This is a genomic window from Streptomyces sp. NPDC091279 (genome assembly GCF_044757465.1).
GTDB lineage: Bacteria > Actinomycetota > Actinomycetes > Streptomycetales > Streptomycetaceae > Streptomyces.
In genome coordinates, this window is the sequence record NZ_JBIVVA010000010.1 from 90,962 (window position 1) to 205,009 (window position 114,048).

Consider the following 114,048-nt stretch of genomic DNA (forward strand, 5'->3'; position numbering starts at 1 on the left):
GGTCGAGCCGGTCGGCCAGCGCCTGCTGGTCGTGGTCGGAGGTGACGGCGAGGACGACGGTCGGGATGTCGTCCGTCGAACCGGCGACGACCTGCGGGTCGACGTCGTCGGGCAGCTGGGCGCGGGCCCGGTTGACGGCCTGCTGGACGTCGGCGACCAGTTGCTTGGTGTCGTTGCCGAAGTCGAAGGACGCCATGATCACGGCGTTGCCCTCGGCGGCGGTGGAGGTGACGCCGGAGAGGCCGTCGACGGCCTTGAGGCTGCTCTCGATCGGTTCGACGACCTGCTTCTCCACCACGTCCGGGGAGGCGCCCTGGTAGGGGGCGATCACGGAGACCATGGGGAGTTCGATGGACGGCAGCAACTGCTGCTTCAGCTGAGGTATCGCTATCGCGCCGAAGACGAGCGCGACGAGCGAGATCAGCCCGATCAGCGCCCGTTGCGCGAGACTGAATCTGGACAACCAGGACATGGGTCGGGTTTCTCTCTTCTGGGAGCGGCAGAAGTGTCCTCTCCACCCTGTGCCATCCCTGTGCCCCGACCCGTAGCCCCGGGGAGCCATTTCCTTATCCGGCGCCTACTCCCGGCGCAGTACGGGCGGGTGGAGCTCACTCCACCCTCGGGCGGACCAACCCCGACTCGTAGGCGATGACGACCAGTTGGGCCCGGTCGCGGGCGCCCAGCTTGGCCATGGCCCGGTTCACATGGGTCTTCACCGTCAACGGGCTGACCGTCAGGCGTTCGGCGATCTCGTCGTTGGAGTGCCCGCCGGCCACCTGCACCAGCACCTCCCGCTCCCGCACGGTCAGCGCCTCAAGGCGCCGGGCGCGGTCGGGGTCGCGGCCGGTGTCGTCGGCCGGGTCGCTCTGCGCGAGGAAGCGGGCGATCAGGCCCTTGGTGGCGGCCGGGGACAGCAGCGCCTCACCGCCGGCGGCGATCCGGATGGCCGCGAGCAGTTCCTCCGGTTCGCTGCCCTTGCCGAGGAAGCCGGAGGCGCCCGCGCGCAGCGACTGGACGACGTAGTCGTCGACCTCGAACGTCGTCAGGATCACCACCCGCACGTGGGCGAGGGAGGTGTCCGCGCTGATCATGCGGGTGGCGGCGAGGCCGTCGGTACCGGGCATCCGGATGTCCATGAGAACGACGTCGGCCCGGTGCTCCCGCGTCAGCCGCACCGCCTCGGCCCCGTCGGACGCCTCCCCGACCACCTCCATGTCGGCCTCGGAATCGACCAGCACCCTGAACGCACTGCGCAACAGGGCCTGGTCGTCGGCGAGCAGGACACGGATGGTCATGGGGGCTCGTTTCTGGGTGGGGTGAGGGGTACGGGGTGCGGCTTCGCCGGTGGTCGTGCGGGAGGTGTCACAACGGCTCTTCCCCGGGCGTCCTGCGGGGTGTGATCGGCAAGGTCGCCTGGACGCGGAAGCCGCCGCCGTGACGGGGGCCCGTGGTGAGGGTGCCGCGCAGGGCCGTCACGCGTTCGCGCATGCCGAGCAGGCCGTGTCCGCCGCCCGAGCCGGGGTCCGCGTCGGCGCCGGTGCCGTCGTCCAGGACGGTGACCTCGACGTCCGGTCCCACCCGCACGACGCTGACCTCGGCCCTCGCCGCCGGGCCCGCGTGCTTGCGTACGTTGGTCAGCGCCTCCTGGACCACCCGGTACGCGGCGAGGTCGACGGCCGCGGGCAGGTCGGTGTCCTGGTCGGCGCGGGCCACCTCGACCGGCAGGCCCGCGTTGCGGAAGGTGCCGACGAGTTCGTCGAGGCGGGCCAGGCCCGGCGCCGGTTCGGTCGGGGCCTCGGGGTCGCCGGACTGGCGCAACAGGCCGACGGTGGCCCGGAGTTCGTTCAGCGCGGAACGGCTCGCCGCGCGGACATGCGCGAGCGCCTCCTTCGCCTGGTCCGGGCGCTTGTCCATGACGTGCGCGGCCACCCCGGCCTGGACGTTGACCAACGCGATGTGGTGGGCGACGACGTCATGCAGGTCGCGGGCGATCCGCAGGCGTTCCTCCGCGACCCGGCGGCCCGCCTCCTCCTCCCGGGTGCGTTCGGCCCGGTCCGCGCGGTCGCGGATGGCCTGCACGAACGCGCGACGACTGCGCACCGCGTCGCCCGCCGTCGCGCCGATGCCGGCCCAGGCGAAGATCGCCAGGTTCTCCTGCGCGTACCAGGGCAACGGCCCCGCCAGCATCGACGCGCCCGTCAGGACCGTCATCGTGAGCAGGCCCAGGCGGACGGTGGTCGCGCGGTCCGTCGTCGCGGCGACGGTGTAGAGGGCGATGACCGCCGACATCGCGACCGGTGCCCTCGGGTCGCCGACCACGCTCTCGATCAGGGCGACGGTGCCCGTCAGCGCGAGGACCCTGCGGGGGGCTCGGCGGCGGAAGATCAGTGCGGTCGCGCCGATGAGCATGAGGACGAGGGCTAGGGGGTGGGGGGTGTGGGCGGCCCAGGTGACCGCGTGCTCGCCGGTGCCGCCGGTGCCGCGCGTCCCGCCGGTGCCGCCGTTTTCGGCCCTCCCGCCGTGTGGGTCGATGGAGGAGCTGGCCAGCATGCAGGTGAGTACGGCGAAGGCCAGGATCGCGTCCAGGGCGAGGGGGTGGGCGGTGGCCTGGCATCTCGCGCGGTCCAGTGTGCGGGTCACGGTGTCCTCAAACTCCCCCAGAGGGGGCACCCCCAACGGGCTGATGGTCTGTCGGCCCGCGATGTCTCAGCGCCGCACAAGACCTGGGGCTGCGCCCCAGACCCCCTTCGGCCCTGAACGGGCCTCGTCCTCAAGCGCCGGACAGGCTGATGGCTGTCGGCCTGCGATGTCTCAGCGCCGCACAAGACCTGGGGGCTGTGCCCCCAGACCCCCCTTCGGCCTGGACGGCCTCGTCCTCAAGCGCCGGACGGGCTGATGTGCGCCGCCCTGCGCCGAAAAGGAACTGCCCAAATCCGGAGGGCTAGCCCGGGATCAGGCCGTCGTCGCTCAGCATCTCTCGGACCTCTTCCAGGGTGGCGTCCGGGGACGGGAGGATGAGGTCGGAGGGGGTGAGGGTGGTGTCGGGGACCGGGGTGCCCAGTTCTCGGACCTTGTTGAGGAGGGCGTGGAGGGTGTGGCGGAAGGCGGTGTCGTCGCCGGACTCCACCTCGGCCAACAGCTCGTCGTCGAGGCTGTTCAGTTCGGTGAAGTGGCTCCCCGCCAGCTTCACCTGGCCCTCCCCCATGATCCGTACGATCATGTCGCCCGTGTCGCCCATGTCGGCCTCCTAGACCTGGCGCCTCACTGCTTGTCGAAGCGTGGGGTGTCCTGCGGCTGCTGCTGGGACTGGGACTGTCCGGTGCCGCCCTCGATCGCCTGCTGGGACGATCCTCCGGCCAGCTCCGCCTTCATCCGCTGAAGCTCCAGCTCTACATCCGTACCACCGGAGAGCTGGTCCAGCTCGGCCTGGATGTCGTCCTTGCGCATGCCGGTGGGGTCGTCGAGGGCGCCGGAGGCGAGCAGCTCGTCGATCGCGCCGGCCCGCGCCTGGAGCTGGGCGGTCTTGTCCTCGGCGCGCTGGATGGCCAGGCCGACGTCGCCCATCTCCTCGGAGATGCCGGAGAACGCCTCGCCGATCCGGGTCTGCGCCTGGGCGGCGGTGTAGGTGGCCTTGATGGTCTCCTTCTTGGTGCGGAAGGCGTCCACCTTGGCCTGGAGGCGCTGCGCCGCGAGGGTGAGCTTCTCCTCCTCGCCCTGGAGGGTGGCGTGCTGCGTCTCCAGGTCCGTCACCTGCTGTTGCAGGGCGGAACGCCGGGACAGCGCCTCGCGGGCGAGGTCCTCACGGCCGAGCGCCAGCGCCTTGCGGCCCTGGTCCTCCAGCTTGGAGGACTGGCCCTGGAGCTGGTTGAGCTGAAGCTCAAGACGCTTGCGGGAGGTCGCCACGTCGGCGACGCCCCGGCGGACCTTCTGGAGCAGCTCCAGCTGCTTCTGGTACGAGTAATCGAGGGTTTCGCGAGGGTCCTCGGCCCGGTCAAGGGCCTTGTTCGCCTTCGCGCGGAAGATCATCCCCATACGCTTCATGACACCGCTCATGGGCTTCGCGCGCCCCCTTCTGACGGACTCAAGCTCCAGCTCTGCGACAGAACCCACAGTACGGGCCCTGCATCCATTGACGCACTGTTCGGGGACCGATGGGCTCATCCCCGAGGACGACTGTCGCCGCTTCCGCTCCCGCCCAGGGTGGAGGTCTCCCCCGAGATACCGGTGCCGGAAGGGTGCACAACGCCCCCTCTGTCCCTTTACAGGACGACTGGTGTTGCCGGATCGTTCCCGGCGGAACCGGCATCGAACCCCGGACACCCTTTACCCTTGGGTTTTGTGTTCCGTAGCCGTTCCAAGGAAGAGAAGGCCGCAGGCGTCAAGGCGCCGCTGACCGACTCCACGCAGCCCCGTGACCCGCAGGCCCGCAAGGGCCGCCCCACGCCCAAGCGCAGCGAGGCCCAGTCCCAGCGCCGCAGTGTCGCCAACACGACGCTGACGCGCAAGGACGCCGCCAAGCGCCAGCGCGAGGAGCGCCGCGTCCAGCTGGAGCGCCAGCGCCAGGCGCTGGCCAGCGGCGACGAGCGGTACCTGCCGGCCCGCGACAAGGGCCCGGTGCGCAAGTACGCGCGCGAGTTCATCGACTCGCGGATCAACGTGGCGGAGTTCTTCCTGCCCGTGGCCGTGGTCATCCTCGTGCTGAGCATGGTGCGGGTGGGTGTGCTCCAGAGCGTCGCGCTGCTGCTGTGGCTGATCGTGATCGTGCTGATCGTGCTCGACTCGATCGTCAGCGGCTTCCGGCTGCGCAAGAAGCTCGCCGACCGCTTCCCCGACCAGAACCGTCGGGGCGCGATCCCCTACGCGCTGATGCGCTCCCTCCAGATGCGTCGGCTCCGGCTGCCGAAGCCGCAGGTCAAGCGCGGAGAGCGGCCCTGAGCACGACGTCCGTCTCCGAAGGTGGTGCCGCCCTCAGCGGCTTACGGGCCGTAGTGCGGCAGGAGCTGGTCACCCGGCAGCTCGACGAGCAGATAGCCGGGCGGTTCCCGGTCGGGCGCCGGCTACGGGTGCTCGACGTGGGCGCCGGGCAGGGCTCCCAGGCGCTGCGCCTTGCCCGTGCCGGTCACCAGGTGACCGGCGTCGAGCAGGACCCGGCGCTGATCTCGGCGGCCCGCGCGGCCGTCGCCGCCGAACCCCAGGGCATCCGGGACCGGGTGCGCCTCATCGAGGGGGACGGCCGGGACACCGGGGTGCACTTCCTGCCGGGCAGCTTCGACGTCGTCCTGTGCCACGGGGTGCTGATGTACGTCGAGGAGCCCGACCCGCTGCTCGCGGGGCTGGCCCGGATGGTCGCCCCCGGCGGGCTGCTCTCCCTCCTGGTCCGCAACGCCGACGCGCTGGCCATGCGCCCCGGGCTCGCCGGTGACTGGGCGGGCGCGCTCGACGCCTTCGACACCACCGCCTATCGCAACCGGCTCGGGCTCGACGTCCGTGCGGACCGGCTGCGCACGCTGACCGCGACACTCGACGGCATCGGAGCACCGTTGCACGCCTGGTACGGAGTGCGGGTGTTCACGGACACGGCGCCGGACGACGCCCCCGCCCCGGATGACCTGGACACGCTGCTGGCCGTGGAGGACCGGGCCGGGCGCACCGACCCGTATCGCGGGGTCGCGGCGCTGCTGCACCTGTGCGGCGTGCGCGGCTGACCGGCCCGCACCTCCCCGCGCGCTCGCCCGTTCGGGTCTTTCCGGGGGCCGGGCCCGCGGGGCGCGGTGAGACTCGGGGCATGGACGCTTCCCACACCCGTGCCCGTCGGCCGCTCGCCGCCCTCGTCGCCCCGTTCTGCGCCCTCGCCCTGGTCACCGGCTGCGCCGGCGCCGTCTCCTCGGACGCCGGGGAGCGGACCACCGCGCGGGCCGAGCGGCTCACCGCCCCGAAGTCGGGCGGCGATCTCCAGAGCGACTACCTGAAGGTCATCAAGGACGTCCTGCCGTCGGTCGTGCAGATCCAGGGCCGCAACGACCTCGGGTCCGGGGTCGTCTACGACGGTCAGGGGCACATCGTCACCAACGCGCACGTGGTCGGGGCGGAGAAGACGTTCAAGGTGACGACCGCCAACAGCGAGGACGTGCTGTCGGCGCGGCTGGTGTCCTCCTACCCCGAGCAGGATCTCGCCGTCATCAAGCTGGACAACGTGCCGCGTGGCCTGAAAGCGGCGTCCTTCGGTGACTCCGCGAAGGTGGAGGTCGGGCAGATCGTGCTGGCGATGGGCTCGCCGCTGGGGCTGTCGTCGAGCGTGACGCAGGGGATCGTGTCGGCGACCGGGCGGACGGTCACCGAGGGCAGTTCGGGGGGCGGCACCGGCGCGACGATCGGCAACATGGTCCAGACGTCCGCCGCGATCAACCCCGGCAACAGCGGCGGCGCCCTCGTCAACCTGAACGGGCAGGTCATCGGCATCCCCACGCTCGCCGCCACCGACCCCGACCTCGGCGGCAGCGCGGCTCCCGGCATCGGGTTCGCGATCCCGGGAACGATGGTCAAGACGATCGCCGATCAGATCGTCAAGGACGGCAAGGTCACCGACTCGGGCCGGGCGGCGCTCGGCATCACCGGGCGGACCGTCGTGGACGACCAGTACCGGGCGGCCGGGGTGGCGGTGGTCCAGGTCAAGAGCGGCGGCGCGGCCGACAAGGCCGGTATCCAGCCCGGGGACATCATCGTCGGCCTCGGCGACACGACCGTCACCACCATCACGTCCCTGTCGGAGACGCTGGCCTCGGAGCGGCCCGGTGAGAAGACGACCGTGACGTTCACCCGCAACGGTGACCGCAAGAAGGCCGACGTCACGCTGGGCGAGCAGTGAGAACGGGCGGCCGGTGAGGAAAGGGCGCCGGGCGCGGGAAGGGGCGGTCCGGCGGTGTGCCCGGGCCGCCCCTCTTCCTGTCCCGCCGGTGGTGTCCTAGGACGCCGCTTCCTCGGCCGCCGTTTCCTCGATGTGCAGGCTCATCGGGCCGTAGATCTCCGTGTCGTCCTCGAACAGCCGCACCTGGTCGGCGCCGCCTGCCACGAGTTCCTTCCAGTACTCGCCGATCCAGGACTCGGCGTCGCCCTGCGTGGTGAATTCCTCGGGCTGGGCCGCGGGCGGGACCTCCGTCCCGTCGGTCTTCTCGAACCGCCACGTCCATGCCGCCATGTAGGCCTCCCCTGTCTGAGCACCTGCCGAGCGGGAGCCGGATCTTGGTCCGGTCCCGCCAGCAGCGTAAGCGCTGTGCGGGACGGGCCGCGAGGTGTCCGTCGGTCGGCTGCTCGGTCGTTGTGGCTGGTCGCGCCCGCCCTCCCGGGGCTCGGGGCGCTTCGGGGCGCGGCGGATTTCACGCGGGCCGCCCGCTCGGGCGCGCGGTGCCCCGGTGGACACGCGAAAATCACTCTCGTGGACGTGACTCTGCTCGGAACCGGCGCCCCCGCGGGACTCCCCCGCCCCGACTGCCCCTGCGCGGCCTGCGCGACCGCCCTCGGCGGTGACGCGCGGGCGGCGACCTCGCTGCTGGTGGACGGAACGTTGCTGCTGGACCTGACGCCGGGTGCGGCGTTCGCGGCGGCGCGGGCGGGGCGTTCGCTGGGCGGGGTGCGGCAGGTGCTGCTGTCCCACCCGCACGACGGGCCCGCCGTCGAGGTGCCGGCCGGGCTGCCGCAGCCGGGGCGGGTGCCGGACGGGCGTGAACTGGCGCTGCTGACCGGGCACCGGGTGCGGGCGGTGGCGATGGACGCGCCGGGCACCGGGTACGCGGTGACGGGTCCGGACGGGCGCCGGCTGCTGTATCTGCCGCCGGGCGGGGCTCCCGCCGGGCTGGAGAACGGGCACGGCACGGCGGAACCGTACGACCTGGTGCTCGCCGACGTGGTGGGGCGGCCCGACGGGCTGGCCAAGCTGCGGGCGGTGGGCGCGGTGCGGCCGACGACGGATATCATCGCCGTTCATCTGGACCACGACGTGCCGCCGGGTGCCGAGGCGCGGCGGCGGCTGGCGGCGGCCGGGGCGCGGGCGGTGTCGGACGGGGTGACGCTCACCGTCGGCCGGTATCCCGACATGACCGAGGTGCCGGACGTGCCGCGGCGGACGCTGGTGCTGGGCGGGGCGCGGTCGGGGAAGTCGGTGGAGGCGGAACGGCGCCTGGAGGCGTTCCCTGACGTGCGGTACGTGGCGACCGGGGGCACGCGGGGCGGGGACAGCGAGTGGGCCTCGCGGGTGGCCCTGCACCGGGAGCGGCGGCCGGGGTCGTGGCGGACGTCGGAGACGTGTGACCTGGTGCCGTTGCTGGCGGAGGACGGGCCGCCGTTGCTGATCGACTGTCTGTCGCTGTGGTTGACGGATGCGATGGATTCGGCGGGGGCGTGGGACGACGCGGTGTGGGCGGACGGGGGGGAGCGGGGGTTGCGGGGGCGGGTGCGGGAACTGGTGGCCGCGGTGCGGGCGACTCGGCGCGTTGTCGTCGCCGTCTCGAACGAGGTGGGCTCCGGCATCGTGCCGGCCACGGCGTCCGGGCGGCGGTACCGGGATGAACTGGGCCGTCTCAACGCGGCGTTGGCTGCGGAGTGTGAACAGGTCGTCCTGGTCGTCGCCGGCCAGGCACTGGTCCTGCGCGGCTGAGGGGCCGGTACCCGGGTGCGGCGCCGTGGTGGCCGGTCGCGCAGTTCCCCGCGCCCCTGAAGAAACAGGGCGGCCCTGCTGACCGCACCCACGCGAGGTTGTCGGTCGGGCGCGGCGCCATCGTGGCTAGTCGCGCAGTTCCCCGCGCCCCTTGGCGGCGCTGCCCGGCCGTGGGCTGCAAGGTCAGGTTCCGCCAGGCCCCTGAAGACCCGGGGCCGCTCGGGTTTTTGCTTTTAGGGGCGCGGGGAACTGCGCGAGCAACCACGACGGACCCGCACCCGACCACGGGCCGGGGGTTAGTTCGGGTGAGGGGTGTGGGCGAGTAGGTGGTAGGTGGGGCTCAGAAGGGAGTGGAGGGTTGGAGAGAGGAGGGTGCAGCCTTGGGTTGTCAGGGCTGTGGTGATGTTGGGCGGCGGGGGCGGCGGACGCCAGTTCGTGGGGGTGGGGAGCTCCAGGATCAGGAGTCCGCCCGGGCGGAGGAGCGTCAGGGCCGCGATCAGGTCGGCTTGGGGGGTCGGGGTGTGCGGGAGATGGTCGAGGAGGCTCACCACGTCGTAGCGGGACCGCAGGGGCGCCGTGACGTGGGGGTCGGTCAGCCGGCCCAGATGGGCCTCCTCGATGCGCTCGGCGGCACGGGCCCGCAGGACACGGGGCGAGACGTCGAGGCCGTCGAAGGCCGTGTACGGGAAGAACGCGCGGGCCGCCGCGGGAAACCCGGCGTCGCCGGTACCGACGTCGAGCCAGCTCTCGGGGTCGGGGCGGCGCAGCCGCAGCACCGCGCGGACGGTGGCCCGGTACCGGCGCGGCCGGTCCCGGACCCGCCGGCCGCCGACCGCGACCCTGGGGTTGCGGAACACGTGCGCGCACTCCTGGCAACGGTCGAGCACGGCGGAACGGCTGCGCAGGCGCCGTCCGCCGCACCAGGGGCAGTCGGCGCGGCGGACGGTGGACAGCGGTGCGGACATGAGCGGCTCCCGATGACGTGCGACATTCCGGCGCAAAACGGAACGTAGGGGATCGCGATGCGGGGAGCAACGATGTGGTCCGGACGTGGTGGAGCTGTGGCGCGGGACCAGTGGGACCGGTGCCGGTACTGTTCGGCGAATGAGCTCGCTGAATCTCGACGACTTCTCCGATCTGATCGAGCGCCCGGACGGCGGGGTGCGCCGCGACGCCGAGGCACGCCGGGAACGTCAGGTCGTCCCGCCCGGATCACTGGGCCGCCTCGACGAACTGGGCGAGTGGCTGGCCGCCGCCCGGTCGGCGGTGCCGGTCCAGCCCGTCGAACGGCCGCGTGCGGTGCTGTTCGCCGGTGACCACGGCGTCGCCGCACTGGACGTCTCGGCCCAACCGGCAGGCAGCGCGCACCAGTTGGTGCGGGACGTGCTGGAGGGCGGCCGGCCGGTGTCGGTGCTCGCGCGGCGGCTCGGGGTGCCGGTGCGGATCGTCGACATGGCGTTGGACTGCGACCCGGAGACGTTGCCCGCCGAGGTCGCCGGACACCGGGTGCGGCGCGGCAGCGGACGCATCGACATCGAGGACGCGCTGACCCTGGAGGAAGCCGAGGCGGCGTTCCTGGCCGGGGTCGCGGTGGCCGACGAGGAGGCCGACTCCGGTACCGATCTGGTGGTCCTCGGCGACCTCAGCGTCGGCGGCACCACGGCGGCCGGGGTGCTGGTGGCCGCGCTGTGCGGGACGGACGCCTCCGTGGTGACCGGGCGTGGCGGCCTGGCCATCGACGACCTGGCGTGGATGCGCAAGTGCGCGGCGATCCGGGACGCGCTGGTGCGGGCCCGCCCGGTCCTGGGCGACCAGCTTCAGCTGCTGGCGACGGTGGGCGGCGCCGATCTCGCGGCGATGACCGGGTTCCTGTTGCAGTGCGCGGTGCGCAAGCTGCCGGTGATCCTGGACGGCGTCGTGACGGCGGCCTGCGCGCTGGTGGCGCAGCGGATCGCGTTCCGGGCGCCCGACTGGTGGCTCGCCGCGCACGACAGCGGAGAGCCCGGCCAGGCGAAGGCGCTGGACCGGATGGCCCTGGAACCGCTGCTCACCCAGAGCGTGACCGTCGGCGAGGGCACCGGTGGCCTGCTCGCGCTCCCGCTGGTGCAGGCCGCGGCGGCGCTGGCGGCCGAACTGCCGGAGCTGCCCGCGCCCTACCAGGAGGACCCGGAGGGCGCCAACGGCGAAGGTGAGGGGGAAGGTGACCAGAAGGCTGCGGAGGTGCCTCTCAAGGAGGACGTGCCGTAGTCCTTGAGGGCCGAAAGTCGGCAGCGGTTCAGACCGAAGGTGGAGGGGTTCGCCGGGACACCACCCATATGATCTTTCTCCATGGGAGATGCCCGAATTGCCCCGCGGCGAGCCGCCGCCTTCGCCGTCTGGTACCTGCGTGCCGTCGCGTTCGTCAACTTCCTCAGTGCCGTGTGGGTCTCCCTCGGACAGGACGTGCGACGGCACAACCAGGAGAACTTCTTCACGCCCTACCTGCTGACCGCGGGGTTCGCGTCCGGGGTGTTCACCGCGTTCCTCGCGATCACCATGCGGCGCCGCAAGCGCGCCGCGTGGATTCTCAACCTCGCGGTCGCCGGTCCGTTCCTCGCGCTGTTCGCCTTCGCCATGACGTTCCCGGAGATCCGCCGCTACCCGCAGAACTGGATCTCGCTGGTCCTGACGGCCGCCTTCGTCGCCGCGCTGGTCGTCGGCCGCAAGGAGTTCTACGCCAAGGGCGACCGCTCCAACCCGAAGCTCGCCGCCGTCGTCGCGGTCGCCGGCACGCTGGCCAGCTCGCTGCTCGCGGGGCTGCTGGTGACGGTCACCAACCACGCGCCGGACGCGGCCCGTTCGACGTTCCTTGAGCGCTGGCACTACGGCACGCTGCGGCTGATCTCGGTCGCCGCCGACGAGTCCCGGTTCCCCGGCATCGAGACACCGAACGGCGTCAACGTCACGATCAACGTGCTCAGCACGGCCCTGGTGCTGGCCGTGTTCTACGCCGCGTTCCGCTCCCGGCGGGCCGTCGACGCGCTCACCGAGGACGACGAGAAGAGGCTGCGGGCGCTGCTCGAACGGCACGGTGAGCGGGACTCGCTGGGCTACTTCTCGCTGCGCCGGGAGAAGAGCGTGGTGTGGTCGCCGACCGGCAAGGCGGCCGTCGCCTACCGGGTCCTGGGCGGGGTGTCGCTGGCCTCCGGTGATCCGATCGGCGACCCCGAGGCCTGGCCGGGCGCGATCGACCCGTGGCTCGCCGAGGCCCGCGCGCACGGCTGGATTCCGGCCGTGATGGGCGCCGGTGAGGAGGCCGGCACGGTGTATGCGCGGCACGGTCTCGACGCGCTGGAGCTGGGCGACGAGGCGTTGGTCGAGGTCGCCGAGTTCACCTTGGAGGGGCGGGCCATGCGGACCGTCCGGCAGGCCTACAACCGGGTCAAGCGGGCCGGGTACACGGTCCGCGTCCGGCGCCACGAGGACATCCCGGCCGCCGAGATGGCCCACCTGGTGGAGCGGGCCGACGACTGGCGGGACGGGGCGACCGAGCGCGGGTTCAGCATGGCGCTGGGGCGGCTCGGGGACCCGGAGGACGGCCGCTGCGTGATGCTGGAGTGCACGGACGCCCAGGGGCGGCTGCGGGCGGTGCTGTCGTTCGTGCCGTGGGGGCCGCACGGGCTCTCCCTGGACCTGATGCGCCGTGACCGGGAGTCCGACAACGGGCTGATGGAGTTCATGGTGATCGAACTCCTGCGCCGCGCCGGGGAGATCGGCATCACGCAGGTCTCGCTCAACTTCGCCGTCTTCCGCTCGGTCTTCGAACGCGGCGCGCGCCTCGGTGCCGGACCGGTGCTGCGGCTGTGGCGGTCGCTGCTCAGCTTCTTCTCCCGCTGGTGGCAGATCGAGTCGCTGTACCGGGCCAACGCCAAGTACCGGCCCATCTGGGAGCCGCGGTTCCTGCTCTTCGAGAAGAGCGCGGACCTGCCGCGCATCGCCGTCGCGGCGGCCCGCGCGGAAGGGTTCCTGGAGGCGCCGGGCCTGCCGAAGTGGCTGCACCGCAGGCACCTGGAGACGCACAGATGACGGGCCTCGCCCGCTGGGCCCGCGCCGAGTGGGGGCTGCTGTACGTCACCGTGCGCGAGCCGTTGCGCAAGCGGCATGCGCGGGCGGTGCCGATGACGCTGCTGGCGGTGGCGCTGACGGCGGTCATACAGGTCGTGCAGAACCAGTCCTGGGGGTACCGGTTCGTCCAGGACGTCGGGGCGGTGCGGGCCGAGGACCCGTTGGGTCCGGCGCTGCTGCGGACGCCGTTGTCCCTGTTCGTGCCCGCCCTCGACCTGCCGGTGTGGGGTGCGCTGGCGCAGCTGCTCGTGGTGTTCGGGATCGCGGAGATCTGTCTCGGCTGGTGGCGCACGCTGGTCATCGCCTACGCGGCCACCCTCGCCGGGACGCTCTACGCGCGCGTGGGCATCGCGCTGGGTTCCGGCCATCCGCTCGGGCTGCCCGGTTCGGACGCGCAGGTGGTCGACACCGGTCCCTCGGCGGCCGTGGTGGGCCTCGCGGTCTTCCTGGGCTGGCGCTACGGCGCCTATGTCACGGCCGGGGCGGTGATCCTGGCGATGATCGTCGAGGTCCTCGTGAAGGAGAACCTGGCCGGAAAGGAACACCTCGCGGCGATCGTCGTGATCGTGGCCCTGATCGGCGTCTCGACATGGCGCAGGCGCCGGAGGGCTCAGCGGGAACGATTCACCTCTGGGCCGGGGCCGGGTCTGCCGCCGATCCAGTCCTGAACCGTGCGGCTGGGGCCCGACCAGCGGCGGTCGTGCCGGTAGGCGCGCAGGAGGGCACGGGCGCGGGCGCGCGGGCGGCGCCGGTAGAAGCGGCGGGCCCAGGGGGAGCCGGGGCGGGCGAGCCGGACCAGGCCGATGAGCCCGATCAGCGGGATGACCACGCTGAAGATCGCCAGCTTGGTCTTGCCCTTGCTCAGCACGGCCAGCGAGAACAGGAAGTCGACGGCGACCGTGGTGATGACGTTGCCCCGGTCCTGCAACTCCTGCGGGGTCATGTCGTTGACCCCGAACGGCGCGAACCCCGAGAGCACCAGGCCGACCAGGGCTGCGGTGAGCACCACGACCTCGACGCTCTTGCGGCCCTCCTCGCTCCAGTACACGTCGTCGAGGTGGAGCAGCAGCGCGAACTCGTCCAGGACCAGGCCCGCGCCGATCCCGAAGACGATCGCGAACACGGCTGCGCCGAAGCCGTGCCGCCCGCTGGCGACGGCGCCGAAGCCGCCGATGACGGTGAGGACGACGCCGGGGACCACGTGGTGGATGTGCAGCCCGCCCGCCTTCACATTGCCGAACGGCCCTCGGCCGGCCCGGATCAGCCGCGTGATCACCCGGGTGATCAGGAACGTCAGGACGAACGCCGTGAGGGCGAGCAGCAGCGGCAGCTTGCCGGGCTCCACTATGTTGCGCTCCAGCCAATGTCCCATGTGCGCACTTTATCCGTGGCCCCCGTCCCGGTCCCGGCCCGCGCCGGATAGCCTGCGCCGATGCCCGCACCTTCCAAGACGCCCTGGTCCGACGGCCTCCGTTTCGCCTTCGGCACGCTCACCGTGTTCCCGGTGCGGGTCAGCCGCTGGGACCGGGACGCGGCCCGTGCGGGCATGCTGTGCGCTCCGCTGGCCGGGCTGGCGGTCGGGCTCTGTGCGGCGGTGCCGGGGGTGTTGCTGCTGGGACTCGGGGCGGGGCCGTTGGTCGCCGCCGTGGCGTCCGTCGCCGTTCCGGCGGTGTTGACGCGGGGGCTGCATCTCGACGGGCTCGCGGACACGGCGGACGGGCTCGGCAGTGGGAAGCCGGCGGAGGACGCGCTGCGGATCATGAAGCAGTCCGACATCGGGCCCTTCGGGGTGGTCGCGGTGGTGCTGGTGCTGTTGGCCCAGGTGGCCGCGGTCGCCCGGGGGTACGGGGACTCGTGGGAGCGGGGGGTGTTCGCCGTGGTCGTGGCGGGAGTCGTGGCGCGGGTCGCGCTCACGCTGGCCGCGCGGGGTGGGGTTGCGGCCGCCCGGCCGGAGGGGTTGGGGGCGGCGGTCGCCGGGGTGGTGCCGGGGGTGGGTGCGGTGGTGGTGCCGGTGCTGGTGGGTGCCGTTGCCGCGGGTGGGGCGGCGGTTCTTGGGCTCGGGTGGGGTGGGGTGTGCCTCGCCGTGGCGGGGGTGGTGCTCGGGGTCGGCGGGGGTGAGGTGTTGTTGCGGCGGTGTGTGGGGCGGTTCGGTGGGGTCACCGGGGATGTGTTCGGGGCGGTTGCCGAGGCGGCGGGGACGGGGTGTCTGACGGTGCTGGTGCTTGGGCGCTGAGCGGCGGGCGTGGGGTGGATGCCGGGTGCGGTTGTTTGCCGGGTGCGGCGCCGTTGTGGCTGGTCGCGCAGTTCCCCGCGCCCCTTTCCGGCGTTGCTCGGCCGTAGGCTGCAAGATCACGCCGGCTGGTCGCGGCCACGCGAGGTGGTCGGGCGGGTGCGGCGCCGTCGGGGCTGGTCGCGCAGTTCCCCGCGCCCCTTCTCGGCGTTGCCGGGCCGTGGGCTGGAAGATCGCGGCGGCTGGTCGCGCCCACGCGGCGGAGCCGCAGATCGATACAGCCCCGCGCCCCTTTCCGGCGTTGCCGGGCCGTGGGTCGAGGAGGGGACTCGGACCCTTCTCGGCCGCCCTGGCTGTCGGGGGGGCTGTCTCTGGGTAAGAAGGCTGTGGGCTGGGGATTGGTGGGGCGGGGGGTTGGGGGACGCGCGTAGGCTCGGGTGAGTGTTTGGTGTACCGGGGATGAACCCGCTGAGACCGCACCCAAGTCCAGGTGGAATCGAGGGTCGGCCGCCGGGCCCGGTCGACCCGCACCGTTCGGTTCACGCAACTTCACATCGGAAGCGAGATCTCACCACCGTGACTGCTCTCACTCTCAGCACCGCCGCGGCGCCCGGCCTGCGGGCCGACGCGATCGTCGTCGGTGTCGCCAAGGGCGCCAAGGGCCCGGTCGTCGCACCGGGCGCCGAGGCCGTGGACAAGGCCTACGACGGCCGGCTCGCCGGCGTCCTGGAGACCCTCGGTGCCTCGGGCGCCGAGGGAGAGGTGACGAAGCTGCCCGCACCGGCCGGCTTCAAGGCCCCGCTCGTCGTGGCGGTGGGCCTGGGCGCGGAGCCCGAGAAGGGCACCGGGTACGCCCCCGAGGCGCTGCGCAGGGCGGCCGGCGTCGCCGCCCGCACCCTGGCCGGCGCCAAGAAGGCAGCCGTCGCCCTGCCCGTCTCCGAGGCGGCCGACGTCGCCGCGATCGGCGAGGGCCTGCTGCTCGGCGCCTATTCCTTCGACGCCTACAAGGACAACGGCAAGGAGCCCAAGGGGCCGCTCGGCGAGGCGACGCTGCTCGGCGCCAAGCCCCGCGACAAGGAGCACAAGGCGGCGCTGGAGCGCGCCACCGCCGTCTCCGAGGAGCTGAACCGGGCCCGTGACCTGATCAACACCCCGCCGAACGACCTCAACCCGGAGGCGTTCGCCGCCGTCGCGCAGGCGGCCGCCAAGGAACACGGCATCAAGGTGCAGGTGTTCGACGTCAAGGCGCTGGAGAAGGGCGGCTTCGGCGGCATCCTCGGCGTCGGCGCGGGCTCGGCTGCCGCGCCCCGGCTGGTGAAGCTGTCGTACACCAGCTCCAAGGCGAAGAAGCACCTCGCGTTCGTCGGCAAGGGCATCACCTACGACTCGGGCGGCATCTCGCTCAAGCCCGCCGGGCACAACGAGACGATGAAGTGCGACATGAGCGGTGCGGCCGCCGTGTTCGCCGCCGTCGTCGCCGCCGCGCGGCTGGGCCTTGAGGTCAACGTCACCGGGTGGCTGGCGCTGGCCGAGAACATGCCGTCCGGCTCCGCGACCCGCCCCGGTGACGTGCTGCGCATGTACAGCGGCAAGACCGTCGAGGTCCTCAACACCGACGCCGAGGGCCGTCTCGTCCTCGCCGACGCGCTGTGGGCGGCCTCGGCGGAGAAGCCGGACGCGATCGTCGACGTCGCGACGCTGACCGGCGCGATGATGCTGGCGCTGGGCAACCGGACGTTCGGGATCATGGCGAACGACGACGCGTTCCGCACCGCCCTGCACGAGGCGGCCGAGGAGGTCGGCGAGCCCGCCTGGCCGATGCCGTTGCCCGAGCACCTGCGCAAGGGCATGGACTCCCCCACCGCCGATCTCGCCAACATGGGTGAGCGGATGGGCGGTGGCCTGGTCGCCGGGCTGTTCCTGCGCGAGTTCGTCGGCGAGGGCATCACCTGGGCGCACCTGGACATCGCGGGCCCGGCGTTCAACGAGGGTGGTCCGTTCGGCTACACCCCGAAGGGCGGCACGGGCACCGCGGTGCGCACCCTGGTGCGGCTGGCCGAGCTGACCGCCGCGGGCGACCTGGGCTGATCCCACGGCGAGTGACGGGGCCCCGCGCGCGGGTAGGGCGGGGCCCCGTTTTCGTGCCGTCGGCCGGACGTGGGACGTCTCACACACCGCCCTGGCGTCTCGCCCACCCCTGGCAGGTGCGAAGATGGGCTCGGCAGGACAGGGCCCCCATCACAGGGCCGAAGAAAGAGCGGCCGGACACCAGCCGCCGACCGGTCGCCGACGACCGGCGTGGCGCAATGCATGGAGGACGTGACGTGGCGAACGACGCCAGCACCGTTTTCGACCTAGTGATCCTCGGCGGCGGTAGCGGTGGTTACGCCGCGGCCCTGCGCGGGGCCCAGCTGGGCCTGGACGTCGCCCTGATCGAGAAGGACAAGGTCGGCGGTACCTGCCTGCACCGGGGTTGCATCCCCACCAAAGCCCTGCTGCACGCGGGCGAGATCGCCGACCAGGCCCGCGAGAGCGAGCAGTTCGGCGTCAAGGCGACCTTCGAGGGCATCGACGTCCCCGCGGTCCACAAGTACAAGGACGGCGTCGTCGCCGGTCTGTACAAGGGCCTCCAGGGACTCGTCGCCTCCCGCAAGGTGACGTACATCGAGGGTGAGGGCCGGCTCTCCTCCCCCACCTCCGTCGACGTGAACGGCCAGCGCGTCCAGGGCCGTCACATCCTGCTGGCGACCGGCTCCGTGCCGAAGTCGCTGCCGGGTCTGGAGATCGACGGCAACCGGATCATCTCCTCCGACCACGCCCTCGTCCTGGACCGCGTGCCGAAGTCCGCGATCATCCTGGGCGGCGGCGTCATCGGCGTCGAGTTCGCCTCGGCGTGGAAGTCGTTCGGCGCCGACGTCACCATCATCGAGGGCCTCAAGCACCTCGCCCCGCTGGAGGACGAGAACAGCTCGAAGCTCCTGGAGCGCGCGTTCCGCAAGCGCGGCATCAAGTTCAACCTGGGCACCTTCTTCTCGAAGGCCGAGTACACGGCCGACGGCGTCAAGGTCACCCTCGCCGACGGCAAGGAGTTCGAGGCCGAGCTGCTGCTCGTGGCCGTCGGCCGCGGGCCCGTCTCCGCCGGTCTCGGCTACGAGGAGCAGGGCGTCGCGATGGACCGCGGCTACGTCCTGGTCGACGAGTACATGCGGACGAACGTCCCGACCATCTCCGCCGTCGGTGACCTCGTCCCCACCCTCCAGCTCGCGCACGTCGGCTTCGCCGAGGGCATCCTGGTCGCGGAGCGGCTCGCCGGTCTGAAGGCCGTCCCGATCGACTACGACGGCGTGCCCCGGGTGACGTACTGCCACCCCGAGGTCGCCTCCGTGGGCATCACCGAGGCCAAGGCCAAGGAGATCTACGGCGCGGACAAGGTCGTCGCTCTCAAGTACAACCTGGCGGGCAACGGCAAGAGCAAGATCCTCCAGACCGCCGGCGAGATCAAGCTCGTCCAGGTCAAGGACGGTGCCGTGGTCGGCGTCCACATGGTCGGCGACCGCATGGGCGAGCAGGTCGGCGAAGCCCAGCTGATCTACAACTGGGAGGCGCTGCCCGCCGAGGTCGCGCAGCTCATCCACGCCCACCCGACGCAGAACGAGGCGCTCGGCGAGGCTCACCTGGCCCTGGCCGGCAAGCCGCTGCACGCACACGACTGACAGCCCCCGGGCGCGACGACACAGACTTCCGCAATTCGTAAGGAGCAACCGAAACCATGCCGGTTTCCGTAACCCTTCCGGCGCTCGGCGAGAGCGTCACCGAGGGCACTGTCACCCGCTGGCTGAAGGCCGAGGGTGAGCGCGTCGAGGCCGACGAGCCGCTGCTCGAAGTGTCGACCGACAAGGTCGACACCGAGATCCCCTCGCCCGTCGCCGGTGTCCTGGCCTCCATCAAGGTCGCCGAGGACGAGACCGTCGAGGTCGGCGCCGAGCTGGCCGTCATCGACGACGGCACGGGTGCCGCTGCCCCGGCCCCGGCCGCCGAGCCCGCCGCGGCTCCGGCCCCCGAGCCGACCCCGGCGCCCGCCGCCGAGGCCCCCGCCGCCCCTGCCCCGGCCCCCGAGGCCCCCGCCGCTCCGGCCCCCGCGGCCGGTGGCGCCGAGGGCACCGACGTGGTCCTGCCCGCGCTCGGTGAGTCCGTCACCGAGGGCACCGTCACCCGCTGGCTGAAGTCGGTCGGCGACTCCGTGGAGGCCGACGAGCCGCTGCTGGAGGTCTCGACGGACAAGGTCGACACCGAGATCCCGGCGCCCGTCGCGGGCGTCCTGCTGGAGATCGTCGTCGCCGAGGACGAGAGCGCCGAGGTCGGCGCCAAGCTGGCCGTCATCGGCGCCCCGGGTGCCGCTCCGGCGGCTGCCCCGGCCCCGGCCGCCCCGGCTCCGGCGCCCGTCGCCGAGGCCCCCGCTCCGGCTCCGGCGCCCGCTCCGGCCGCTCCGGCGCCCGCTCCGGCCGCTCCGGCTCCGGCTCCGGCCGCCCCCGCGCCGGTGCCCGCCCCGCAGGCCGCTGCTCCGGCTCCGGCGCCCGCTCCGGCCGCGCCCGCCCCCGTCACCCCGGCCCCGGCTCCGGCCGCGCCCAGTGGTGACGACGGCGCCTACGTGACCCCGCTGGTGCGCAAGCTCGCCGCCGAGAACGGCGTCGACCTGGCCACCGTCAAGGGCACCGGCGTCGGCGGTCGCATCCGCAAGCAGGACGTCGTCGCCGCCGCCGAGGCCGCGAAGGCCGCTGCCGCTCCGGCTCCGGCCGCCGCAGCTCCGGCCGCCGCGAAGAAGGCCGCGCCGACCCTGGAGGCCTCGCCGCTGCGTGGCCAGACCGTCAAGATGCCGCGCATCCGCAAGGTCATCGGCGACAACATGGTCAAGGCGCTGCACGAGCAGGCGCAGCTGTCGTCGGTCGTCGAGGTCGACGTCACGCGCCTGATGCGGCTGCGCGGCCAGGCCAAGGACTCGTTCGCCGCGCGTGAGGGCGTCAAGCTCTCGCCGATGCCGTTCTTCGTGAAGGCGGCGGCCCAGGCGCTGAAGGCCCACCCGGCCATCAACGCCCGGATCAACGTCGACGAGGGCACGATCACCTACTTCGACACCGAGAACGTCGGTATCGCGGTGGACTCCGAGAAGGGCCTGATGACCCCGGTCATCAAGCACGCCGGTGACCTGAACATCGCCGGGATCGCCAAGGCCACCGCCGACCTGGCGGGCAAGGTCCGGGCGAACAAGATCACGCCGGACGAGCTGTCCGGTGGGACCTTCACCATCTCCAACACCGGTTCGCGCGGCGCGCTCTTCGACACGATCATCGTGCCGCCGAACCAGGTCGCGATCCTCGGCATCGGTGCCACGGTCAAGCGCCCGGCGGTCATCGAGACCGAGGAGGGCACCGTCATCGGCGTCCGCGACATGACGTACCTGACCCTCTCCTACGACCACCGTCTGGTGGACGGCGCCGACGCGGCCCGTTACCTGACGGCGGTCAAGGCGATCCTGGAGGCGGGCGAGTTCGAGGTCGAGCTCGGCCTCTGAGGTCCGCACCCGTAGTACGGCGCCCCGTCCGGAACTCTCCGGGCGGGGCGCCGCTGCCGTTTCCCCGCCGTTCGTCTCCGGGACCCGTACGCCCCGTGTAAGTCTCGTCTCACCTGCGCAAAAGCGTCCCCAAGCACCCCTGCGCGGGCCGTGCGCGGCCTTATGGTCTTAACGTCGAACGCCCCAGGGGCCGATGGGCGGCCCCTCCCGAAGGAGCCCTCATGACCGCGCCCGTCGTCCACTCGCTGCGCGAACAGATCCGCGAGCACATCGTGGAGGGGATCGTCAGCGGGCGCTGGAAGCCGGGCGAGCGGATCGTGGAACGGCGCATCGCCACCGAGCTGGAGGTCAGCCAGACCCCGGTGCGCGAGGCGCTGCGCGAGCTGGAGTCGCTGCGGCTGATCGAGTCGGCGCCGAACAAGGGCGTGCGGGTGCGGAACCTCTCGGCGGCCGACCTGGAGGAGAGTTACCCGGTCAGAGCGGGTCTTGAGGCGATCGCGGCGGAGCTGGCCGCCGACCGTCTCGCCGTCGACTGCTCGGCCCTTGAGCCCCACGTCAGCGCCCTCTACGAGGCCGACCGGGCCGCCGACGGCACCGGCCAGGTCCGGCACACCGTCGGCTTCCACCGCGAGCTGGTGCGCGCCGCGGGCAACTCCGTGCTGCTGCACACCTGGGAGGGGCTCGGCATCGAAGTCTTCACGGCGCTGTCCATCCGCTGGCTGGGGACCGTGCAGCAGTCCTACGCCGAGGAGCACGAGGAGCTGGTGGCCGCGTTCCGGCGCCGGGACCCCCGGATCGCGGAGATCGTGAAGGCCCACGTCCTCGGCTGCGCCCCCCGCGCCTGACCCACCCCGGCCCGTCTGGCCCGCCCTCCCCGTCCGCTGCCGCTCCCCGCGCCCCCTGACTTCGGCGCCGTCACCGCCGTTGAACCGTGGGTGAGCTGGTGAGCGTCACGTCGCTCACCTGGGAAAACGCCCCGGAATCGGCGGCACGGCGTGCCCGTGGGACCGGCACCGCGTGCCTACTTTCTCGGAATCAAGATGTTTTGCCCGTCAACCCTTTGATCGATCATCGATCAGGGAGCTACAGTCACGGACGGGCTTGTACCCGAGCCCTCCGCCCTGTCCTGCCAAAGACAAAGGGCAACCCCGAACCCTTACCGATGAGGGAACCCCCTTCGACTGAGGAAGGCGGCGACATGACCGACCCCCACGCCATCCAGCCGAGCGAGCTGGACCAGCTCCCGGACCGCGACCCCGAGGAGACCGCCGAATGGCAGGCCTCACTCGACGCGGTCACCAAGGCTGCCGGCCCGCACCGTGCCGCGTACCTGATGCGCCGCACGCTGGAGCGCGCGGAGGGCAACGGCCTCGCGCTGCCCAAGCTCCTGGAGACGGACTACGTCAACACCATCCCCACCGCCGCCGAGCCGTCCGCGCCCGGTGACGAGGAGATGGAACGCCGGATCACCGGCTGGAACCGCTGGAACGCGGCCGCCATGGTGTCCCGGGGCAGCAAGTACGGCGTCGGCGGCCACATCGCCACCTTCGCCTCGGCCGCCTGGCTGTACGAGACGGGCTTCAACCACTTCTTCAAGGGCAAGGAGGCCGACGGCTCGGGCGACCAGCTCTACATCCAGGGCCACGCCTCCCCCGGCATCTACGCCCGCGCCTTCCTCGACGGCCGGCTCTCCGAGGAGCAGCTCGACAACTTCCGCCGGGAAGCGGGCGGCAACGGCCTGCCGTCCTACCCGCACCCGCGGCGGCTGCCCTGGCTCTGGGAGTTCCCGACCGTCTCCATGGGCCTCGGCCCGCTGTCGGCGATCTACCAGGCGCGCTTCAACCGCTATCTGACCAACCGCGGCATCAAGGACGTCTCCGCGTCCCACGTGTGGGCCTTCCTCGGCGACGGCGAGATGGACGAGCCGGAGTCGACGGCGGCACTGGCGCTGGCCTCCCGCGAGGGTCTGGACAACCTGACCTTCGTCATCAACTGCAACCTGCAACGTCTCGACGGTCCGGTCCGCGCGAACTTCAAGATCGTGCAGGAGCTGGAGGCCCAGTTCCGCGGCGCGGGCTGGAACGTCATCAAGTCGCTGTGGGGCACCGCCTGGGACGAGCTGTTCCAGCTCGACACCACGGGCGCGCTGCTGCGCCGGCTGCGGGAGGTGCCCGACGCGCAGGTGCAGACGTACCAGACGCGCGGCGCCGCCTACATCCGCGAGGACTTCTTCGGCACGGACCCGGCACTCGTCGAACTGGCGAAGCTGCTGAGCGACGACAAGATCCTTGAGTGTTTCCACCTCTCGCGCGGCGGTCACGAGGCCCGCAAGGTGTACGCGGCGTACAAGGCGGCCGTCGAGTTCAAGGGCGCGCCGACGGTGATCCTGGCCCAGACCGTCAAGGGCCACACCCTCGGCGAGGGCTTCGCGTCGAAGAACGCCAACCACCAGATGAAGAAGCTCACGGTGGACGAGTTCAAGACGATGCGGGATCTGCTCGAACTCCCCATCTCCGACAGCCAGTTCGTCGACGGCCAGGTTCCCTACGGGCACCCCGGCGCCGACTCCCCCGAGGTCCGGTACCTCCAGGAGCGGCGCGCGGCCCTCGGTGGTCCGGCCCCGGCCCGCCGCACGCACGCGCTGGCCCCGCTGCCGGCCCCGGCCGACAAGGCGTTCGCCTCCTTCGACAAGGGCTCCGGCTCCCAGAACGTGGCGACGACCATGGCGTTCGTCCGCCTCGTCAAGGACCTGGTCCGGGACAAGGAGAGCGGCAAACGCTGGGTGCCGATCGTCCCCGACGAGGCGCGCACCTTCGGCATGGAGTCGCTCTTCCCGTCGCTCGGCATCTACTCGCCCAAGGGCCAGACGTACGAGCCGGTCGACCGCGACCAGCTGATGTACTACAAGGAGGCCAAGAACGGCCAGATCCTCAACGAGGGGATCACCGAGGCCGGTTCGATGGCCGACTTCATCGCCGCGTCGACCGCGTACGCCACGCACGGCGAAGCGATGATCCCGTTCTACATCTTCTACTCGATGTTCGGCTGGCAGCGCACGGCCGACCAGATGTGGCAGCTCGGCGACCAGCTCGGCCGCGGCTTCCTGGTCGGCGCGACGGCCGGCCGCACCACGCTGACCGGCGAGGGCCTCCAGCACGCCGACGGCCACTCCCCCGTCATCGCCGCGACCAACCCGGCGGCGCTCTCCTACGACCCGGCGTTCGCCTACGAGATCGCCGCGATCGTCAAGGACGGCCTGCGCCGGATGTACGGCGAGTCGGCGCCGGGCGAGGACCCGAACGTCTTCTACTACCTGACCGTCTACAACGAGCCGATGCCGCAGCCGGCCAAGCCGTCCGGGCTCGGCGTCGACGAGGGCATCGTCAAGGGCCTCTACCGGTTCAACACGGTGGAGTCGGCGGGCCTGAACGTCTCCGCCGCCAACGCCCCGCGCATCCAGCTGCTCGGCTCCGGCACCGCGATCCACTGGGCGCTGGAGGCGCAGAAGCTGCTCGCCGAGGAGTGGGGCGTGGCCGCCGACGTGTGGTCCGCGACCTCCTGGACGGAGCTGCGCCGGGACGCCCTGGAGGCGGACGCGGCCCTGCTGCGCGGCGAGGAGCGGGTGCCGTTCGTGCGGCAGGCGCTGCACGGCGCGGACGGTCCGGTGCTCGCGGTCACCGACTACATGCGTCAGGTCCCGGACCAGATCGCGCAGTGGGTCGAGCAGGACTACTCGTCGCTGGGCGCGGACGGCTTCGGCCTCTCCGACACCCGGGACGCGGCCCGTCGCCACTTCGGCGTCGACGCGCAGTCGGTCGTGGTCGCGGCGCTGGCGCAGCTGGCGCGGCGCGGCGATGTGAAGGCGACGGCGGTGAAGGAGGCTCGGGAGCGTTACAGCCTCTAACGGCTGCGATGCCCTCTTGCTGATGCGTCAGCTTGTCCGCTGCGTGAGTGCGTGACGCGGGAGTGAGCGACGCAGAATTGTGTGACCGGTACGGCCCCGCGCGATACGCGCGGGGCCGCTCCGCGTTGTGCCGGGCGCCCGCCCGCTCCGCTCGTGCCCCCTGGCGAGGCCTCCGTTGCTGTGGGGCTCCGTTGCATGATGGGGCCATGCGTGCTGCACGGCTGATCAAGATGGTGCTGTTGCTCCAGTCCCGGCCCGCGATGACCGCCGCTGAACTGGCGCGGGAGTTGGAGGTGTCCGAGCGGACGGTGACCCGGGACGCGCAGGCGCTGTCGGAGGCGGGCGTCCCCGTCTACGCCGACCGGGGTCGGGCCGGCGGCTACCGGCTGGTCGGCGGGTATCGGACCCGGCTGACCGGGCTGGCCCGGGGTGAGGCGGAGGCGCTGTTCCTGTCCGGGGTGCCGGGTGCGCTGCGGGAGATGGGCCTTCAGGACGCGGCGTCGGCGGCCCGGCTGAAGGTGTCGGCGGCCCTGCTGCCCTCCCTGCGGGACGCGTCACGGACGGCCGCGCAACGTTTCCACCTGGACGCCCCGAACTGGTTCACCGAGCCGAGGGCTCCCGACCTGTTGCCCGCCGTGGCCGACGCGGTGTGGGACGACCGGCGCCTCACCGCCCGTTACCGGAGCCGCAAGGGCGAGGTGGCGCGGGAACTGGAGCCGTACGGGCTCGTGCTGAAGGCGGGGGTCTGGTACCTGTGCGCACGGGTGTCCGACGGGTTCCGGGTGTACCGGATCGACCGGTTCACGGAGGTGGTCGCGGGGGACGAACGGTTCGTGCGGGACGAGGAGTTCGATCTGCCGGGGTTCTGGGCGGAGCGTGCGGAGCAGTTCGCGCGGTCGATCCTGCGGGACGTGGTGGTGGTGCGGTTGTCCGGGGCGGGGGTGCGGGCGCTGGTGGACGCGGTGGACCCGGTGGCGGCCCGGGACGCGCTGGCCACGCCGGGTGCGGTGGACGCCGAGGGGTGGGTGACGGTGACCTTGCCGGTGGAGTCGGCGGAGGTCGCCCATGCCCAACTCACGGCACTGGGCCCGGAGGTGGAGGTACTGGCACCGGAGGAACTGCGGGAACGGTTCGCGAGGGACGCGGCGAGGCTGGGGCGACTGTATGAGGAGTGAGGGGGCCTCACGGAGGTAAGGGGGTCTCACGGAGGTAAGGGGGCCTCACTCCCCCTGCACCCCCTCCCCGCGCACACCCCCACGCCCTCACGCCCTCGCGCCCTCCCCGGACATCCCCGCACCCCCCTCACGTCCCCTGTGCTCTTCCGCACCCCACATGTGGAGATCCCGCACCAGCCCTCGTTCTGTGCCCTACTCCGCGTGCGTCGCGTCCGTGCAGGACGGATGCTGGAGCGGTGATGGACGAGACGGAGTTCTGGGAGTTGGTGGACGCCACCCGCGAGGCCGCCGAGGGCGACCCCGAGGAGCAGGCCGATCTGCTCGTGGAACGGTTGCTGCGCCTGGACCCGGAGCAGGTGCTCGACTTCGCCCGGCACTTCGAGGCCCGTTTCAACCGGGCGTACACCTGGGAGTTGTGGGGTGCCGCCTGGGTGCTCCTGGACGGGGCGGGCGACGACGTCTTCGACTTCTTCCGGTGCTGGCTGATCGGCCAGGGCCGTGAGGTGTACGAGGGCGGGGTGCACGACCCCGACGCGCTCGCCGAGCTGCTGCCGGACTTCGACGAGGAGATCGACGGCGACGGTGAGGAGCTGGGCTACGCGGCCGACGAGGCCTACGAGCAGCTCACCGGCGAGGTCGCGCCCGACCTCGGTATCGCGCCGGCGCCCGCGGAGCCGACCGGCACGGCGATCGACTTCGAGGACGACCGCGTTCTCGCCGAGCGGTTCCCGGCGCTGTGGGCGCGGTTCAGGGGCTGACGTGCACGGGTGAGGTCCGCGCTCACGCGGCGGTGCGGCGGCGGGCGGTGTCCGAGGGGATGTAGGCCTGGTTCTGGCTCTGCTCGGCCTTGACGGCATGGTGCAGCGGGGCGGCGTTGGCCTGGTCGAGGGCGGAGGCGGTGACGGCGGCCGGGCCGAGGATCACCGTGGCGACGGCGCACACCACCGCCCAGGGTCCGCGCGAGGTCTTCGGGCTCGCGGTCTTCTGCGTGGCTGCGGTACGGCTGCTGTTCATGGTCCCCACCTCCGGTCGGCTTCGATGTCCATGACAGTAGGACCGGAACTTCTCAGGACTCTGCGCGGCGACTGTGGCGTTCCTGTGGACCGTGCGCCGGTGGGTGTCCGGCCCTGGAGGCGGGCCGCTTCCCGGCGGACGGCGGGGAGTTGGGCCATCAGCGCGAGGCCGGGGCAACTGGTCATGTAGCCGTCCTTGTGCCCTGCCAGCGCGGGCAGCACGGCGGTGGCCCCGGAGCGGTAGCGGCTGAGGTCGTTGCTGGAGACCAGCCGGGCGGTGGCGCGCGGGTCGACGTCGGCGAGGCCCAGTTTCCAGGCGGCCAGCGCGGCGATCGCGTCGGTCATCGCGCGCGGCACCACCGCGCCCGACGTGAACGTGCCGATCGCCGCGATGCCGGCCGTGCGGTGGTTGAAGCCCTGGGTGTGGGCGCCGGTGACGGGCCGGTCGACGCCGCCCGCGCGGCCTTCGTAGACGGTGCCGCAGCGGTCGACGAGGAAGTTGTAGCCGATGTCGTCCCAGCTCCGGGCGCGGGTCTGGCCGGTGTACAGGTCGCGGACGATGCGGGGCGCGTCGGCGCAGTCGTAGCCGTTGGGCGAGTCGGTGTGGTGGATGAAGACGGCGATGACGCGGTCGTCGTAGCGCGGCGGCGGCTGGGCGTGCCGGGCGGAGCCGTCGAGCCAGGCCGAACGGGGGACGATGCGCGGCTTGGCGGCGGTGTGCGGGTGGGCCGGGCGGGTCGGCGCCTTGGTCGCGGGCGGGCGGCGTGCGGCGGTCCCGTCGGCGGCGCAGGCGCCCAGCATCAGGGCGAGCACGGCGGCGATCCCCGGCAGACAGCTCCGCAGCGCCAACGGCCGGACACCACCGTTGCGCCCCACCCGGCGCCCGGCGCCACCGGTGCGCCCCGCTGGGCGCCCGGCGTCGGATATGCGACCGGGGCGCCGCCTGCCACCCCCTCGGTTCTTGGCTCCCCCGCCGTTGCCCTCCCGTCCCTCACCTCTGCCCGTTCTTGCTCTTCTGGGTGTCCGGAGCACGCGCATGGGTCCCACTCTCGGGTCGAACCGCGCCGCCCGCGATGTGTGGTGTGCCACCCGGTGGAACCATCGTCCTGGTCCGGGACGTTTCTTCCGGTGCACGCGTCGCGCGTGTGCTGATCACCGGCCGTGCCCCGCCCGTACTACGGGGTCCGAGAGAAAGGCGGCTCCGTGGATCTGCTCGACATCCTGTTGATGCTGGTGGTGGTGGCCTACGCGGCGTCCGGCTACCGGCGTGGTCTGGTGGCCGGTTGTGTGTCGCTGGCCGGGTTCGTGGGCGGCGCGGTCGTCGGTGTGTGGGTGCTGCCGTGGGTGATGGACCTGGTGACGGTGGGCACGACGACGGCGACGGTGACCGCCGTGCTGACGGTGCTGGTGCCGGCCGCCGTGGGCCACGAGTTGGCGGGGCGGCTCGCGCTGCGGCTGCGCCGGGAGCTGGACCGGGGCCCGCTGCGGGTGGCGGACGGCATCGGGGGCGCCGCGGCGAACTCGGTGGCGGTGCTGATCGTGGCGTGGGTGGCGGCGAGTGTTCTCGGGGCGTCGTCGTCGCCGCTGGTGACGTCGGCGATCCGGGACTCGCGGATTCTGGTCTCGGTGCAGAGACTCATGCCGGAGACGACGCCGGTGTGGTTCTCGCGGGCCACGTCGGCGCTGACGCAGGCGGGCTTCCCGCAGGTCTTCAACCCGTTCGAGAACGAGTCGACGGCGGAGGTCGCCGAGCCGTCGGGGGACAGCGTCACGGCCGGTGCGACGCGGGCGGCCGAGCGCAGCACCGTGAAGATCGAGGGCGTCTCGGGCGACCAGGGCCGCGAGGGCAGCGGGTTCGTGTACGCGGCGGAGCATGTGATGACCAACGCGCATGTGGTGGCCGGCATCGACGAGCCGAGCGTGCGGGTGGGCGGGGTCGGGCGGGTGTACCGGGCGCGGGTGGTGCTCTTCGACCCGCAGCGGGATGTGGCGGTGCTCTATGTGCCGGGTCTGCGGGCGCCGGTGCTGCGCTTCGACGACGACGCGGCGCGGGGCGACTCGGCGGTGGTGGCCGGGTATCCGCAGGACGGGTCCCTGAATCTCCAGGCGGCCACGGTGGCCAACCGGGTGCGGGCCACGGGCCAGAACATCTACAGCGACGCCACGGTGACCCGCGAGATCTACTCGATCCGCTCCACCGTCCGCCCCGGTAACTCCGGCGGCCCGCTGCTGACCACGGACGGCCGGGTGTTCGGCGTGGTCTTCGCCCGGTCGACGTCGGACAACGAGACGGGCTACGTCCTGACGGCGGCCGAGGTGGCCCAGGACGCGCGCCAGGCGGCGACCGCGACCGCGCCGGTGGACACGGGCTCCCTGATCACGTCCTGACGGGAATCACGTCCTGAGCGGCCCGGGGGGGGCGGAACGGCGGCGGGGCGAACGGCCGGGCACGCGCCGCCTGCGGAACGGCATCCCCGGGGCCGAACGACCGGAGGCCGACCGTCCGTCACCCGGGCGGGCGTATCCGGGCGGCGCCGTCGGCCCGGACGCCGCGCGGGGCCGCCGTCGGCCCGGACGATGGAGCCCCGCTGCCCCGACGTCCTGGGAGGCCCCGTGCCGCTCGCTCTCGGTCCGACCGCCGTCGCCCTCACCGTCGTTGCTCCGGAATCGGGGGGGTGGGGGGCACGGGTGGGCGCTGTTCGGGTTCGCGGTGGTGGCGCTGGCGGCGGGGGTGCCGTTGTGGCTGCTGGTGCGGGGGCGGCGGGCCGCGGGCGACGCCGAGCAGGTCAGAGAGCGCACCCCATGAGCACGTCGTCCACGTAGGCGCCGTCGAGGAGGAACTCCTCGGGCAGCACGCCCTCCACGGTGAAGCCCTCGGCCTCGTAGAGCGCGCGGGCCGGCGTGTTGTGGCCGAGGACCCGGAGTGTGAGCCGGCGTGCGCCCTGCCTGCGCGCCTCCTCGCGCGCCGCCCGCAGCAGCGCCCGCCCGACCCCGGCGCCGCGCGCGTCCTCGGCGACGAGGAACCCCATGATCTGCCGCACGTGCGCGTTGCAGGCGAGGGAGGTGGGGCGGCCGAGCCGGAGATACCCGACGAGACGGCCGTCCCACTCGGCGACGAGGTGGTCACGGGGCCCGAACCGGTCGGTGAAGAAGGGCTCGTACGGCGGTTGCGGGCGGGGCTGTACGGCGTGCAGCGCAGACCAGCAGAGCCGGTCGAGGCGGCCCAGTGTCTCCTCGTCGTCGAGGGTGGCGTGGCGGAGGTACGGCGCGGGCATGACGGCCAGCCTACGTCGGGTGCGCCGGACGCCGACCGGGCTTTTACGTACCGGCCGCGCAGAATGGGGGCCATGGAACGTTCGCGAATCGTGGTGGCCGGTGCGTCCGGTCTGATCGGCGGCGCCCTGGTGCGGTCCCTGACCGCCGACGGGCACGCAGTGGTACGGCTGGTGCGCCGGGCGCCCCAGGGTTCGGGCGAGGTGCGGTGGGACCCGGAGGCCGGGCAGGTGGACGTGGCGGGCCTGGCCGGGTGCGACGCCGTGGTGAATCTGGCGGGCGCCGGGGTGGCGGGGCACCGCTGGACGGACGCGTACAAGGCGCGTATCCGGGACAGCCGGGTGCGGGGCACGACGGCGCTGGCGGAGGCGGTCGCGGGCCTGGACGTGAAGCCGCGGGTGTTCGTGAACGGCAGCGCGATCGGCTACTACGGCGAGACCGGGGGGCGCGCGGTGGACGAGAGCGCCCCCGCCGGTGACGGTTTCCTGCCGTCGTTGTGCGTGGCGTGGGAGGCGGCGGCGACGGCGGCCGCGGAGGCGGGGGTGCGGACGGCGTTCGCGCGCACCGGCCTGGTGGTGGGCCGGGACGGCGGGGCCTGGGGCAAGCTGTTCCCGCTGTTCAGGGCGGGGCTCGGGGGGCGGATGGGCGACGGACGGCAGTTCTGGTCGTACATCGCGCTGCACGACGAGGTGGCGGCGATCCGGCATCTGATCGACACCGACGGGCTCTCGGGGCCGTTCAATCTGACCGCGCCGACGCCGTTGACGAACCGTGAGATCACCGCCGCGATGGGGCGGGTGCTGCGGCGGCCGACGCTGTGCGCGGTACCGGCGCCGGTGCTGCGGGCGGTGCTCGGCGAGATGGCCGGGGATGTCCTGGGCAGCGCGCGGGTGCTGCCGACGCGGCTGCTGGCGTCCGGCTTCTCGTTCGCGTTCCCGGACGTCGAGTCGGCGATCCGGGCGGCCCTGCGGGCGTAGGGCGCGCCGCGCCGGGCGGTGCGGCGCGGGTATGCGACCGGTGTGCGACCGTGCCCTGTCGATGCGCGACTTCCGGTGGCCCACCGCGCGCCTAACCTCGTCCCGAACTCGGCTATTCGACAAGCCGGTTGGGGGCACCCGAGCCTCCGGCAGGCCGCGCATCGCGAGGAGGGGCACGTGCTTGAGCCCGCGTACCAGGCGGACGTCGTCGTCGTAGGGGCCGGAGTCGCCGGACTCGCCGCGGCACATCGTCTGATCAGCGCAGGAGTGACCACGGCGGTCCTGGAGGCCGCCCCGTACCCGGGAGGGCGGATGTCGACCGACAAGGTCGACGGGTTCCGCCTGGACCGGGTCGGCCAGCTCCTGTCGACGGCGTATCCCGAACTACGGCTGACACCCGGGCTGGACGCGCTGGTCCTGCGCCCGTTCGCCCCGGGTGTCCTGCTGCACGGGGACGGCCGGCACCACCGGGTGGGACCCCCCGCCAACACAGGGGGCGCACGGGGCGCACTGAACGTGGTGCGCGCCCTGGCGAACGCGCCCCGCCCGTCGGCGGCCCCCAGGCCCCGTTCCGCGGGCCCGCTCGGCACCGCCGTGGACCAGGCGCGGCTGAGCACCGCGCTGGCCCGGTTCGCGGGCCTGCCCGTCGAACGGCTGCTGGCGCGCCCGGAGTCGGCGGCCGGGACGGCGCTCGCCTCCCGTGGCCTGCCCGCCCGCGCGGTCGACGGTTTTCTGCGCCCCCTGCTCGCCGCCCTGCTGTGCGACCCGGAGCTGACGACGTCCAGCCGGTGCGCGGACCTCGCGCTGCGCTCCTTCGCGTCGGGCCGGCTCTGTCTGCCGGAGGGCGGCGCCGAGGCGCTCCCTGAGCTGCTGGCGCGGGCCCTGCCTGCGGGCACCGTGCGCACCGGGGTGCGGGTCACGTCCGTCGCCACGAACACCGTGACGACGGCGGAGCACGGGGAGTTCCGGTGCCGGGCGGTGCTGGTGGCCACCGACGCGCGGGCCGCGGCGGCGTTGCTGCCGGGGCTGCGGGTACCGCCGTTCCACCCGGTGACGGTGGTGCACCACACGACCGACGAGGCGCCCGGGACCGGGGCGGCCCTGCTGCTGGACGCGGACCGCAGCGGCCCGGTGTCGCACACGGCGGTGATCAGCCGCGTCGACCCGTCCCGCGCCCCCGCGGGCCGCGCCCTCGTCTCGTCGACGGTGCTCGGCACGCCCCCGCCGGACGTCGACCACGCCGTCCGCGACCATCTGGCCCGCCTCTACGGCACCTCGACGACCCGCTGGGAGACCCTCGCCGTCCACCACACCGCCGAGGCCGTCCCCGCGATGCGGCCACCGCACGATCTGCGCCGCCCGGTGCGCCTGTTGGCGGGCCTGTACGTCTGCGGCGACCACCGTGACACCAGCACCGTCCAGGGCGCCCTGCACTCCGGCCACCGCGCGTCGGCGGCCATCCTGCGCGACCTGGGAACGGCGGGTTCGCTGAACCGCGTGGAGCCGCCGAGCAGCAGGGTGCGGGCACAGGCGGCGTGAGCGAGCGGACGAGGACGAGCGGAGGCCGACCGACGGCCGGGTAACGGTCGGCGGCGGGACCGGGCGGAACAACACCGGCCGGCCCCGCCGCCGTACGACCGCCCCCCACGCACAAGAACCCCCACCCTCCCCTCTCCGTCAGCCCAGGGCGGCCACCTTGTCGCGGTAGCCGCGGACCGGGGCGGCGTCCTTGTAGGGCTCCAGCCGGCGTTCGAAGTCCCGGACGTACTCGACGGCGCGGACCGAGCGCATCTCGGCGGCCTGGGCGGCGGCCTCGGCGCCGAGTTGGCAGGCCTGGTCGAGTTCACCGAGGCCGAGGCGGGCGGTGGCGAGCACGACCCGGCAGAACAGGCGGCTGCGGGCGAAGGTGGGCGCCCGCAGTTGCAGGGAGCGTTCGGCGTGCTGGGCGGCGGCGCGGAACTGCTGGAGGTCGCGGTGGCAGTGCGCCAACTCGTCGGCGAGCTGGGCCTCGTCGAAGAACCGGGCCCAGAACGGCACGTCGTCGCCGGGTCGGGCGGCCTCCAGGGCGCGTTCGGCGCGGACCAGGGACGCGGTGCAGCTGCGGACCTCACCGAGCACGGCGTGCCCGCGTGCCTCCGAGGCGTGCAGCAGGCACTGCACGACGGGCGGGGCGCTGGTCCCGACGCCCTGCTGGGCGACCCGGGCCAGCTGGACGGCCTCGCGGCCGTGGCCGAGGTAGACGGCCTGGCGGCTCATGGTGACGAGCACGTAGGAGCCGTAGGCCCGGTCCCCGGCGGCCTGGGCGAGCCGCAGCGACTGCACGAAGTAGCGCTGGGCGAGCCCGTGCGCGGCGATGTCGTACGAGGTCCAGCCGGCCAGCCGGGTCAGATCGGCGACGGCGCCGAAGAGCCGACGGCCGGTCTGTTCGCCGTAGCTGCCGCGCAGCATCGGCTCGCACTCGTGTTCCAGGTAGCGGACGAGGGCCTGACGGGCGTGGCCGCCGCCGTACATGTCGTCGAGGGTGCGGAAGAGTTCACCGACGGAGCGCAGGGCGGCGATGTCGCCGCCGGTGACGCGCTGCCCCGGGCCGCGTTCGCCGTGCCGGGCGCGGGTGGGGGGTCCGCCGGGTTCGGGCGGGGCGGGGAGGCGGGCGGCGCCGGGACGGCCCTGGGCGGGGACGCGCGGGAGGTGGTGGTCGCCGCGGGCCACCTTGTCGTCGGGGCGCCCGATCAGCCAGTCCCGGCTGGGCACCACGAGGCCCGCCGGGGTGAACGCGATCTTCCGCAGTTCGGCGTGGCTGCCGGAGTCCTTGCGCCACAGCCCGCTGACGATGTCGACGGCCTCCTCGGGGGTGGCGGCGAACTCCAGCCCCGCGTACACCGGGGCACAGGCGTCGAGGCCGAGGTCCTGCGCGGTGAGCCGACGCCCGAGACGCCGGGTGAAGACCTCGGCGATCAGGGCGGGGGTGGTGCCCCGGGGCTGCTGACCACGCAACCAACGGGTGACCGAGGTCTTGTCGTATCTGAGGTCCAGTCCGTGTTCCAGGCCGAGCTGGTCGACTCGACGGGCCAGACCCGCGTTGGAGAAGCCCGCTTCTGCGATGAGCGCGGCGAGCTGGCGGTTGGGAGTGCGCTGCGCGGGTCGTTCCGTCATCGGCGGTGCGGTCTCCTGCCTTCCGGACACCTGAAGTGCCGGGATTGCGTGTGAGCAGCCCTTTTGGCCCCACGAACGGCGCGAATGTAGCGGAGAGTAAGCGGATCGTCGCAGACTTCGCCCTCCATTCATCCGATCGTGTGAGGATTGACCCCCGGGCTGACGGAGTTCGGCCGGACGTACAGTGGCGTGAGCGGGTGACAGGCCTGACAGCGTTCACCGAGGAGGCGCTTGCCGTGAGTGGGTTGCGGTTCGTCCGCATGGGATTCGGCGCGGATGCCGTGGACTACCAGGAGGCGTGGGACGAGCAACGCCGGGTGCACGCGGCCCGGTTCGCGGACGAGGTGCCGGACACCGTGCTGCTGCTCGAACACCCGCCGGTGTACACCGCGGGCCGCCGCACCGCCGACAGCGAACGGCCCCTGGACGGCACCCCGGTCGTCGACGTCGACCGGGGCGGCAAGATCACCTGGCACGGCCCGGGCCAGCTGGTCGGCTACCCGATCCAGAAGCTGCCCCGCCCGGTCGACGTGGTCGCCCACGTCCGCCGCCTGGAGGACGCCCTGATCCGCACCTGCGCCGAGTACGGCCTGGCCACCAGCCGGGTCGAGGGCCGCAGCGGCGTCTGGGTGCTGGGCGACCCGGTCGAACAGCGCCCGTCCCCCACCGGCGGCCTCGCCCTGGACTTCGACCCCCGCCTGACCGACGACGAGTTCGACCCCCGCCTCGACGGCCCCGACTACGCCCCCTCCAACGCGGGCCAGCGCCGCGAGGACCGCAAGATCGCCGCCATCGGCATCCGCGTCGCCAAGGGCGTCACGATGCACGGCTTCTCCTTCAACGTGAACCCCGACAACCGCTGGTTCGACCGCATCATCCCCTGCGGCATCCGCGACGCGGGCGTAGCGTCCCTCGCCGACGAACTCTCCCGAGACATCACGGTCGAGGAGGTGCTCCCGGTGGTCGAACACCACTTGACCGAGATCCTCACGACCGCAGAACTGACCCCAAGGGCCGTGGAGAGGACTCCGGTGTAGGCCTCTGACACCAGGAGCGCCGCCCAGCCACCTCCAGCCCCTCCGGCACCTAGGAGCGCCGGCCAGCCACATCCAGCCCGTCCGGCGCTTGAGGACGAGGCCCGTTCAGGGCCGAAGGGGGGGTCTGGGGGCGCAGCCCCCAGGGGGTCTTCGGCGCAGCGACAACGCAGGTCAGCACCGAGCACCCCGCCGGGGAGCTTGAGGGGCCGCACCGAAGCCAGGCCCCTAAAACCACGGGCGTACCCTAGGGATCGCCGAAGAATCAATCGCTAGGGAGCGGTCGTGTCCGCAGTCTCACCCGACGGACGCAAGATGCTGCGCCTGGAGGTCCGCAACAGCCAGACCCCCATCGAGCGCAAGCCCGAGTGGATCAAGACCCGGGCGAAAATGGGCCCCGAGTACACGAAGATGCAGAACCTCGTGAAGAGCGAGGGCCTGCACACGGTCTGCCAGGAAGCCGGCTGCCCGAACATCTACGAGTGCTGGGAGGACCGCGAGGCGACCTTCCTCATCGGCGGCGACCAGTGCACCCGGCGCTGCGACTTCTGCCAGATCGACACCGGCAAGCCCGAGGCCCTCGACCGCGACGAGCCCCGCCGGGTCGGCGAGTCCGTCGTCACCATGGACCTCAACTACGCCACCATCACCGGCGTCGCCCGTGACGACCTCGCGGACGGCGGCGCCTGGCTGTACGCGGAGACGGTCCGCCAGATCCACGCGCAGACGGCGGGACGCGAGGCCAGCCGCACCAAGGTCGAACTGCTCGCGCCGGACTTCAACGCGGTCCCGGAGCAGCTGGCGGAGGTCTTCTCGTCGCGCCCCGAGGTGTTCGCGCACAACGTCGAGACCGTGCCGCGCATCTTCAAGCGCATCCGCCCCGGTTTCCGTTATGAGCGTTCGCTGAAGGTGCTCACGGAGGCCCGCGACCAGGGTCTGGTCACCAAGTCGAACCTGATCCTCGGCATGGGCGAGACCCGCGAGGAGGTGACCGAGGCGCTGCGCCAGCTGCACGAGGCGGGTTGCGAGCTGGTCACGATCACGCAGTACCTGCGGCCGACGGTGCGCCACCACCCGGTGGAGCGCTGGGTCAAGCCGCACGAGTTCGTGGAGCTGAAGGAGGAGGCCGAGCAGATCGGCTTCTCCGGTGTGATGTCGGGCCCGCTGGTGCGCTCCTCGTACCGCGCCGGGCGGCTCTACCAGATGGCCGTCGAGAAGCGCGGCACGTACATCGCCGCGCAGGCGGTGTGAACGGGCGCACCGGGAGCGCGTGAAGGGGCACACCGGGCCCGTGTGAATTCGCGCACAAGTGGATACCGGCTGGTAACAGCCAACGCCGACGCGGTCCTGGCCGTCCTCGCTGATGAGGGCGTACGCCGGGGCCGCGTCACCGTTTCGGCCCCGCGCACCCAGGTTTCATGGGCGTTTGACCGGTCGGTCACGCCCTGGTAACACCAGTCAGTGACGCTGGACTCACGCCACGTACACCCGCGCACTCCGCACCCGAGGGAGACCCCCGCCATGCAGGCCGCGCCCGTTCGCGCCACCGCCATTCCGTCCGTCACCGACGCTCTCCGGGTCGTCGAGTCGCTGCTGATGGGTGGAGGCCAGCGCACCGCTCGTCGCAACGCGTGGACGTCCGTCCTGGAGGACCGTCGTCGCGCCAAGGACCGGGTCGAGACGCAGCGCGTCATAGACCAGACCCTCTCCGGGTCGTCCCTCTCGGTCCACCCGTGACCCCCCGCTGAACCTCTCGCGAACGCCTCCGCAACGGCCTGCGGACCCCTCCTGAAGAGGCCCCGAGGAGGCGCCCGACCTCGCTCGCCGGGCACTGCCGTCGTCGGCGCTCCTGGGGCCACGTAGACTTCCGGACATGGCGAGGAAGGAAACCGCAGCGGACGCTGCGAACCCCGGGCGACTGAAGCAGATCGCTCTGACCTACAAGATGACCCGCAAGGCCGACACGAAGATCGGTCTTGTACTCGCGGCTGTCGGAATCGTCACCTTCGGTGTCTTCCTCGCGATCGGTTTCTTGATCGGTCACCCCATCTATCTCGGCATCCTGGGCCTGTTCCTCGCTCTGCTCGCGACGGCGATCGTGTTCGGGCGCCGGGCCGAGCGGGCGGCGTTCGGGCAGATGGAAGGCCAGCCGGGCGCGGCCGCGGCCGTGCTGGACAACGTCGGCCGGGGCTGGACCACCACCCCGGCGGTGGCGATGAACCGCAGCCAGGACGTGGTGCACCGGGCCGTCGGCAAGGCCGGCATCGTCCTGGTCGCCGAGGGCAACCCGAACCGGGTCAAGAGCCTGCTGGCCGCCGAGAAGAAGAAGATGGCCCGCATCGTCGCGGACGTCCCGGTGCATGACGTGATCGTCGGCACGGGCGAGGGACAGGTCCCGCTGAAGAAGGTGCGGACGACGATGCTCAAGTTCCCCCGCGTCCTGACCGGCCCGCAGGTCACCGCGACCAACGACCGACTGCGCGCCCTGGGCGACCTGATGAGCAACATGCCCCTCCCCAAGGGCCCGATGCCCAAGGGCATGAAGCTCCCCAAGGGTGGCGGCAAGGCCCGCTGAGGCACCGAACCGCACGACTGAACCGTACGACTGAGGGGCCGCCCGGAATCATCCGGACGGCCCCTCAGTCGCGTGCGCGATTCCCAGCTTTTCGAGTCACCTTTTCCGGACCGGCCCCCGAGGGGTCAGATCCGTACCTCGACCGTGCGGGCGAGCCGGTCGTGCAGGCCACGGCCGTCGCGGTCCCAGACCAGGGCGGGAACGGCGACGCAGAGCAGGACGGTACGGAGCACGGCGCGGCCGGGATGGACGCGGCCGGTGCCCTCACCGACCACCCGGAGCCCGAAGAGCCGTTTGCCCGGCGTGAAACCGAGGGTGCCGACGGTGAGGACGCCCAGTACGAAGAAGACGAGCAGCGCCCAGTTGCCGGTGGAGTGGTCGTAGCCGTCCGTGACCAGGCCGTATGCGATCAGGAGGCACAGGCCCCAGTCGACGGCGAGAGCGCCGAGCCGGCGGCCGGGGCGGGCGATCGAACCGGGGCCCTCCTCGGGCAGTCCGAGCCGTTCTCCCCGGTATCCGAAGTCGACACCGGCTTCCTCGGCGGCTGCGCGGGGGCCCGAGAGCCACGAGCCGACTGCTTCCCTCTTGTCCACCCGTCCACCGTACTGCCCGCGTTTCGGGATACGGACAGGAGGGGTGCGGGGGCTTTGGTCCGGTTAACTTGTGCGAAACAAATGGGTCACGCCGGAGAAATCACGCGTCCCTAGGGTCGTGCTCAGCGTGTGCCACCGCACTGGCCGCACGAACTAACTACCACCCCGGCGGGACGGTCGGGAGTAGGAGGAGCTGGATGTTCCAGAACGCCGACGAGGTAAAGAAGTTCATCGCGGACGAGGACGTCAAGTTCATCGACGTCCGTTTCTGCGACCTGCCGGGCGTGATGCAGCACTTCACGCTGCCCGTCGAGGCGTTCGACCCGGACGAGGAGCTGGCCTTCGACGGTTCGTCGATCCGCGGCTTCCAGGCGATCCACGAGTCCGACATGGCGCTCCGCGCCGACCTGTCGACGGCGCGCGTGGACTCGTTCCGCCGCGACAAGACCGTGAACATCAACTTCTTCATCCACGACCCGATCACGGGCGAGCAGTACTCCCGTGACCCGCGCAACGTGGCCAAGAAGGCCGAGGCGTACCTCGCGTCGACCGGTATCGCGGACACCGCGTACTTCGGTCCCGAGGCCGAGTTCTACGTCTTCGACAGCGTGCGCTTCCAGACCTCGGCGAACGAGTCCTTCTACCACATCGACTCCGAGGCCGGCGCCTGGAACACCGGTGCGGTCGAGAACAACCGTGGCTACAAGGTCCGTTACAAGGGCGGCTACTTCCCCACCCCGCCGGTCGACCACTTCGCCGACCTGCGCGCGGAGATCTCCCTGGAGCTGGCCGCGTCCGGCCTCCAGGTCGAGCGCCAGCACCACGAGGTCGGCACCGCCGGCCAGGCGGAGATCAACTACAAGTTCAACACGCTGCTCGCCGCGGCCGACGACCTCCAGCTCTTCAAGTACATCGTGAAGAACGTCGCCTGGCGCAACGGCAAGACCGCGACCTTCATGCCGAAGCCGATCTTCGGTGACAACGGCTCCGGCATGCACGTCCACCAGTCGCTGTGGACCGGCGGCCAGCCGCTGTTCTACGACGAGGCCGGCTACGCGGGTCTGTCGGACATGGCCCGCTACTACATCGGCGGCATCCTCAAGCACGCCCCGTCGCTGCTGGCGTTCACCAACCCGACGGTGAACTCCTACCACCGTCTGGTGCCGGGCTTCGAGGCGCCGGTCAACCTGGTGTACTCGCAGCGCAACCGTTCCGCCGCGATGCGCATCCCGATCACGGGCTCCAACCCGAAGGCCAAGCGCGTCGAGTTCCGCGCGCCCGACTCCTCCGGCAACCCGTACCTGGCCTTCTCGGCGCTGCTCCTGGCCGGCCTGGACGGCATCAAGAACAAGATCGAGCCGGCCGAGCCGATCGACAAGGACCTCTACGAGCTGGCCCCCGAGGAGCACGCGGGCGTCCCGCAGGTCCCGACCTCGCTCCCGGCCGTCCTGGACCGTCTGGAGGCGGACCACGAGTTCCTGCTCGCGGGCGACGTCTTCACGTCCGACCTGATCGAGACGTGGATCGACTACAAGCGCACCAACGAAATCGCCCCCCTCCAGCTCCGCCCCCACCCGCACGAGTTCGAGCTGTACTTCGACGTCTAAAGACGACGTCCGGGAAACCGGAGCCGCCCGACGGCTCCCCCGTTCCTCGCCGCAGCGACGCGAAGGCCGCCGCCCCTCACCGGGGTGGCGGCCTTTGTGGTGCCCCCGGAGGTGGGCGGAGGTCAGCGGTGAGAACGGACGCGGATATTCCCCTTTTTTGCCGGGCGTCTCCTCCCGTATCGTTTTCTGTTCTGGTGTTCGACGGGAGACTCGGGGGATACGGGGATGGCTGAACGGGACGGCGGGGAGCGGGAGTTCGATCTGCGGTGGGTGGATGACGCCGTGCACAAGGAGCCGTCGGCCCGGGCGCGGATGCTGGCCGCGCGGTGGAAGGAGAACCCTCCGCAGCCGCAGCCGTTCCGGGCTGATCCGGAGCCGGTCGGTGCGCGCCGGTCGTCCTGGGTGTCGACGGTGATCGTGCTGGGGACCGTCGCCGGGATCATCGTGCTGCTGGGCTGGGCACAGGTCCGCGCGCCGTACTAGACGGAGTGAGTGCGCCCCCGGCGTGCGCGGGTGCGCGGGCCGGGCGGTGCGATCCTGGCTCGGGGGTCGGGAGCCCCGTTGAGCTGCGGGTACCCACAGGTAGCTTTTGCAGCTCCTAGGGCTGATCGGGACCACTTCATGGGCGTGCGCGGGTGCACACTGGAGGTCAGGGCGAGTGCCTGACTGCGGGGTGATCCAGATGCAGAGCCGCTTCCGGAGCGACCGACGCCTGACGGCGCGTATGGGGCTCACGCTGTTCCTGCTCGGGCTGCTGTACGTGGCGTTCGTGGCCGCGCTCATCGTGTTGCTGAAGTCGTGGGTGCTGGTCGTCGTGGTGGCCGCGCTGCTGCTGGGGGCGCAGTACTGGTTCTCCGACCGGATCGCGCTGTTCGCGATGCACGGGCAGGTCGTGGAGCGGGAGGCGTATCCCGAGCTGCACGGCGTGATCGACCGGCTGTGCGCGGTGGCGGACATGCCGAAGCCCGTCGTCGCGGTCTCGCAGATGGACATGCCGAACGCGTTCGCGACCGGGCGCAACCCCAACAACGCCGTGGTCTGCGTGACCACCGGGCTGCTGCGCCGTCTTGAACCCGCCGAGTTGGAGGGCGTCCTCGCGCACGAGCTGTCGCACGTGGCGCACAAGGACGTCGCGGTGATCACCGTCGCGTCGTTCCTGGGGGTGCTGGCGGGTCTCATGGTGCGGTTCGCGTTCTACTCGTCGATGTTCCGGGGGCGCAAGGACCAGAACACGCTGGCCGTGTTCGGCGCGATCCTGGGCGTCTCCGCCGCCGTCTACGCGCTCAGTTTCCTGCTGATACGGGCCCTGTCCCGGTACCGGGAGCTGGCCGCCGACCGGTCCGCGGCCCTGCTCACCGGGCAGCCCTCCGCGCTGGCCTCCGCGCTCACCAAGGTCAGCGGCGACATCGCGCGCATCCCGAGCAAGGACCTGCGCACAGCCCAGGCGTTCAACGCCTTCTACTTCTCCCCCGCGCTGGGCAAGGAGCCCGGTCTCGCGCGGTACTTCTCCACCCATCCGTCCCTGGAGACGCGTCTGGACCAGCTGGGGCGGATCTCCGCCGAGCTGGGTGAGGCCGCGACGCCCGGAAAGGCGTGACATGAGCTTTCTGGACATCTTGCTGGGTCGGACGAAACCGGCCCTGCCGGATCTCGACCAGCTGTTCGCGCTGCCGTCGGCGGCCGTGACCCTTGAGGCCGCGGCCGGTTTCACGCCGACCGGCGACGGCGCGGTGTGCTTCGCGACGGTCGAGGGCGCGGCCTTCGAGCAGACGCATCGCGAGGTGCAGGCCCTGCTCGACGCGGAGCGCGACGGGCCGCCGGTGGAGCTGCGCCAGGACGAGTACGGGTACTCGTGGCTGGTCTCCAGCCGCGCCCCCGACCAGCTCCCGCTGCTGGTCAACGATCTGCACGCGGTGAACAGTTCGATGGAGGTGAACGGCTTTGGACCGCAGTTGCTGTGCTCGCTGGCCGGCTTCCGTGACCCGGAGGGGCGCAGTCTCGCGCTGGTGTATCTGTACAAGCGCGGCACGTTCTTCCCGTTCGCGCCGGTGGGCGGGGGCGGGCAGCGCCGGGACAACGCGCTGGAGCTGCGGGTGAAGGCCGCCCTCGGTGGCGACCTGCGGATGGAGCAGGACCTCAGCCGGTGGTTCCCGGTCTGGGGCGCCCCCGGCATCTGAGCCACGTGAGTCACGGGCCGACTCTCCTTCACGGGGTTCCGCAGCGCCCCGCCTCACACCTCCGGCGTCGCCCGGATCACCCCCGCCGCGACGGCGACGCCCAGGGCCGCGTGGTCGGCGGCCGTCTGGTCGGCGTAGCGCAGGGCGAAGTCGGTGACGGCCTGGTCGAAGGTGTCGGAGCCGCCGAGATACGCGGCGATGGCGATCCGGTCCCCTGAGCGGGCGTGCGCCCGCGCGAGGGCGGTGCCGCACAGCCGCGCGTACGCCAGCAGGTCGCCCGGTCTCATCCCGGCCACGTCAGCCGAGCCCTTCATGTCGCGCAGCTGGCGCCAGTAGAACGCCCGCCCCTGCGGCCCCGTCATCCAGCCGAGGAAGATGTCGCCGGCCGCCTGCAACAGCCGTTGCCCCGCCACCACCCGGCGGCCCGGGTGGATGTACGGGCCGGTCGGCAGGTGCTGTTCCAGGACGGAGCTGCGGGCCTCCTTGATCTGGAGGAACAGCGGGTCGTCGCCGTCCCGACCGGCCAGCAGCACGATGAAGCAGCGGGTGCCGACGCTGCCGACGCCGACGACCTTGCGGGCCGCGTCGACGAACCGGTACCGGTCCAGGAGCAGCCGTCGTTCCTCGGCGAGGGTGGAGCGGTAGTCGCTGAAGATCTTGCGCAGGGCGGCCATGTCGGAGACTCCGGCCGGTTCCAGAAGGGGCGGGTCCTGGACGATGCGGCGGCGTCCGTCGACGGTCTCGGTGAGTCTGCCGAGCGCCTGGAGGCTGGTGCGGCGGCGGGCCCGGGTGAGGCTGGAGGCGACCTGGCGGCGGTGGCGGGCGGAGCGGGCCAGCGGCAGCAGGCTGTCGGCGTCGATGCGCTCGTACCAGACGGCGAGTTCGCCGAGGCCTGCCAGCCGCCGGATGCCGGTGCGGTAGGCGGCGACGGTCTCGACGACGGCCCGGCGGACCTTGGCGTCGGCGTGGCCGTTCTCGCGTCCGGCGACGGCGACGGACGCGGCGAGGCGTTCGACGTCCCACTCGAAGGGGCCGGGGAACGTCTCGTCGAAGTCGTTGAGGTCGAAGAGGAGGGTGCGTTCCGGTGAGGCGTAGAGGCCGAAGTTCAGGAGGTGGGCGTCGCCGCAGAGCTGGACGGTGAGGCCGGTGTGCGGGCGGGAGGCGAGGTCGGCGGCCATCACGGCGGCCCCGCCGCGCAGGAACGCGAACGGCGACGCCGACATCCGCCCGTACCGGATCGGCAGCAGCTCCGGCAGCCGGTCGCGGCCCTGCCGTTCCAGCACGGCGACGGGGTCGGCCCGGTCGACGGAGGGGAGCCAGCCGGCGTGTCCGGAGCGGGGGACGCGTTTGCGGGCGGCCCGGCCGCGCTCGGCCCGCCCGGCGGGCGTGTTCATGCCCGCCACCGCCGTCCACCGCACCGTCCGCTCATCCCGCCTCCCGCCGCGCGCCTCCTGATCGCAGTCAAGGCGCGCGCGGGGTCCCCCGCATGCGGAGGCCGTCGTTCGGGTGAAGCCTGCCGGGGGGAGTGGACAATGTCGGGACTCTAGAACGGTGGGAGACGGGTATGGGCGGGGAAACACGGCGGTACATCGATCCCACGGAACGGCGGTCCCGGCTCGCCCTGCGTCACCGGCTCACCCCGGACACCCGGGCGGCGAGCCCGGAGGAGGTCGCCGGTTCGCTGGTCGCCCTGCACGGCACGGACCCGGCGACGGTGTATCTGGCGGTGGGTGCGCGGCTCGCGGACGCGGCACAGACCGTCGCCCGCACCGAGCGCGCCCTCTACACGGACGGCACCCTGCTGCGGATGCACGGGATGCGGCACACGGTGTTCGTGTTCCCGGCCGACCTCACGGCTGTCGTGCACGCCTCGACGGGGCTCACGATCGCCGCGCGTGAACGGGCCACGCTGCTCAAGGACATGGCGAAGGCGGGGGCGCCGGACGCGGCCTGGCTGACGGCGGTGGAGGAGTCGGCGCTCGCCGCGCTGGCCCGCCGGGGACAGGCGACGGCCGTCGAACTCGCCCTGGACGAGCCGAGGTTGAAGGAACAGTTCGGGTACGCGACCGGTAAGAGCTACGCGGGCACGCACACCGTCTCGACCCGGCTGCTGAAGGTGCTCGGCCTGGAGGGCAAGGTGGTCAGGGGGCGGCCGCTGGGGTCGTGGACGTCGAACCAGTTCCGCTGGGCGGTGGCTCCCGGCCATCCCCAACTGGCCGTCCCCGAGGCCCAGTCGACGCTGCTGGGCCGCTGGCTCGCCTGCTGCGGCCCGGCCACCGAGGCCGACCTGAAGTGGTGGACGGGCTGGAAGGTGACCGATGTGCGGCGGGCGCTGGCGGCGATCGGGGCGCGGGAGGTCACGGTGGACGAGGGCCCGGCCTACGTCACCGCCGACGACGCCGGCCCGGTGGCCGCTCCCGCCGGACCCTGGGCGGCCCTGCTGCCCGCCCTCGACCCGACGGCGATGGGCTGGCGGCAGCGCGACTGGTATCTCGCCCCTGACCTGCGCGCACCCCTCTTCGACTACAGCGGCAACGTCGGCCCGACCGTGTGGTGGAACGGCCGTGTGGTGGGCGCCTGGGCCCAGCGCCCGGACGGCGACCTCACGTGGCGCGCGCTGGTGCCGGGCGGGGTGGGGCGGGAGGCGGAGACGGCGATCGACGCGGAGGTGACCCGACTGCGGACCTGGCTGGGCCCGGCCCGCGTCACCCCACGCATGCGAACCCCGGCGGAACGGGAACTAAGCGGGTGAGCGCGGGAGTTGGGGGCGGCTGCGGGGGCTGACCGGGCGGGGAACGGGGTTTGACGGTCGTTTTCCGTTCCGGTCGGGAAGGCGGGAGTTGCCCTTCGGGAAGGCGGGAATTGCCCTTCGGGGAGCGGGAGTTGAGGGAACCGCCGACGGGTTCCGCTCCGGCGGCATCACTCGGCGGGCGCCAACTGGCCGTGCCGAGACCGGGATTGCCCGGCCGGGATCGGCCTGGCTCGCGCCCCCGCCGGAATCGGCCTGGCTCGCGCCCCGGCCGGGATCGGCTCGCGTCCTCCGCCGGGATCGGCTCGGTGACGCCGAGCCTCGTCCGCTGGTCCAAGTCGCCCTCACCGCAAGGACGTTGGCCCAGAGGTGGCCGCTCGCAAGCCGGCGCGCCTCCGGGCCTTCGGTCAACGTGAGTAGCGCATCAGGGCCCGGACCATGTCGCACGTCGTGTCCGACGGCGGGCGTACGCCGATCAGTTCGGCGGCGCCGCGGATCGTGTCGTTGCGGGCCTGGTCGGGGACGTGGACGCCGAGGTCGAGCAGGGCGATGGCGAGCCGCATCGCCTTGAGGCGGCGGTTGTGCGTGAGGTACCACTCCCTCGGCCGCCCGGCGGGCAACGGCCGCTTCTCCACGGGCGCGTAGGGCAGGTCGAGCGGGAGCGGATGCTGGACGGTCGACTGGGTGGGCAACGGCTTCGGGGTCAGCGCGGCAGCGGGCACAGGCATCCTCCTGGTGCGGTCAGGGTGCTCACCGACGGCCACGACGCCCCCGGCGATTCCCTCGAACACTGCCCCCATTCTACTGCCCACCACTGACAACGGACCGGCCCCGAGAACCCGTGAACCCCCTGGTGGGGAAGGTAATTTCGGGCTCGCCACGGCTGCCCCGCGGGGCGCGGGAGTGGCGGCGCCAATTCGAACAGGGTGGGTTTCCAGAGGGCGTTCAGGAGTGCCGGCCCGACGTCGGGGGGCGCCTGCCGCCGGAGGCCGAGGCTCTGATCCCGCTCAAGCCGTTTGGTCTTCCGCAGTGGGGGCGACACCATGGCCGTATGACGGAATTCGCAGGACCGAGCAAGAAGCGGGACGCCGTGCTGGTGATCCGGGACACCGAGCCGATCGCCGCCGCGCTGCGCCAGACACTGACCGACGCCCCGCCCGAGGAGCGGCCCGGCCTGGAACGCGCGCTCGCCCTCGTCGAGTCCGTGGCCGAGGCCACCGAGGAGAAGCTGCGCGCCGACTGGGTCCGCGCCCGGCTGACGGCCGTCGGCTACGACGGGGAGATCACCTCGGTGCGGGCCGTGCGGGCGCTGCGCCAGGCGGAGCCGCAGCTGAGCCTGCTGGCCGCGGTGCAGTTGCAGAAGGTCGCGGTGGCGCACCCCGCGTGATCCGGCCGCGCCCCGAGCCCCTCCCGTACCGTGGCGCGCATGGAGATCTGGATCAACCCGGCGTGCTCGAAGTGCCGTAGCGCGCTCACGTTGCTCGACGCCGAGGGCGCCGACTACACCGTCCGCCGTTACCTGGACGACGTGCCGAGCGAGGACGAGATCAGGGACGTTCTCGCGCGGCTCGGTCTTGAGCCGTGGGACATCGCCCGCACGCAGGAGGCGGACGCGAAGGCACTCGGCGTCAAGGAGTGGGCGCGGGACGGGAGTTCACGGGAGCGGTGGATCAAGGCGCTTGCCGGGCAACCCAAGTTGATCCAGCGCCCGATCATCACGGCCGACGACGGGTCGGCGCTGGTCGCCCGCACCGAGGAGGCCGTCCGGGACGCCCTGTCCCGCAACTCCCCTGTGACGTAGGCCACTTCAGCGGTCCGGGCGACGGGTGAGCAGCGCCGTTCGGTATCTCGTACCTAGCGGCGTACACTCCCCCAGCTCTTCAGGAGGCGCGCATGCCGCGCAGGAGAACGCTCGGTACGAAGAAGACGGTCGCGCTGCTCGTGGGCGCGGCGGCGGTGGCGGGAGGCGGGGCCTTCACGCTGGCGGCGACCTCGAACGCCGCGTCGAGTCCCCGGACCCTGTCGGCGGCGGACTCGACCGTCTGCCAGGGTCTCGCCACCGCGCTCGGCACCAACCAGACGTTCATCGACGGGCAGCGGGCGGCCCCCGACGCCCAGTCCGAGGCGCGGATCGCCAACCGGGAAGCGGTGATCGCGCAGATCAAGGTCCAGCAGCAGGCGTCCGGTTGCAGCGTTGGGGAGTCGGCTCAGGACTCCCAGGCGGCGCAGCCGGAGCAGCCGACCCCGAGCGACTCGGCCGTTCCCTCGGCCGGTCCCACCGACCCCGCTGATCCCGCCGACCCCGCCGATCCCGGGGTCTCCGGTCAGCAGGTCTGTGCGGGGTCCACCGTCACGCTCTCGGGTGAGGCGGGGGCGCCTGCCGCGTCCAGCAACCAGTTCCCGGCGGGGACGACGTTGAAGGTCACCAACCTGGACAACGCCAAGTCCACGACGGTGAAGGTGACGTCGGTCTCCGGGAGTTGCGCGCTGCTGAACGACGCCGCCTTCGAGCAGGTCCGCGAGCCGGGGAAGTTCCTGATCCGCCGGGCGCTGATCGAGAAGGTGGGGTGAGGTCCGGCGGGCCCGGTCCGGCGGACACGGCGTCGGACCGGGCCCGCCGTCGCCCACCCGTGCGGGAGCTGTGGGTCGCATACGAGCCGGGCGGCGGCGCGGCCCGTGACTCGCGGCACACCCAGGCCGGGTAACACGGGGTTCACATTCGAGCAACGGCCGGGAAACCGCCTGTTGACAGGCTGCCCGCATTCGAACGCGGCGCCCCAGTGCCGCAGCGCCGCAGCACCCGCCAGTGCGCCTAGACACACCCCCGAAGGATGTGGCCCCCGTGAGCTTCAAGGCTGAGTACATCTGGATCGACGGCACCGAGCCGACGGCCAAGCTGCGTTCCAAGACGAAGATTCTTGACGACTCCGCCAAGGGTGCCGACCTGCCGATCTGGGGCTTCGACGGGTCCTCCACCAACCAGGCCGAGGGCCACGCCTCGGACCGCGTCCTCAACCCGGTCTTCACCTGCCCGGACCCGATCCGCGGCGGCGACGACATCCTCGTCCTGTGCGAGGTCCAGAACATCGACTTCACCCCGCACTCCTCCAACACCCGCGCCGCGCTGGCCGAGGTGGCCGAGAAGTTCGGTTCGCAGGAGCCGATCTTCGGCATCGAGCAGGAGTACACGTTCTTCCAGGACGGCTACCCGCTCGGCTTCCCCAAGGGCGGCTTCCCGGCCCCGCAGGGCGGCTACTACTGCGGTGTCGGCGCCGACGAGATCTTCGGCCGTGACGTCGTCGAGGCGCACCTGGACAACTGCCTGAAGGCCGGTCTCGCGATCTCCGGCATCAACGCCGAGGTCATGCCCGGCCAGTGGGAGTTCCAGGTCGGCCCGGTCGGCCCGCTGGAGGTCTCCGACCACCTGTGGGTGGCCCGCTGGCTGCTCTACCGCACCGCCGAGGACTTCGGCATCTCCGCGACCCTCGACCCGAAGCCGGTCAAGGGCGACTGGAACGGCGCGGGCGCGCACACCAACTTCTCCACCAAGGCGATGCGCGAGGGCTACGACGCGATCATCACCGCGTGCGAGTCGCTCGGCGAGGGCTCGAAGCCGCTCGACCACGTCAAGCACTACGGCGCCGGCATCGACGACCGTCTGACCGGCCTGCACGAGACCGCCCCGTGGAACGAGTACTCCTACGGCGTCTCCAACCGCGGCGCCTCGGTCCGCATCCCGTGGCAGGTCGAGAAGGACGGCAAGGGCTACATCGAGGACCGCCGTCCCAACGCCAACGTCGACCCGTACCTGGTGACCCGCCTCATCGTCGACACCTGCTGCTCGGCGCTGGAGAAGGCCGGCCAGGTCTGATCGACCAGGTCCAGAAGGTCGGGCCAGGTCTGATCGACCCGCACTTCCCCTAGGGGGCGTCCACCGTCACGGTGGGCGCCCCCTTCGTGCGGTCGACGGCGCCTGTCCCGCCGTTGACGCGACCCGTAGGTCTGGAGGGGTACGGGGGTCCCGTAGTTCTGCCGGGGTACGGGATGACCCCTACTCCTGCCGGGGTACGGGATAACCCCTACTCCTGGTGGGGTACGGGGCGGGGTGGTGGGTTCGCGTCAAGAAGGCGTCCAACCCTTGAGAGGAGGGTCCTGTCCGGGGCCGGTGTCTGCTTCAATGGGCCCATGGCCAGCTTCCAGAAATGCAGCGCGACGGGTCGCCATGACCTGGAGCCCTTCTGGCCGTCCCGTCAGCACCACGACTTCGACCGGGTGTGTTGCCGCGCGAGGAACGCGCCGGCCCTCTAAAGCCGTACCCCGGTCTTCGGCCGGCGCGACACGACGTACGTCCCTGACGGACCCCGACCACGAATCGCGGCCGTCGGACTCCCCGACGAACTCCTCGCGCGAAAGAGCTGACGTCTCATGGCGACCCCTCGTTCTCTCACCACCGCCGCTCACCCCACCGACCTCGCCGCCTCCCCCGCGCCCGCCGCCCGGCACCGGCTGCGGGCCGTCGACCGCGACGAGGTCGTGGACATGGCGGACTTCCTGCCGCCGGGTGCCACCTGGCTGCCCGCGCCGCAGCACACCCTGCCCGCGCTGCCGGGCCGCCCGCCGATGATCGGCTACCTGGTGCTCGTCCCGGCCGACCAGCAGCCGCCGTTCCTGCCGGTGGCGGTGCCCACGCCGAACGACGGTCCCGGCGCCCCCGGCGTCGCCGCGGCCGACGGTGATCCGCTGGTCCGGATCGACACCGTGCGGCGCACCGCTGCCGTCGAAGGACGTGAACTCGACCTCACCTACCTGGAGTTCGAGCTGCTCGCCCACCTGGTGACCAACCCGCACCGGGTGCACACCCGGGATCAGCTGGTCACCACGGTGTGGGGCTACGGCCATGTCGGCGACGGCCGTACGGTGGACGTCCATGTCGCGCGCCTGCGCCGCAAGTTGGGCGCGGAGCACCGGCGCACGATCCAGACCGTCCGCCGGGTCGGCTACAAGTACACGCCGCCGAAGGACCGTTGACGGCACGGCACGGCACGGCACGCACGGACGGACGGCAGACGGGACTCTGCCCTCGGCAGAGTCCCGTTCCCTGTGGCCGCGCCGCCCGGCAGAGTCGCCCCCATGAGACTTCTGGTGCTGGGCGGAACGGATTTCCTCGGGCGGGTCGTGGTGGAGCGGGCCCTCGAACGGGGCTGGGAGGTGACCGTCCTCAACCGGGGGCGGCGGCCCGCCCCGGCCGGGGTGCGGAGCGTGCGCGGCGACCGCACCGAACCCGACGGGCTCGCCGGGCTCGCGGACGGCGACTGGGACGGCGTCGTCGACACCTGGATGGGGGCGCCCCGCGCGGTGCGGGACGCGGCGCGGCTGCTGCGGGACCGGGCCGCACGGTATGTGTATGTGTCGAGTTGCTCGGTGTACACGTGGGCGCCGCCCGCCGGGTACGCCGAGGACGCGCCCGTCGTCGAGGGCGCCGACCCGGACGCCGGGCTCACCGACTACGCGCGGGACAAGCGGGGCGGCGAACTCGCGGCGATCGACGCCTTCGGCGCGGACCGTTCCGTTCTGGTGCGGGCCGGGATGATCCTCGGCCCGTACGAGAACGTGGGCCGCCTCCCCTGGTGGCTGAACCGCGTCGCGCGCGGCGGCCCCGTCCTCGCCCCCGGCCCGCGCGAACTGCCCCTCCAGTACATCGACGCCCGCGACCTGGCGGAGTGGGTGTTCGGGGCGCTGGAACGGGAGTTGAGCGGCCCGTACAACCTGATGAGCCCGCGGGGACACGCGACGATGGGCACGCTGCTGGACGCGTGCGTCGCGGTCACCGGCTCGGACGCGGCGCTGCGCTGGACGCCCCCGGAGGTCCTGCTCGGCGCCGGGATCGCGCCCTGGACGGAACTCCCGGTGTGGGTGCCGCCGGGCAGCGATCTGCACGACGCCCTCCACGCGGCGGACGTCTCCCGCGCCCTGTCGACCGGGCTGGTCTGCCGCCCGGTGACGGAGACGGCCGCCGACACCTGGGCCTGGCTGCGCTCCCTCGGCGGCGCCGTGCCGCCCACGCCGGGGAAGGTCGGGCTCGACGCGGAGAAGGAGGCGAAGGTGCTCGGCACGCAGACCGGGATCTGAGGCGGACGAACCCAAACCGGGATCTGAGGTGCGGGACGGCGACATTCGGCGCGTTCCGTCGGCGGACGGCGACTGCGGCGGCGGAACCTGATTTTCCTGAACTTCCCCTGCTCACAAGGGGGTTGCGGGGTCCGGGAGGGGGAAAACTCTGATGTTTTCCTGTGACGGCTGAACACCGGCGGGACCGGTCTCGTACCAATGGGCGCCGCTTCACTCCTGTCGGGCGCCTAGATGCCCCGCCAAGCCCGCAAGGAAGTCAGAGGAGTTCCATGGGAAGCAACACACGGAAACGCCGTATGCCGCTGGCCGCCAAGGCCGTTGCCGCCTCCGCGGCCCTAGCGCTCGGTGGGGGTGGGCTGCTCTGGGCGAACTTCGACGCCTCGGCGCACGAGTCGGACTCGGCGCAGAACCAGACCAAGTCCGCCGCCGCGACCGTGGCCACGATCTCCTGCCCGGACGTCGGTCAGAAGCTGACGAACGTGCCGAGTGGCGCCGCCCAGGGTGTGGCCAAGGAACTGGCCACCCTCGACAAGCAGATCACCGAGGCCTACGCCCGTCTCGCGTCCACGCGCCAGGCGCAGACGAACGACGCGAGCTTCGTCCAGAACGCGATCGTCGGCCCCCTCAAGGACAAGCGGACCGCCACGATCGACCGGATCAGGATCGATGTCCAGCGGGTCGGCGGCACGTTCGACACCACGCTGTCCCAACTCGCCGCCTGCACCACCCAGTCCGCGAACGAGACCAACGCCGGCGGCGGTCAGGGCAACAACAACGGCCAGAACGGCAACGGCCAGAACGGGCAGAACGGCAACGGGCAGAACGGCGGCGACGCCGGAGCCGGTGACGCCGGTGCCGGTGGCGACGCGGGGGCCGGTGGCAACATCGGCGGCCAGGCCGGCAACGGCCCCGTGGCGGCCGACTTCGTGGACATCACCAAGGTCCAGAAGAACGTGTCCGCCAAGGCCCGCACCAAGCGCGGCGGTTCGACGGGCACGTTCACCACCAGCTGCGGCGTGAACGAGAACAAGAACCACAACACCGACAACGTCATCGTGGCGCCCGGTGTCGCCAACGGCGCCCACCACCTGCACGACTACGTCGGCAACCAGAAGGTCAACGCGTTCGCCAGCAACGACACGTTCCTCCAGGGCGGCACCAGCTGCGCCAACAAGAGCGACCTGTCGTCGTACTACTGGCCGGTCGTGCGCGTCCAGGACGGCACGCAGGACTTCGACCAGAACGCGGACGGCGGTGGCAAGGAGGGCAACGTCGGCAAGATCCTCACGCCGCTCCAGGCCGAGATCAAGTACGTCGGCAACGCGAAGAGCAAGGTTGTCGCGATGCCGCAGTTCCTGCGCATCATCACCGGTGACGCCAAGACCACGACCAACGGTCTGGCCAACGCCAACGCGCACTGGTCCTGCACCGGCTTCGAGAACAAGGTGCAGCTGACGGAGCAGTACCCGATCTGCCCGCAGGGCAGCAACATGGTCCGCACGTTCGCGTTCCAGAGCTGCTGGGACGGCCAGAACACCGACAGCGCCAACCACCGTGACCACGTGGCCTACGCCGACGCGGCCGGCAACTGTGCCAACGGGTTCAAGGCGATCCCGCAGCTGACGATGCGTCTGGTCTACCAGGTGACGCCCCCGGTCGTCGCCAATGGTCAGGTGACGAACGCCTACGCGGTCGACGGTTTCCCGGAGCAGCTGCACAAGGCGGCCACCGACCACGACGACTTCATCAGCGTCACGACCGGCAACCTGGCGAACAAGATCGCCAGCTGCGTCAACTCCGGCAAGAAGTGCAAGTGACCCGACTGGCAGCCCAGTTGGTGACCTGACGGCCCGTCACAGCTGACGGTCCGGAACGGCGGAAGCGGGCGGTGGGATTCTTCCCACCGCCCGCTTCCGTGTCCGCCGCGCCGACGGGGTCGGTCAACTCCCGTGCTCCGAGTGGTCGGTGCCGATCTCGACGTCCCCACCGAGCGTGCCCCGCAGCGCCTTGACGACGCCGTCGTCGCCGACGGCCACCCACTTGCGGCCGACGAGGTAGTAACCGCCGTAGTCCTTGGCCTCGTTGATCCACTCGCGCTGGCCTCGGTCGGTGGCGAAGGTGGCGAGGACGAACGTGCCGTCGGAGTTCTTGCACAGGGCCTGCCGCAGTTCGTCCGCGTCGGTCTGCATGTCCGGCGCGCACTTCACGGCGGCGGCCAGGCTCTCCAGGCTGCCCTGGGCGGTCGGGGGCACGGTGCTGGTCTGCTGCTCCCCCGCCCCGCAGCCCGCCAGCACGAGAACGGCGGCGGCGCCGGCCATGGCGCGTATCGGTCGGGTCAGCCTCATCTGTTCCTCCGGTCCCTTTCCAGCCCCGACGAGGGGCCCGTCCCCCTTCGATACGTCTGCGCGCCCCGCCCGACTCACCCTAGGGCCGCGCTCACGTGATCCATGGGTGAAAGCGACCCGGGTGACCTGGGCCTCGTTCAACTGGGGGTGACCATCGGAGGATTCGCTCGTTCTGCTGAACGTGCAGTCACAGGATGTCGCCCCGCGCCCCGCACCCGCCTCCGCCGATCCGGCCGTCGATGTCGAGCAGGCCGAGGCCGCGCTCGTCGAGCACTATCCGCGGCTCGTCCGGCTGGCCTACCTGGTGCTTCCGCCCAGCCTCGGCCGCAACCGGCGCGTGGTGACCGCGCACGCCCTCACCCAGCGCGCCCTGCCCCGGGGCCGCACCGCGACGCCGGTGATCCCGGGCCAGGCGACCGGCCGGGACGGCGACCCCGGGTACGCCCTCGTCCGGCTGCGGGTCCTGCGCACGGCGCTGGAGGCGGGGACGCCGCTCAGCTTCCGGGCGCTGCCCAAACGGGCCCAACTGCCGCCGCTGCTGCCCCTGGTGCGCGGTCTGCGGCTCTTCCCGCACTCCGGCGGCGCCGACGAACTCGCCCTGGACCAGAGCCTGTCGACCCTGTCGGGCCCGGCCCGCGCCGGCTACGTCCTGCGGGGCCTGGAGGGCCTCACGGACGCCGAGGTGCGCCGGGTCCTCGACGCGGCCCGGGTCCAGGACTCCGCCGCCGCCCTGCGCGAGGCCGACACCGTGCCCGCGCAGTACGTGCTGCTCGGCTCCCCCGAGTTCGACCCCTGCGCGCTCCAGGCCCGGCCCACCGATCTGATGCGCCGCCGCCAGCACACCAAGGCGGCCCTGGCAGCGGCGGCGGCCCTCGCGGTGTGCGGGGCGCTGATCCTGCTGCCCGGCGACGGCTGGGGCCCCGACGGCGCCGCCGCACCTCCCTACGCGCAGAACCCGGCAGCGCAAGCCGCCCTCGACCCGGCCCAGTTGACCCGGGCCGCGCCGACCGCCTGGGAGAGGTCGGCGCGCACCGACTTCTCGGTGTGGCCGGCGCGCGGCGAACTCACCAAGGACTCGGGCCTGTTGAGGCGGGCGCTCGCGGTGTGGGCCAGGCCGGGTGAGCGCGTCCAGGTCTCCGCGACCCCGGGCACCCCGTCCGGCGGCCCCTCGGGACCGCCCCAACTCCTGTACGCGGGAACGGTCGACAGCGCCCGGGTGGTGATCCTCTACGACGGTCTGCGCATCGTCCGCTACGCCGAGCCGAAGGACGGCACCCAGGGCGCCGCCCTCGACTTCGCCCGCGTCGACGGCGCCGACCGCACCGGGGCGAGCGCGCTGGTGCTGGGCCGCGCGGACGGCAACGTCCGTTATCTGACGGCGCCTTGGGTGAAGAAGGCCGCCGTCCGTGACCTGATGAAACCGTCGGCCGCCGCGACCGGCCTGGCGCTGACCGGCGGTGTGGCCGCCCCGCTGGCCAGCTCGGCGCTCGCGACCGGCGCCTGCACCCAGTGGAACGTGCTCCAGCTGACGGACGGCACCGGCAGCCATCTCCTCACCGACCTCGGCGAGTTGCTCCCGGCGAGCCTCACCGCCGGTGGCCCCGAGGGGACGTCGTCGGCGTCCGGCGCGTCGGCGCTGCGCACCTGGTCGCCGTTGGCCTGCTCGCTGGCGGAGATGCGCTCCGCGGGCGTGCGGAGTGTGAACGCCTGGGCGTACGCGCGGCAGTCGTTGCCGGACGGGAGCGGGGCCGCGCGGTGGGTGTGCACGCGGGCGGAGACCTGGCGGGGTGACGGCACCCGGGTGCTGGCGCAGTTCCTGCAACCGGGCGGGACGTACGCGGCGGTGGCGGCGAAGGCCGAGGACGTCCCGGCGTGCGGGCCGCGCGATCCGCAGGTGCTGGCCGGGGTGCTGTGGAAGTCGGAGGGCGGCCACTGGTATCTGCTGGCGGCCGGGGGCGAGGACACCGCGTCGATCGCCGCGACCGGCGGTCTGCACGCCACCGCGCGGGGCAACGTGCTGATCGCGGCGGCGAAGCAGGGCGCCCGCGCCGAGCTGAAGGGCACCCTCACGAACGGCGGGTCGGTGGCCGGACTGGGGTGAGTCCGGGGTACCTGAAGGTGCCGCCGGGGTTGCGCGAAATCCGTCAACGGCCTTTGCTGGAAGGCGAGATGGGCCGCCCGGGAATCCCCTCGCGGGCGCCCGGCGGGAGGGGCCGTCGGGGATTTGCGTGGCGCGGGGGTGCAGTGATCGAATCGTGCTGAAAGTGTGAACACCCTTGGCCGTACCGGTCCTTGGGCGGCCGGGTTCGATCAGTAAGGTGTTCGTATGGGTACCGGGGTGCGCCGCCGCATGGGAGTCGAGGAGCGGCGGCAGCAGTTGATCGGCGTGGCGCTCGACCTGTTCAGCCGACGGTCCCCGGACGATGTCTCGATCGACGAGATAGCCGCCGCGGCCGGTATCTCCCGGCCGCTGGTCTACCACTACTTCCCCGGCAAACTCAGCCTGTACGAGGCCGCGTTGAAGCGGGCGTCGAAGGATCTGGCGTCCCGGTTCGTGGAGCCGGCCGAAGGGCCCCTGGGCGCACGTCTGTTGCGGGTGATGCGCCGGTACTTCGACTTCGTCGACGACCACGGCCCCGGGTTCGCGGCGCTGATGCGGGGCGGCCCGGCCGTCGGCTCGTCCGCGACGAACGTGCTCATCGACTCCGTCCGGCAGGCCGCCTACGAGCAGATCCTGTCGCATCTGGAGGTCGCGGAGGCGCCCGCGCGGCTCGAACTGGTCGTCCGGTCCTGGATCTCGCTGGCCGAGTCGACGGCGTTGCTCTGGCTGGACGGCCGGCGCATCCCGCGCGCCGACCTGGAGGTGCAGCTCGTGCAGGACTTCGCGGCGCTGGCCGCCGTCGGCGCCGCGCATGACGAGGAGACGGCGGCGGTGCTGCGGGGCGCGCTGCGCCGGGACTCCGCCAGCGGGCCGTTCACCGATCTGGTGACCCGGCTGATCGCGCTGGCGTCCTGAACTCCCTTACCGGGACTAGAACTTGCGGTAGGAGGCGTCGAGGTCGCGGACCTCGGCGGAGGCGTGCAGCACCTGACCGTCGTCGGCGATGTGCTTGCGCAGCAGCTCCAGGGTGGCCTCGGTCAGCCGCGCCTTGACCTCGTCGGTGCGCCCGGCGAGCAGTCCGAAGGTGACGTGCACGACGGCGTGGCCGCCGTAGGCGTATCCGAAGGCGGTGAACGCGGCCGGACGGAAGTGCGTCTTGCACGCCTCCGGCTTGGCGGCCGCGATCTCGACCGTCGCGGCGTGCAGCTCCCGCGCGAACCCGTCGCGGTCGAAGGAGTCCCCGAGCGTGTCGGAGTAGTCGACGGTGATCTGCGGCATGAGGCACTCCTGTGTCTGCTGGCTACGGCGTCGGGGGCAGCCTAGTTCCTCAGCTGGAGGGCGAGCATGGCGATGTCGTCCTCGGGGTCGTGGGCGAAGGACGCGAGGAGGGTGTCGCAGAGGGCGTCGAGGCCGGGCAGCGCGCCCAGCGAGGCGGCGCGGAGCTGCTCCATGGAGACCTCCAGGTCGGTGCCCCGGGTCTCGATCAGGCCGTCGGTGACCATGAGGAGCCGGTCGCCGGGTTCCAGGAAGAGTTCGGTGGGCGGCGGGTGCGGCAGCCCGGGGCCGAGCAGCGGGCCGTGCGCCTTGACGTAGTCGGCGGTGCCGGTGGCCCGCAGCAGCAGCGGCGGGATGTGTCCGGCGTTGGCGATGCGGGTGCGTCCGGTGGCGGGGTCGGTCAGGGCGAGGCAGACGGTGGCGGTCAGCTCGGGGTGGTAGCGGCGCAGCATCCGGTCCAGGCGTTCCGCGAGCACGCCGGGATCGCTCTCGTCGACGCAGTACGCGCGCAGGGCGTGCCGCAGCTCGACCATCACGGTGGCCGCGTCCAGCGAGTGGCCGACGACGTCACCGACGGCGGTGAGCATGCCGTCGGCGGTGTCCAGGGCCGCGTAGAAGTCGCCGCCGATCTCGGTCTCCCGGGACGCGGGGACGTAGCGGACGGCGACGTCGAGGCCGGGCAGCTCGGGCAGGTGGTGCGGCTGGGGCAGGAAACTGTGCTGGAGGGTGAGCGCGACATGCCGTTCGACCTGGTACATGAGGAGCGGTTCGGCGGCCAGCGCGGTGGCCTCCGCGAGCCGCGCGAGCAGCGTCTCGCTCTCCTGCCCGGCCCGTCGCAGGCCGCGCGCGGGCACCGCGAGACAGACCGGCGCGTGACCGTCCTGGGTGCGCGCCAGCGCGAGCCGCGCGTCCTGGCGCACGCCGGGGCGGAAGAACCCGGCCGGCCACAGCGACGACGCGACGGTGGTCAGGCGCACCCCGGACTGCCCCCGGGTGAGCCGCCGCAGCAGCGCGGAAACGGCGCGGTGGGCGTCGTCGTCGGGCAGCGCGACCTGCGCCCGGTCCCGGGACAGGCCGCGGTACAGCTCGTCGTCGGGGTTGAGGACGAAAACGGCGGCGGGGGTTCCGGTGAGCCGGGCGGCGCCGTCGGCCGCCGCGTCGGCGAGTTCCTTCAGGGAGCGTGCCGACTGGATGGTGACGACGGTCTCGGAGAGCAGGGTGAGGCGTCCGACCAGGGCGCGGTTGTCGGCGCGCAGCCGGGCGGCGCGTACGCCGGCCCGCACGACGGCGTCGACGGCCTCGGGTTCGGCGGGCAGCGCGAGGTAGGACTCGTCGCCAGTGTCGAGCCCCGGGCAGCGGTCGGCGGGTGCGGCGGCCTCGGCCGACATGTGCACGACGGGCAGGCCGAGCAGGCGGGGGTGTTCCTTGAGGCGGCGGCACAGCTCGACGCCGGTCAGGTCCGGCAGGTCGGCGCCGACGAGGGCGACGTCGGGCAGGGTGCCCTTGCGCAGCCGTAGGTCGAGGTCGGCGAGGGCCTCGGCGCCGCTCGCGGCGCGCAGGACCCGGTGCCCTGCCCGGCGCAGCGCGGCGGCCAGGGCGTCCCGGTCGGCGGGGTCGCCGTCGACGATCAGGACCGTGGTGCGGTTCGGTCTGCCCTGGGGGTCCATCTACCAGCCTCGGAGCAACAGCGGTGGGGCGGACCGGGGTTCACGGTCCGCCCCACCAAGGTTAGGTCCGTGTCAGCTGGTCCGGGAGAATATCGCCGCAGTACGACCCGGAACGGCGAACGTGCCCGAATCCCGTGCGTACGACGACTCCTTCACGACGGTGTCGGCGCCCGCAGCCTGCACCGGATGCAGCCGGTACCCGGTCCCGGCGAGGCCGCCGACCCGCTGCTCCTGTGTGGTCGGGGTGGCGTTGAACACGACGACGAGGTCCCCGAGTTCCATGGTGATCACACCGGGTGTCTCGTCCGTCCCGGAGAGCGGGAAGGCCAACGTCGACTGCACGCGTCCGGCGCTGCCGAGGGAGAAGTCCGCCTCCGTGCTCCGGATGCGCAGCAGGTCCTGGTAGGCGGCGGAGGCACCGTCGATCTCCCCGCACCCGACCCCCACGCTCCTCAACAGGGGCCCGGCGTAAGGCCACTTGGCGGCGTTGTCGAGGGCCGGGGGCAGCCCGCGTCCGAAGCCGTTGCCGGCCGCGCAGTTCCAGTGCAGGGCGTTGAACCAGTCGCCGCTGTCGTAGGAGTTGCGGTCCAGGGACTTGGAGCGGAGCAGGTCGGTGCCGGCCTGGGCGAGCGCGGGGCCCTGCGAGAGGGTGGCCGTGGCCAGCGCGAGGACCTGCATGCGGGCCCGGTCGGAGGGTGCGGTGTCCTGCGGGAGTTTGAAGGCGAGGGCGTCGAAGAGGCTTTCGTTGTCGTGGGCGTCGACGTAGGCGAGGGCGTCGCCGGGGTCGGTCGCGTACCCGGCGGGGGCGCCGTTGTAGTCGACGTCGGCGCCGGTGACGTTCCGCCCGTCGGTGTCGGTGAAGCGGTACCCGGCGAGGTTGCCGGTGAGGCCGACCTTGATGAGGTCCTGGTAGTGCAGCAGGCGTGCCTTCTGCTCGGCCGAAGTCCCGTTGGACGGCGATGCGTTGGGGTCGGTGTAGAGGCCGCTGGCGAAGCCCTGCACGCCGGGGTCGGCGTCGAAGGGGGTGCCGCCGCGCACCGCGTCGCGGGCCCGGTCGGAGAAGGTCGCGATGCCGGTCCCGGCCATGTTCTGCTGACTCGCCTGGACGAAACGGGCGTCGCCGGCGACCTCACCGAAGGTCCAGCCCTCCCCGTACAGGATGATCTTCTTGCCGTCGACGCCGTCCCTGGCGGGGGTGAGGGCGTCGAGGGCCGCGCGGACGGCGAGGATGTTGGCCTTGGGGTGGTGGCCCATGAGGTCGAAGCGGAATCCGTCGACCTTGTACTCCTTGGCCCAGGTGACGATGGAGTCGACGACCAGTTTGCCCATCATGGTGTTCTCGGGCGCGGTGTTGGAGCAGCAGGTGCTGTTCGCGACCGAGCCGTCCGCGAGCAGGCGTTGGTAGTAGCCGGGCACGATCCGGTCGAGGACGCTGGTGTCGGCCTGCCCGGCCGCCGCCGTGTGGTTGTAGACGACGTCCATGACGACCCGCAGCCCGTCCTGGTTCAGGGACTTGACCATCTCGCGGAACTGCACCGTGCGGGCGGTGCCGTCCGGGTCGGTGGCGTAGGAGCCCTCGGGGACGGTGAAGTGGTAAGGATCGTAACCCCAGTTGAAGCCGTCCTCGGCGGCGCTCGCGGTCACGCACGCCTGTTGCCGGTCGGAGTCGGCGGGGTAGGAGCCGAGATCGCATTCGGGGCTCGTCCGGTCCGCCTTCCTCTCGGGGACGGTCGCGAAGTCGAACGCGGGCAGCACGTGCACATACGACGTACCGGACGCGGCGAGTCGGCGCAGGTGCTTGGAGCCGTCGCTGTCCCGGTCGGTGAAGGCGAGGTAGGTGCCCCGGTCCCGCGCGGGCACGGTCGGGTCGGCCACCGAGAAGTCCCGCACGTGCAGTTCCTGGATCTGCGCGTCCTTCAGCGGCACCGCCTCGGGCTTGCTGTAGGTCGACCAGCCGGGCGGGGCAAGGGAGTTGGCGGCGAGGTCGACGACGAGGCTGCGCCGCGAGTCGGTGGTGAGGGCGACGGAGTAGGGGTCGGTGACCTCGTTGGTGACGACCTTGCCGACGGTCGGCGCCCACACCTCGACGACGTACCGGTAGGGCTTGCCCGTCCAGGAGGCGGGTCCGGTGACCGACCAGACGCCGGTGGCGGGGTCGCGGGTCATCGGCTTCACCACCCCGTCGAGATCGAGGCGTACGGTCCGCGCGGTCGGCGCCCAGACGGCGAGCGTGGGGCGGCCCGTGCGGAACGTCGGGCCCAGCTCGGCCCGGCTCGCGTCGTACAGGTCGTCGAGAACACCGGCGATCTGGACGCCGGTCGCCGCCAACACGGCCCCGTTCGCGGCCCGTTGGGAGGCGACGAGCTGACCGCTCAGGGCCTCGCGGACCCGGTCACGGTCCCGTGGGTCGACCGACCAGGCCGGATAGTCCTTGAGGTGCGGGAAGGTGGCCTTCTGGGCGTCGGCGAGGGTGCTCCTCGTCAGCCGCAGCCAACGTTCGTCGTCGCTGGTGAGGGTCCCGTCCCGGACGGTGAGGGAGCCGTCGTGGGAGTACAGGAGCTGGGTGGAGGCGGCGCCGTCGACGCCGTTCCAGGCGAGGGTGTTCCGGTCGATCCAGATCGCCTTGGAGGTGGTCAGGTCGAGGGCGGCGGCCGAACCGGCGGGCTGTGGCAGCAGGGGTTCCGGCCGGCCGCCGAGCAGCCACACCTCATGCCCGTCGGCCACCGTGAGGTCGAGGGACTGGTCGGTGGGGAGGTCCTTCTCGTCGCCGTGGTGGAGGAGGTAACTCAGGCTGGTGGCACCGGAGTTGAGGGGGACCTCCAAGACCGCGCCGTAGGCGTCCGTGCGCACCGGCTTCAGCGGGCTCGACCAGTCGGTGGGCTGGGCGGCGCCGGTCCAGACGTGCAGGCCCCAGCCGTCGTAGTTCCCGTCGGCGCGGTGGTAGTGGACGACGGCCTTGGTGGTGTCCTGCGCCGGGTAGCCGGGCCGCTCGGTGACGACCTCGTCCCTGCCCTGTTCGAGCCAGACCTCACCGGTGCTGCTGACGTCGATCGTGCGGTCGGCGGAGACGTCCTTGGTGCCGTTCTGGTCGACGACGAGGAAACCGACGTTCGCCGCCCCGGGCTTCACCTTGACGTAGGCGAAGGCCCCGTAGGCGTCCCGGCCGATGAACGGGTGCCCGGTCGGCCAGGTCGTCGCCTCTCCGTCGGCGAGGTCACCCCACGCGTACAGGCCCCAGTCGGCGTAGTCGCCGTCGGTGCGCCGGTAATGGACGATCGCGTAGTCACGGGACGCGGCGGTGGGCACCTGCGCGGCGGGCGGGGTGCCGGTGCTGGACGTGGCCGTCGCGCTCGCCGTCCGTCCGGCCGCGTCGACGACAACGGCCTTGTGGCGCAGGGCCGTTCCGGCGGGCAGGTCGGCGGCGAAGGGCTGGACGAGGGCGGCGACCAGCGTGGCGACGACGGCCGCGCTCCGGGCGACGTGGGCTCTACGGCGCGTCCGAGGCGCCGGCCATCTCGGTGTCACGGGGTCACTCCTTGCAGCAAGGCTCATGAAAGGTGGCGAAAGGAATTCCAGCCACCGGGGTGGATCAGCTCAGCAGCTGCTCTTCCCGGCGTAGATCGCCAACGCCGTGCCGGCGCCCAGGGTCGCGGCGAACTGTCCGCCGGCGTTCACGCTCACCGTCGTGTTGCTCTGCACGTCGCAGTAGGTCCCGGCGGGCAGGGAGGTCTGGTAGGTGCGGGTCTGCGAGGAGGACTCGTGGTTGAGGGCGACGTAGCCCTTGGCGCCCCGGCCGAAGGCGATCGCGTCGGCGCCGTCGTCCCACCAGTTCGTCAGGGACTCGCCCCGGGTGGCGTTGCGGAAGGCGACCATGGACCTGATCTCCGGCCAGTCGTGCTGACACTTCCAGCCGTCCTGCCAACAGGCTTTCACCGCACCCCCGTTGGGCGGTCCGGCGTCCACATCCGACCACTCGTAGCCGGAGTTGATGTCCGGGGCGCCGTAGGGGTAGGCGAGCATGAAGACGTTGGCCAGCGTGTAGGTGGCGCCGTCCTTGTAGTCGAGGGTGCTGCCGTTGCGTTCGGTGTCGTGGTTGTCGACGAAGACCCCGGCGACGGAGTTGCTCAAATACCCCCAGCCCTCACCGTAGTTCTTCAGGTAGGCGAGGTTCTCGTTGGTGAAGACGCGCTTGAGGTCGAAGGCGTAACGGAACTCCTGGACGTCGCCGTTGCCGGTGTACTCGGTGGGCTGGACGGCCTCGCCGGCGCCGTAGATGACCTCCTGCTTCCAGTACACCGACGGGTTGCTGAGGCGGGACTTGATGGCGGCGAGGTCGGCGGTGTCGATGTGCTTGGCGGCGTCGATGCGGAAGCCGTCGACGCCGAGCGAGAGGAGGTCGTTCAGATAGCCGGCGACGGCCGAACGGACGTACTCCTCGCCGGTGTCGAGGTCGGCGAGGCCGACGAGTTCGCAGTGCTGGACGTTCCAGCGGTCCTGGTAGTTGCTGACCTGCGCGGTGCAGTCGTCGAAGTCGGCGTAGGAGTACAGGCCGGGGTAGTCGTACTTGCTGTAGGACGAACCGCCGGTGCCGGTGCCGCCGCCCGCCGACATGTGGTTGATCACGGCGTCGGCGACGACCTTCACCCCGGCCGCGTGGCAGGTGTTCACCATGGCCTGGAACGCCGCCCGGTCCCCCAGCCGACCCGCGATCCGGTACGACACCGGCTGGTACGACGTCCACCACTGCGCGCCCTGTATGTGCTCGGCGGGCGGCGAGACCTGGACGTATCCGTAACCGGCGGGGCCGAGGGTGCTGGTGCACTCCTTGGCGACCGAGGCGAAGTTCCACTCGAAGAGGACGGCGGTGACGTCCTTGGTGCCGGGCGGGGCGGCCTGCGCGGTGGTGGGGGCCAGGACGGCGGCGGCCGCGGCGAGGGCGAGCGCGCCGGAGAGGGCTCGGGTACGGGCCATGGGGGTTCCTTCTCCGTTGAAGGTTCTTGCTGCAAAGTTGCGGAAATCTTGCAGCTGCGGAGATGTTAAAGGCCCGCCGCCTGAAAAGGCAGCGGGCCGACGGAAGTTGCTGGAAGAAAGTCTCGGTCAGGCGGTGGCCCACCACAGGGTGGTGTCGGCCGGGAGCTTCGCCTCGCCGTCCGCCTCGGTGATCTCGCCGCTGGCCAGCAGCACCCGGCCGCGCATCGGCACGGTCACCGACTCGCCGCCGGTGTTCGCGACGCACACGAACGCGCCGCGCCGGAAGGCGAGGACGCCCTCGGGCACCCGCAGCCACTCCACCGCGTCCCCCGCGCCGAGGTCGGCCTGCGTGCGGCGCACCGCGAGGGCCGCCCGGTACAGCTCCAGCGTCGAACCGGCCACCCCGGTCTGCGCCTCCACACTCAACTCCCCCCAGGATTCAGGCTGCGGGAGCCAGCTGCCGCCCGCGCCGAACCCGTACGAGCTGCCCTCACGGGTCCACGGGATCGGCACCCGGCAGCCGTCGCGGAACCCGTCCTGGCCCGCACCCCGGAAGTAGGCGGGGTCCTGGCGGACCTCGTCGGGCAGGTCGACGACGTCCGGGAGGCCGAGTTCCTCGCCCTGGTAGACGTAGGCGGAGCCGGGCAGGGCCAGCATGAGGAGGGTCGCGGCGCGGGCCCGGCGCAGGCCCGCCGCCCGGTCACCCGCGGTGCGGATCTGGGTGCCGAGGCCCGGCGGGTTGGCGAACCGGGTGGCGTGCCGGGTGACGTCGTGGTTGGAGAGCACCCAGGTGGCCGGGGCGCCGACGGGGCGCATGGCGGCGAGGGTGCGGTCGACGACCGTCCGCAGCTCCTCGGCGTCCCAATCGGTCGTCAGATACTGGAAGTTGAAGGCCTGGTGGAGTTCGTCGGGGCGGACGTAGTGGGCGGTGCGCTCGACGGTCGGCGTCCAGGCCTCGGCGACGAAGATACGGTCGCCCGTCGCCCGTCGCCGGCCTTCCGACGAAGGCCCTGCGGGCCCCTTCGTGTCGGTGTACTCGTCGAGGATCGTGCGCCACTGGCGGTAGATCTCGTGGACGCCGTCCTGGTCGAAGAACGGCATGACGTCGTTGCCCAGCAGTTTGAGCTGGTCGTGGGAGCCGAGGTCGGGCAGCCCTTCGGCCTTGATGAGTCCATGGGCGACGTCGATGCGGAATCCGTCGACGCCCATGTCGAGCCAGAACCGCAGGATGGAGCGGAACTCGTCGCGGACGGCGGGGTGTTCCCAGTTGAGGTCGGGCTGCTCGGGGGCGAACAGGTGGAGGTACCAGTCGCCGTCCTCGACGCGGGTCCAGGCGGGGCCGCCGAAGACCGACTCCCAGTCGTTGGGCGGCAGTTCACCGTCTGCGCCCTTGCCGGGGCGGAAGTGGTAGCGGTCCCGCAGAGGTGAGCCGGGGCCTTCGGCGAGGGCGCGCCTGAACCACTCGTAGCGGTCGGAGGTGTGGTTGGGGACGAGGTCGACGATGATGCGCAGGCCCAGCTCATGGGCGTCGCGGATCAGCGCGTCGGCGTCGAGGAGGGTGCCGAACATGGGGTCGACGGCCCGGTAGTCGGCGACGTCGTAACCGGCGTCGGCCTGCGGGGAGGCGTAGAAGGGGCTCAGCCACACGGCGTCGACGCCCAGGTCACGCAGGTACGGGAGGCGGGAGCGGACGCCTTCGAGGTCGCCCATGCCGTCCCCGTCGTGGTCGGCGAAGCTGCGCGGGTAGACCTGGTAGATCACCGCGTCCCGCCACCAGTCGCGGCGCCTGGCGACGGTGACGGTGGTGGTGCGGGGGGCTGCGGAGTGCTGGCTCATGTCGTCCTTGCGGAGGTGCGGATGACGGAGTCATCGGTCGTCGGTGGAGCTGCGATCAGGGGCGGTTCAGCCCTTGGTGCCGCCCGCGGTGAGGCCGGTCACCAGGTTCTTCTGCACGAGGTAGAAGAACAGGGAGACGGGTATCGCGATCAGCACGGCGGTGGCCGCCATCAGGTTGCGCTGGGCGTCGTGCTCGCTGACGAACGTCTGGAGGCCCACGGCGAACGTGTACTTGGTGTCGGACAGCATGAACGTCGAGGCGAACGCGACCTCGCCGAACGCGGTGAGGAAGCTGTAGAACGCGGCGACCGCGAGTCCCGGCCGGGCCAGCGGCAGGATCAGCCGGGCGAAGGTGCCGAACGGCGAGAGTCCGTCGACCCGTCCGGCCTCGTCGATCTCGAACGGGATGGTGTCGAAGTACCCCTTGAGCAGCCACGCGCAGTACGGCACCGCCGTCGAGCAGTAGACCAGGACGAGCCCGAAGTAGCTGTCGATGAGCCGGAGTTCGGAGAGGATCTGGTACATCGGCACCATCAGCACGGCCACCGGGAACATCTGCGTGACCAGCAGGACCCACATGAACCTGCGGTAGCCGGGGAAGCGCATCCGCGAGACGGCGTAGCCGGTGGTCGCGGCGATCAGCACGCCGATCACGGTGGTGCCGAGCGCGACGATCAGCGAACTCTTCAACCAGTCGAAGAACGACGTGTGTTGAAGGACGTATGTGTAGTTGGCGAACGTCATCTTCCGCCAGATGCCGCCCGGGTGGAGGTAGTCGTCCTTGTCCGGGCCGAGCGAGAGGAAGACCAGCCAGGCGATCGGGAAGAGGGCGATCAGGCTCGCGACGGTCAGCAGACCGTGGGCGGCCAGGGCGCCCAACGGGCCTTTCCCGCCGCGTCGTTGGCCCTGGCGGGGGGCGGCGGCGGTGTGCTGTCCGGCGGTGGCGGTGGTCTCGACGGTGGTCGTGCTCATGGGTTCCTGCCTCAGATCGCGAGCTGCTGGTCGTTGCGGTTCAGCCAGCGGCGGTAGAAGGAGGTGAAGACGATCAGGATGGCCAGCAGCAGGATGCCGTAGGCGGCGGACTGCGCGAAGTCACGCGGCTGTTGCCCGAAGCCGAGGTAGTACGCCCAGGTGACCAGGATCTGCGCGTCGGGCGCGGTGGTGCCGAACAGCAGGAAGATCACGGCGAATTGGTTGAACGTCCAGATGACGCCGAGCAGGACGACGGTGGAGCTGACCGACCTGAGCCCCGGCAGGGTGACGTATCTGAAGCGCTGCCAGGCGGTGGCGCCGTCCATCTCGGCGGCCTCGTACAGCGAGGCGTCGATGGACTGGAGCCCGCCGAGGAGCGAGACCATCATGAACGGCACTCCGCACCAGGTGTTGACCATGATGGCGGCGAACCGCTGCCAGAAGGTGTCCTCCAGCCAGCTCGGCGCGGGCAGACGGAGGGTGTGCAGCAGGGAGTTGAGGATGCCGCCGTCGGCGAGCATGAACCGCCAGCCGAACACCGTGACGAACGTCGGCACGGCCCACGGCAGGATCAGCACCAGCCGGTAGAGGGTGCGGCCGCGCAGCTTCTGGTCGAGCAGCAGGGCGAGGCCGAGCCCGATGGTGTAGTGCAGGGCGACGCAGAGCGTGGTCCAGGCGATGGTCCACAGGAAGTGGGACCAGAAGCGGTCGTAGGCGGTCGCGCCGAACAGGATGTCGCGGTAGTTGTCGAGCCCGATGAACCGATAGGTGGCGTCGATGTGGTGGACGCCGATGGTGCGGGCCGTGTTCAGGCTGGTGGCGTCGGTGAGCGTGAGGTAGAGGCCGTAGACCAGGGGGTAGAGCACCAGGACGCCGAGCACGACGGCGACCGGGGTGATCATCGCGTACGCGTACCAGTGCTTCTGGAAGCTGCGCCGGAGGCGTCCGGGTCGGGGCGCGCGCTGCCCGGGGTGGTCCCCGCGGCGCTTGCCGGTCGCGCGGTCGATGGCGACGGTCATGGTTCGACAACCTTCTCCGAGGTCTGCGGTGTGGGCGGGCCGGACACGTCACGTGCCCTGCCCGCCCGTCGAGTTGGGGAGTGCCGGCCGCCGGGTTCCTCCCCCCACGTGAGGAACCCGGCGGCCGCGCGGCTCACTTGGTGAAGTCGGGCACCAGCTTGGCGAGGGAGCGTCCGGCGTTGCCGAGCCCCTGGTCGAGGGACTCCTTGCCCCCGGCTATCTTCGGCAGCTCGGTGTCCAGCGGGGTCCACAGCGAGCTGTACTCGGGCAGCGCCGGGCGCGGCCGGGCCGACGGCAGCACGCTCTGGAAGCCCGCGATGCCGGGGTCGGCCTTGACGGCGGCGGTGTAGGCGTCCTCGCGGGTCGGCAGCGTGGAGTTCTTCTCGGCGATGGTGGCCTGGGCCTTCGCGGACGTCATGTAGTTCACGAACGTCAGGGCGGCCTTCTGGTGGGCGGCGTCCGACCCGGCGTAGACGGAGAGGTTGTGGCCGCCGGTCGGGGCGCCCGCCTCGCCGGTGGACCCGGCCGGAACGGTGGCGATGCCGAGGTTGGCCTGGTCCTTGAACGCGGCGCCCTTGTAGAAGTTGGTGATCTCCCACGGGCCCTGGACGATCGCGGCGACCTTGCCGTTGAGGAAGGCGTCCTGGATGTGGGCGTAGGCGTCGGCGGTGGTGTCCGCCGTGTGCAGGCCCTTGCCGTCGAAGAGGCCGAGCCAGGTGCCGTACGCCTTCTTCGCGGCGGCCGAGTCGACGGTGACCTTCTTCGCGGCGACGTCGACGGTGTCGGTGCCCTCGCCGTAGAGGAACGGCTGCGCGTAGTAGGCCTGGGTGGAGCCCCAGTAGCCGTCGGCGCCGGTCTTCTCCTTGACGGTGGCGGCGGCCTTCTTCAGGTCGTCCCAGGTCTTCGGCGCCTGGACACCGGCCTGGGCGAAGAGCTTCTTGTTGTAGACGAGCGCGAGGGTGTCGGTGACCAGCGGGACGCCGTAGGTCTTGCCCTCGTACTGGGCCTGCGTGATCAGGCTCGACCGGAACGCCTTCCGGTCCTTCAGCGCCTCGGTGCCGTCCAGCGGCAGGAAGAAGCCCTTCTTCGCGAAGGCGGGGGTCCAGCCGACCTCGGAGCGCAGCACGTCCGGGGCGCCCTGGGCACCGGCGGCGGTGTCGAACTTGTTCTGCGCCTGGTCGAACGGAACGTTGACGTAGGTGACCTTGACGCCCTGGTGCGCGGCCTCGAACTCCTTGACCAGGGCCCGGTAAGTGGGCGCCTCGTTGGTGGCGTTGGACGTGTCCCACCAGGTGATGGTCACCGGACCGCCGGCTGTGCCGCTGTCGTCGCCGCTCGATCCGCAGGCCGTCGCCGCGAGGGCGAACGAAGCCACCAGTGCGGTGGCCGCTGTGCCACGCCGCATGAGTTCTCCTTGAGGTCCGTGCCCGTGTGGTGCGGGGGCGGCCCCGTCCGCCGCCCCTGCCGACTTGCCGACTGCGCCGTTGCGGCGACCGGGCGACGTGAACGTAACAGCCGGGTAAGAGGCGCGAAAGACCTTGCTGAAAAAAATTGCAAGGAAGTGCGGAAATTCTTCGGATGTGACCTGACAGCGATCACCGTGCGACGCTTGTTTACCTTTATTTTCAGGGGAGAGAGCGCCCAGGGACCGGCTGTGCAAGACTCTGCAAGCTCTTGCCATCATGTTCACGAGGGAGTGCGATGACGCAGCAGCCCGGACCGGGCCGTCCCGCAGGCCGCGGCAGCAGCCCCGTGGGTGCGCGGGGGCGGCGGCGACCGGTACAGTCCGGTCCCGTGACCACACGGCTAGCCGACATCGCCGCCCAGGCGGGGGTGAGCGAAGCGACCGTCAGCCGCGTCCTGAACGGGAAGCCGGGCGTCGCCGCCACCACCCGACAGTCCGTGCTGGCCGCCCTCGACGTCCTCGGTTACGAACGTCCGGTACGGCTGCGGCAGCGCAGCGAGGGCCTGGTCGGCCTGATCACACCGGAGTTGGAGAACCCGATCTTCCCGGCCCTGGCCCAGGTCATCGGGCAGGCGCTGACCCGGCAGGGGTACACGCCGGTCCTGGCGACCCAGACGCCGGGCGGGTCCACGGAGGACGAGCTGACCGAGATGCTGGTGGACCGGGGCGTCGCCGGCATCATCTACGTCTCCGGGCTGCACGCGGACACCACGGCCGACATGGAACGGTACGAACGGCTGCGGGCCCAGGGGGTGCCGTTCGTGCTGGTGGACGGCTTCTCGCCGAAGGTGCAGGCGCCGTTCATCTCCCCCGACGACCGGGCTGCGATGACGCTCGCGGTGACCCATCTGGTCTCCCTCGGCCACACCCGGATCGGGCTCGCGCTCGGCCCGAAGCGGTTCGTGCCGGTGCAGCGCAAGATCGAGGGGTTCGTGCGGGTGGTGCGCGACCAACTCGGCCTGCCCGCCCAGCAGATCGAGTCCGAGCTGATCCAGCACTCCCTGTACACGCTGGAGGGCGGCCAGGCCGCCACCGCCGCGCTGATGGAGCGGGGCTGTACGGCGGTGGTGTGCGCGAGCGACATGATGGCGCTCGGCGCGATCCGGGCGGCCCGGCAGAGCGGGTTCGACGTCCCGAAGGACATCTCGGTGGTCGGTTTCGACGACTCCCCGCTGATCGCGTTCACCGACCCGCCCCTGACGACGGTCCGCAAACCGGTCCCGGCGATGGGTCAGGCCGCGGTGCGCACCCTCCTCGAAGAGATCGGCGGAACGCCCGCCCCGCACAGCGAGTTCGTGTTCATGCCGGAGCTGGTCGTGCGCGGTTCGACGGCGTCGGCACCGGGTGACCGGCATCGCCCCTAGGGGTGACCCGCATCGTCCCTGGGGGCAGTGCGCATCGCCCCCAGGACGGAGCGGACCGGGCCCCTCCACGGCCCTACGGGTAGCCCCTGACCTGTCCTCTTGCCTGTCCGCCCGGCATAGGACATGCGGCCGGGACCCGACCGGGGGATGATCGGTGGGGCAGGCAATTTCTGGCAGAATCGACGCCTATGGGTGACTCGACCGTGACCAGTCTGGAAGACCGTGAACCGGCGGCCGCTGCGCACCCCGGCACGGACGGAGAGCGGCGGATTCCACGTCGCCGACCGCGCACCCCGCGCCGCCCCCGGCTCTGGTTCGAGATCCTGCTGATCGCGGTGAGTTACTGGACGTACTCCCTGATCCGCAACGCGGTGCCGGAGCAGCGGACCGAGGCGCTGCGCAACGCGTCCCGGATCTGGCGGCTCGAACACGACCTCGGGATCGCCGTCGAGGACCACGTCAACCACGCCGTGAACGCGGTGCACTGGCTGATCGTCGGCATGAACTACTACTACGCCACCCTGCACTTCATCATCACGCTGGGCGTCCTGGTCTGGCTGTACCGCAGCCACCCCGGGCGGTACGCGGCGGCCCGTCTGGTGCTCTTCGCGACGACGGGCGTGGCTCTGGTCGGTTACTACCTGTTCCCGCTCGCCCCGCCCCGGTTGATGTCCGGCGGCGACTTCATCGACACGGTGGCGGTCCACCAGACGTGGGGCTCGATGGCCTCCGGCGACCTGAAACACATGTCGAACCAGTACGCCGCGATGCCATCCATGCACATCGGCTGGTCGCTGTGGTGCGGGCTGACCCTCTTCGCGCTGGGGAGCGTGCCGTGGGTGCGGGTGCTCGGGCTGCTGTATCCGGTGGCGACGCTGCTGGTCATCGTCTCGACGGCGAACCATTTCTGGCTCGACGCGGTGGGCGGCGTCACCTGTCTCGCCTTCGGCTTCGGGGTGACATGGCTCTGGTACGGAACATCGCCGTACCGGTTGCCCCGGAGGGTGGGGACGGGGGCGGCGACGGGGGTGAGGCCCGTACGGGACACCCCGTAGGGGGCTCGGGCCCGTACGGGATGACCCGTACCTCTTCGGAGGTGCTCCCGCCCCCCGGCTACGCGCCGTAGAACAGTTCCTCCACCACCACGCGGGCGCGGCGGGTCGTGCGGCGGTAGGCGTCGAGCATGTCGCCCACGTGGCCCGGGCCGTACCCCAAGTACCGTCCCACGGCGGCCAGTTCACGTCCGCCCGCCGGGAACGTGTCACCGGCGCGGCCCCGGACGAGCATCACGGCGTTGCGGACCCGGGTGGCCAGCACCCAGGCCTCGTCGAGGGTCTCGGCGTCCTCCGTGCGCAGGAGACCGGCCGCGCAGGCGGCGGCCAGCGCCTCGCGGGTGCGGGTGGTGCGCAGCCCGGGTTCGGCCCAGCCGTGCCGCAGTTGCATCAGCTGCACGGTCCACTCGACGTCCGAGAGGCCGCCGGGGCCGAGCTTGGTGTGGAGCTTCGGGTCGGTGCCGCGCGGTACGCGCTCCGACTCCATCCGTGCCTTCAGGCGCCGGATCTCCCGGGCGGCGTCCTCGCCGAGGCCTTCGGCCGGGTAGCGCAGGGGGTCGACGACGTCGATGAAACGGCGCCCCAGGTCGTCGTCGCCCGCGACGGGTTCGGCGCGCAGCAGGGCCTGCGATTCCCAACCGAGGCTCCAGCGCCGGTAGTAGGCCTCGTAGGACTTCAGCGTGCGCACCAGCGGCCCGGACCTGCCCTCCGGACGCAGGTCGGCGTCGATGAGCAACGGCGGGTCGGAGCTGGGGAGTTGGAGGAGGCGGCGCATCTCGGAGACGACCTTGTTGGCCGCGTCGGCGGCTTCCCGGTCGGGGACGCCCTCGCGCGGTTCATGGACGAACAGGACGTCGGCGTCGGAGCCGTAGCCGAGTTCGTGGCCGCCGAAGCGGCCCATGCCGATGATGGCGAAACGGGTGGGCAGGGTGTCGCCCCAGCCGGCCCGCACCACGGCGCGCAGGGTGCCGGCGAGGGTGGCGGCGGTGAGGTCGGAGATGGCGCCGCCGACCAGGTCGACCAGGGCGCCCTGGTCCGCCTCGACAGGCTGGGTGTCGGTGCCGTAGGAGCCGACGATGTCGGCGGCGGCGATGCGGAAGAGTTCGCGTCGGCGGACGCCCCGGGCGGCGGTGACGCCCTGTGCGGAGCCGTCGGCGCGGCCGGTCGCCGCGAGGATCTCCTGTTCCAGCGGCTCCCGTTCGCGCGGCTGGAGTCCGCCGGGGTCGCCGAGGAGGGCGACCGCTTCGGGGGCCCGCATCAGCAGGTCGGGGGCGAGGCGTCCGGCGGACAGGACGCGGGCGAGGTTCTCGGCCGCCGCGCCCTCGTCGCGCAGCAGCCGCAGATACCAGGGCGTCTTGCCCAACGCGTCCGACACCTTGCGGAAGTTGAGGAGTCCGGCGTCGGGCTCGGCGGAGTCGGCGAACCAGCCGAGGAGCACCGGCAGCAGCGTTCGTTGGATGGCGGCCTTGCGGGTGACTCCGGAGGCGAGCGCCTCCAAGTGCCGCAGTGCGGCGGCCGGGTCGGCGTAGCCGAGGGCGATGAGGCGCTCGCGGGCCGCCTTGGGGCTCAACCGGACTTCGCCGGGGGCGAGTTGAGCGGCCGCGTCGAGCAACGGGCGGTAGAACAGCTTCTCGTGGAGCCGTCGGACGACGCCCGCGTGGCGCCGCCACTCACGGTTCAGCTCGGCGACCGGGTCGCCGCGCAGGCCGAGGGAGCGGCCCAGGCGCCGCTGGTCGTCCTCGTCCTCGGGCACCAGGTGGGTGCGGCGCAGCCGGAAGAGTTGAATCCGGTGCTCCATGGTGCGCAGGAACCGGTAGGCCTCGTCGAGCTGGACGGCGTCGGAGCGGCCCACGTAGCCGCCGGCGGCGAGGGCCTGGAGGGCGTCGAGGGTGCTGCCGCTGCGCAGGGTGGGGTCGGCCCTGCCGTGCACCAACTGGAGCATCTGGACGGCGAATTCGACGTCCCTGAGTCCGCCGGGGCCGAGCTTCAGTTCGCGGTCGACCTCGGCGGCGGGGATGTTCTCGACGACCCGGCGGCGCATCTTCTGCACGTCGGTGACGAAGTTCTCGCGTTCGGCTGCCTGCCAGACCAGGGGGTCGAGGGCAGCGATGTACTCGGCGCCGAGGTCGAGGTCGCCTGCGACCGGGCGGGCCTTCAGGAGGGCCTGGAACTCCCAGGTCTTGGCCCAGCGTTGGTAGTAGGCGAGGTGGCTGCTGAGGGTCCGCACGAGGGGCCCGTTGCGTCCTTCGGGCCGGAGGTTGGCGTCGACCGGCCAGATCGAGCCCTCGACGGTGGTCTCGGAGCAGATCCGCATCATGTGCGAGGCGAGCCGGGTGGCGGCCCGCATAGCCTTGCCCTCGGCACCCTCGGTGAGGGTGCCGTCGCTGCTCGCGACGCCCTCCCCGACGAAGATGACGTCGACGTCGGAGACGTAGTTCAGTTCGTGGCCACCGCACTTGCCCATGGCGATGACGGAGAGACGGCACTGGGCGGCGTCGTCGGGCGCGGCGGCCTGGGCGAGCGTGAGGGCGGCGCGGAGGGTGGCGGTGGCGAGGTCGGCGAGTTCACCGGCGGTCTCGGGGAGGTCGGTGGTGCCGCACACGTCGCGGGCGGCGATGGACAGCAGGCAGCGGCGGTAGGCGACGCGCAGCGAGACGGGGTCGGTGGCCTCGGCGAGCCCGTGCTCGAACTCCTCCACCCCGGGGTGGAGATCGCTCGGCTCGTAGGTGACGAGGGCTTCCCAGTCCCGTGGGTGCCGGGCGAGATGGTCACCGAGCGCGGCGGAGGCCCCGAGGACCCCTAGGAGGCGGTCCCGTAGGGGTTTGGCCGCTATCAGCGTGTCGAGGAGTTCACGCCGGGAGGGGTCGGGCTGGGCCTCCAGGAGGCGGACGAGGCCCAACAGGGCGAGGTCGGGGTCGGCGGTGGCGCCGAGGGCCTCAAGCAGCACCGGATCGTCACGGACGCCGCTCAGCTCGGCACTGTCGAGCAGCCGCTCGGCGGCGGAGGGGTCGGTGAAGCCGTGCCGCAGCAGCCGCGTGAAGGTACTGCTCCTACGCCCGGGCGCCGTCATCCCGGCCCTCCTTCGATCAAGGTCCTACCCCAGCGAGCCTAACGGCAGACCCCCGGAACAGCGCTGGGGAGGTGCGGGGCGGGAGAAGGGGACTGGGCGGGGGCGGTGCGCGTCGGGGGGGGCGTGCCGACGGTCCGCGCCGGCGAGGGGTGCCGGTGAGGGAGGGGTGCCGGTGACGGATGTACACGGTCCCCGTGTCCGCGAGGCGTGTCCGCAGGGTCCCGGCAGGCCGAACGGCCGGGTCGGCGGGCGGACGGTACGAGGAACCGGCGCGGAGCTGGACGGTGTACGCCCAGCTCACCCCCGTTGAAACGCGGCTCGGGCAGCTCAGCTCAGCTCAGGGACTGTTCGATCGCGTCGAAGATGTCGGCGTCGGTCTCCTGCTGCCAGGGCGGGAGGTCGGGCCAGTCGGCGACGTAGCCGGGTCTTGGGGACTCGAAGTGCCGGTACATCTGGGCCGTCCAGCAGGTCGCGACGTAACGGCTCCGCTGCTCGCGGGACAGCCGTGCCGTCGTTCCCCCGCTGACCTCGACGAACTGGCGGACCTGCGCGTAGACGACGCCGGCGGCGTCCCGTTCCCACTGCGGCATGTCCTCCCACGGCGTGACGTACCCGGCCTTCGGCTCCCCCGGGAAGTGCCGCCGGACCCCGGCGATCCAGGCCTCCCGAAACAGTCGTGCACCTTCACTCTGCGCCATGCCGGCCTCTCTTGCTCAGGGGGTGTTCAGGGCGGCGATCTCCGCCCCCAGCTCCGCCACGCGGTGGTCGCGGGACAGGGGGCCGAACTCATCGCACAGGGCTCGGATTCTACGGGCGGCGTACCCGGACCCGGAGGCTCGGGCCAGGCCGACGGCCTCCCTGCCGTACTCCAGGACCTGGTCGGCGTCGTGCCGCTTCGCGCCGATGACCGCGAGGTCGGTGAGGACCGCTCCGCGTCGCCGGTACGACTGCCCGGGTTCCAGGGCGGTCTGTTCCAGGGCGGTTCTCAGGGCGTCCTCCGCCAGGTCGAGACGGCCGAGCCGTACGTAGCGCGAACCGCGTTCCTCCGCCAGGCGTGCGCCGTCGAAGCGGAGCCAGCCGCCGTTGGCGCTGTCCGCCGTGAGGTCGCGAACGGATTCCGCCCGGTCCATCGCACGCTCGCACGCGTCCAGGTCGCCGAGTCCGGCGTACGCCTCGGCCTGGACGGAGGCCACCCAGTGCCGGGTCGAGAGGTTCTTGTCGCCCCGTCCGGCCACCCGCTCGGCCGCGTCGAGCAGCTGTGCCGCCTGGCGGTAGCGCTGTTCCGACATGTCCACGTAGGCGTGCCGGACGAGCGCGCACGCCCACAGGTCGTACGCCTCGCCGTCCTTGCCGACCGACGCCGCGAGCGCGTACGAGGCGACGGCGTCGGCATACCGGTTGCCGTCGAACGCCACCTCACCGGCCAGCTGGAAGAGGTCGGCCGCCGCGTTCAGCAGGGGGCGGGCGGTTCCGCGATTGCTCGCCAGTGCCTCGATCAACGTCGCCAACTGGTCCCGGACGACGGGGTAGACAGAGCCCTTGGAGCGGGCCAGCCGGTAGACCTGCCAGAGATGGCTGTTCATGCGCGCGAAGTCGGCGGGCGTTCCCCTGCGGACGCCCTCGGTGAGGGCCTCGGCCTCGTCGACCGGCAGGGCGGTCAAGGCTCCGCTGACCGTCAGTATGCGGAGGAATTCACGGCGGATCATTTCGTCAGAGTCTCCCGCGCTCGGTGGTCCACTGGACTGGGGCCCGGTGCTCTCCCGACCTGCGACGGGTGACGGTGTCAGGAGGAGGTCCAACTCCTGGAGGCCGACCGCGAGGACAGCGGCCAGACGTCGCCGCTGGGGCGGCTGGGGAGCGACCTTGCCGCTTTCCCAGCGTCCGACCGTCGTGCGGTCCACGCCGAGCAACTCGGCTAATTTTTCCTGACTGTAGCCCAGGGCCCTGCGCCTTTTCGCCAGTCCCATGGCCATCCGTCCTCCCGATCCGACCTGTTCGACGTCCGTGCACGGATCTGCGTCAAGACTGCCGCATCGGTGCCGTGGAGACCTCCGACTCCGCCCGCTTTCCTGGATGTTGCCCCGGACGAGCAGAGGAATCCATGGAGGAGTTCGGTCATGACCGCGAGAGACAAGCTGATGCGCGAACGGGACAACGAGACTCCGTCACGGGACGCGGGCATCGAACCGCGAGTCCGCATGACGCTCAGGGTCTCCCACGACTCCGGCCGAACGTGGGGACGGGTGACGGAGGTTCGGGAGAACCAGGACCTGTTGATCCTAGGCAACTCCGCTGGCTTCCCTCCACGCGCATGCCCGCGCTGCACGGACGATGAGCCGCGCTCGGGCCCTGCCCTGGTCCGGTGTGCGCACTGGCGGCGGCTGCCGTCTGCTCTGGCTCGGGAGGCGCGGTTGGTTTCCGCCTCCGGGTGCGTCGACGGCGCGTTGCAGTGTCAGTTGTGTACGCACGACGACGGGGAGCACTACGGGCTGCTCGACGAGGCGGAGTACGGCAGCGCGCTGTGGCTGCGCTGGCGTGGGAGCACCGGGACGGAGTTGGCGGTGCTCCCGGACTGCCCGGTGGCGGACCCGGGGCCTGGTGGGGAGGCCTGTTGTCTGTTCGCGGGGCATGTGGAACAGCACACCTGGGAGGGAGTCGAAACGCTGGGAGGTGTCTCGTGCACCAACTGATCGCGAGTCCGTACAACGGCACGTTCCTCATCGCCCGACCTGGCTCCCGGGGCGGAATGCAGATCTCCCGAACCTTGTACACCCAACTCACCTCGCTCCTCGAAGCCGACGCGCCCCTGCCGACCTGGCTCCTCGACGGTGCCTGCACCGCATGGAACTTGAACCTGGCAGGCGTGCCCTTGCGGGATGCGGTCGTGGTGCGCCCGGAAACCCGGCTCGGTTACGGCCGCGCCACATACGAGATCAACAAGGGCTGCAACTTCAATTGCGAGCATTGCTATCTCGCGGAGCGAAAGTTCGCGGGACTGCCCTGGGTCGGCAAAGCACGCCTCTTGTGCATGTTGCGGGACGCGGGAGTGCTGTGGCTCCAGTTCACCGGGGGCGAGCCGCTGATCGACCGTGACTTCGTGGACGCGTACTCGCTCGCCTACCAGTCCGGAATGCTGATCGAGATCCTCACCAACGGCTCCCGGCTCCACCGGCCCGAGATCGTCAAACTCCTTCAGGAGTTCCCGCCGCACAAAGTGACCGTCTCCCTCTACGGGGCGACGCCGGACAGCTTCGACTCACTCACCCGTAAGCCGGGGGCGTTCAAGCTGGTCGAAAAGGGGCTCATCGCCGCGCGAGAAGCCGGGATCGCGCTCGATCTGGCGCTGATCGTCACCAAGCACAACGCGCACGAGCTGGAGGCCATGCGCGCGCTCGCCGACAGATACGGGGCCGGCCGTACGGAGTACGGGACAATCTCCCCCACGTACTCGGGTACGCCCGAACCACTGGCCGCGCAAGCCCCCGGCTTCCTCGACAAGCCCAGCCTCTTCAAGGGCTGCCCCGCCGGACACACCTTCTTCCACGTCGACCCGCACGGCCTGGCGACCATGTGCAAGGTCGGCCGCGAGCACCCCGTCGACCTCATGACCGAGGGATTGGACGGACTTCTCCGTCTACCCGGCATCGCCGATGCCCAGATGCTTCGCACCGGTGGCTGCGACGGCTGTCAACTCTCCGGCAACTGCCGGGTCTGCCGACCGCTCGCCAAGGCCTATCAGGAAGCGAAGGCACCGCTGAACACCTACTGCCAACACGGAAAAGAGGAAGCACGATGAGCACTGTCATGGTGGAAATCACTCCACAGCCGCCCATCCAGGATGAGCCCCAGGACGTCATCCTCCTGAGCGACCTGGAAACGCTGACCGAAGGCGCTCTCCCGGGCTGCAACGACGACAACCCGTACCGGTAACCGTCAAGCCGACACAGAACCGTGGGGGCTTCGGAGCCTTGTCCATGCGAAGCCCCCACACCACTGCGCCGTGGAAGAGTGAGCCCCATGTCGACCACCCGAATCGGCCTCGATCAGTTGCCCGCCGATACGCTCAGCGCCGTCGAGCGGTACACCGGCCCCCTGCTCACAGCCGTCGAGGCCACCGAGGGGTTCAATAGCGAGATCGCTGTCCGGGCCGCCTCCGCCGCCGGAGCCTGGCACATCAAAGGGCTGCGCACCGACCATCCCCGCGCCTGGACGCAGCGCAGGGAAGCCACCGTCGCCCCGTTCCTGGACGGACTCGCTCCCGCGTTGTCCTGGCGGGTCGAGGTCGGCGGGTGGGATCTGCTGGGGTTCGAGGTCCTGGACGGTCGGCATGCCGACTACTCCCCTGGCTCCCCCGATCTCCCCGAGGTCGCCGCTCTACTGGGCCGGCTCGGCGAGACCCGCTGCCCGGGTATCGAGCTGCGCCGTGCCGAACAACGTCTGGAGAGCTACGCCGTCCACGCCGACGATCTCCGATTCTTCGCCGGGGAGCGGCTCCTGCACACCGACCTGAACAACGCCAACGTGCTGGTAGACCGCGACGGCCGAGCCTGGCTCGTCGACTGGGCCTGGGCCACTAGGGGAGCCGGGTGGCTCGATGCCGGGTACTGGGTCATCTGGCTCATCGCCTGCGGGAACAGCCCCGTATCGGCCGAGCGGTGGGCCAGTGAAGTGCCTGCCTGGAGTGGCGCGCCGGTCGAAGGGGTCACCGCCTTCGCCGCCGCCAACCGCAACCTCTGGGACGAGATCAGCACCGCCGACCCCGTCCCATGGACACTGCGGCTGGCGGCTGCTGCCACCGCCTGGCACAACCATCGTGCGACTTCTTGTTGAATCCACCCACCGGCCGCGGAATTCCTTGTCTACGCCTTTTCTCCGCCTTTCCGAGGGAAACAGCCAATAAGGCGATGAACAGGCTCAGACCCTCGCCCGTACCTCGTCGATGACCTGGGCGATGGCTCGGGACTGGGTGAGCGGGACCAGGTAGGTGTCCTGGGTCCGGGCCGCCGCGGTCACCGCCTCGACCATCAGTTGGTAGGGGTCGATCGGGGCGTAGGAGTGGGTGAACGGCGTCGACTTCGACGTGCCGGTCAGCCGGGACGCCTCGGCGCCCGCCGTGAACGCGCGGTCCAGCAGCTGGAGTTCGCCGTCGTCGCCGGTGACCGTGAAGGTCTCGATCCAGTCGCCGGTGAGTCCGCTGAAGACCTCCGCCGTGCCGCCGCACGGGAAGTCGAGGACGAAGGAGGTCATCCGGTCGGCCGACTCCGCCGACCAGCGTTCCTGCCGGGCCTCGCGCACGACCGGCCGCTGCCAGCCGAACGCGGCGAGCACGGCGGAGACGGCGTAGTAGCCGACGTCGTACAGGGCGCCGCCGCCCAGCGCCGGGTCGAGGCGGTAGTTGCCCGGCGCCGGAGTGGGCCCGTCGAAATACGCGGAGACGTGGGTGACCTTGCCGAGCGCGCCCCGGCCGAGGAGATCCTCCATGTCCAGGGTCCGCGGATGCCAGCGATTCCACGCGGCCTCGACCAGGATCTTGCCGGACGCCTCGGCACGGTCGGTCAGGGCGTCGACGTCCGCGGCCGACAGGGTCAACGGCTTCTCGCAGACGACGTGTTTGCCCGCCCGCAGAGATTCCTCGACCCATTCCCGGTGGGCGCTGTTGTGCAGGGCGATATAGACGATGTCCACATCGGGATCGGCGAGAAGATCCCGATACGTCGCGTACGTCTTTTCCGGTCCCAGAGCGGCGGCGCGTTCCTGGTCGCGGGAGGCGACCGAGTGGAGAGCCGCGTCCGGGGTGGCGCGTACGGCCGGGGCCAGGCTCGACTCGGCGATCGAGCCGGCGCCCAGGAATCCCCAATTCATCATGCTGTTCACTGGAATTTCTCCGCGTTGATCAGGTCAAGAACCAAGGAGCTCCACCCGAACGACTCCGCGCCGTACCCGACGGATCGGTAGGGGCCGTAGCATTCCCGCATTCCGGCCTCCGCCACACAGTCGATGGTGCGTTCGGCCAGCGTGGTGGCCGCGTCAGCGTACCCGCGGGCCCGAAGTCCCCAGTACAGGTACCAGTTCAGGTTCAGCCAGCTGGAGCCCCGGAAGATCGCTTTCGTGCTGAAGTCCGGGTCGAAGGAGGGTTCGGTCGCCGCCACGCTCGGCACCGGAACCGGAAGCCAGAACTCGGCTTCGTTGAGGAGGTGTTCCTCGATGAGACGCTCGGCGTGGTAGGTGGGGATCGAGTCCAGGATGATGGGGAACAGCGAGCTGGCGGTGAGGACTTCCACCCGCTGCCCGGACACCAGGTCCAGATCGAAGAAGGCGCCGGCCTCGTCGTCCCAGCAGTGCCGGATCAGCGCGTCCGTGATCTCCTGGGAGCGGGTGACGAACCCGCTCGCCGTCTCCTGCGGGAGGCCCGCGGTGAGTGCGAGGCGGGACAGGGCGAGGAGCCCGTGCGCGTAGATCGTGTTGACGAGGACGTCGTTCCAGACGAACGCCCGATGCTCCGCCAGGCGGCTTTCCGGGGTGCGGCCGGGCGAATAGGTCTCGATCAGGTTCCGCATGGCCTGATGCCAGTCGGCGGCGATCTGGCCGGTACCCGACTCGTGAATTCCGAGGGCCCGATCGTATTTGGGGCTGATGTCCAGGCCGGATTCATCGGGCTGGTAGATCTCAAGGAGCCCGGTCGCCTCGCTCGTGCGGTTCTCCGCGAGCCAGCCGAAGAAGGCGATGGTCGGCGGCAGGACCTCGGCGAGCCATTCGGAGTCGCCGGTCGCCTCGAAGACCCGCTCGATGGCCTTCGCGATGACCGGCGGGGCGATGGTGACGACGCGCCAGCCCTGCCAGAGGTCGATCCGGAATTCCGCGGTCGCGCGGGGGCGCAACTCGTCCTGCCAGAGCACCATATGGGGCAGGAATCCGCTGGGGGTCGCGGCCGAGAGCAGGGAGCTGATCTCGGCCCGCGCCCGCTGAGTGTCGACCTGGAGCAGTGAGATGGCGTGATAGCTGCTGTCCCAGGCCCACTGGAAGGGATAGGAGCCGGGGGACGGGCAGGTGAAGTTGTAGGGCAGGTTGATTTCCTTGGAATGCCCTAATCGATGGTTTCTCCATAATCCGGAGACTGCGGCTTCTCGGGCCTGGGCGACGCGTTGTTCCTGACGGTTCTTCATCGGGGCTCCGTGAGTCGGTGAGTCCTGAAGAGCTGCGGAATTTCGTGCCGTACTAGGCGGTGCAGAAAATACGGGACCTGCAAGAAATACGGGAACTGCAAGAAATACGGGAAATACGAGAGCTACGGGAACTACGGGAGCTGCAAGAAGCAGGGCGGGTGCGGGATCTGGGCGGCACCGGTCCAGGGTGGTGCGGTGCCGGGACGAGGCCGGGCGGGAACTCGGTCTCTAGGCCGTGCAGGAGGCGCGGGCGGGTGCCGTGCGCCCGAGCAGGAGCAGGACGGCGGCCGCCACGAGCAGGACGCCCTCCACCGCGAACGAACGCCCCACCCCGAACCGGTCGGAGAGCGAGCCGAGCAGGAGCGGCGCCAGCATGATCGCCACCGCGACGAGCAGCTGCACCCGGGCGGTGGCCTGGTCGGTGCGGTCACCGGCGGCCGCCACGGAGAGGGACAGGGTCAGGGGGAACAGGTTGGCGATGCCGAGCCCCGCCGTCAGCAGCGCCAGGAGCGCGACCGGGGTGGAACCGCTGGTCCACAGCGCCAGGAAGCTCACCGCGGTGACGGCGAGCGCGGCGAACGCCAGTTGCTCGGTGGTCGCGCGGCTCGCGGCGAGCCGGCTGCCGGCCAGGCGACCGAGCAGGGTGCCCCCGTAGAAAAGGCTCATCGCGGTGGCCGCCTGTCCGTCGCTGAGCCCGGTGGCGTCGGTCAGCTGCGGAGAGGCGTAGAAGACGAGGCAGAACTCGGCGCCCACGACCGTCCCGCACAGCGCCGCGAACAGCCAGTAGGCGGTGGGGAGTCGGCCCGTCGCCCCGGCCCCGTCGGTGACCGGTGGCTGCGGACGCAACGGTTCTTGACGGAGCGTCAGATAGAGAACGGCCGTGCCCACGACCGGCAGCAGCATGCCGGGGCCCCACCCGATGCCGACCGCCTGGCACGCCCCGATGACCAGGGGCGCCGCCAACGCGGCAGCGCTGGCACCGGCGTTGGCCTCGACGATGGCCCGCTCGCGCAGGCCGCCGTGATGCTGCGCGAGGACCGTCAGCACGGTGGTCTGCACCAGCGCGCCGCTCACCCCCATGACGGCGGCGGCGGTGAGCGTGGTGGCCACGTTCGGGCCGACCGCGAGCAGCACCGCGCCGCACACCACCGCGCCGAGCGACGCCCACAGCACACCCCGGTACCCGTAGCGGCCGGTCAGCCGCTCGATGACCGCGTTGGCGAGGATCGCCCCGGCCGCGAACAGCGTCGAGTGCGCGCTCATCAGCGTGTAGGAGAGGCGGAGGTCGTGCCGGAGCAGCGGCAGCAGGGGGCCCAGCGCGTAGAGCACATAGGCGTAGACCGCGAGGCCGCCGTAGGACAGCCGGGTCGTCCCGTCCCGGACGAACGGAGGGGCCTGGAGTGTCATACGCCGGCGGCGACTTCGGCGCCTCGCAGCCCGGGGGCGGAGGCGCGCAGGACCTCGGGGGCGAGCATGGAGGTCTTCATGGAGGCGCCCGCGCCGTACTCGGTGAACGCGCCGCGCACTCCGGTCTCGTCCTCGATCGACACCCGGGTGGTCACCAGGGGGCGGGCGTCGACGAGGCCGCTCTCGATGAGGCGCAGGGCGATGTTGGAGACGTTGGCGGACCGGGTCATGGGGAAGAGGCGCACGTCGAAGGGGGTGGCGCGCAGCTTCAGGCCCTTGGCCAGGATCATCCAGGTGTTGATGAGCTGCGGCACGGCGGTGGCCCCGTACAGCACGTAGTCGCCGCCCGGGCGCAGGAGCCCCATCGCGAGCTCCCGGATGTCCTTCTGTCCCGGGCTCACGGCACCGATGTGGGGCAGCGCGTCGAACACGTAGTCGGCGTACTGGTCGTGGTGCTCGCGGACGAACTCTTCGAGGGTGGTGGGCTGGGTGGCCGTGTTGAACGTGTGCCGGGCGCCGTAGGCGCGGGCGAGGTCGAGGCGTGCCTGGTTCTGGTCGAGCACGGTGACCGAGCCCGCCCCGAGGTACCGGTCGAGGACCTGGACGGCGAGGAGCGCGCTGGGGCCGCAGCCGAGGACGACGCAGGTGTCCCCCGGCTTCGGCGGGTTCAGCAGCAGCGAACGGAGGACCGAGGTGAGGGGCTCGATGACGGTGGCCAGATCCGAGGTCAGCGCGTCCGGGAGAATAACGGCGGCGGCCTGGTCGGCGTCGTAGAAATTGCGCTCGGTGTACCAGGTGGTCTCCATGCTGCGCAGGCCGGGGAAGATAGGCCGCAGCGCGCGGAACTCAGCCATTCCGCCGAAGTCGGTCTGCCCCCAGTAACAGACACGGTCGCCGACCTCGACGGCTCCCTGGAGTTTCCGGCCGACTTCCAGGACGCGGCCGACATACTCATGTCCTGGGATGATCGGCCAGGCCTCCGGGAAAAGGTGGCCACGGAAGTACGACACGTCTGTAGAGCAGATGGAGACGGCCTCGGTGCTCATCAGGATTTCATCCGGCTGACACCCGGGGTCCGGAACTTCCGCCCGCTCGATGTGGCCCGGAGCCGTCATTAAGTACGCGTACATGTGTGATCTCCGTTTGGGGTACAGCCGATGTGTGTCGGCATCATTCCGGAACGGTGCCAGGAGAGGCCGCCCAGGAACGACGAGAGGTCAATCGTTCCGATCTTGGCATGCCTCGCAGGCTCACCGAAAGGCATTCGAGAAATCTTTTCCCGTGCTTGCCATTACCCGTTCAGGTCACTATTCGCTCACCTGCGCTACTTGCCAGGTGAGGTGTCGACCTGGAACGCGACATCCAATACGTACCGGCTGCCCACGTAACGGGTCTCGGTGAGTTCGACAGGTCGGTCGTCCTGATCCAGGATGACGCGCCGCTCGACGAGGAGGGCGGCGCCTGCCGTGATGTCGAGGAGTCGGGAGTCGAGATCTCCGGCGATGTCAGCCTCGATGGACGAGTAGCCACGTCGCGGATGTCTCCCCAGCTCGATCAAGGACTCGTGCAATGAGTGCGTGGTGACATCCAACTCCAGAAGACCTTTGAGGTCTCTCGGGAAGACCGCTCTTTCGAGCGCCACGGGGACACCGTCCGCGAGCCGGACACGTGTGATGGCGACGACGTCGGAGGTCTTGGACACCTCTAGGCGGTGAACCTCATCAGGGCGAGCTTTCCGCATCTCGGATGAAATGAGCTTCGATGAAGGAACGCGTCCGCGTCGACGCATTTCCTCACTGAAACGGATCAGGCTCTCCGCACGACGTCGGGCGGGTGGTTCGGCCACGAATGTCCCTCGACCGGACACTCGATAGATCAAGCCCTCGGTGACGAGCCCCTGAAGAGCGGCGCGCGCCGTCATTCGACTCACTCCGAATTCGGCACACAACGCGCTCTCCGAAGGCAGCGGGTCGTGTGGCCGCTGCTTCGTCATTCTTTCCCGAAGCGCTTGCTCGATCTGGTGGTACCGCGGGGCAAAGTTCGCACCCATTGCTTTCCTCCCGATAAAGGCAATCAGCTGTCCGGCTGCCCAGTCAACCAGTCTAATCTGGGCCTTCTTCACATTTGCCGTAATAGCGGCGTCGACGGGACCCAGCGTGAGTGTGGCGTACCCCACCGTAAACAGAGGGCAAAGTGGAGTGTGGCGGCCCTGCCGGACGACCTCCGCCGCTCACCGCAGCTCCCTAGCTGTCTAGACAGCTAGCCGCCGGTGTTCTACGGTTTTGCCAGCGCGCGCTTGCCGCCCGCGACCGGACCGGCGACAGCCGCCGCAGCACGCACCAGGCCAGAGCCCGCACCGCCCGACCGCCGACCGCACCCCAGGGAGCAGGTCCATGGACATCACCGGCCTCACCGTCACCGACGTCGCGAAGATGATCGACCACTCGCTGCTGCGCCCCGAGCTGACCTTGGAGGAGGTCCTCGACGGGTGTGCGCTGGCCGCCCGCTACGACGTGGCCTCGGTGTGCGTGAAACCGGCCGACGTGGCGTCGGCCGCGAAGGCACTGGCGGGCACCTCGGTCCTGGTGGGGACGGTGGTGGGATTCCCGCACGGCGCCACGGCCACCGCGACCAAGACCGCCGAGGCACGCGTCGCGCTCGACGACGGCGCCCGTGAGCTGGACATGGTCCTCAACATCGGACGGCTGCTCGGCGGCGACGACCGGGCGGTGGCCGACGACATCCGCGCGGTCGTCGAAGTGGCCAGGCCCCAGGGCGCGTTGGTGAAGGTGATCTTCGAGAACGCCTACCTGCCGGACGAGGCGAAGATCCGGGCCTGCCGACTGACCGAGGACGCGGGCGCCGACTACGTGAAGACGTCGACGGGGTTCGCGCCGGGCGGCGCCACCCTGGACGACGTGCGTCTGATGCGGGCGTCCGTGTCCGCGCGGGTGAAGGTCAAGGCGGCCGGCGGGGTGCGCACGCTCGACGCGCTGCTCGCCATGGTCGAGGCCGGGGCGGTGCGGTTCGGCGCCACGGCCACCGCGACCATCCTCGACGACCTCGCGGCCCGCACCGCCGCCGCCCCGGTGGGCTGAGCGGCGTTCCCCACTCCGTGCCCGTCGGCGTCGGCCACCTGACATCCGACTCCGGCGGGCACGGTTCTCGCCGTACGCGGCGGACGCCTCCACTGAACGGGAGCCCCCTACCGCACCGGCCCTACAGCACCGGCAGGTTCTTGCGCAGTTCGAAGGCCGTGACCTCGCTGCGGTACTCCTCCCACTCCGACCGCTTGTTGCGCAGGAAGAAGTCGAAGACGTGCTCACCCAGCGTCTCGGCGACCAGGTCGCTGCGCTCCATCAGGGTGAGCGCCTCGCCGAGGTTCTGCGGGAGCGGCTCGATGCCCATGGCGCGGCGTTCCGCGTCGGAGAGGGCCCACACGTCGTCCTCGGCGCCCGGCGGAAGCTCGTAGCCCTCCTCGATGCCCTTGAGGCCGGCCGCGAGCAGGACCGCGTAGGACAGGTACGGGTTGGCGCCGGAGTCGAGGGAGCGGACCTCGACGCGGGCCGAGCCGGTCTTGCCGGGCTTGTACATGGGGACGCGGACCAGGGCGCTGCGGTTGTTGTGGCCCCAGCAGATGTACGAGGGGGCCTCGCCGCCCGCGCCCGCCGTGCGCTCGGAGCCGCCCCAGATGCGCTTGTAGGAGTTGACCCACTGGTTGGTGACCGCGGAGGTCTCCGCCGCGTGCCGCAGCAGGCCCGCGATGAAGGAGCGGCCGACCTTGGAGAGCTGGTACTCGGAGCCGGACTCGTAGAACGCGTTGCGGTCGCCCTCGAAGAGCGAGAGGTGGGTGTGCATGCCGCTGCCGGGGTGCTCGGAGAACGGCTTCGGCATGAACGTCGCCTGCACGCCCTGCTCCAGCGCCACCTGCTTCATGACCAGGCGGAACGTCATGATGTTGTCGGCCGTGGAGAGCGCGTCGGCGTAGCGGAGGTCGATCTCCTGCTGGCCCGGGGCGCCCTCGTGGTGGGAGAACTCGACCGAGATGCCCATCGACTCCAGCATGGTGATCGCCTGGCGGCGGAAGTCCATGCCGATGTTCTGCGGGGTGTGGTCGAAGTAGCCGGAGTTGTCGGCCGGGGTGGGCCGGGAGCCGTCCAGCGGGCGGTCCTTCAGGAGGAAGAACTCGATCTCCGGGTGCGTGTAGAACGTGAAGCCCAGGTCGGAGCCGCGGGTCAGGGCGCGCTTGAGCACATAGCGCGGGTCCGCGAACGACGGGGAGCCGTCAGGCATGAGGATGTCGCAGAACATCCGGGCCGTGCCGGGGGCCTCGGCCCGCCACGGCAGGATCTGGAAGGTGGACGGGTCGGGCTTGGCGATCATGTCGGACTCGTAGACCCGGGCGAAGCCCTCGATCGCGGAGCCGTCGAAGCCGATGCCCTCGTCGAAGGCCTGTTCCAGCTCGGCCGGGGCCACGGCGACGGACTTGAGGAAGCCCAGCACGTCCGTGAACCACAGCCGTACGAACCGGATGTCGCGCTCCTCCAGGGTCCGGAGCACGAACTCCTGCTGCTTGTCCATCTTCCGCTTCCCATCCTTGCTGGTCAGGCCGCCTGTCTCCCGTATCACGGGAGGCGGTCGGGCACCAGAGCATCCCACCACAGAACCATTTCATGCGCGTTGCCGACCATGATCCGGCGGTCGACCCGGGTCTGAACGGCTCGGGTCGGTCGGGTGTACGGCTCCACTGTCCATCTTGCCTGCTCGCACCCACGTACGTAATGCCCGGCCCGGTGCGCTGTGGGCCGTACGGGCAGGAGTTCGAAGCAATCCTGTGCCCCTCCTACGAGTCGGCCGACCGCTGCCATTACGATCAGCTGACTTTCCTTACGATCGGTTGACCGGACCGGCCCCTTTCTGCGAAGGACACACGCCATGGGTTCCGCCAAGGCCAAGAACAGCAGCAACGCCGCGCGCAAGGAGCGCAAGGAGCGCATCGAGGAGATGCGGCGGGCCGAGCAGGCCCGGGACCGGCGCAACCGTTTCCTCACCATCGGCGCGAGCGTCGTGGTCGTCGCCGGTCTGGTCGCGGGTGTGGTCTTCGCCGTGAATGCGCAGAAGAGCGACGCGACGACGTCCGACGCGAAGGATTCCGGCCACTTCGTCACCGGCAGCGACGGGGTGAAGACCTGGAAGGGCACGCTGGGCCGCACGCACGTCACCAAGACGGTGCACTACCCGACCGAGCCCCCGGTCGGCGGCGACCACAACCAGGTCTGGATGAACTGCAACGGCGACGTCTACACCAAGGCGCTCAACAACATGAACGCCGTGCACTCACTGGAGCACGGCTCGGTGTGGGTGACGTACACCGACAAGGCGTCCAAGGCGGACGTGGCGGCGCTGGCGGCGAAGGTGAAGAAGACGCCGTACACGTTGATGAGCCCGGACGAGAAGCAGGCCGATCCGATCATGCTGACCGCGTGGGGACACCAGCGGACGGTGAAGAGCGCGAGCGACCCGGCCGTCGACGCGTTCTTCGAGAAGTTCGTGCAGGGTGAGCAGACGCCGGAGCCGGGCGCCGCGTGCACGGGTGGGCTGTCCCAGTGAGGCAGGCCGGACTGATCGCGGGCACGGCGGTGGCGGCGCTGGTCGCGGCCGGTGCCATCACGTACGCGGTCGCCGAGGACGGTGGGTCCTCCGCGACGACGCCGAGCGCCGACTCGGCGGACGCCGGGTTCGCGCGGGACATGGCCGTGCACCACCAGCAGGCCGTGGAGATGTCGTACATCGTGCGGGACCGCACCAAGAACACCGAGGTGCGGCGGCTCGCGTACGACATCGCGCAGACGCAGGCCAACCAGCGCGGCATGCTGCTCGGTTGGCTGGATCTGTGGGGGCTGCCGAAGGTGTCGGCCGATCCGCCGATGACGTGGATGGGCATGGGTGACATGGCCTCGGGCAAGGACGGTTCGCTGATGCCGGGGATGGCGACCAACACCGAGCTGAAGAAGCTGGGCACGCTCAACGGCAAGCAGGCCGAGGTGTTCTTCCTCCAGCTGATGACGGACCATCACAAGGGCGGCATCCACATGGCCGAGGGCTGTGTCGCCAAGTGCACGGTCGGGGTGGAGAAGCGGCTCGCGCAGGGCATGGTCGACGCGCAGCAGTCCGAGATCCAGTTGATGGCCGACCTGTTGAAGGCACGGGGCGCCAAAGCCCGTTCCTAGCACGGTCCTTGGCGCCCACCCCTGACGCCCCGTCTCCCTGACTGCCCGGCCCCTGCCTTCGGCCTTCCGTCTTCGGTCTTCGGCCTGCTGTCTTCGGCCTTCTGTCCGGTTCCTTGGGGCTCTCTTGGCTTGCGCATTCCCCTGGCATGAACGGTTCAGGTAAAGAGTGGCGGCTACTCGCGCGTTCCCTCCCGTGCCCCCGCCGCGGCGCGGACCAGCGGGGATCGCCGCCGACCGACCACACATGCGAAGAACCGCATCGCAGGGGGTTCTATGAGATCCAACCGCGCCCACATACGCGCCGGAGTGAGCATGGCGGCGACACTGCCGATGCTCGCCGGCGCGCTGGCACTCGGCAGCCCCGCGGCGCACGCCGCGGACGACACCGGCCGGGCCACCATCACGGGCACCAAGCCCTTGTGGGCCACCGCGAAGGCGGACAAGGGCGCCACCTCGGACAGCGCCCAGGTCCTGGCCCGCGTCTATCTGGCGGGCCGGGACGCCGCCGGGCTCGCCCAGTACGCCAAGGCCGTCTCCGACCCGGACTCGGCGAGCTACGGCACGTATCTGAGCGCCGCCCAGGCGCAGGACCGTTTCGGCGCGACGAAGGCCCAAGTGGCCGCCGTCAAGGCGTGGCTGACCGGAGCGGGCCTGAAGGTCACCGGGGTCGCCCGGCACTACGTCTCCGTCTCGGGTGACGTGGCCGCCGCCGAGAAGGCGTTCGGCACCCAGCTGCACAACTACGCCAAGGGCTCCAAGACCTACCGCGCGCCCTCCAAGGCGGCCACGGCTCCGGAGAGTCTCAACGGCGCCGTCCTGACCGTCACCGGCCTGGACAACGCGCCTCACACGGCGAGCCACAACGACACGCTGCCCGCGCCGACCGCGGTGTTCAAGAACGCCGGCCCGTTCTCGTCGTACTACGGCTCGAACACGGCGTCCTCGCTGCCGGACGCGTACGGCACGAAGATCCCGTACGCCGTCAAGGGCTACACCGGCAAGCAGTTGCGGTCCGTCTACGGCGCCGGCAAGTACACCGGCAAGGGCACCCGCGTCGCCATCACCGACGCCTACGCCTCCCCCACCATCGCCGCCGACGCGAGCGCCTACGCGCGCAAGAACGGCGACGCGGGCTGGACCTCCGGCCAGCTGGGCCAGGTGCTGCCGTCGGACTACACGAACACCACCGAGTGCGACGCGGCCGGCTGGTACGGCGAGGAGACCCTCGACGTCGAGGCCGTGCACGCGGTCGCCCCGGCCGCGGACGTCACCTATGTGGGCGCCGCCTCCTGCTCGGACGACGATCTGCTCGACGCGCTCGGCAAGGTCGTCGACAGCCACCTGGCCGACATCGTCTCCAACTCGTGGGGCGACATCGAGGCCAACCAGACGCCGGACCTGGCCGCCGCCTACGACCAGGTCTTCCAGCTCGGCGCGGTCGAGGGCATCGGCTTCTACTTCTCCTCCGGCGACAACGGCGACGAGGTCGCCAACACCGGCACCAAGCAGGTCGACACCCCGGCCAACTCGGCGTGGGTGACGGCGGTCGGCGGCACCTCGCTGGCCGTCGGCAAGAACGACACGTACCTGTGGGAGACCGGCTGGGGCACCGAGAAGGCCACCCTGTCGACCGACGGCAAGAGCTGGACCGACTTCCCCGGCGCGTACACCTCGGGCGCGGGCGGCGGCACCAGCAAGACCGTCGCCGAGCCCTTCTACCAGAAGGGGGTCGTCCCGGACGCACTCGCCAAGGCCAACAGCGCCAACGGCAACCGGGTGGTGCCGGACATCTCGGCGATCGCCGACCCGAACACCGGGTTCCTGGTCGGGCAGACGCAGACCTTCCCCGACGGGTCGCAGCAGTACAGCGAGTACCGGATCGGCGGCACCTCGCTGGCGGCCCCGGTGATCGCGGCCGTTCAGGCGCTGGCGCAGGAGGCGCGGGGCGGGCGGCCGCTCGGCTTCGCCAACCCGTCGATCTACGCCAAGTACGGCACCAAGGCGTACCACGACGTCACCGACCACCCGACCGCCGCCGCGGGTCTCGCGGTGGCCCGGCTGGACTTCACCAACGGCTATGACGCCAGCGGTGGTGTGGTGACCTCGGTCCGCAGCCTCGGCAAGGACAGCTCGCTGGCCGCGGTGAAGGGCTACGACGACGTCACCGGCGTGGGCACGCCGGCGAAGGGGTACGTCGAGTCGTTCCGCCGCCGCTGATCCCCCTGCGGGGCGATCGGAACCGGCTGGACTGATGGGGTGGCGTGGGGTGGACCACATCTCGCGCCACCCCATCGCGTCGCTCTGACGATTACACTGGCGGGGTGCCTCAACTTCGTCTCGCCCTGAACCAGATCGACTCGCGCGTCGGCGACATCGCCCTCAACAGCGAGACGATCCTCGACCGGACCCGGCACTGCGCCGCCCAGGGGGCGCACCTGGTGGCGTTCCCCGAGATGGCCCTGACGGGGTACCCCGTGGAGGACCTCGCGCTGCGCTCCTCCTTCGTCGAGGCCTCCCGCACGGCCCTGCGCACGCTCGCCGCGCAGCTGGCCGAGGAGGGGTTCGGGGAACTGCCGGTGGTGGTCGGCTACCTCGACCGGTCCGAGGCCGCCCAGCCCCGGTACGGTCAGCCGGCCGGTGCCCCGCGCAACGCGGCGGCGGTCCTGTACGGCGGTACGGTCGCCCTCAGCTTCGCCAAGCACCACCTGCCGAACTACGGCGTCTTCGACGAGTTCCGCTACTTCGTGCCCGGCGACACCCTGCCGGTGGTGCGGGTGCGCGGCGTCGACGTGGCCCTCGCCATCTGCGAGGACCTCTGGCAGGACGGCGGCCGGGTACCGGCGGCGCGCTCCGCCGAGGCCGGGCTGCTGCTGTCGATCAACGCGTCACCGTACGAGCGCGACAAGGACGACACCCGGCTCGAACTGGTCCGCAAGCGCGCCCAGGAGGCCGGCTGCACCACCGCCTATCTCGCGATGATGGGCGGCCAGGACGAACTGGTCTTCGACGGTGACTCGATCGTCGTCGACCGGGACGGGCAGGTGATCGCGCGGGCGCCGCAGTTCGCCGAGGAGTGTGTCGTCCTCGATCTGGAGCTGCCGGCCGCCTCCGCCGCCGCGCCGACCGGGATCGTCGACGACGGGCTCCGGATCGACCGGGTCGTCCTGTCCGAGGAACCCGTGCCCGCGTACGCCCCCGAGCGGACCGGCGGGTACGCCGAGCGGCTCGACGACGCCGAGGAGATCTACTCCGCGCTGGTCGTCGGTCTGCGGGCGTACGTCACCAAGAACGGCTTCCGGTCCGTCCTGATCGGGCTCTCCGGGGGCATCGACTCGGCGCTGGTCGCGGCGATCGCCTGCGACGCGCTCGGTGCGCGGCACGTGTACGGCGTGTCCATGCCGTCCAAGTACTCCTCGGACCACTCCCGGGGCGACGCCGCCGAGCTGGCCCGGCGGACCGGGCTCAACTTCCGGACCGTCTCCATCGAGCCGATGTTCGACGCGTACATGGGGGCGTTGGGGCTGGCCGGGCTCGCCGAGGAGAATCTCCAGTCGCGGCTGCGGGGGACGTTGCTGATGGCCGTCTCCAACCAGGAGGGGCACATCGTGCTGGCGCCCGGCAACAAGTCCGAACTGGCCGTCGGGTACTCGACGTTGTACGGCGACTCGGTGGGGGCGTACGGGCCGATCAAGGACGTGTACAAGACGACCGTCTTCCGGCTCGCCGAGTGGCGCAATCGTGACGCGGTCGAACGGGGGGAGGTGCCGCCGATTCCGGAGAACTCGATCTCCAAGCCGCCGAGTGCGGAGTTGCGGCCGGGGCAGATCGATACGGACTCGCTGCCTGATTACCCCGTCCTGGACGGGATTCTTGATCGGTACGTCGATCGGGATCAGGGGGCTGATGCGATCGTCGCGGCCGGGTTCGAGCGGGAGTTGGTGACCAGGACGCTGCGGATGGTCGATACCGCGGAGTACAAGCGGCGGCAGTATCCGCCGGGTACGAAGATCTCGGCGAAGGGGTTCGGCAAGGATCGGCGCCTCCCCATCACCAACGGCTGGCGCGAATCCCCCTGACGGGCCCTGGCCCGGCCGACTGGTCAGCCGGGCCAACCCCCTTGGGGGCTGTGCCCCCCAACCCCCTCACGGGCTGGATGTGGCCGGCCCTCAGTGGGTCAGCGACTCCGTGTGCTGTGGCATATGGCCTGCCACCAGGCGCTCCCTGCCGGGGACTGCCCTGCGGCGGTCGACCGTTGCCGCCACTGCCGCTACCGCAAGGCCCAGGACGGCCAGGGCCGCTCCTGCCAGGGCGGGGGACGTTGTTCCGAAGCCTGCCGACAGGGCCAGGCCGCCTATCCAGGCGCCGCCGGCGTTGGCGAGGTTGAAGGCCGCCTGGTTGGCGGAGGAGGCGAGGGAGGGGGCCGTCGCGGCCTTCTCCATGACCATCAGCTGGAGGGGGGAGCCGGTGATGAAGGCTGCCGCGCCCAGGAGGACCACCGCGAGGGCCGCGCTCCACTGGGTGTGCATGAGGATCGGGAACAGGGCCAGGACCGTGACCAGGGAGGCCAGGCCCGCGAACAGGGTGCCGCGCATCGCGTGGTCGGCGAGGCGGCCGCCCGCGAGGTTGCCGATCGTCGCGCCGACGCCGAAGAGGGCGAGCAGGACGGTGACGCTGCCCGGCGCGTAACCGGCCGCGTCCGTGAGCATCGGCGTGATGTAGCTGTACGCCGAGAACAGAGCGCCGAACCCGGCGATCGTGGTGCCGAGCGCCAGCCAGACCGGGACCGAGCGCAGGGCCGCCAACTCGCCGCGCAGCGAGGCGGGGGTGGCGTGGTCGTGGTCCCGGGGGATGAGGAACGCCAGGGCCGTTATCGCCACCAGGCCGATCGCGCTCACGGCGAGGAACGTCGCGCGCCAGCCCAGGTGTTGGCCCATGAGCGTGGCGACGGGGACGCCCGCGACGTTGGCGATGGTCAGGCCGAGGAACATCAGGGAGACCGAACGGGCCTTGCGCTCCGGTGCCACCAGGCCCGTCGCGACGACCGCGCCGACGCCGAAGAACGCGCCGTGCGGCAGGCCGCTCAGGAAGCGGGCGGCGAGCAGGGTGTGCTCGTCGGGGGCGAACGCGGAGAGCGCGTTGCCGACCACGAAGAGGACCATCAGGGCGATGAGGACCCTGCGGCGGGACAGCTTCGCGGTGACGGCGGCCAGCAGCGGGGCTCCGATGACGACGCCGAGCGCGTAGGCCGAGACCAGGTGCCCGGCGGTCGGGATGGAGATGTGCAGGTCGTCGGCGACGTCGGGCAGCAGGCCCATCATCACGAATTCGGTGGTGCCGATGCCGAAGGCGCCCACGGCGAGGGCAAGCAGGGCCAGGGGCATGGAAATGCCTGTGCCTTTCTGAGCGAGGGGTGTTCCGTCCACTGTAAGTTCATGGACGGAACAAACTCTCCCAGGCCCAGTATTCCAACGGGTTACGAGCCAGTGTCGAGCTTCACACGGGCGGCCACCGGGAGGTGGTCGCTGCCGGTGCGGGGCAGCGTCCAGGAGGTGACCGGGGTCACGCCCTGGACCATGATCTGGTCGATCCGCGCCATCGGGAACGACGCCGGCCAGCTGAACCCGAACCCGTTGCCCGCCGCGCCCTGCGTGGAGCGCAGCTGGGAGGTGACGCCCTTCAACGAGCGGTCGTTCATGGTGCCGTTGAGGTCGCCGAGGAGGATCTTGCGGGGCAGTTTCTCGTGGGCGATGGCCTCGCCGAGCGCGTCGGCACTGGTGTCCCGCTGACGGGCGGTGAACCCGGCCGCCAGCTTGACGCGCACCGAGGGGAGGTGGGCGACGTAGACGGCGACGGCACCCTCCGGGGTCGCCACGGTGGCCCGCATCGCGCGCGTCCAGCCCAGTTTGATGTTGACCGATTTCACACCGGTCAACGGGTACTTGCTCCACAGTCCGACGGTCCCCTGCACCGAGTGGTACGGATACGTCGACGCGAGCACCGACTCGTACACCGGCACCGCGGGGCTGGCCAGCTCCTCCAGGGCGACCACGTCCGCGCCGGAGCCGGCCACGTCACGGGCGGTGCCGGACGGGTCGGGGTTGTCGGCGTTGACGTTGTGGGTGGCCACCGTGAGGTCGTCGCCGCCGGTGCCGGTCGTCTTGTCGAAGAGGAGGCCGCCGAAGAGGTTCAGCCAGACCGCGGCGGGCAGCACGACGGCGATCAGCGCCGTCGCCGACTTGCGGATCAGCGCCAGCAGGAGCAACGCCGGGACGGCGAGCCCCAGCCAGGGCAGGAACGTCTCGATGAGGCTGCCCAGGTTGCCGACCGTGTTCGGGATCTGCGCGTGCAGCAGCATCACCAGCGCGACGAGGACCGCGAGAACGGCGACGACCCGGCCGCGTCGCCAGATTCTCGGCTCGCGCCACCAGCCGGACACCGCGCCGGCCGCCAGGCGTCGGAACCGGTTCCCCCGGTGCTCGGGTCCCGAGCCTCCGTTGTCCGTGTCCGTCACGTACGCCTGTTGTGCCATACCGTCGCCTCACTGCCTGCCGTGCACGCCGTCCGTCCCCGCGTCTCAAGACCCTAGGGGATGATCGGGCCCGTTCCGCCGTCCCGCGACGGCCGTACGCGCAGAGGACGACCGGACGGGTGCCCAGAGTTCCTGCCCGGGGCGGTGAAAGCGCGCTCTGTGACGCAACGCGCATCCGGGGGCGCGCGCGGAAGGCTTACGCGCCGGGCGAACTGACGGGGCGTAGACCGGCCAGCAGGGTGTCGACGATGGTCTCGGACAGGCCCTCGGGCAGGTCGGCGTCAAGGCGCATGACGGTGCGCAGCAGCATCGGGCCGATGAAACAGTCGTCGAGGAGGTCGATGTCGAGATCGGCGCGGAGTTCGCCGTCGGCCTGGCCGCGGCGCAGCACCTCCCGGGTGATGCGGCGCCGGGGCTCGACCACCGTGCCGTGGTAGGCCTTCCAGACCTTCGGGCTGCTCTTCATCTGCGCGAACACGTTGTGCAGGAGGGTCGAGGAGCGGGCCAGCAGGGCGCGCTGGCGCAGCTGTTCGAGGAGGGCGACGAGGTCGTCGCGCATCGAGGTGCCGGGCAGCTCCGGGTCGGGGGGCTCGGCCTGCCGGATCACGTCGACGAAGAGTTCCTCCTTGCCGGGCCAGCGGCGGTAGATGGTGGCCTTGCCGACGCCGGCGGTGCGGGCGATGCGTTCGATGGAGAGTTCGGCGAGGGGGACGCCGTCGTCGAGGAGTTTGATGACGCCCTCGACGATGGCCCGCTCGACGGCCTCGCTGCGGGGGCGGCCGCGCGCGGGCTGCTCGGGAGCGGAGGGCTCGGGAGCCGGGGGCTCGGGAGCGGGTGCGCTGTGGGCACGGCTCACTGACGTGCGTCCCTTCCTCGGCTCCTCGACTCCTCGGTCTGGAGTGATTGTCCCCCGGCCCGGGTGCCCCCCGCTCCCGACATGGGCGTTATTCCGCCGCGACGACCAACTCCCGTTCCTCCTCGCCCTGTTCGGGTGCGGCCGGGCGGCCCGGCAGGAAGAGGGCGACGACGACCACGCCGACGGCCGCGACGCCCGCGCCCCAGAGGGCGGTGACGTGCATCGCGTGCAGGAAGGCGTCGTTGGCCGGGGTGACCAGGGCCGCGCCCCGGGGGCCGAGCTTCTCGGCGACGCCGAGGGTGGCCTCGATGGACTCCCCCGCCGTGCCGCGCAGGCCGGCCGGGAGGGCGCCGAGGCTGCCCTCGATGCCGTCGCGGTAGGACGCGGAGAGCACCGAGCCGAGCACGGCGATGCCGAGAGCGCCGCCGACCTGGCGGAAGGTGTTGCTCAGCGCGGACGCGGAGCCCGCCTTCTCGCGCGGCAGGGCCTGCATGATGACGACGGAGGTCGGCGTCATGATGTGCGCCATACCGGTGCCCATCAGGAAGAACACCACCTCAAGGACCCAGATCGGGGTGTCCGCCCGGAACGTCGCGAACGCGGCGAGCATCGCGGTGACCAGCGCCATCCCGGCCGTGGTGGTGGCCCGGTAGCCGAACCGGTCGACGACCAGCCGGGCGCGCGGCGCGAAGATCAGCTGCGCGAGCGCCAGCGGCAGCATCAGCGCCCCGGACTCCAGCGGCGAGTAGCCGCGCACGCTCTGGGTGTAGAAGACCGAGAAGAACGTCACTCCCATCAGCGCGAAGAAGACCAGCGCGACGGCGGCGATCGCGGCCGAGAACACCTTGTTCCTGAAGTACGTGACGTCCAGGGACGGGTGGTCGCTGCGCTTCTCGTGGATCACGAAGCCGGCGAGGACGACGATGCCGGCGATGACCGGCGCCAGCACGCTCACGCTGGTGAAGTCGGCGAGTTCGCCGCCCTTGATGATGCCGTAGACCAGCAGGACCAGGCCGACGACGGACAGGACGACGCCGACCGGGTCGATGCGTCCTGGGCGGGGGTCGCGGGAGTCGGGAACCAGCCAGATCATCAGCGCGATCGCGAGGACCACGATCGGCACGTTGATCAGGAAGACCGAGCCCCACCAGAAGTGGTCGAGCAGGACGCCGCCGGTGATCGGGCCGATGGCGATGGCAAGGCCGACGCCGCCCGCCCAGATGCCGATCGCCTTGGGCTGCTCGTCGCGCTCGAAGACGTTCATGAGGACGGCGAGGGTGGCCGGCATGACGCACGCGGCGCCCAGGCCCATCACCGCGCGGAACGCGATGAGCTGGGCCGGGGTGCCGGACTCGGCGGCGAGCGCGGAGCCGATGCCGAACGCGACGAGGCCGCCGAGCAGCACCTTCTTGCGGCCGAGCCGGTCACCGAGGAGCCCGGCGCTGAACAGCAGGCCCGCGAAGACGAGGGTGTAGGCGTTGATCGCCCACTCCAGCTGGCTCTGGGTGGCGCCGATGCCGGTGGGCGCGGGGGTGGAGATCGTCTTGACGGCGACGTTCAGGATCGAGTTGTCGAGCACCACGATGAGCAGGCTCAGCATCAGCACGCCGAGGATCGCCCAGCGGCGCCGGTGCACCGCCTCGGGTATCCGGGCGCCGTGGCTGGCCCGGTCGGCAGGAGTAGTCATGGGGGCGACTCTAGAAGCAATTTCGATACGGGACCGTCTCGTATCGGAATTCTTTACGGAGATCTTAGGAACGGACCTAGGTCGGGGGGCGTAGGCCCCGGGGTGACCCAGCTCCCCCGGTGCCGGTCTTGGCCGCGTGCGGCGCGAGTGCCACCATGGAGGTGATCCGGAGACGCCGACAGGGCGCTTCGAGATGACTGAAGGAGCCGTTGCCATGACGCAGCTCTCGGCTGCCCAGAAGAAGCCGTCCGACGGCGTGCAGACGCTGTACGGAGGGACGGGCACCCGCCGTGTCACTGTCCGCGACATTGCCCTCGCCAAGGAACGCGGCGAACGCTGGCCCATGCTCACCGCCTACGACGCGATGACCGCGTCCGTCTTCGACGAGAGCGGCGTACCCGTCCTGCTCGTCGGCGACTCGGCGGGCAACTGTCACCTCGGGTACGAGACGACCGTGCCCGTCACCCTCGACGAGATGACGATGATGTCGGCGGCCGTGGTGCGCGGCACCCGGCGCGCCCTGATCGTCGCCGACCTCCCCTTCGGCTCCTACCAGGAGGGGCCCGTGCAGGCGCTGCGCTCGGCCACCCGGCTGGTCAAGGAGGCCGGGGTCGGGGCGGTCAAGCTGGAGGGCGGCGAGCGGTCGCACCGGCAGATCGAGCTGCTCGTCGAGTCCGGGATTCCGGTGATGGCGCACATCGGGCTCACCCCGCAGTCCGTGAACGCCATGGGGTACCGGGTGCAGGGGCGCGGCGAGGAGGCGGCTCAGCAGCTGCTGCGGGACGCCAAGGCCGTGCAGGACGCCGGGGCGTTCGCGGTGGTGCTGGAACTGGTGCCGGCGGAGTTGGCGGCGGAGGTGACGCGGACGTTGCACATCCCGACGGTCGGGATCGGGGCGGGGGTGTCGACCGACGCCCAAGTCCTCGTGTGGACCGACATGATGGGGCTGACGCCGGGGCGGGTGCCCAAGTTCGTCAAGAAGTACGCCTCGTTGCGGGATGTGATGGGGGAGGCGGTGCGGGCGTTCGCCGGTGAGGTGAGCGAGGGCGTGTTCCCCGCGGAGGAGAACTCCGTTCACTGAGCCGCTGTGGCAGCAGCCCGGGCCCGCTGGACTTCCCCGTCCGGCGGGCCCCGGCGTTTCCCGGCCCCGCACGCCCACGTCTCAGGGGCTGCGCCCCCGAAGGGCCTGTCGGGACGCTGTCGGTGGTTTGTCGGTGGGGGGTGGGAGGGTCTGGGGCATGACGATGAATGACGACACGACCGGCGGCGGGAGCGCTGTCACCGTGCGGGGGCTGGTCAAGCATTACGGCGAGACCAAGGCGCTGGACGGTGTCGACCTGGACGTACGTGAGGGCACCGTGATGGGGGTGCTCGGGCCCAACGGGGCCGGTAAGACGACGTTGGTGCGGATTCTGTCCACGTTGATCACGCCGGACAGCGGCGCGGCGAACGTGGCCGGGTACGACGTGGTGCGCCAGCCCCGGCAGTTGCGCCGGGTGATAGGGCTGACCGGGCAGTACGCCTCGGTGGACGAGAAGCTGCCCGGCTGGGAGAACCTCTACATGATCGGGCGGCTGCTCGACCTGCCCCGCAAGGTCGCCCGGGCCCGCGCCGACGAGCTGTTGGAGCGGTTCTCGCTGACCGACGCGGCGAAGCGGCCGGCCGCCACCTACTCGGGCGGGATGCGGCGCCGCCTCGACCTCGCCGCCTCGATGATCGGGCGCCCCCAGGTGCTGTTCCTCGACGAACCCACCACCGGGCTCGACCCGCGGACCCGCAACGAGGTGTGGGACGAGGTCAAGGCGATGGTCGGCGACGGGGTCACCGTGCTGCTGACCACGCAGTACATGGAGGAGGCCGAGCAGTTGGCGGCCGAGCTGACCGTCGTGGACCGGGGGAAGGTCATCGCCAGTGGGGGCATCGACGCGTTGAAGGCCAAGGTCGGGGGGCGGATGCTTCGGGTGCGGCCCGTTGATCCGGGGCAACTCCAGCCGCTCGCCGCCCACTTGGACGAGCTGGGGCTCAGCGGGCTCGCCCGTGCGACCGTGGACGCGGAGAGCGGCAGCTGCCTGGTGCCGATCCTCAGCGACGAGCAACTGACCACCGTGGTCGGCGCGGTGAGCGCGCGCGGCATCACGATCAGCGCCATCACCACCGAACTCCCCAGCCTGGACGAGGTGTTCCTGTCGCTCACCGGGCACCGGGCCAGCGCCCCGCAGGACACCGTGCCCGCCGAGACCCGCGAGGAGGTCGCCGTATGAGCGCCGCCACCACCCTGACCGCCGCCCCGGGCGGCGACGACGCCCGTATCCCGTTGCGCGGGCATCTGCGGCACACCGGCGCGCTGATCCGCCGCAACCTGCTGTGGATTCGGCAGGACCCCGAGTCGATGTTCGACGCGCTGCTGATGCCGATCGTCTTCACGCTGCTGTTCGTGTACGTCTTCGGCGGCTCGATCGGGCAGGCGCTGGGCGGCGGGCAGGACGGCTATGTGCAGTACGTGATCCCGGGCATGATCGCGATGATGAGCATGTCGCTGTCGCAGGGCGTCGGCACCGGGTTCAGCCAGGACTTCAACACCGGGGTGATGGACCGTTTCCGGTCGCTGCCGATCGGGCGCGGCTCGGTGCTGTTCGCGAAGATCACGGTGGAGGTGGCGCGGATGCTGTTCGCGACCACCGTGCTGATGATCGTGGCCGTGCTGGTCGGGTTCGACATCAAGAGCTGGACCGGGCTGTTCGCGGCGGTCGGTCTGTCCGCGGTGTTCGCGTCGTCGATCATGTGGGTGTTCCTCACCCTGGGCGTGGTCCTGAAGAACGCGCAGTCCGTGCAGGCGATGGGCTTCCTGGTGCTGTTCCCGCTCCAGTTCGGGTCGTCGATCTTCGCGCCGACGCAGTCGATGCCGGGCTGGCTCCAGCACTTCACCGACTACAACCCGCTCTCCACGCTCGCGGACGCGGCGCGCGGTCTGATGGTGGGCGGTCCGGTCGCGCACGACCTGTGGGTCACGCTGGGCTGGTCGGTGGCGATCACGGCGGTGATGGCGCCGGTCGCGATCCACAAGTTCCGTACCAAGAGCTGACGTTCGGCTCAGACCAGGGCGGCGGCGTCCTCTGCGGAGAGGCCGCCGCCCTCGGCGTACGCGGCCGTGTACGCGGACTCCCCGAGGGCGGCGCGGACCCGGCGCACCGTCTCCTCGCGCACCCGGCGCTCCAGGCCGTTGCGGGCGTGTCCGGAGGGCATCAGGGCGTCGGCGGCGCCGAGGCAGCGTGCCGCGTCCCGGGCCCGGGTGCCGCCGTCGACCACGGAGAGCGGGGCGGCGGCGATGGTCAGGCAGTAGGAGCCCAGGTGGGGGGAGATGACCTCGGAGAGCCTGTTGCCGGTCATGCCCAGCGCGCTCCGGCACTTGTCCAGGGCCGCTTCCCAGCGTTCGTCCGCGACGTCCAGGCAGGCTTCGGTGCCGAGGATGAACGCGTCGAACACCATGAAGTGCGCGATCTTGAACTGCTCGCGCAGCAGCCGCAGTTGATCGCGTCCGGCGGGGACCCGGTCGGTCATCGCGAACCAGGCGGCCAGCGCGAGGCGGGCGGCGGGCATCGCCTCGTTGCCCGAACCGTCCTTGCGGCCGAGCACGTCGAGCAGCAGCCGTTCGCCCCGCTCGGCCTGTCCGGTCTCCAGGAGCATGTTGCCGAGCCGGGTCTCCAGGATCGCCAACTGGGCCCGCGCGCCCAGGGCTTCGGCGTGTTCCATGGCGGCCTCGTAGTCGGTGGCGGCCCGCGCCCACGCGCCCTTGCGCTCATGGGCCTCGCCGCGCGCCGAGAGCGCCTCGGCGACGCCCCAGCGGTCCCCGAGGCGCCGGTACAGTTCCAGCGCCTCGTCGGCGTCCCGGGTGGCGTCGCTCGCCCACTCGGCGCGGTTGGCGAAGATGTTGGCGCGGGTCTGGAGGGAGGACGCCAACTCCCATTCGAATCCCGGGGTTTCGCGGCAGGTGCGGACGGTGGCGTCGCTGACCTCGCGCAGCCGGGCGAGATCCTGGGTGAGCATGACGGCGAAGAACCACAGCGAACCCGGACTGCGGCAGGTCTGCGGCATGCCGGGCTCGTAGGCGGCGGCGATCACCCGCATCCTCGCCTCGGCCGCCGGGCTCTGCCAGGACTCCAACTCGGTGTCCATACAGGCGAGATGGACGAGATGCAGGCCGCGTCTGGCCTCCGCGAGGACCTCGCCGGTCCAGGGCGGGGCGGTGTCCGTGCAGCGCTCCCAGAGGGGCTGCGGCGGCGCGACCGGCTCGGCGAACGGGTCGGGGCCCAGGTCCTGGATCTCCCGGGACCAGTTGCGGGCCTCGATCCGCAGGTCCCGCATGTGCCAGTACCAGGCCAGCGACAGCACCAGACAGACGGCGTCCTGCTCGGCGGCTCCGGCCACCGCGTACCGCAGCGCCGTGCGCAGGTTCTCGTACTCCCGCTCCAGCACCCGGACGGCGCCGAGTTGGCCGGGGCCGCGCAGCAACGGGTCGGTGGTGCGGGCCAGTTCGCGGTAGTACGTCAGGTGGGCGCGCTCCGCCCCGGCGCGCAGACCGGCCTCGTCGAGGCGTTCGCCCGCGTACTCGGCGACGGTCTCCAGGAGCCGGTAGCGCATCGCCCCGTCGTCCGAAGGGGCTGCCACCACAAGGGACTTGTCGACGAGGCTGCCGAGCGCCTCCAGGGCGGCGGGTCCGCAGACGGCCTCGGCGGCGGGCAGGTCGCAGCCGCCCGCGAACACCGACAGACCGCAGAGCACGTCCCGTTCACCGGCGTCGAGCAGGTCCCAGGACCAGTCGACGACCGCGCGCAGCGTCTGCTGGCGGGGCAGCACGGTGCGGCTGCCGGAGGTGAGGAGGCGGAACCGGTCGTCCAGGCGGTCGGCGATCTGGCGCGGGGTGAGCATCCGCAGCCGGGCGGCGGCCAGTTCGATGGCGAGGGGCAGTCCGTCGAGGCGGCGGCAGATCTCCGCGCAGGCCCGCGCGGTCTCGGCGTCGGCGTCCACGCGGAAGTCGGGGCGGGCGGCGGCGCCCCGCTCGGCGAGCAGCTTCAGCGCGACCGGCTCGGGCAGCGGCTCCACCGGGCGCAGCAACTCCCCCGGCACGCCCAGGGGTTCGCGGCTGGTGGCGAGGATCGTCAACTCCGGGCAGCGTTCGAGGAGTTCCTCGACGAGCCGGGCGGCGGCGTCGACGACGTGCTCGCAGTTGTCGAGGATGAGCAGCATGCGGCGCCGGGCGCAGTGTTCGGCGAGCCGCTCGACGGGTTCGTCGTGCCGTTCGCCACCGGCCCGCAGCGCCTCGGCGCCCGCGCCGTACAGCACGGTCTCGCGGGCGCCGACGGCGGTGAGCACGGCCTCGGGCACGGCGGCCGGGTCGTCGACGGGGGCCAGTTCCGCGAGCCACACGCCGTCCCGGGCGCTGTGCCGGACGGTCTCGGCGGCCTCCTGCGACAGCCGGGTCTTGCCCGCGCCGCCGGGGCCGAGGAGCGTGACCAGGCGGGCCGTCGTGAGGTCGCCGCGGATCGCCTCGATGTCGGACTCCCGCCCGACGAACGAGGTGAGCCGGGCCCGCAGATTGCCCGCCGCCGGTGCCGGTGCGCTCGGCCGGGCCACCGGGGCCGCCTCCGTGCTGAGCAACTCCGCGTGCAGCGCGCGCAGTTCGGGCCCCGGGTCGGAGCCGAGCCGGTCGGCGAGGAGGCGGCGGACGTCCTCGTAGGCGGCCAGTGCCTGCGCGGTGCGGCCCGCGTCGCGCAGGGCCCGTAGCCGCAGCGCCTGGAGCGGTTCGTCGAGCGGGTGGGTGTCGCACAGGGCGGTCAGCTCGGGCAGCGCCTGTTCGGCGTGGCCCAGGGCGAGGGCGGCGGTGTGCCGGGTGCGCAGGGCGTCCAGGTGCCGGGTGTCGCAGCGGGCGGCCTCGGCGGTGCGGTCGGGCAGGTCGGCGAGGGCGGGGCCGCGCCACAGGGCGAGGGCGTCGTCGAGGATGCCGGCCGCCTTGGCGGGGTCGCCGTCGGCCAGCGCGTGCGCGCCCTCGCCGGTCAGCCGCTCGAAACGGTGCAGGTCGACGTCGTCCGGGCCCGCCGCGAGCCGGTAGCCGCCGGCCGCCGACTCGACGGCGTCCGCGCCGAGGGCCCTGCGCAACCGTCCGACCAGCGCCTGTACGGCGGCCGGGGCGTCGGCGGGCGGGTCGCCGTCCCACACCTCCTCGACCAGCAGCCCGACCGGCACGGTGCGTCCGGCCCGCAGCGCGAGCACGGTCAGCAGGGCGCGCAGCCGTGCCCCGCCGACCTGGACGGGGGTGCCGTCGGGGCGGAGTGCCTGAGTCGTGCCGAGGATGCGATAGCGCACGGGGTCCATTCTCTCCGGTACCGAGGGAAACGGGGGCGGGGGGGCAGGGGGGACGGGGGTCGGGGGCTGAGGAGGGGCTCGGGGCTCGGCGGGCTGAGGAGGGGCTCGGGGCTCGGCGGGTATTACGGGTACTACGGGCGTGCCGGGTACTACGGGTCGTACGGGCCCCCGGCGCAGACCTCCCAGGTACTACGGGTACTACAGGCCTGCCGAGTACTACGGGTCGTACGGGCCCCGCGGCGCAGGCCCGACGAGCACTACGGGTACTACGGGCCCCCGGCCCAGATCCACCCCCGATACTGCGGGTCGGACGGGCCCGGCAGCCCCACATCGCCCACCTCGCCTCGCCCCACCCCACCTCGCCCCACCCCGCATCGCCGGCCGGCCGCGCTGCCGTTCCCCCCCAGCCTCCAGGAACTGGACGGTGGTCGCGAGACGTTTTCCCCGTGTGCCCGGTACGGTCGGGCATCCCACCGTGCGCACGAGCAGCAGGGAGCCCCATGACCACCGCCACCACCCGCCCCAGCGATCGACGGGTCAGTCCCGTGTTCGTCGGCATCATGGCCGTCACGGCGGTCACCGGCTGGGCCACCTGGACCGGGTTCGCCGAGCAGCCGGGGCTCGCGGTGTTCCTGTTCGTGACGGCGGCCTGGATCGTCTCCCTGTGTCTGCACGAGTACGCGCACGCGCGCACCGCCCTGCACAGCGGTGACATCTCGGTCGGCTCGAAGGGCTACCTCACGCTGAACCCGCTCAAGTACACACACGCGCTGCTGAGCATCGTGCTGCCGGTGGTGTTCGTGATCATGGGCGGGATCGGGCTGCCCGGCGGTGCCGTGTTCATCGAGCGGGGCCGGATCAGGGGGCGCTGGCGGCACAGTCTGATCTCGGCGGCGGGCCCGCTCACGAACGTCCTGTTCGCGATCGTCTGCACGGCGCCGTTCTGGCTGGACGCGCTGGACGGCGTTCCGGCGGACTTCCGGTTCGCGCTGGCGTTCCTCGCGCTGCTCCAGGTCACGGCGGCGATCCTGAACTTCCTGCCGGTTCCGGGTCTGGACGGTTACGGGGTGCTGGAGCCGTGGCTGTCGTACGGGGTGAAGCGGCAGGTGGAGCCGTTCGCGCCGTTCGGGCTGCTGTTCGTGTTCGCGCTGCTGTGGGTGCCGTCGGTGAACACGGTGTTCTTCGGCTTCGTCGACACGATCCTGAACGGCCTGGGGATTCACGAGCTGGACAGCTACTGCGGTCAGTCGTTGTACCGGTTCTGGCAGGGGACGAACGAGTTCTGTCAGGTCAGTTCGTGACGGACCCGCGGAGCTTCTCCCGCTTGACGTAGTACCAGCACATGTTGCTGGTCAGGCCCCCGAGCAGGACCCACACGACGCCCATCGGCCAGCTGCCCCGGACGAACGAGACGGCCGCGGCGGCCACGGCGAGCACGCACAGGACGAGGGCGTAGAGGGCGAGGCGGGGCATGGCGTTCGGCTCCTGTCGGGGGACACTGCTGGCGCCCACCAGTGTCCCCCATCCGCTCACACGTCGGTGACGCGGAGCCCGGCGTGCGCCTTGTAGCGGCGGTTGACGGAGATCAGGTTCGCGACCAGCGACTCCACCTGGTGGGCGTTGCGCAGCCGGCCCGCGAAGACGCCCCGCATGCCGGCGATCCGTCCGGCCAGCGCCTGCACGATCTCGACGTCGGCGCGCTCCTCGCCGAGGACCATGACGTCGGTGTCGATCTCCTCGATCTCCGGGTCCTGGAGCAGCACGGCCGACAGGTGGTGGAAGGCGGCGGCGACCCGGGATTCGGGCAGCAGGGCGGCGGCCTGTTCGGCGGCGCTGCCCTCCTCGGGCTTGAGGGCGTAGGCGCCCTTCTTGTCGAAACCGAGCGGGTTGACGCAGTCGACGACGAGCTTGCCGACCAGTTCCTCGCGCAGGGATTCGAGGGTCTTGGCGTGGCCGTCCCAGGGCACGGCGACGATCACGATGTCGCTGCGCCGGGCGGTCTCGGCGTTGTCGGCGCCCTCGATCCCGTGGCCCAGTTCCCCAGCGGCGGCCTGGGCGCGGTCGGCGGCGCGGGAGCCGATGATCACCTGCTGTCCGGCCCGGGCGAGGCGGTAGGCGAGGCCCTTGCCCTGCGGCCCGGTCCCGCCGAGCACGCCGACGACGAGTCCGGAGACGTCGGGCAGGTCCCAGGGGTCCTTGGCGGGGGCCTTGGCCGGGGCCTTCGCGGGGGTGTGCGCACTGTCGGTAGAGGTCATGGGCCGACTTTACGTCCGGGTCCGCCGGGTGCGCCGTCCAGGTGGGCGGCGGCGGGCGCCGACGGTGTCACCGGCACGGGGGAATCGGGGGCGAACGCCGGTGCGGGGAGGGTGGGTTGGGGCAGGATGCGCGGACATGGACGCTGTACGGGTCGCGTTGTTGCGTGAAGTGCTCGCCGGGACCGAGTGGTTGGGGGCCACCCGGAGGTTCGCGGGGGCGCTGCGGGGGTCGGTGGTGTCGCACGGGGGCGGGCTGCTGCTGGTGGGCACGCCCGCGTACGAGCCATGGCATCTGGCGGCGCACCTGGTCGACGAGGCCGCCTGGTCCGGAACGCCGCAACTGGCGCCGACGCTGGTACGGCACGGGGCGCGCTCGGGTGACCCCGCTCATCTGGCCGTGGGGCTCGGGCGGCTGGCGGCGGCGCGGCGCGGGGAGACGCTCCTCGTGGTGTCGGCGGGCGGGCCGGGGGCGCCCCTGCTGGAGCGGGTGCACGATGCCCGGCGGGCCGGGGCGACGGTGCTGACGCTGGGCCCCGGCGAGGCCCCGGGCGACCCCGGCGACGGCGACCTCGCCGCGATGGCCCACGAGGCGCTGGCCGTGCCCGACGGCGGCGAACTCGACCTGGACACCGTGCAGCACCTGGTGAGCGCGGCGGCCGGTGAGCATCCGTTGCCCGCGCCGCGCGGCCGACGTGGGGTCCGGGACCGCCTCTCCCGCCTCGCCGACCAGCTGACGTCCCCACCCCCGGCACGCTGGTAACGGCGCCGCGTTCTGGGCGAGTTGGCGGGCCAACGGCTGTCCCGGCGGCCTCGTGCCGGGTCGCTCGGTCGGGCCCGGCGCCGGCCGGGTCGCTGGTGGTGAGCCTGACCAGCGGCTGGACGGCACGGGCCGATCGGCACGGGCGGATCGGCACGGGCGGATGGTGGTGCCGGCTGACTCGCCCCTGGCCCTGGCCCTGACCCTGGCCCTGACCTGGCCCGATTCGAGCTGATCCGGTCTTGGGGCGGTCAGGGTGGGGCGGGGTCAGTCGTTGCCGTTCTCATCCTTTTGGGCGTCGTGCCACTTGGGGTCGGTCTCCCATTCCAGGTTGCGTTCCTGGGCGGTCGCCATCGCGTGCCGCGCCTCCTCCGGGGTGGCGTACGGGCCGAACCGGTCCATGGCCGGGCACTCGGGACCCTCCTCGACCTTCTGGTGTTTGAGGCAGTAGAACCACTCCCCCGGTTTGCCGACGGTCCGCTTCTTGAACAACGCCATGACCTGCTCCTCTCGCCACCCACATGTTCCCCCGAGCGCGCTGGTTAGACTCGCTGGCATGTCTGGCCAGTCGCTGCTCGTACCAGGGGAGCTCTCTCCCACCCGTTCCGTGCCCGGAAACATCCGTCGCCCCGAGTACGTCGGCAAGCCCGCGCCGACCCCGTACACCGGGCCGGAGGTGCAGACCCCGGAGACGGTCGAGGCGATGCGGGTCGCCGGGCGGATCGCCGCGCGGGCGATGGCCGAGGCGGCCAGGGCGATCGCGCCGGGTGTCACCACGGACGCGTTGGACAAGGTGGCGCACGAGTACATGTGCGACCACGGCGCCTACCCCTCGACGCTCGGCTACCGGGGCTTCCCCAAGTCGCTGTGCACCTCCCTCAACGAGGTGATCTGCCACGGCATCCCCGACTCGACGGTGTTGCGCGACGGCGACATCATCAACCTCGACGTCACCGCGTACATCGGCGGCGTGCACGGCGACAACAACGCGACGTACCTGGTCGGCGATGTCGACGAGGAGAGCCGGCTGCTCGTGGAGCGGACCCGGGAGTGCCTCGACCGTGCCATCAAGGCAGTCCGGCCGGGACGTCAGATCAACGTCATCGGGCGGGTCATCGAGTCCTACGCCAGGCGGTTCGGGTACGGCGTGGTCCGGGACTTCACCGGGCACGGGATCAACTCCTCGTTCCACTCCGGGCTGATCGTCCCGCACTACGACAGCCCGCACGCGACGACGGTCATGCAGCCGGGGATGACGTTCACCATCGAACCGATGCTGACGCTGGGGACGATCGACTACGACTGGTGGGACGACGGCTGGACGGTCGTCACGAAGGACCGGCTGCGCACGGCCCAGTTCGAGCACACGCTCGTCGTCACGGACTCCGGCGTGGAGATCCTGACCCTCCCCTGAGCCCCCCGGTCGCGGCGTCCAGGACCCGCCCCCTGATGGAGGCGGGTCTTTTCTTGTACGCTTTTACCGACAGGACGTCGGCAAAAGCCTTGACTTAGGTAAGGCTTACCTTAGAGGATGCGGTTCATGGAGTCCTTCTCGACAGTCATCCGTACCGCGTCCCACCAGCAGCACGTGGAGGCGGAGACCTCGACGTTCATGAGCGATCTGCTCGGCGGCCGGCTCGGCGTCGACGCGTACGCGCGCTACACCGAGCAACTGTGGTTCGTGTACGAGGCGCTGGAGGCCGGGGCCGAGCGGCTGGCGTCCGATCCGGTGGCAGGCCCGTCCATCCGGCCCGAGCTGTTCAGGCGCGGGGCGCTGGAGCGGGACCTCGCGCATCTGCGGGGCGCCGGATGGCAGGACGCGGTGTCCGCGCTGCCTGCCACGCGGGCGTACGCGGAGCGGGTGCGGGAGTGCGCCGAGCAGTGGCCCGCCGGATACATAGCGCACCACTACACGCGCTACCTCGGTGACCTCTCCGGCGGCCAGATCATCCGGGACAAGGCCGAGAAGACCTGGGGGTTCGCCAAGAAGGGCGACGGGGTCCGGTTCTACGTGTTCGAGGGCATCGACAACCCGGCGGCCTTCAAGCGCGGCTACCGGGAACTGCTGGACGGCGTCCTCGCGGACGATCTGGAGAAGCAGCGCATCGTCGCGGAGTGCAAGCGCGCGTTCTCCTTGAACACCGGGGTCTTCGCGGCCCTGGGCGAGGAGTTCAGGCTCTCCGCCTGAGAGGCGACGCGCACGCGGGGGTGCGGGGCGCTCAACCGGCCCCGCACCCCCGCGTCTTGCTGCGCCCGCCGGAGCAACTCCGGCCGCCCGCACCGCCGTTGGACGCCCTCTTCGGCCGGGTGGTCGTTCCGTCAGGGCTTGTGGCGGGAGTCCTCGCGGTACTCCTGGGCGTGGGCGCGGACGGCGGGCGGCAGGTCTCCGGCGGCGAGGTCGGCGAGGGTGACGTGTTCGAGGACCCGGCGCAGGCTGGTGCGCACCGCCCGCCACACATCGGGCAGCACCTCGGCCGCGCCGGGGTAACTCAGCCCCGTCAGCGGCAGATCGCGCACGCTGACCAACGGGCCCTCGACGGCGCGCAGGACGTCGGCGAGGGTGATCTCGGCTGCGGGGCGGGCGAGTTCGTAGCCGCCGTCGCGGCCCCGGACGCTGACGACGAGCCGGTGGTGGCGCAGTTCGCGCAGGATCAGCAGCAGGAACCGGACGGGGATGTCCTGGGCCTCCGAGAGCTGTTCCGCCGACACGGTGGCGCCCTCGACGCGAGCGAGTTCCGCCATGGCACGCAGCGCGTAGTCCGCCTTCGCCGTAATCCGCATGGCCAGAACTCTCCCACATCGGAACGGCGTTGCCCCCGCCCCGTCACCACGGGGCAACCCCTACTCACAGGGGAGTAGGGGTTGCCCCGTACCCCCTGGCCCCGCTTCAATACTTCAGCAAATCGATTAACTTAAAAGCGATTTCGCGGAGGATGGCATGCGAAGCTCACAGCTCAGCGGCCGATGTACGCCGCAACTCCCGGCCCACGCCCCGCACACGGTGGCGATCGTCGGAGCGGGCGCCGCCGGAACCCTGGTCTCCGTCCGGCTGTGCGAGGGCGCCGTCCGCTCCCGCACCGCGCTGACGGTCGTGCTGATCGACCCGGCGCCCACCCCCGGCGCCCTCACCCCCTTCGCCACCCAGGACCCCCGGCATCTGCTGAACGTCCCTGCGGGCAAGATGAGTTGTGACCCCGACGACCCGTCCGGCTTTGTGCGCTGGACGGCCCAGCACTCCCCCGCGCCGGCCGGTGCGGGGGAGTTCGTGCCTCGGGGCTGGTTCGGCGCCTACCTCGCCGACACCCACGCCCGGCAGGTCGAACGCGCCCGGGGCGTGGTCACCGTGCGCCGGGTGCGGGCGACGGCGACCGGGTGCCGCCGGTCGGGCGAGACGGCGTTGCTGACCCTGTCGGACGGCTCGGTGCTGCGGGCCGACAGCGTGGTCGTCGCCACCGGCCCCGGGCGCCCCGGCACCGGCTGGACGCCGGACGCGCTGCGGGAGTCGGCGCGGTTCGTGGCGGACCCCTGGCTGCCGGGCGCGCTGGACGGCGCGCGGGCCGGGGACGGTGACGTCCTGCTGGTGGGGACCGGTCTGACGGCGGTCGACGCGGCCCTCGTCCTGGAACGCGCCGGGCGCCGCGTGCACGCCGTCTCGCCGAGCGGGCGGCTCCCCCAGACGCACGCCGTCCGGGCGCTGCCGCCGGTCGCACCCGCCGTGCCGCCGAACGGACTCGGCCTGCCGGAGCTGCGCCGGGCGGTCCTCGCGCATCTGCGGACCACGGCCCGCACGCACGGTGACTGGCGCCCGGGACTTGACGGGCTGCGGTCGCTGACCGCGCCGATGTGGCAGGGCCTGTCGGCCGCCGAACGCAAGGAGTTCCTGGTCAGGGACGTGTCCTGGTGGAACACCCACCGGCACCGGATGCCCCCGCAGAGCGCCGAGGCGGTGGCCCGGCTGCGCCGGTCGGGGCGGCTGCGGGTGCGCGCCGGGCGCCCGGTCGCCGTCCGGGAGAACGACGGTCTCCTCGACGTCACCCTCGCCGACGGCGGCCGCCTGAGCGTGAGGTGGGTCGTGAACTGCACCGGCCCCGGCGGCGACGACCCGTTCTTCGGCGCCCTGCACCGGGCCGGTCTCGCCGACCCGAACCCGCTGGGCCTGGGCTGGTCGACGGCGTCGGACGGCAGGCTGCGCGGCACGGACGGCGCCGCGTCAGACCTGCTGTGGACGCTGGGCACGCACCGGCGGGGCGAGTTGTGGGAGAGCACGGCACTGCCGGAGATCCGGGAGCAGGCGTCCGTGGTCGCCGGGGCGGTCCTGGACCGGGCCGGGCGCGGGCGCGGGCGGGTCGGGCGGCGGCGCCCGTGCGACCGGGCGGGGCTGCCGGTGAGCGCCTCCGCGGAGGCGGCGGCCTCCTACCGGCGCGGGCTCGACGCGCTGATGAAGGTCCGCGCGGGCGCCGACCGGGCGTTTAAGCGGGCCGCCGACCTCGACCCCGGGTTCGCGCTGGCGCACGCGGCGCTGGCGCTGCTCGGCCACGAGGGCGGCGCGGACGTCTCCGTGCCGGACGCGCTGGCGCGGGCCAGGCAAGCGGTGCGCGAGCGCGGCGACGAACGGGAACGGGCGCTGGTCGAGGTGATCGGCCGCCGGATCACCGGGCCCGCAGGGGACGGGGACGCGGCGCTGCTGCGGCACCTCGACGACCATCCGCGTGACATCCTCGCGCTGAGCGCGGCCGTGCCGACCATCGCGTTCTCCGGCGTCACGGATCTGCGCCAGGAGGCGACGGCGCTGGTCGAGCGGACCACCGACGCCCACGAGGGGCACTGGTTCCACACCTCGCTGCTCGCCTTCGTCCGGCAGGAACAGGGCGACTTCCACACGGCCGGGGAACTCGCGCTGCGCTCCCTCGCCGACGAACCGACGGCGGGCAACGCGGCCCACGCCCTGGCCCACGTCCACTACGAGACCGGCGCGCACGGCGAGGGCCGGCGCTGGCTGGACGGCTGGATCGCCCGGCAGGGCAAGGGCACCCTGCACCGCGCCCACTTCTCCTGGCACGCGGCCCTGCACGAACTGGCGTTGCACGACGCGACGGCGGTACAGCGGCGCTGGACGGCCCAGTTGGCGCCGTCGCGGGTGCGCGGCACCCGGGCGCTGGTCGACTCGGCGTCGCTGCTGTGGCGGGCGTGGCTGGCGGAGTGCTGGCCGGGCCCGGTCCCGATCGACGGCGTCCTCGCGGCGGTGACGACGGCGGCGGTGGAACGCCCGGTGACGCCGTTCGGCGGGCTGCACGGAGCGGTGGCGCTGGCCGCCGCCGGGGACCTCTCGGCGCTGGGGCGGCTGCGGCAGTACGCGGCGGGCCATGGCGACGCGGTGTTCCGTGAGGTGGTCGCGCCGCTGTGCGGGGCGCTGACGCTGGTCGTCGAGGAGCAGTGGGTGCCGGCGGCGGCGGAGTTGCGCGCGGTGCTGCCGGGGCTGCCCCGGGTGGGTGGCAGCGCGGCCCAGCGGGAGGTGGTCGAGGAGACCCTGCTGTACGCGCTGGTGCGGGCCGGGCGCGGGGCGGCGGCGGGGCGGCTGCTGACGGAACGGCTGGACCGGCGCCCGTCCCCTCTGGACCGACACCGACTGGACTGCACGGTGAGCGGAACCGGGCGTTCCGTCATGACACCGGCCGAGGACCACCCGGTACCGGTGGGCTCGGGCGTGCCGGTGGCTTCGGGCGTGCCGGTGGGCTCGGGCGTGCCGGTGGCTTCGGGGCAGGGGGCGGCGGGATAGCCACGGTGGGGTCCCTCCGGCCCCGCCCCTGGGGAATCTCCCCTACCTCTCCAGGTGGACCCTGCCGCCGACCTCCACCCAGCCCCCCGGCTGCGGCGCCGTCAGCAGTTGGGAGCCCGCGCCCTGCGTGATGTTGAGGGCGCGGCCCAGCTGGTCCGTGAGGAGGATCGCCGCCGCGCCCGTCGCCTCGTCCTCGTCGATGCCGTCATCGCGGCCGGGAAAGGCACGGGCGCGGATACGCCCCGCGGCCTCGTCCTCCCAGGACCACGCGTAGATCCACTCGCCCGGCGGCGGCACCTCCAGGGCGTCCACCTCGCCCGGCGTCGGGTATTGGCGCAGGGTCCGGGGCGGCGCCCACTCCGCGCGGGCCTCGATCCAGCTGAACTCCCCGTCGAGGCGGGCGCCGACCACCCCGGCCGGGGTGACCAGTTCGGGGACGTCGAGGAGCCAGGCGGTGCCGACGCAGGGGTGACCGGCGAAGGGGAGGCGCAGGGTGGGCGTGTAGATGTCGATGACGCCGCGCTCGGGGTCGTCCACGAACACCGTTTCGCTGAAGCCGAGTTTGGCGGCGAGTTCCTGCCGGTCGGCGCGGTCCGGGAGGTGGGAGCCCTCACGGATGACGCCCAACTCGTTGCCGTATCCGCCCTTCGGGCCGCAGAAGACACGCAGTACGTCGTAGTCGGTCACGCGGAAATTTAAGCATCCTGGAGGGAACGCGGGAGGGCGGGAACGGGGTGCGCGCTCGCCCGCCCGCCCCGCTCACCGCCCTTCCCGCTCACCGCCCTTCCCGCTCACCGCTACTCCACCGGGCGCCTGCGGCGGACCGCGAGGACCACGCCCGCGCCCGCCGCGATCGTCACCGCGGCGGCCGTACCGAGGGCGGCGACCGGGATGTCGGAGCCGGTCGCGGCGAGCCCGCCGGTGACGCCGCCCGTGGTCGAGCCGGTGCCGCCGGACACCGAGCCGCCCCCGGTCGTGC

The 114,048-nt window shown here is 71.6% G+C and carries 98 protein-coding genes and 1 pseudogene (2 of these 99 only partly in view); 55 read left to right on the forward strand and 44 right to left on the reverse strand.

Annotated elements, in window-relative coordinates:
- From ACIQOU_RS25030 to ACIQOU_RS25050, 5 genes are all read right to left on the reverse strand, one after another.
- Positions 1-472: the start of an efflux RND transporter permease subunit gene (locus ACIQOU_RS25030; RefSeq protein ID WP_401539158.1), read on the reverse strand. Its footprint begins 2,636 nt before the window's first position; only the first 472 of its 3,108 coding nucleotides appear in the window; the start codon lies at positions 470-472; its stop codon lies beyond the left edge, outside the window.
- A 136-nt stretch (positions 473-608) separates the two neighbouring features.
- Positions 609-1,295, reverse strand: coding sequence for a response regulator (locus ACIQOU_RS25035; protein ID WP_401539160.1), 687 nt, complete (start codon positions 1,293-1,295; stop codon positions 609-611).
- Between the two features lie 67 nt (positions 1,296-1,362).
- Entirely contained in the window at positions 1,363-2,640 is a 1,278-nt protein-coding gene (locus tag ACIQOU_RS25040; protein WP_401539161.1) for a sensor histidine kinase, read from the reverse strand.
- Between the two features lie 301 nt (positions 2,641-2,941).
- A complete protein-coding gene (locus tag ACIQOU_RS25045) occupies positions 2,942-3,220 on the reverse strand; it encodes a hypothetical protein (protein WP_401539661.1) in 279 nt (92 codons plus the stop codon).
- A 41-nt stretch (positions 3,221-3,261) separates the two neighbouring features.
- Positions 3,262-4,053: a PspA/IM30 family protein gene (locus ACIQOU_RS25050; RefSeq protein ID WP_401539162.1), complete on the reverse strand. Its 792-nt coding sequence runs from the start codon at positions 4,051-4,053 to the stop codon at positions 3,262-3,264.
- A gap of 198 nt (positions 4,054-4,251) precedes the next feature.
- Between ACIQOU_RS25050 and ACIQOU_RS25055 the strand changes: the two genes are divergently transcribed.
- From ACIQOU_RS25055 to ACIQOU_RS25065, 3 genes are all read left to right on the forward strand, one after another.
- Positions 4,252-4,935: a DUF3043 domain-containing protein gene (locus ACIQOU_RS25055; protein WP_401539664.1), complete on the forward strand. Its 684-nt coding sequence runs from the start codon at positions 4,252-4,254 to the stop codon at positions 4,933-4,935.
- A 65-nt stretch (positions 4,936-5,000) separates the two neighbouring features.
- A complete protein-coding gene (locus ACIQOU_RS25060; protein WP_401539667.1) occupies positions 5,001-5,705 on the forward strand; it encodes a class I SAM-dependent methyltransferase in 705 nt (234 codons plus the stop codon).
- Between the two features lie 80 nt (positions 5,706-5,785).
- Positions 5,786-6,865, forward strand: a complete 1,080-nt coding sequence (locus ACIQOU_RS25065; RefSeq protein WP_401539164.1) for a S1C family serine protease — start codon at positions 5,786-5,788, stop codon at positions 6,863-6,865.
- Positions 6,866-6,961: 96 nt separating this feature from the next.
- On the opposite strand, the gene ACIQOU_RS25070 is transcribed toward ACIQOU_RS25065, so the two are convergent.
- Positions 6,962-7,195 carry a hypothetical protein gene (locus ACIQOU_RS25070; RefSeq protein WP_401539166.1) on the reverse strand — a complete coding sequence of 78 codons (234 nt, stop codon included), beginning with the start codon at positions 7,193-7,195 and terminating at the stop codon, positions 6,962-6,964.
- A gap of 237 nt (positions 7,196-7,432) precedes the next feature.
- Here ACIQOU_RS25070 and ACIQOU_RS25075 point away from each other — a divergent pair, with 237 nt between their 5' ends.
- Positions 7,433-8,650 carry a bifunctional adenosylcobinamide kinase/adenosylcobinamide-phosphate guanylyltransferase gene (locus ACIQOU_RS25075; RefSeq protein ID WP_401539168.1) on the forward strand — a complete coding sequence of 406 codons (1,218 nt, stop codon included), beginning with the start codon at positions 7,433-7,435 and terminating at the stop codon, positions 8,648-8,650.
- A gap of 296 nt (positions 8,651-8,946) precedes the next feature.
- Here ACIQOU_RS25075 and ACIQOU_RS25080 read toward each other — a convergent pair whose 3' ends face one another.
- A complete protein-coding gene (locus ACIQOU_RS25080) occupies positions 8,947-9,615 on the reverse strand; it encodes a class I SAM-dependent methyltransferase (RefSeq protein ID WP_401539169.1) in 669 nt (222 codons plus the stop codon).
- Between the two features lie 139 nt (positions 9,616-9,754).
- On the opposite strand from ACIQOU_RS25080, the gene cobT reads away from it, so the two are divergent.
- The 3 genes from cobT to ACIQOU_RS25095 all read left to right on the forward strand — a co-directional run bounded on the left by cobT (position 9,755) and on the right by ACIQOU_RS25095 (position 13,422).
- Positions 9,755-10,897, forward strand: a complete 1,143-nt coding sequence (cobT, locus tag ACIQOU_RS25085) for a nicotinate-nucleotide--dimethylbenzimidazole phosphoribosyltransferase (RefSeq protein ID WP_401539171.1) — start codon at positions 9,755-9,757, stop codon at positions 10,895-10,897.
- 81 nt (positions 10,898-10,978) lie between these two features.
- Positions 10,979-12,715, forward strand: a complete 1,737-nt coding sequence (locus ACIQOU_RS25090; protein WP_401539173.1) for a phosphatidylglycerol lysyltransferase domain-containing protein — start codon at positions 10,979-10,981, stop codon at positions 12,713-12,715.
- Complete coding sequence (locus ACIQOU_RS25095; RefSeq protein ID WP_401539175.1) at positions 12,712-13,422, forward strand: hypothetical protein; 711 nt, start codon at positions 12,712-12,714, stop codon at positions 13,420-13,422. The genes ACIQOU_RS25090 and ACIQOU_RS25095 overlap by 4 nt, the downstream gene beginning before the upstream one ends.
- Here ACIQOU_RS25095 and ACIQOU_RS25100 read toward each other — a convergent pair.
- Positions 13,365-14,126 (reverse strand): hypothetical protein, encoded by a 762-nt coding sequence (locus ACIQOU_RS25100; RefSeq protein WP_401539177.1) that lies wholly within the window; start codon positions 14,124-14,126, stop codon positions 13,365-13,367. The two genes, ACIQOU_RS25095 and ACIQOU_RS25100, sit on opposite strands and share 58 nt — an antisense overlap.
- 60 nt (positions 14,127-14,186) lie before the next feature.
- On the opposite strand from ACIQOU_RS25100, the gene ACIQOU_RS25105 reads away from it, so the two are divergent.
- From ACIQOU_RS25105 to ACIQOU_RS25140, 8 genes are all read left to right on the forward strand, one after another.
- Positions 14,187-14,987 (forward strand): adenosylcobinamide-GDP ribazoletransferase, encoded by an 801-nt coding sequence (locus tag ACIQOU_RS25105; protein WP_401539179.1) that lies wholly within the window; start codon positions 14,187-14,189, stop codon positions 14,985-14,987.
- Positions 14,988-15,560: 573 nt separating this feature from the next.
- Complete coding sequence (locus tag ACIQOU_RS25110; RefSeq protein WP_401539181.1) at positions 15,561-17,072, forward strand: leucyl aminopeptidase; 1,512 nt, start codon at positions 15,561-15,563, stop codon at positions 17,070-17,072.
- Positions 17,073-17,308: 236 nt separating this feature from the next.
- Entirely contained in the window at positions 17,309-18,697 is a 1,389-nt protein-coding gene (gene lpdA, locus ACIQOU_RS25115) for a dihydrolipoyl dehydrogenase (RefSeq protein ID WP_401539183.1), read from the forward strand.
- A gap of 56 nt (positions 18,698-18,753) precedes the next feature.
- Positions 18,754-20,553, forward strand: a complete 1,800-nt coding sequence (gene sucB / locus ACIQOU_RS25120; protein WP_401539185.1) for a 2-oxoglutarate dehydrogenase, E2 component, dihydrolipoamide succinyltransferase — start codon at positions 18,754-18,756, stop codon at positions 20,551-20,553.
- A gap of 221 nt (positions 20,554-20,774) precedes the next feature.
- Positions 20,775-21,398, forward strand: coding sequence for a GntR family transcriptional regulator (locus ACIQOU_RS25125; RefSeq protein WP_401539186.1), 624 nt, complete (start codon positions 20,775-20,777; stop codon positions 21,396-21,398).
- Positions 21,399-21,751: 353 nt separating this feature from the next.
- A complete protein-coding gene (gene aceE / locus ACIQOU_RS25130) occupies positions 21,752-24,457 on the forward strand; it encodes a pyruvate dehydrogenase (acetyl-transferring), homodimeric type (protein WP_401539188.1) in 2,706 nt (901 codons plus the stop codon).
- A gap of 206 nt (positions 24,458-24,663) precedes the next feature.
- Complete coding sequence (locus tag ACIQOU_RS25135; protein WP_401539189.1) at positions 24,664-25,632, forward strand: helix-turn-helix transcriptional regulator; 969 nt, start codon at positions 24,664-24,666, stop codon at positions 25,630-25,632.
- 239 nt (positions 25,633-25,871) lie between these two features.
- A complete protein-coding gene (locus ACIQOU_RS25140) occupies positions 25,872-26,390 on the forward strand; it encodes a DUF4240 domain-containing protein (RefSeq protein WP_401539191.1) in 519 nt (172 codons plus the stop codon).
- A gap of 22 nt (positions 26,391-26,412) precedes the next feature.
- On the opposite strand, the gene ACIQOU_RS25145 is transcribed toward ACIQOU_RS25140, so the two are convergent.
- Both ACIQOU_RS25145 and ACIQOU_RS25150 read right to left on the reverse strand, forming a co-directional pair.
- Positions 26,413-26,646, reverse strand: coding sequence for a hypothetical protein (locus ACIQOU_RS25145; protein WP_401539193.1), 234 nt, complete (start codon positions 26,644-26,646; stop codon positions 26,413-26,415).
- The gene (locus ACIQOU_RS25150; protein WP_401539670.1) at positions 26,643-27,446 is read right to left on the reverse strand and encodes a peptidoglycan recognition protein; all 804 of its coding nucleotides are present in this window, start codon (positions 27,444-27,446) and stop codon (positions 26,643-26,645) included. Before ACIQOU_RS25150 ends, ACIQOU_RS25145 begins: the two co-directional genes overlap by 4 nt.
- A 402-nt stretch (positions 27,447-27,848) precedes the next feature.
- On the opposite strand from ACIQOU_RS25150, the gene ACIQOU_RS25155 reads away from it, so the two are divergent.
- Positions 27,849-29,033: a MarP family serine protease gene (locus tag ACIQOU_RS25155; protein WP_401539195.1), complete on the forward strand. Its 1,185-nt coding sequence runs from the start codon at positions 27,849-27,851 to the stop codon at positions 29,031-29,033.
- 398 nt (positions 29,034-29,431) lie between these two features.
- On the opposite strand, the gene ACIQOU_RS25160 is transcribed toward ACIQOU_RS25155, so the two are convergent.
- A complete protein-coding gene (locus ACIQOU_RS25160) occupies positions 29,432-29,920 on the reverse strand; it encodes a GNAT family N-acetyltransferase (protein WP_401539197.1) in 489 nt (162 codons plus the stop codon).
- A 72-nt stretch (positions 29,921-29,992) separates the two neighbouring features.
- Between ACIQOU_RS25160 and ACIQOU_RS25165 the strand changes: the two genes are divergently transcribed.
- Entirely contained in the window at positions 29,993-30,895 is a 903-nt protein-coding gene (locus ACIQOU_RS25165; RefSeq protein WP_401539198.1) for a TIGR01777 family oxidoreductase, read from the forward strand.
- A 177-nt stretch (positions 30,896-31,072) separates the two neighbouring features.
- Positions 31,073-32,434: an NAD(P)/FAD-dependent oxidoreductase gene (locus tag ACIQOU_RS25170; RefSeq protein WP_401539200.1), complete on the forward strand. Its 1,362-nt coding sequence runs from the start codon at positions 31,073-31,075 to the stop codon at positions 32,432-32,434.
- Positions 32,435-32,572: 138 nt separating this feature from the next.
- Here the strand turns inward: ACIQOU_RS25170 and ACIQOU_RS25175 are convergent, their stop codons facing one another.
- A complete protein-coding gene (locus tag ACIQOU_RS25175; RefSeq protein ID WP_401539202.1) occupies positions 32,573-34,048 on the reverse strand; it encodes a regulator in 1,476 nt (491 codons plus the stop codon).
- 236 nt (positions 34,049-34,284) lie between these two features.
- Here ACIQOU_RS25175 and lipB point away from each other — a divergent pair, with 236 nt between their 5' ends.
- The 4 genes from lipB (at position 34,285) to ACIQOU_RS25195 (ending at position 37,657) form a co-directional block, all read left to right on the forward strand.
- On the forward strand, positions 34,285-35,085 hold the full coding sequence (lipB, locus tag ACIQOU_RS25180) for a lipoyl(octanoyl) transferase LipB (protein ID WP_401539672.1): 801 nt from the start codon (positions 34,285-34,287) through the stop codon (positions 35,083-35,085).
- A 282-nt stretch (positions 35,086-35,367) separates the two neighbouring features.
- Positions 35,368-36,333 (forward strand): lipoyl synthase, encoded by a 966-nt coding sequence (gene lipA / locus ACIQOU_RS25185; RefSeq protein ID WP_401539204.1) that lies wholly within the window; start codon positions 35,368-35,370, stop codon positions 36,331-36,333.
- Positions 36,334-36,603: 270 nt separating this feature from the next.
- Positions 36,604-36,819, forward strand: a complete 216-nt coding sequence (locus tag ACIQOU_RS25190; protein WP_401539206.1) for a hypothetical protein — start codon at positions 36,604-36,606, stop codon at positions 36,817-36,819.
- A gap of 136 nt (positions 36,820-36,955) precedes the next feature.
- Positions 36,956-37,657 (forward strand): DUF4191 domain-containing protein, encoded by a 702-nt coding sequence (locus ACIQOU_RS25195; protein ID WP_401539208.1) that lies wholly within the window; start codon positions 36,956-36,958, stop codon positions 37,655-37,657.
- A 125-nt stretch (positions 37,658-37,782) separates the two neighbouring features.
- Here ACIQOU_RS25195 and ACIQOU_RS25200 read toward each other — a convergent pair whose 3' ends face one another.
- Positions 37,783-38,250: an RDD family protein gene (locus ACIQOU_RS25200; protein WP_401539210.1), complete on the reverse strand. Its 468-nt coding sequence runs from the start codon at positions 38,248-38,250 to the stop codon at positions 37,783-37,785.
- Between the two features lie 197 nt (positions 38,251-38,447).
- Between ACIQOU_RS25200 and glnA (ACIQOU_RS25205) the strand changes: the two genes are divergently transcribed.
- The 4 genes from glnA (ACIQOU_RS25205) to ACIQOU_RS25220 all read left to right on the forward strand — a co-directional run bounded on the left by glnA (ACIQOU_RS25205) (position 38,448) and on the right by ACIQOU_RS25220 (position 42,034).
- The gene (gene glnA / locus ACIQOU_RS25205) at positions 38,448-39,857 is read left to right on the forward strand and encodes a type I glutamate--ammonia ligase (RefSeq protein ID WP_401539212.1); all 1,410 of its coding nucleotides are present in this window, start codon (positions 38,448-38,450) and stop codon (positions 39,855-39,857) included.
- 225 nt (positions 39,858-40,082) lie between these two features.
- On the forward strand, positions 40,083-40,340 hold the full coding sequence (locus ACIQOU_RS25210; protein WP_401539214.1) for a hypothetical protein: 258 nt from the start codon (positions 40,083-40,085) through the stop codon (positions 40,338-40,340).
- Between the two features lie 199 nt (positions 40,341-40,539).
- Positions 40,540-41,454: a zinc metalloprotease HtpX gene (htpX, locus tag ACIQOU_RS25215; RefSeq protein WP_401539216.1), complete on the forward strand. Its 915-nt coding sequence runs from the start codon at positions 40,540-40,542 to the stop codon at positions 41,452-41,454.
- A gap of 1 nt (position 41,455) precedes the next feature.
- Positions 41,456-42,034 (forward strand): hypothetical protein, encoded by a 579-nt coding sequence (locus ACIQOU_RS25220; RefSeq protein ID WP_401539218.1) that lies wholly within the window; start codon positions 41,456-41,458, stop codon positions 42,032-42,034.
- A 53-nt stretch (positions 42,035-42,087) separates the two neighbouring features.
- On the opposite strand, the gene ACIQOU_RS25225 is transcribed toward ACIQOU_RS25220, so the two are convergent.
- Positions 42,088-43,428, reverse strand: a complete 1,341-nt coding sequence (locus ACIQOU_RS25225) for a DUF2252 domain-containing protein (protein ID WP_401539220.1) — start codon at positions 43,426-43,428, stop codon at positions 42,088-42,090.
- Positions 43,429-43,598: 170 nt separating this feature from the next.
- On the opposite strand from ACIQOU_RS25225, the gene ACIQOU_RS25230 reads away from it, so the two are divergent.
- Positions 43,599-44,786, forward strand: coding sequence for a winged helix DNA-binding domain-containing protein (locus ACIQOU_RS25230; RefSeq protein ID WP_401539221.1), 1,188 nt, complete (start codon positions 43,599-43,601; stop codon positions 44,784-44,786).
- 404 nt (positions 44,787-45,190) lie between these two features.
- On the opposite strand, the gene ACIQOU_RS25235 is transcribed toward ACIQOU_RS25230, so the two are convergent.
- Positions 45,191-45,505: a hypothetical protein gene (locus ACIQOU_RS25235; protein WP_401539675.1), complete on the reverse strand. Its 315-nt coding sequence runs from the start codon at positions 45,503-45,505 to the stop codon at positions 45,191-45,193.
- A gap of 329 nt (positions 45,506-45,834) precedes the next feature.
- On the opposite strand from ACIQOU_RS25235, the gene ACIQOU_RS25240 reads away from it, so the two are divergent.
- From ACIQOU_RS25240 to ACIQOU_RS25270, 7 genes are all read left to right on the forward strand, one after another.
- Entirely contained in the window at positions 45,835-46,170 is a 336-nt protein-coding gene (locus ACIQOU_RS25240) for a hypothetical protein (RefSeq protein ID WP_401539223.1), read from the forward strand.
- 39 nt (positions 46,171-46,209) lie between these two features.
- Complete coding sequence (locus tag ACIQOU_RS25245) at positions 46,210-46,584, forward strand: ArsC/Spx/MgsR family protein (protein ID WP_401539225.1); 375 nt, start codon at positions 46,210-46,212, stop codon at positions 46,582-46,584.
- 92 nt (positions 46,585-46,676) lie between these two features.
- Entirely contained in the window at positions 46,677-47,354 is a 678-nt protein-coding gene (locus tag ACIQOU_RS25250) for a hypothetical protein (protein ID WP_401539227.1), read from the forward strand.
- Positions 47,355-47,625: 271 nt separating this feature from the next.
- Positions 47,626-48,654, forward strand: a complete 1,029-nt coding sequence (gene glnII, locus ACIQOU_RS25255; RefSeq protein ID WP_401539228.1) for a glutamine synthetase — start codon at positions 47,626-47,628, stop codon at positions 48,652-48,654.
- 554 nt (positions 48,655-49,208) lie between these two features.
- Complete coding sequence (locus ACIQOU_RS25260) at positions 49,209-49,811, forward strand: winged helix-turn-helix domain-containing protein (protein WP_401539230.1); 603 nt, start codon at positions 49,209-49,211, stop codon at positions 49,809-49,811.
- A 102-nt stretch (positions 49,812-49,913) separates the two neighbouring features.
- Positions 49,914-50,912, forward strand: coding sequence for an SDR family oxidoreductase (locus ACIQOU_RS25265; RefSeq protein ID WP_401539232.1), 999 nt, complete (start codon positions 49,914-49,916; stop codon positions 50,910-50,912).
- 269 nt (positions 50,913-51,181) lie between these two features.
- Entirely contained in the window at positions 51,182-52,729 is a 1,548-nt protein-coding gene (locus ACIQOU_RS25270; RefSeq protein WP_401539234.1) for a DUF1996 domain-containing protein, read from the forward strand.
- Positions 52,730-52,852: 123 nt separating this feature from the next.
- Here ACIQOU_RS25270 and ACIQOU_RS25275 read toward each other — a convergent pair whose 3' ends face one another.
- Positions 52,853-53,257, reverse strand: coding sequence for a hypothetical protein (locus tag ACIQOU_RS25275; protein ID WP_401539236.1), 405 nt, complete (start codon positions 53,255-53,257; stop codon positions 52,853-52,855).
- A 181-nt stretch (positions 53,258-53,438) separates the two neighbouring features.
- On the opposite strand from ACIQOU_RS25275, the gene ACIQOU_RS25280 reads away from it, so the two are divergent.
- The gene (locus ACIQOU_RS25280; protein WP_401539237.1) at positions 53,439-55,358 is read left to right on the forward strand and encodes a hypothetical protein; all 1,920 of its coding nucleotides are present in this window, start codon (positions 53,439-53,441) and stop codon (positions 55,356-55,358) included.
- 225 nt (positions 55,359-55,583) lie between these two features.
- Positions 55,584-56,273 (forward strand): TetR/AcrR family transcriptional regulator, encoded by a 690-nt coding sequence (locus ACIQOU_RS25285; protein ID WP_401539239.1) that lies wholly within the window; start codon positions 55,584-55,586, stop codon positions 56,271-56,273.
- Between the two features lie 15 nt (positions 56,274-56,288).
- Here the strand turns inward: ACIQOU_RS25285 and ACIQOU_RS25290 are convergent, their stop codons facing one another.
- The 8 genes and pseudogenes from ACIQOU_RS25290 to ACIQOU_RS25325 all read right to left on the reverse strand — a co-directional run bounded on the left by ACIQOU_RS25290 (position 56,289) and on the right by ACIQOU_RS25325 (position 68,503).
- Positions 56,289-56,636, reverse strand: a complete 348-nt coding sequence (locus tag ACIQOU_RS25290; RefSeq protein ID WP_401539240.1) for a 5-carboxymethyl-2-hydroxymuconate Delta-isomerase — start codon at positions 56,634-56,636, stop codon at positions 56,289-56,291.
- 41 nt (positions 56,637-56,677) lie between these two features.
- Positions 56,678-58,300 carry a SpoIIE family protein phosphatase gene (locus ACIQOU_RS25295; protein ID WP_401539241.1) on the reverse strand — a complete coding sequence of 541 codons (1,623 nt, stop codon included), beginning with the start codon at positions 58,298-58,300 and terminating at the stop codon, positions 56,678-56,680.
- A gap of 72 nt (positions 58,301-58,372) precedes the next feature.
- A pseudogene (gene pulA / locus ACIQOU_RS25300) lies at positions 58,373-61,717 on the reverse strand (pullulanase-type alpha-1,6-glucosidase); the annotation flags it as partial.
- A gap of 177 nt (positions 61,718-61,894) precedes the next feature.
- Entirely contained in the window at positions 61,895-63,271 is a 1,377-nt protein-coding gene (locus ACIQOU_RS25305; protein ID WP_401539243.1) for an alpha-amylase family protein, read from the reverse strand.
- Positions 63,272-63,397: 126 nt separating this feature from the next.
- The gene (locus ACIQOU_RS25310; RefSeq protein ID WP_401539245.1) at positions 63,398-65,107 is read right to left on the reverse strand and encodes a glycoside hydrolase family 13 protein; all 1,710 of its coding nucleotides are present in this window, start codon (positions 65,105-65,107) and stop codon (positions 63,398-63,400) included.
- A gap of 66 nt (positions 65,108-65,173) precedes the next feature.
- Positions 65,174-66,079, reverse strand: a complete 906-nt coding sequence (locus tag ACIQOU_RS25315) for a sugar ABC transporter permease (RefSeq protein WP_401539247.1) — start codon at positions 66,077-66,079, stop codon at positions 65,174-65,176.
- An 11-nt stretch (positions 66,080-66,090) separates the two neighbouring features.
- Entirely contained in the window at positions 66,091-67,098 is a 1,008-nt protein-coding gene (locus ACIQOU_RS25320; protein WP_401539249.1) for a carbohydrate ABC transporter permease, read from the reverse strand.
- Between the two features lie 133 nt (positions 67,099-67,231).
- Positions 67,232-68,503, reverse strand: coding sequence for an extracellular solute-binding protein (locus ACIQOU_RS25325; protein ID WP_401539250.1), 1,272 nt, complete (start codon positions 68,501-68,503; stop codon positions 67,232-67,234).
- A gap of 389 nt (positions 68,504-68,892) precedes the next feature.
- Between ACIQOU_RS25325 and ACIQOU_RS25330 the strand changes: the two genes are divergently transcribed.
- Together ACIQOU_RS25330 and ACIQOU_RS25335 are read left to right on the forward strand one after the other, a co-directional pair.
- Entirely contained in the window at positions 68,893-69,927 is a 1,035-nt protein-coding gene (locus tag ACIQOU_RS25330; protein ID WP_401539252.1) for a LacI family DNA-binding transcriptional regulator, read from the forward strand.
- A gap of 188 nt (positions 69,928-70,115) precedes the next feature.
- Entirely contained in the window at positions 70,116-70,982 is an 867-nt protein-coding gene (locus ACIQOU_RS25335) for a phosphatase PAP2 family protein (RefSeq protein ID WP_401539254.1), read from the forward strand.
- A gap of 58 nt (positions 70,983-71,040) precedes the next feature.
- Here the strand turns inward: ACIQOU_RS25335 and ACIQOU_RS25340 are convergent, their stop codons facing one another.
- From ACIQOU_RS25340 to ACIQOU_RS25350, 3 genes are all read right to left on the reverse strand, one after another.
- Positions 71,041-74,049 carry a bifunctional [glutamine synthetase] adenylyltransferase/[glutamine synthetase]-adenylyl-L-tyrosine phosphorylase gene (locus ACIQOU_RS25340; protein WP_401539256.1) on the reverse strand — a complete coding sequence of 1,003 codons (3,009 nt, stop codon included), beginning with the start codon at positions 74,047-74,049 and terminating at the stop codon, positions 71,041-71,043.
- Between the two features lie 332 nt (positions 74,050-74,381).
- Positions 74,382-74,747 (reverse strand): hypothetical protein, encoded by a 366-nt coding sequence (locus ACIQOU_RS25345; protein WP_401539258.1) that lies wholly within the window; start codon positions 74,745-74,747, stop codon positions 74,382-74,384.
- A 15-nt stretch (positions 74,748-74,762) separates the two neighbouring features.
- Positions 74,763-76,016 (reverse strand): helix-turn-helix transcriptional regulator, encoded by a 1,254-nt coding sequence (locus tag ACIQOU_RS25350; RefSeq protein ID WP_401539677.1) that lies wholly within the window; start codon positions 76,014-76,016, stop codon positions 74,763-74,765.
- A 444-nt stretch (positions 76,017-76,460) separates the two neighbouring features.
- On the opposite strand from ACIQOU_RS25350, the gene ACIQOU_RS25355 reads away from it, so the two are divergent.
- The 4 genes from ACIQOU_RS25355 (at position 76,461) to ACIQOU_RS25370 (ending at position 78,879) form a co-directional block, all read left to right on the forward strand.
- A complete protein-coding gene (locus ACIQOU_RS25355) occupies positions 76,461-76,739 on the forward strand; it encodes a hypothetical protein (protein ID WP_401539260.1) in 279 nt (92 codons plus the stop codon).
- Positions 76,727-77,845, forward strand: coding sequence for a radical SAM protein (locus ACIQOU_RS25360; protein WP_401539261.1), 1,119 nt, complete (start codon positions 76,727-76,729; stop codon positions 77,843-77,845). The genes ACIQOU_RS25355 and ACIQOU_RS25360 overlap by 13 nt, the downstream gene beginning before the upstream one ends.
- Positions 77,842-77,979, forward strand: a complete 138-nt coding sequence (locus ACIQOU_RS25365) for a hypothetical protein (protein ID WP_401539262.1) — start codon at positions 77,842-77,844, stop codon at positions 77,977-77,979. Before ACIQOU_RS25360 ends, ACIQOU_RS25365 begins: the two co-directional genes overlap by 4 nt.
- Positions 77,980-78,066: 87 nt before the next feature.
- The gene (locus ACIQOU_RS25370; protein WP_401539264.1) at positions 78,067-78,879 is read left to right on the forward strand and encodes an aminoglycoside phosphotransferase; all 813 of its coding nucleotides are present in this window, start codon (positions 78,067-78,069) and stop codon (positions 78,877-78,879) included.
- A gap of 84 nt (positions 78,880-78,963) precedes the next feature.
- On the opposite strand, the gene ACIQOU_RS25375 is transcribed toward ACIQOU_RS25370, so the two are convergent.
- The 5 genes from ACIQOU_RS25375 to ACIQOU_RS25395 all read right to left on the reverse strand — a co-directional run bounded on the left by ACIQOU_RS25375 (position 78,964) and on the right by ACIQOU_RS25395 (position 84,741).
- On the reverse strand, positions 78,964-79,914 hold the full coding sequence (locus ACIQOU_RS25375) for a Gfo/Idh/MocA family protein (RefSeq protein ID WP_401539265.1): 951 nt from the start codon (positions 79,912-79,914) through the stop codon (positions 78,964-78,966).
- 5 nt (positions 79,915-79,919) lie between these two features.
- Entirely contained in the window at positions 79,920-81,212 is a 1,293-nt protein-coding gene (locus ACIQOU_RS25380; RefSeq protein WP_401539267.1) for an MGH1-like glycoside hydrolase domain-containing protein, read from the reverse strand.
- Between the two features lie 228 nt (positions 81,213-81,440).
- Entirely contained in the window at positions 81,441-82,619 is a 1,179-nt protein-coding gene (locus ACIQOU_RS25385) for an MFS transporter (protein ID WP_401539269.1), read from the reverse strand.
- Positions 82,616-83,749 (reverse strand): zinc-binding dehydrogenase, encoded by a 1,134-nt coding sequence (locus ACIQOU_RS25390; protein ID WP_401539271.1) that lies wholly within the window; start codon positions 83,747-83,749, stop codon positions 82,616-82,618. Before ACIQOU_RS25390 ends, ACIQOU_RS25385 begins: the two co-directional genes overlap by 4 nt.
- 194 nt (positions 83,750-83,943) lie before the next feature.
- Entirely contained in the window at positions 83,944-84,741 is a 798-nt protein-coding gene (locus ACIQOU_RS25395; RefSeq protein WP_401539272.1) for a GntR family transcriptional regulator, read from the reverse strand.
- 271 nt (positions 84,742-85,012) lie between these two features.
- Here ACIQOU_RS25395 and deoC point away from each other — a divergent pair, with 271 nt between their 5' ends.
- Positions 85,013-85,717, forward strand: coding sequence for a deoxyribose-phosphate aldolase (gene deoC / locus ACIQOU_RS25400; RefSeq protein WP_401539274.1), 705 nt, complete (start codon positions 85,013-85,015; stop codon positions 85,715-85,717).
- Between the two features lie 121 nt (positions 85,718-85,838).
- Here the strand turns inward: deoC and glnA (ACIQOU_RS25405) are convergent, their stop codons facing one another.
- A complete protein-coding gene (gene glnA / locus ACIQOU_RS25405; RefSeq protein WP_401539276.1) occupies positions 85,839-87,200 on the reverse strand; it encodes a type I glutamate--ammonia ligase in 1,362 nt (453 codons plus the stop codon).
- A 354-nt stretch (positions 87,201-87,554) separates the two neighbouring features.
- Between glnA (ACIQOU_RS25405) and ACIQOU_RS25410 the strand changes: the two genes are divergently transcribed.
- The 4 genes from ACIQOU_RS25410 (at position 87,555) to ACIQOU_RS25425 (ending at position 92,925) form a co-directional block, all read left to right on the forward strand.
- Positions 87,555-88,229, forward strand: a complete 675-nt coding sequence (locus ACIQOU_RS25410) for a DUF3105 domain-containing protein (RefSeq protein ID WP_401539277.1) — start codon at positions 87,555-87,557, stop codon at positions 88,227-88,229.
- Positions 88,226-88,849 carry a DUF305 domain-containing protein gene (locus ACIQOU_RS25415; RefSeq protein WP_401539278.1) on the forward strand — a complete coding sequence of 208 codons (624 nt, stop codon included), beginning with the start codon at positions 88,226-88,228 and terminating at the stop codon, positions 88,847-88,849. The genes ACIQOU_RS25410 and ACIQOU_RS25415 overlap by 4 nt, the downstream gene beginning before the upstream one ends.
- 312 nt (positions 88,850-89,161) lie before the next feature.
- Positions 89,162-91,066 (forward strand): protease pro-enzyme activation domain-containing protein, encoded by a 1,905-nt coding sequence (locus tag ACIQOU_RS25420; RefSeq protein ID WP_401539280.1) that lies wholly within the window; start codon positions 89,162-89,164, stop codon positions 91,064-91,066.
- A gap of 104 nt (positions 91,067-91,170) precedes the next feature.
- Positions 91,171-92,925 (forward strand): NAD+ synthase, encoded by a 1,755-nt coding sequence (locus ACIQOU_RS25425; protein ID WP_401539282.1) that lies wholly within the window; start codon positions 91,171-91,173, stop codon positions 92,923-92,925.
- A 90-nt stretch (positions 92,926-93,015) separates the two neighbouring features.
- Here ACIQOU_RS25425 and ACIQOU_RS25430 read toward each other — a convergent pair whose 3' ends face one another.
- From ACIQOU_RS25430 to ACIQOU_RS25445, 4 genes are all read right to left on the reverse strand, one after another.
- The gene (locus tag ACIQOU_RS25430; protein WP_401539284.1) at positions 93,016-94,230 is read right to left on the reverse strand and encodes an MFS transporter; all 1,215 of its coding nucleotides are present in this window, start codon (positions 94,228-94,230) and stop codon (positions 93,016-93,018) included.
- A 92-nt stretch (positions 94,231-94,322) separates the two neighbouring features.
- A complete protein-coding gene (locus tag ACIQOU_RS25435) occupies positions 94,323-95,378 on the reverse strand; it encodes an endonuclease/exonuclease/phosphatase family protein (protein WP_401539286.1) in 1,056 nt (351 codons plus the stop codon).
- 196 nt (positions 95,379-95,574) lie between these two features.
- Positions 95,575-96,234 (reverse strand): TetR/AcrR family transcriptional regulator, encoded by a 660-nt coding sequence (locus ACIQOU_RS25440; RefSeq protein ID WP_401539288.1) that lies wholly within the window; start codon positions 96,232-96,234, stop codon positions 95,575-95,577.
- Positions 96,235-96,322: 88 nt separating this feature from the next.
- Entirely contained in the window at positions 96,323-97,921 is a 1,599-nt protein-coding gene (locus ACIQOU_RS25445; protein ID WP_401539289.1) for an MFS transporter, read from the reverse strand.
- A 214-nt stretch (positions 97,922-98,135) separates the two neighbouring features.
- Here ACIQOU_RS25445 and panB point away from each other — a divergent pair, with 214 nt between their 5' ends.
- From panB to ACIQOU_RS25460, 3 genes are all read left to right on the forward strand, one after another.
- On the forward strand, positions 98,136-99,002 hold the full coding sequence (gene panB, locus ACIQOU_RS25450) for a 3-methyl-2-oxobutanoate hydroxymethyltransferase (protein WP_401539290.1): 867 nt from the start codon (positions 98,136-98,138) through the stop codon (positions 99,000-99,002).
- A gap of 157 nt (positions 99,003-99,159) precedes the next feature.
- Positions 99,160-100,182, forward strand: coding sequence for an ATP-binding cassette domain-containing protein (locus ACIQOU_RS25455; protein ID WP_401539292.1), 1,023 nt, complete (start codon positions 99,160-99,162; stop codon positions 100,180-100,182).
- Complete coding sequence (locus ACIQOU_RS25460; protein WP_401539294.1) at positions 100,179-101,003, forward strand: ABC transporter permease; 825 nt, start codon at positions 100,179-100,181, stop codon at positions 101,001-101,003. Before ACIQOU_RS25455 ends, ACIQOU_RS25460 begins: the two co-directional genes overlap by 4 nt.
- Before the next feature lie 8 nt (positions 101,004-101,011).
- Here ACIQOU_RS25460 and ACIQOU_RS25465 read toward each other — a convergent pair whose 3' ends face one another.
- Positions 101,012-104,290, reverse strand: a complete 3,279-nt coding sequence (locus ACIQOU_RS25465) for a BTAD domain-containing putative transcriptional regulator (RefSeq protein ID WP_401539295.1) — start codon at positions 104,288-104,290, stop codon at positions 101,012-101,014.
- A 491-nt stretch (positions 104,291-104,781) separates the two neighbouring features.
- Here ACIQOU_RS25465 and ACIQOU_RS25470 point away from each other — a divergent pair, with 491 nt between their 5' ends.
- Positions 104,782-105,582: a site-2 protease family protein gene (locus ACIQOU_RS25470; protein WP_401539297.1), complete on the forward strand. Its 801-nt coding sequence runs from the start codon at positions 104,782-104,784 to the stop codon at positions 105,580-105,582.
- Here the strand turns inward: ACIQOU_RS25470 and ACIQOU_RS25475 are convergent.
- Together ACIQOU_RS25475 and npdG are read right to left on the reverse strand one after the other, a co-directional pair.
- Positions 105,572-105,754 (reverse strand): hypothetical protein, encoded by a 183-nt coding sequence (locus ACIQOU_RS25475; protein ID WP_401539299.1) that lies wholly within the window; start codon positions 105,752-105,754, stop codon positions 105,572-105,574. The two genes, ACIQOU_RS25470 and ACIQOU_RS25475, sit on opposite strands and share 11 nt — an antisense overlap.
- Positions 105,755-105,810: 56 nt before the next feature.
- The gene (npdG, locus tag ACIQOU_RS25480; RefSeq protein WP_401539300.1) at positions 105,811-106,536 is read right to left on the reverse strand and encodes an NADPH-dependent F420 reductase; all 726 of its coding nucleotides are present in this window, start codon (positions 106,534-106,536) and stop codon (positions 105,811-105,813) included.
- Positions 106,537-106,672: 136 nt separating this feature from the next.
- On the opposite strand from npdG, the gene ACIQOU_RS25485 reads away from it, so the two are divergent.
- Positions 106,673-107,296 (forward strand): hypothetical protein, encoded by a 624-nt coding sequence (locus ACIQOU_RS25485; RefSeq protein ID WP_401539302.1) that lies wholly within the window; start codon positions 106,673-106,675, stop codon positions 107,294-107,296.
- A 264-nt stretch (positions 107,297-107,560) separates the two neighbouring features.
- Here the strand turns inward: ACIQOU_RS25485 and ACIQOU_RS25490 are convergent, their stop codons facing one another.
- On the reverse strand, positions 107,561-107,791 hold the full coding sequence (locus ACIQOU_RS25490) for a hypothetical protein (RefSeq protein ID WP_401539304.1): 231 nt from the start codon (positions 107,789-107,791) through the stop codon (positions 107,561-107,563).
- Between the two features lie 58 nt (positions 107,792-107,849).
- Here ACIQOU_RS25490 and map point away from each other — a divergent pair, with 58 nt between their 5' ends.
- Both map and ACIQOU_RS25500 read left to right on the forward strand, forming a co-directional pair.
- A complete protein-coding gene (map, locus tag ACIQOU_RS25495; protein WP_401539306.1) occupies positions 107,850-108,707 on the forward strand; it encodes a type I methionyl aminopeptidase in 858 nt (285 codons plus the stop codon).
- 126 nt (positions 108,708-108,833) lie between these two features.
- Positions 108,834-109,481, forward strand: a complete 648-nt coding sequence (locus ACIQOU_RS25500) for a heme oxygenase (biliverdin-producing) (protein ID WP_401539307.1) — start codon at positions 108,834-108,836, stop codon at positions 109,479-109,481.
- A 131-nt stretch (positions 109,482-109,612) separates the two neighbouring features.
- Here the strand turns inward: ACIQOU_RS25500 and ACIQOU_RS25505 are convergent, their stop codons facing one another.
- The gene (locus ACIQOU_RS25505; RefSeq protein ID WP_401539309.1) at positions 109,613-110,074 is read right to left on the reverse strand and encodes an RrF2 family transcriptional regulator; all 462 of its coding nucleotides are present in this window, start codon (positions 110,072-110,074) and stop codon (positions 109,613-109,615) included.
- A gap of 157 nt (positions 110,075-110,231) precedes the next feature.
- On the opposite strand from ACIQOU_RS25505, the gene ACIQOU_RS25510 reads away from it, so the two are divergent.
- Complete coding sequence (locus ACIQOU_RS25510; RefSeq protein ID WP_401539310.1) at positions 110,232-113,069, forward strand: FAD/NAD(P)-binding protein; 2,838 nt, start codon at positions 110,232-110,234, stop codon at positions 113,067-113,069.
- Positions 113,070-113,111: 42 nt separating this feature from the next.
- Here ACIQOU_RS25510 and ACIQOU_RS25515 read toward each other — a convergent pair whose 3' ends face one another.
- On the reverse strand, positions 113,112-113,756 hold the full coding sequence (locus tag ACIQOU_RS25515; RefSeq protein ID WP_401539311.1) for a PhzF family phenazine biosynthesis protein: 645 nt from the start codon (positions 113,754-113,756) through the stop codon (positions 113,112-113,114).
- A gap of 110 nt (positions 113,757-113,866) precedes the next feature.
- Positions 113,867-114,048: the end of an HtaA domain-containing protein gene (locus tag ACIQOU_RS25520; protein WP_401539313.1), read on the reverse strand. The gene runs 1,387 nt beyond the window's last position; 182 of the gene's 1,569 nt are visible here — the last part of the coding sequence; the start codon falls outside the window, past its right edge; it ends in the stop codon at positions 113,867-113,869.

Coding starts and splice junctions, on each gene's coding strand:
- ACIQOU_RS25035 (WP_401539160.1), bottom strand. CDS start 1,295: ATGACCATCCGTGTCCTGCTCGCCGACGACCAGGCCCTGTTGCGCAGT.
- ACIQOU_RS25045 (WP_401539661.1), bottom strand. CDS start 3,220: ATGATCGTACGGATCATGGGGGAGGGCCAGGTGAAGCTGGCGGGGAGC.
- ACIQOU_RS25050 (WP_401539162.1), bottom strand. CDS start 4,053: ATGAGCGGTGTCATGAAGCGTATGGGGATGATCTTCCGCGCGAAGGCG.
- ACIQOU_RS25065 (WP_401539164.1), top strand. CDS start 5,786: ATGGACGCTTCCCACACCCGTGCCCGTCGGCCGCTCGCCGCCCTCGTC.
- ACIQOU_RS25070 (WP_401539166.1), bottom strand. CDS start 7,195: ATGGCGGCATGGACGTGGCGGTTCGAGAAGACCGACGGGACGGAGGTC.
- ACIQOU_RS25080 (WP_401539169.1), bottom strand. CDS start 9,615: ATGTCCGCACCGCTGTCCACCGTCCGCCGCGCCGACTGCCCCTGGTGC.
- cobT (WP_401539171.1), top strand. CDS start 9,755: ATGAGCTCGCTGAATCTCGACGACTTCTCCGATCTGATCGAGCGCCCG.
- ACIQOU_RS25090 (WP_401539173.1), top strand. CDS start 10,979: ATGGGAGATGCCCGAATTGCCCCGCGGCGAGCCGCCGCCTTCGCCGTC.
- ACIQOU_RS25095 (WP_401539175.1), top strand. CDS start 12,712: ATGACGGGCCTCGCCCGCTGGGCCCGCGCCGAGTGGGGGCTGCTGTAC.
- ACIQOU_RS25100 (WP_401539177.1), bottom strand. CDS start 14,126: ATGGGACATTGGCTGGAGCGCAACATAGTGGAGCCCGGCAAGCTGCCG.
- ACIQOU_RS25105 (WP_401539179.1), top strand. CDS start 14,187: ATGCCCGCACCTTCCAAGACGCCCTGGTCCGACGGCCTCCGTTTCGCC.
- sucB (WP_401539185.1), top strand. CDS start 18,754: ATGCCGGTTTCCGTAACCCTTCCGGCGCTCGGCGAGAGCGTCACCGAG.
- ACIQOU_RS25125 (WP_401539186.1), top strand. CDS start 20,775: ATGACCGCGCCCGTCGTCCACTCGCTGCGCGAACAGATCCGCGAGCAC.
- aceE (WP_401539188.1), top strand. CDS start 21,752: ATGACCGACCCCCACGCCATCCAGCCGAGCGAGCTGGACCAGCTCCCG.
- ACIQOU_RS25135 (WP_401539189.1), top strand. CDS start 24,664: ATGCGTGCTGCACGGCTGATCAAGATGGTGCTGTTGCTCCAGTCCCGG.
- ACIQOU_RS25140 (WP_401539191.1), top strand. CDS start 25,872: ATGGACGAGACGGAGTTCTGGGAGTTGGTGGACGCCACCCGCGAGGCC.
- ACIQOU_RS25145 (WP_401539193.1), bottom strand. CDS start 26,646: ATGAACAGCAGCCGTACCGCAGCCACGCAGAAGACCGCGAGCCCGAAG.
- ACIQOU_RS25150 (WP_401539670.1), bottom strand. CDS start 27,446: ATGCTGGGCGCCTGCGCCGCCGACGGGACCGCCGCACGCCGCCCGCCC.
- ACIQOU_RS25160 (WP_401539197.1), bottom strand. CDS start 29,920: ATGCCCGCGCCGTACCTCCGCCACGCCACCCTCGACGACGAGGAGACA.
- ACIQOU_RS25165 (WP_401539198.1), top strand. CDS start 29,993: ATGGAACGTTCGCGAATCGTGGTGGCCGGTGCGTCCGGTCTGATCGGC.
- ACIQOU_RS25175 (WP_401539202.1), bottom strand. CDS start 34,048: ATGACGGAACGACCCGCGCAGCGCACTCCCAACCGCCAGCTCGCCGCG.
- ACIQOU_RS25190 (WP_401539206.1), top strand. CDS start 36,604: ATGCAGGCCGCGCCCGTTCGCGCCACCGCCATTCCGTCCGTCACCGAC.
- ACIQOU_RS25195 (WP_401539208.1), top strand. CDS start 36,956: ATGGCGAGGAAGGAAACCGCAGCGGACGCTGCGAACCCCGGGCGACTG.
- glnA (WP_401539212.1), top strand. CDS start 38,448: ATGTTCCAGAACGCCGACGAGGTAAAGAAGTTCATCGCGGACGAGGAC.
- ACIQOU_RS25210 (WP_401539214.1), top strand. CDS start 40,083: ATGGCTGAACGGGACGGCGGGGAGCGGGAGTTCGATCTGCGGTGGGTG.
- htpX (WP_401539216.1), top strand. CDS start 40,540: ATGCAGAGCCGCTTCCGGAGCGACCGACGCCTGACGGCGCGTATGGGG.
- ACIQOU_RS25220 (WP_401539218.1), top strand. CDS start 41,456: ATGAGCTTTCTGGACATCTTGCTGGGTCGGACGAAACCGGCCCTGCCG.
- ACIQOU_RS25225 (WP_401539220.1), bottom strand. CDS start 43,428: ATGAACACGCCCGCCGGGCGGGCCGAGCGCGGCCGGGCCGCCCGCAAA.
- ACIQOU_RS25230 (WP_401539221.1), top strand. CDS start 43,599: ATGGGCGGGGAAACACGGCGGTACATCGATCCCACGGAACGGCGGTCC.
- ACIQOU_RS25240 (WP_401539223.1), top strand. CDS start 45,835: ATGACGGAATTCGCAGGACCGAGCAAGAAGCGGGACGCCGTGCTGGTG.
- ACIQOU_RS25245 (WP_401539225.1), top strand. CDS start 46,210: ATGGAGATCTGGATCAACCCGGCGTGCTCGAAGTGCCGTAGCGCGCTC.
- ACIQOU_RS25250 (WP_401539227.1), top strand. CDS start 46,677: ATGCCGCGCAGGAGAACGCTCGGTACGAAGAAGACGGTCGCGCTGCTC.
- ACIQOU_RS25260 (WP_401539230.1), top strand. CDS start 49,209: ATGGCGACCCCTCGTTCTCTCACCACCGCCGCTCACCCCACCGACCTC.
- ACIQOU_RS25265 (WP_401539232.1), top strand. CDS start 49,914: ATGAGACTTCTGGTGCTGGGCGGAACGGATTTCCTCGGGCGGGTCGTG.
- ACIQOU_RS25270 (WP_401539234.1), top strand. CDS start 51,182: ATGGGAAGCAACACACGGAAACGCCGTATGCCGCTGGCCGCCAAGGCC.
- ACIQOU_RS25275 (WP_401539236.1), bottom strand. CDS start 53,257: ATGAGGCTGACCCGACCGATACGCGCCATGGCCGGCGCCGCCGCCGTT.
- ACIQOU_RS25285 (WP_401539239.1), top strand. CDS start 55,584: ATGGGTACCGGGGTGCGCCGCCGCATGGGAGTCGAGGAGCGGCGGCAG.
- ACIQOU_RS25290 (WP_401539240.1), bottom strand. CDS start 56,636: ATGCCGCAGATCACCGTCGACTACTCCGACACGCTCGGGGACTCCTTC.
- ACIQOU_RS25295 (WP_401539241.1), bottom strand. CDS start 58,300: ATGGACCCCCAGGGCAGACCGAACCGCACCACGGTCCTGATCGTCGAC.
- ACIQOU_RS25305 (WP_401539243.1), bottom strand. CDS start 63,271: ATGGCCCGTACCCGAGCCCTCTCCGGCGCGCTCGCCCTCGCCGCGGCC.
- ACIQOU_RS25310 (WP_401539245.1), bottom strand. CDS start 65,107: ATGAGCCAGCACTCCGCAGCCCCCCGCACCACCACCGTCACCGTCGCC.
- ACIQOU_RS25315 (WP_401539247.1), bottom strand. CDS start 66,079: ATGAGCACGACCACCGTCGAGACCACCGCCACCGCCGGACAGCACACC.
- ACIQOU_RS25320 (WP_401539249.1), bottom strand. CDS start 67,098: ATGACCGTCGCCATCGACCGCGCGACCGGCAAGCGCCGCGGGGACCAC.
- ACIQOU_RS25325 (WP_401539250.1), bottom strand. CDS start 68,503: ATGCGGCGTGGCACAGCGGCCACCGCACTGGTGGCTTCGTTCGCCCTC.
- ACIQOU_RS25335 (WP_401539254.1), top strand. CDS start 70,116: ATGGGTGACTCGACCGTGACCAGTCTGGAAGACCGTGAACCGGCGGCC.
- ACIQOU_RS25340 (WP_401539256.1), bottom strand. CDS start 74,049: ATGACGGCGCCCGGGCGTAGGAGCAGTACCTTCACGCGGCTGCTGCGG.
- ACIQOU_RS25345 (WP_401539258.1), bottom strand. CDS start 74,747: ATGGCGCAGAGTGAAGGTGCACGACTGTTTCGGGAGGCCTGGATCGCC.
- ACIQOU_RS25350 (WP_401539677.1), bottom strand. CDS start 76,016: ATGGGACTGGCGAAAAGGCGCAGGGCCCTGGGCTACAGTCAGGAAAAA.
- ACIQOU_RS25365 (WP_401539262.1), top strand. CDS start 77,842: ATGAGCACTGTCATGGTGGAAATCACTCCACAGCCGCCCATCCAGGAT.
- ACIQOU_RS25370 (WP_401539264.1), top strand. CDS start 78,067: ATGTCGACCACCCGAATCGGCCTCGATCAGTTGCCCGCCGATACGCTC.
- ACIQOU_RS25375 (WP_401539265.1), bottom strand. CDS start 79,914: ATGATGAATTGGGGATTCCTGGGCGCCGGCTCGATCGCCGAGTCGAGC.
- ACIQOU_RS25380 (WP_401539267.1), bottom strand. CDS start 81,212: ATGAAGAACCGTCAGGAACAACGCGTCGCCCAGGCCCGAGAAGCCGCA.
- ACIQOU_RS25385 (WP_401539269.1), bottom strand. CDS start 82,619: ATGACACTCCAGGCCCCTCCGTTCGTCCGGGACGGGACGACCCGGCTG.
- ACIQOU_RS25390 (WP_401539271.1), bottom strand. CDS start 83,749: ATGTACGCGTACTTAATGACGGCTCCGGGCCACATCGAGCGGGCGGAA.
- deoC (WP_401539274.1), top strand. CDS start 85,013: ATGGACATCACCGGCCTCACCGTCACCGACGTCGCGAAGATGATCGAC.
- glnA (WP_401539276.1), bottom strand. CDS start 87,200: ATGGACAAGCAGCAGGAGTTCGTGCTCCGGACCCTGGAGGAGCGCGAC.
- ACIQOU_RS25410 (WP_401539277.1), top strand. CDS start 87,555: ATGGGTTCCGCCAAGGCCAAGAACAGCAGCAACGCCGCGCGCAAGGAG.
- ACIQOU_RS25420 (WP_401539280.1), top strand. CDS start 89,162: ATGGCGGCGACACTGCCGATGCTCGCCGGCGCGCTGGCACTCGGCAGC.
- ACIQOU_RS25430 (WP_401539284.1), bottom strand. CDS start 94,230: ATGCCCCTGGCCCTGCTTGCCCTCGCCGTGGGCGCCTTCGGCATCGGC.
- ACIQOU_RS25435 (WP_401539286.1), bottom strand. CDS start 95,378: ATGGCACAACAGGCGTACGTGACGGACACGGACAACGGAGGCTCGGGA.
- ACIQOU_RS25445 (WP_401539289.1), bottom strand. CDS start 97,921: ATGACTACTCCTGCCGACCGGGCCAGCCACGGCGCCCGGATACCCGAG.
- panB (WP_401539290.1), top strand. CDS start 98,136: ATGACGCAGCTCTCGGCTGCCCAGAAGAAGCCGTCCGACGGCGTGCAG.
- ACIQOU_RS25455 (WP_401539292.1), top strand. CDS start 99,160: ATGACGATGAATGACGACACGACCGGCGGCGGGAGCGCTGTCACCGTG.
- ACIQOU_RS25460 (WP_401539294.1), top strand. CDS start 100,179: ATGAGCGCCGCCACCACCCTGACCGCCGCCCCGGGCGGCGACGACGCC.
- ACIQOU_RS25465 (WP_401539295.1), bottom strand. CDS start 104,290: ATGGACCCCGTGCGCTATCGCATCCTCGGCACGACTCAGGCACTCCGC.
- ACIQOU_RS25470 (WP_401539297.1), top strand. CDS start 104,782: ATGACCACCGCCACCACCCGCCCCAGCGATCGACGGGTCAGTCCCGTG.
- ACIQOU_RS25475 (WP_401539299.1), bottom strand. CDS start 105,754: ATGCCCCGCCTCGCCCTCTACGCCCTCGTCCTGTGCGTGCTCGCCGTG.
- npdG (WP_401539300.1), bottom strand. CDS start 106,536: ATGACCTCTACCGACAGTGCGCACACCCCCGCGAAGGCCCCGGCCAAG.
- ACIQOU_RS25485 (WP_401539302.1), top strand. CDS start 106,673: ATGGACGCTGTACGGGTCGCGTTGTTGCGTGAAGTGCTCGCCGGGACC.
- ACIQOU_RS25490 (WP_401539304.1), bottom strand. CDS start 107,791: ATGGCGTTGTTCAAGAAGCGGACCGTCGGCAAACCGGGGGAGTGGTTC.
- map (WP_401539306.1), top strand. CDS start 107,850: ATGTCTGGCCAGTCGCTGCTCGTACCAGGGGAGCTCTCTCCCACCCGT.
- ACIQOU_RS25500 (WP_401539307.1), top strand. CDS start 108,834: ATGGAGTCCTTCTCGACAGTCATCCGTACCGCGTCCCACCAGCAGCAC.
- ACIQOU_RS25505 (WP_401539309.1), bottom strand. CDS start 110,074: ATGCGGATTACGGCGAAGGCGGACTACGCGCTGCGTGCCATGGCGGAA.
- ACIQOU_RS25510 (WP_401539310.1), top strand. CDS start 110,232: ATGCGAAGCTCACAGCTCAGCGGCCGATGTACGCCGCAACTCCCGGCC.